Annotated in this window: 102 protein-coding genes, 2 tRNA genes and 13 pseudogenes; 55 read left to right on the top strand and 62 right to left on the bottom strand. The window is 59.6% G+C overall.

The window, feature by feature from the left end:
• The first annotated feature begins 97 nt into the window (after positions 1–97).
• Both ACZ1HM_RS11005 and ACZ1HM_RS11000 read left to right on the top strand, forming a co-directional pair.
• A complete protein-coding gene (locus ACZ1HM_RS11005; protein ID WP_472742810.1) occupies positions 98–2,566 on the top strand; it encodes a penicillin acylase family protein in 2,469 nt (822 codons plus the stop codon).
• A complete protein-coding gene (locus tag ACZ1HM_RS11000) occupies positions 2,563–3,126 on the top strand; it encodes an rRNA large subunit pseudouridine synthase E (RefSeq protein ID WP_472742809.1) in 564 nt (187 codons plus the stop codon). Before ACZ1HM_RS11005 ends, ACZ1HM_RS11000 begins: the two co-directional genes overlap by 4 nt.
• Here the strand turns inward: ACZ1HM_RS11000 and ACZ1HM_RS10995 are convergent.
• The 5 genes and pseudogenes from ACZ1HM_RS10995 to trkA all read right to left on the bottom strand — a co-directional run bounded on the left by ACZ1HM_RS10995 (position 3,123) and on the right by trkA (position 8,303).
• On the bottom strand, positions 3,123–3,524 hold the full coding sequence (locus ACZ1HM_RS10995) for a DUF2177 family protein (RefSeq protein WP_472742808.1): 402 nt from the start codon (positions 3,522–3,524) through the stop codon (positions 3,123–3,125). The two genes, ACZ1HM_RS11000 and ACZ1HM_RS10995, sit on opposite strands and share 4 nt — an antisense overlap.
• Positions 3,525–3,692: 168 nt before the next feature.
• A pseudogene (gene hflX / locus ACZ1HM_RS10990) lies at positions 3,693–4,989 on the bottom strand (GTPase HflX).
• Positions 4,986–5,225: an RNA chaperone Hfq gene (hfq, locus tag ACZ1HM_RS10985; protein ID WP_007119530.1), complete on the bottom strand. Its 240-nt coding sequence runs from the start codon at positions 5,223–5,225 to the stop codon at positions 4,986–4,988. Before hfq ends, hflX begins: the two are co-directional and overlap by 4 nt.
• A 152-nt stretch (positions 5,226–5,377) precedes the next feature.
• A pseudogene (locus ACZ1HM_RS10980) lies at positions 5,378–6,917 on the bottom strand (TrkH family potassium uptake protein).
• A gap of 9 nt (positions 6,918–6,926) precedes the next feature.
• Positions 6,927–8,303 carry a Trk system potassium transporter TrkA gene (gene trkA / locus ACZ1HM_RS10975; protein WP_472742807.1) on the bottom strand — a complete coding sequence of 459 codons (1,377 nt, stop codon included), beginning with the start codon at positions 8,301–8,303 and terminating at the stop codon, positions 6,927–6,929.
• 138 nt (positions 8,304–8,441) lie between these two features.
• On the opposite strand from trkA, the gene ACZ1HM_RS10970 reads away from it, so the two are divergent.
• From ACZ1HM_RS10970 to ACZ1HM_RS10960, 3 genes are all read left to right on the top strand, one after another.
• The gene (locus tag ACZ1HM_RS10970; protein ID WP_472742806.1) at positions 8,442–8,921 is read left to right on the top strand and encodes a hypothetical protein; all 480 of its coding nucleotides are present in this window, start codon (positions 8,442–8,444) and stop codon (positions 8,919–8,921) included.
• A gap of 85 nt (positions 8,922–9,006) precedes the next feature.
• The gene (locus ACZ1HM_RS10965; RefSeq protein ID WP_472742805.1) at positions 9,007–10,020 is read left to right on the top strand and encodes a nuclear transport factor 2 family protein; all 1,014 of its coding nucleotides are present in this window, start codon (positions 9,007–9,009) and stop codon (positions 10,018–10,020) included.
• Between the two features lies 1 nt (position 10,021).
• Positions 10,022–10,651 (top strand): DsbA family protein, encoded by a 630-nt coding sequence (locus ACZ1HM_RS10960; RefSeq protein ID WP_472742804.1) that lies wholly within the window; start codon positions 10,022–10,024, stop codon positions 10,649–10,651.
• A gap of 25 nt (positions 10,652–10,676) precedes the next feature.
• Here the strand turns inward: ACZ1HM_RS10960 and ntrX are convergent, their stop codons facing one another.
• The 5 genes from ntrX to dusB all read right to left on the bottom strand — a co-directional run bounded on the left by ntrX (position 10,677) and on the right by dusB (position 17,903).
• The gene (gene ntrX / locus ACZ1HM_RS10955; protein ID WP_472742803.1) at positions 10,677–12,092 is read right to left on the bottom strand and encodes a nitrogen assimilation response regulator NtrX; all 1,416 of its coding nucleotides are present in this window, start codon (positions 12,090–12,092) and stop codon (positions 10,677–10,679) included.
• Positions 12,085–14,286 (bottom strand): sensor histidine kinase NtrY-like, encoded by a 2,202-nt coding sequence (locus tag ACZ1HM_RS10950; RefSeq protein WP_472742802.1) that lies wholly within the window; start codon positions 14,284–14,286, stop codon positions 12,085–12,087. Before ACZ1HM_RS10950 ends, ntrX begins: the two co-directional genes overlap by 8 nt.
• A gap of 166 nt (positions 14,287–14,452) precedes the next feature.
• On the bottom strand, positions 14,453–15,826 hold the full coding sequence (locus ACZ1HM_RS10945; protein ID WP_472742801.1) for a response regulator: 1,374 nt from the start codon (positions 15,824–15,826) through the stop codon (positions 14,453–14,455).
• A complete protein-coding gene (locus tag ACZ1HM_RS10940; RefSeq protein ID WP_472742800.1) occupies positions 15,772–16,920 on the bottom strand; it encodes a two-component system sensor histidine kinase NtrB in 1,149 nt (382 codons plus the stop codon). Before ACZ1HM_RS10940 ends, ACZ1HM_RS10945 begins: the two co-directional genes overlap by 55 nt.
• On the bottom strand, positions 16,917–17,903 hold the full coding sequence (dusB, locus tag ACZ1HM_RS10935; RefSeq protein WP_472742799.1) for a tRNA dihydrouridine synthase DusB: 987 nt from the start codon (positions 17,901–17,903) through the stop codon (positions 16,917–16,919). The genes ACZ1HM_RS10940 and dusB overlap by 4 nt, the downstream gene beginning before the upstream one ends.
• A gap of 186 nt (positions 17,904–18,089) precedes the next feature.
• Between dusB and ispF the strand changes: the two are divergent.
• From ispF to ACZ1HM_RS10920, 3 genes and pseudogenes are all read left to right on the top strand, one after another.
• Positions 18,090–18,578 (top strand): annotated as a pseudogene (gene ispF, locus ACZ1HM_RS10930) (2-C-methyl-D-erythritol 2,4-cyclodiphosphate synthase); the annotation flags it as partial.
• A pseudogene (locus ACZ1HM_RS10925) lies at positions 18,575–19,062 on the top strand (phosphatidylglycerophosphatase A family protein). The pseudogenes ispF and ACZ1HM_RS10925, both read left to right, overlap by 4 nt.
• A 3-nt stretch (positions 19,063–19,065) precedes the next feature.
• On the top strand, positions 19,066–19,539 hold the full coding sequence (locus ACZ1HM_RS10920; RefSeq protein ID WP_472742798.1) for a CinA family protein: 474 nt from the start codon (positions 19,066–19,068) through the stop codon (positions 19,537–19,539).
• Here the strand turns inward: ACZ1HM_RS10920 and ACZ1HM_RS10915 are convergent.
• Positions 19,536–20,813: an MmgE/PrpD family protein gene (locus ACZ1HM_RS10915; RefSeq protein WP_472742797.1), complete on the bottom strand. Its 1,278-nt coding sequence runs from the start codon at positions 20,811–20,813 to the stop codon at positions 19,536–19,538. The two genes, ACZ1HM_RS10920 and ACZ1HM_RS10915, sit on opposite strands and share 4 nt — an antisense overlap.
• Before the next feature lie 5 nt (positions 20,814–20,818).
• Positions 20,819–21,268, bottom strand: coding sequence for a type II toxin-antitoxin system RatA family toxin (locus ACZ1HM_RS10910; RefSeq protein WP_472742796.1), 450 nt, complete (start codon positions 21,266–21,268; stop codon positions 20,819–20,821).
• Positions 21,269–21,346: 78 nt separating this feature from the next.
• On the opposite strand from ACZ1HM_RS10910, the gene hpt reads away from it, so the two are divergent.
• Positions 21,347–21,883 (top strand): hypoxanthine phosphoribosyltransferase, encoded by a 537-nt coding sequence (gene hpt, locus ACZ1HM_RS10905; RefSeq protein ID WP_472742795.1) that lies wholly within the window; start codon positions 21,347–21,349, stop codon positions 21,881–21,883.
• The gene (locus ACZ1HM_RS10900; protein ID WP_472742794.1) at positions 21,880–22,077 is read left to right on the top strand and encodes a hypothetical protein; all 198 of its coding nucleotides are present in this window, start codon (positions 21,880–21,882) and stop codon (positions 22,075–22,077) included. Before hpt ends, ACZ1HM_RS10900 begins: the two co-directional genes overlap by 4 nt.
• Here the strand turns inward: ACZ1HM_RS10900 and lipA are convergent.
• Both lipA and ACZ1HM_RS10890 read right to left on the bottom strand, forming a co-directional pair.
• Positions 22,063–23,016: a lipoyl synthase gene (gene lipA, locus ACZ1HM_RS10895; protein ID WP_472742793.1), complete on the bottom strand. Its 954-nt coding sequence runs from the start codon at positions 23,014–23,016 to the stop codon at positions 22,063–22,065. The genes ACZ1HM_RS10900 and lipA overlap by 15 nt on opposite strands.
• A gap of 96 nt (positions 23,017–23,112) precedes the next feature.
• Complete coding sequence (locus ACZ1HM_RS10890) at positions 23,113–24,171, bottom strand: DUF6456 domain-containing protein (RefSeq protein WP_472742792.1); 1,059 nt, start codon at positions 24,169–24,171, stop codon at positions 23,113–23,115.
• Between the two features lie 235 nt (positions 24,172–24,406).
• Here ACZ1HM_RS10890 and ACZ1HM_RS10885 point away from each other — a divergent pair, with 235 nt between their 5' ends.
• Positions 24,407–24,700: a DUF6477 family protein gene (locus tag ACZ1HM_RS10885; protein ID WP_472742791.1), complete on the top strand. Its 294-nt coding sequence runs from the start codon at positions 24,407–24,409 to the stop codon at positions 24,698–24,700.
• Positions 24,701–24,711: 11 nt separating this feature from the next.
• On the opposite strand, the pseudogene ACZ1HM_RS10880 reads toward ACZ1HM_RS10885, so the two are convergent.
• Positions 24,712–26,249 (bottom strand): annotated as a pseudogene (locus tag ACZ1HM_RS10880) (trimethylamine methyltransferase family protein).
• A gap of 219 nt (positions 26,250–26,468) precedes the next feature.
• Here ACZ1HM_RS10880 and guaA point away from each other — a divergent pair.
• From guaA to ACZ1HM_RS10840, 8 genes and pseudogenes are all read left to right on the top strand, one after another.
• A pseudogene (gene guaA / locus ACZ1HM_RS10875) lies at positions 26,469–28,042 on the top strand (glutamine-hydrolyzing GMP synthase).
• Between the two features lie 43 nt (positions 28,043–28,085).
• Positions 28,086–28,964, top strand: coding sequence for a DMT family transporter (locus tag ACZ1HM_RS10870; protein WP_472742790.1), 879 nt, complete (start codon positions 28,086–28,088; stop codon positions 28,962–28,964).
• Positions 28,965–28,992: 28 nt separating this feature from the next.
• Positions 28,993–29,904 (top strand): DMT family transporter, encoded by a 912-nt coding sequence (locus ACZ1HM_RS10865; RefSeq protein WP_472742789.1) that lies wholly within the window; start codon positions 28,993–28,995, stop codon positions 29,902–29,904.
• A 29-nt stretch (positions 29,905–29,933) separates the two neighbouring features.
• Positions 29,934–30,788 carry an ATPase gene (locus ACZ1HM_RS10860; protein WP_472742788.1) on the top strand — a complete coding sequence of 285 codons (855 nt, stop codon included), beginning with the start codon at positions 29,934–29,936 and terminating at the stop codon, positions 30,786–30,788.
• Between the two features lie 89 nt (positions 30,789–30,877).
• The gene (gene metA, locus ACZ1HM_RS10855; protein WP_472742787.1) at positions 30,878–31,798 is read left to right on the top strand and encodes a homoserine O-acetyltransferase MetA; all 921 of its coding nucleotides are present in this window, start codon (positions 30,878–30,880) and stop codon (positions 31,796–31,798) included.
• A 1-nt stretch (position 31,799) separates the two neighbouring features.
• On the top strand, positions 31,800–32,771 hold the full coding sequence (locus ACZ1HM_RS10850; protein WP_472742786.1) for an alpha/beta fold hydrolase: 972 nt from the start codon (positions 31,800–31,802) through the stop codon (positions 32,769–32,771).
• A gap of 49 nt (positions 32,772–32,820) precedes the next feature.
• Positions 32,821–33,690 carry a polyphosphate kinase 2 gene (ppk2, locus tag ACZ1HM_RS10845; RefSeq protein WP_472742785.1) on the top strand — a complete coding sequence of 290 codons (870 nt, stop codon included), beginning with the start codon at positions 32,821–32,823 and terminating at the stop codon, positions 33,688–33,690.
• Positions 33,683–34,299 (top strand): annotated as a pseudogene (locus tag ACZ1HM_RS10840) (TetR/AcrR family transcriptional regulator). The gene ppk2 and the pseudogene ACZ1HM_RS10840 overlap by 8 nt, the downstream one beginning before the upstream one ends.
• Before the next feature lie 227 nt (positions 34,300–34,526).
• On the opposite strand, the gene ACZ1HM_RS10835 reads toward ACZ1HM_RS10840, so the two are convergent.
• The 4 genes from ACZ1HM_RS10835 to ACZ1HM_RS10820 all read right to left on the bottom strand — a co-directional run bounded on the left by ACZ1HM_RS10835 (position 34,527) and on the right by ACZ1HM_RS10820 (position 37,759).
• Positions 34,527–35,000: a GIY-YIG nuclease family protein gene (locus tag ACZ1HM_RS10835; protein WP_472742784.1), complete on the bottom strand. Its 474-nt coding sequence runs from the start codon at positions 34,998–35,000 to the stop codon at positions 34,527–34,529.
• A 202-nt stretch (positions 35,001–35,202) separates the two neighbouring features.
• The gene (gene rpsI / locus ACZ1HM_RS10830) at positions 35,203–35,706 is read right to left on the bottom strand and encodes a 30S ribosomal protein S9 (protein WP_472742783.1); all 504 of its coding nucleotides are present in this window, start codon (positions 35,704–35,706) and stop codon (positions 35,203–35,205) included.
• A 2-nt stretch (positions 35,707–35,708) separates the two neighbouring features.
• Positions 35,709–36,170 carry a 50S ribosomal protein L13 gene (gene rplM, locus ACZ1HM_RS10825; protein ID WP_472742782.1) on the bottom strand — a complete coding sequence of 154 codons (462 nt, stop codon included), beginning with the start codon at positions 36,168–36,170 and terminating at the stop codon, positions 35,709–35,711.
• Positions 36,171–36,331: 161 nt separating this feature from the next.
• Complete coding sequence (locus ACZ1HM_RS10820) at positions 36,332–37,759, bottom strand: aminotransferase-like domain-containing protein (RefSeq protein WP_472742781.1); 1,428 nt, start codon at positions 37,757–37,759, stop codon at positions 36,332–36,334.
• Positions 37,760–37,792: 33 nt separating this feature from the next.
• Here ACZ1HM_RS10820 and ACZ1HM_RS10815 point away from each other — a divergent pair, with 33 nt between their 5' ends.
• The gene (locus ACZ1HM_RS10815) at positions 37,793–38,098 is read left to right on the top strand and encodes a DUF1127 domain-containing protein (RefSeq protein ID WP_472742780.1); all 306 of its coding nucleotides are present in this window, start codon (positions 37,793–37,795) and stop codon (positions 38,096–38,098) included.
• 51 nt (positions 38,099–38,149) lie between these two features.
• Here the strand turns inward: ACZ1HM_RS10815 and ACZ1HM_RS10810 are convergent, their stop codons facing one another.
• On the bottom strand, positions 38,150–38,581 hold the full coding sequence (locus ACZ1HM_RS10810; RefSeq protein WP_472742779.1) for a PaaI family thioesterase: 432 nt from the start codon (positions 38,579–38,581) through the stop codon (positions 38,150–38,152).
• A gap of 60 nt (positions 38,582–38,641) precedes the next feature.
• On the opposite strand from ACZ1HM_RS10810, the gene ACZ1HM_RS10805 reads away from it, so the two are divergent.
• The 5 genes from ACZ1HM_RS10805 (at position 38,642) to gluQRS (ending at position 42,547) form a co-directional block, all read left to right on the top strand.
• Complete coding sequence (locus ACZ1HM_RS10805) at positions 38,642–39,427, top strand: enoyl-CoA hydratase (RefSeq protein ID WP_472742778.1); 786 nt, start codon at positions 38,642–38,644, stop codon at positions 39,425–39,427.
• 276 nt (positions 39,428–39,703) lie between these two features.
• Entirely contained in the window at positions 39,704–41,056 is a 1,353-nt protein-coding gene (gene trmFO, locus ACZ1HM_RS10800) for a methylenetetrahydrofolate--tRNA-(uracil(54)-C(5))-methyltransferase (FADH(2)-oxidizing) TrmFO (protein ID WP_472742777.1), read from the top strand.
• A 9-nt stretch (positions 41,057–41,065) separates the two neighbouring features.
• A complete protein-coding gene (locus ACZ1HM_RS10795; protein WP_472742776.1) occupies positions 41,066–41,524 on the top strand; it encodes a class I SAM-dependent DNA methyltransferase in 459 nt (152 codons plus the stop codon).
• Entirely contained in the window at positions 41,481–41,672 is a 192-nt protein-coding gene (locus ACZ1HM_RS10790) for a hypothetical protein (protein ID WP_472742775.1), read from the top strand. The genes ACZ1HM_RS10795 and ACZ1HM_RS10790 overlap by 44 nt, the downstream gene beginning before the upstream one ends.
• A complete protein-coding gene (gluQRS, locus tag ACZ1HM_RS10785) occupies positions 41,669–42,547 on the top strand; it encodes a tRNA glutamyl-Q(34) synthetase GluQRS (RefSeq protein WP_472742774.1) in 879 nt (292 codons plus the stop codon). The genes ACZ1HM_RS10790 and gluQRS overlap by 4 nt, the downstream gene beginning before the upstream one ends.
• A 22-nt stretch (positions 42,548–42,569) precedes the next feature.
• On the opposite strand, the gene hisI is transcribed toward gluQRS, so the two are convergent.
• Entirely contained in the window at positions 42,570–42,929 is a 360-nt protein-coding gene (gene hisI / locus ACZ1HM_RS10780; RefSeq protein ID WP_472742773.1) for a phosphoribosyl-AMP cyclohydrolase, read from the bottom strand.
• A gap of 76 nt (positions 42,930–43,005) precedes the next feature.
• Here hisI and ACZ1HM_RS10775 point away from each other — a divergent pair, with 76 nt between their 5' ends.
• Positions 43,006–43,476, top strand: coding sequence for an iron-sulfur cluster assembly scaffold protein (locus ACZ1HM_RS10775; RefSeq protein ID WP_472742772.1), 471 nt, complete (start codon positions 43,006–43,008; stop codon positions 43,474–43,476).
• 499 nt (positions 43,477–43,975) lie between these two features.
• Here ACZ1HM_RS10775 and ACZ1HM_RS10770 read toward each other — a convergent pair whose 3' ends face one another.
• From ACZ1HM_RS10770 to sciP, 5 genes and pseudogenes are all read right to left on the bottom strand, one after another.
• The gene (locus ACZ1HM_RS10770; RefSeq protein WP_472742771.1) at positions 43,976–44,104 is read right to left on the bottom strand and encodes a hypothetical protein; all 129 of its coding nucleotides are present in this window, start codon (positions 44,102–44,104) and stop codon (positions 43,976–43,978) included.
• A gap of 97 nt (positions 44,105–44,201) precedes the next feature.
• Positions 44,202–46,290 (bottom strand): annotated as a pseudogene (gene recG / locus ACZ1HM_RS10765) (ATP-dependent DNA helicase RecG).
• Positions 46,287–48,407, bottom strand: a complete 2,121-nt coding sequence (gene ligA, locus ACZ1HM_RS10760; RefSeq protein WP_472742770.1) for an NAD-dependent DNA ligase LigA — start codon at positions 48,405–48,407, stop codon at positions 46,287–46,289. The pseudogene recG and the gene ligA overlap by 4 nt, the downstream one beginning before the upstream one ends.
• A gap of 101 nt (positions 48,408–48,508) precedes the next feature.
• Positions 48,509–49,216: a response regulator transcription factor CtrA gene (ctrA, locus tag ACZ1HM_RS10755; protein WP_472742769.1), complete on the bottom strand. Its 708-nt coding sequence runs from the start codon at positions 49,214–49,216 to the stop codon at positions 48,509–48,511.
• A gap of 93 nt (positions 49,217–49,309) precedes the next feature.
• Complete coding sequence (gene sciP / locus ACZ1HM_RS10750) at positions 49,310–49,588, bottom strand: CtrA inhibitor SciP (RefSeq protein WP_472742768.1); 279 nt, start codon at positions 49,586–49,588, stop codon at positions 49,310–49,312.
• Positions 49,589–49,712: 124 nt separating this feature from the next.
• Between sciP and mnmA the strand changes: the two genes are divergently transcribed.
• The gene (gene mnmA / locus ACZ1HM_RS10745; protein WP_472742767.1) at positions 49,713–50,855 is read left to right on the top strand and encodes a tRNA 2-thiouridine(34) synthase MnmA; all 1,143 of its coding nucleotides are present in this window, start codon (positions 49,713–49,715) and stop codon (positions 50,853–50,855) included.
• Between the two features lie 86 nt (positions 50,856–50,941).
• Here the strand turns inward: mnmA and lpxB are convergent, their stop codons facing one another.
• The 13 genes and pseudogenes from lpxB to pyrH form a co-directional block, all read right to left on the bottom strand.
• Positions 50,942–52,099 (bottom strand): lipid-A-disaccharide synthase, encoded by a 1,158-nt coding sequence (gene lpxB / locus ACZ1HM_RS10740; RefSeq protein ID WP_472744601.1) that lies wholly within the window; start codon positions 52,097–52,099, stop codon positions 50,942–50,944.
• A 30-nt stretch (positions 52,100–52,129) separates the two neighbouring features.
• Positions 52,130–52,894: pseudogene (locus ACZ1HM_RS10735) on the bottom strand (LpxI family protein); the annotation flags it as partial.
• A complete protein-coding gene (lpxA, locus tag ACZ1HM_RS10730) occupies positions 52,891–53,673 on the bottom strand; it encodes an acyl-ACP--UDP-N-acetylglucosamine O-acyltransferase (protein WP_472742766.1) in 783 nt (260 codons plus the stop codon). The gene lpxA and the pseudogene ACZ1HM_RS10735, both read right to left, overlap by 4 nt.
• The gene (gene fabZ / locus ACZ1HM_RS10725) at positions 53,670–54,131 is read right to left on the bottom strand and encodes a 3-hydroxyacyl-ACP dehydratase FabZ (protein WP_472742765.1); all 462 of its coding nucleotides are present in this window, start codon (positions 54,129–54,131) and stop codon (positions 53,670–53,672) included. The genes lpxA and fabZ overlap by 4 nt, the downstream gene beginning before the upstream one ends.
• A gap of 64 nt (positions 54,132–54,195) precedes the next feature.
• Positions 54,196–54,756, bottom strand: a complete 561-nt coding sequence (locus ACZ1HM_RS10720; protein ID WP_472742764.1) for an OmpH/Skp family outer membrane protein — start codon at positions 54,754–54,756, stop codon at positions 54,196–54,198.
• Positions 54,757–54,760: 4 nt separating this feature from the next.
• Entirely contained in the window at positions 54,761–57,070 is a 2,310-nt protein-coding gene (bamA, locus tag ACZ1HM_RS10715) for an outer membrane protein assembly factor BamA (RefSeq protein ID WP_472742763.1), read from the bottom strand.
• A gap of 201 nt (positions 57,071–57,271) precedes the next feature.
• Positions 57,272–57,397: a hypothetical protein gene (locus ACZ1HM_RS10710; RefSeq protein ID WP_472742762.1), complete on the bottom strand. Its 126-nt coding sequence runs from the start codon at positions 57,395–57,397 to the stop codon at positions 57,272–57,274.
• A 144-nt stretch (positions 57,398–57,541) separates the two neighbouring features.
• A pseudogene (rseP, locus tag ACZ1HM_RS10705) lies at positions 57,542–58,884 on the bottom strand (RIP metalloprotease RseP).
• Between the two features lie 4 nt (positions 58,885–58,888).
• Entirely contained in the window at positions 58,889–60,061 is a 1,173-nt protein-coding gene (dxr, locus tag ACZ1HM_RS10700) for a 1-deoxy-D-xylulose-5-phosphate reductoisomerase (protein WP_472742761.1), read from the bottom strand.
• A 2-nt stretch (positions 60,062–60,063) separates the two neighbouring features.
• Positions 60,064–60,858 (bottom strand): phosphatidate cytidylyltransferase, encoded by a 795-nt coding sequence (locus ACZ1HM_RS10695; RefSeq protein WP_472742760.1) that lies wholly within the window; start codon positions 60,856–60,858, stop codon positions 60,064–60,066.
• Between the two features lie 8 nt (positions 60,859–60,866).
• Entirely contained in the window at positions 60,867–61,607 is a 741-nt protein-coding gene (gene uppS / locus ACZ1HM_RS10690; protein WP_472742759.1) for a polyprenyl diphosphate synthase, read from the bottom strand.
• An 86-nt stretch (positions 61,608–61,693) separates the two neighbouring features.
• The gene (gene frr / locus ACZ1HM_RS10685; protein ID WP_472742758.1) at positions 61,694–62,257 is read right to left on the bottom strand and encodes a ribosome recycling factor; all 564 of its coding nucleotides are present in this window, start codon (positions 62,255–62,257) and stop codon (positions 61,694–61,696) included.
• Between the two features lie 109 nt (positions 62,258–62,366).
• Complete coding sequence (gene pyrH / locus ACZ1HM_RS10680; protein WP_472742757.1) at positions 62,367–63,095, bottom strand: UMP kinase; 729 nt, start codon at positions 63,093–63,095, stop codon at positions 62,367–62,369.
• A gap of 92 nt (positions 63,096–63,187) precedes the next feature.
• Between pyrH and miaA the strand changes: the two are divergent.
• From miaA to ACZ1HM_RS10655, 5 genes and pseudogenes are all read left to right on the top strand, one after another.
• Positions 63,188–64,071: pseudogene (gene miaA / locus ACZ1HM_RS10675) on the top strand (tRNA (adenosine(37)-N6)-dimethylallyltransferase MiaA).
• Between the two features lie 83 nt (positions 64,072–64,154).
• A complete protein-coding gene (locus ACZ1HM_RS10670) occupies positions 64,155–64,955 on the top strand; it encodes a helix-turn-helix domain-containing protein (protein ID WP_472742756.1) in 801 nt (266 codons plus the stop codon).
• A gap of 306 nt (positions 64,956–65,261) precedes the next feature.
• A complete protein-coding gene (locus tag ACZ1HM_RS10665) occupies positions 65,262–66,347 on the top strand; it encodes an ABC transporter permease (protein ID WP_472742755.1) in 1,086 nt (361 codons plus the stop codon).
• Between the two features lie 12 nt (positions 66,348–66,359).
• Positions 66,360–67,874 (top strand): ABC transporter permease, encoded by a 1,515-nt coding sequence (locus tag ACZ1HM_RS10660; RefSeq protein WP_472742754.1) that lies wholly within the window; start codon positions 66,360–66,362, stop codon positions 67,872–67,874.
• Positions 67,875–67,916: 42 nt separating this feature from the next.
• Positions 67,917–70,007, top strand: a complete 2,091-nt coding sequence (locus ACZ1HM_RS10655; RefSeq protein ID WP_472742753.1) for a dipeptide ABC transporter ATP-binding protein — start codon at positions 67,917–67,919, stop codon at positions 70,005–70,007.
• 78 nt (positions 70,008–70,085) lie between these two features.
• Here ACZ1HM_RS10655 and ACZ1HM_RS10650 read toward each other — a convergent pair whose 3' ends face one another.
• Positions 70,086–70,655, bottom strand: a complete 570-nt coding sequence (locus ACZ1HM_RS10650) for a lytic transglycosylase domain-containing protein (protein ID WP_472744600.1) — start codon at positions 70,653–70,655, stop codon at positions 70,086–70,088.
• Between the two features lie 219 nt (positions 70,656–70,874).
• Between ACZ1HM_RS10650 and ACZ1HM_RS10645 the strand changes: the two genes are divergently transcribed.
• Complete coding sequence (locus tag ACZ1HM_RS10645) at positions 70,875–71,396, top strand: single-stranded DNA-binding protein (protein WP_472742752.1); 522 nt, start codon at positions 70,875–70,877, stop codon at positions 71,394–71,396.
• Entirely contained in the window at positions 71,396–71,833 is a 438-nt protein-coding gene (locus ACZ1HM_RS10640) for a GNAT family N-acetyltransferase (RefSeq protein WP_472742751.1), read from the top strand. The genes ACZ1HM_RS10645 and ACZ1HM_RS10640 overlap by 1 nt, the downstream gene beginning before the upstream one ends.
• A gap of 92 nt (positions 71,834–71,925) precedes the next feature.
• Here the strand turns inward: ACZ1HM_RS10640 and aroB are convergent, their stop codons facing one another.
• Together aroB and ACZ1HM_RS10630 are read right to left on the bottom strand one after the other, a co-directional pair.
• Complete coding sequence (gene aroB / locus ACZ1HM_RS10635) at positions 71,926–73,044, bottom strand: 3-dehydroquinate synthase (RefSeq protein ID WP_472742750.1); 1,119 nt, start codon at positions 73,042–73,044, stop codon at positions 71,926–71,928.
• A complete protein-coding gene (locus tag ACZ1HM_RS10630) occupies positions 73,044–73,634 on the bottom strand; it encodes a shikimate kinase (protein WP_472742749.1) in 591 nt (196 codons plus the stop codon). Before ACZ1HM_RS10630 ends, aroB begins: the two co-directional genes overlap by 1 nt.
• Positions 73,635–73,864: 230 nt before the next feature.
• On the opposite strand from ACZ1HM_RS10630, the gene ACZ1HM_RS10625 reads away from it, so the two are divergent.
• From ACZ1HM_RS10625 to ACZ1HM_RS10610, 4 genes are all read left to right on the top strand, one after another.
• Entirely contained in the window at positions 73,865–74,050 is a 186-nt protein-coding gene (locus tag ACZ1HM_RS10625; protein ID WP_472742748.1) for a hypothetical protein, read from the top strand.
• Complete coding sequence (locus ACZ1HM_RS10620; RefSeq protein WP_472742747.1) at positions 74,047–75,420, top strand: hypothetical protein; 1,374 nt, start codon at positions 74,047–74,049, stop codon at positions 75,418–75,420. The genes ACZ1HM_RS10625 and ACZ1HM_RS10620 overlap by 4 nt, the downstream gene beginning before the upstream one ends.
• Before the next feature lie 2 nt (positions 75,421–75,422).
• The gene (locus ACZ1HM_RS10615; protein WP_472742746.1) at positions 75,423–76,394 is read left to right on the top strand and encodes a site-specific tyrosine recombinase XerD; all 972 of its coding nucleotides are present in this window, start codon (positions 75,423–75,425) and stop codon (positions 76,392–76,394) included.
• Positions 76,395–76,470: 76 nt separating this feature from the next.
• Positions 76,471–77,778, top strand: coding sequence for an HlyC/CorC family transporter (locus tag ACZ1HM_RS10610; protein WP_472742745.1), 1,308 nt, complete (start codon positions 76,471–76,473; stop codon positions 77,776–77,778).
• Between the two features lie 134 nt (positions 77,779–77,912).
• Here ACZ1HM_RS10610 and ACZ1HM_RS10605 read toward each other — a convergent pair.
• Positions 77,913–80,335: pseudogene (locus tag ACZ1HM_RS10605) on the bottom strand (GcvT family protein).
• A gap of 148 nt (positions 80,336–80,483) precedes the next feature.
• Here ACZ1HM_RS10605 and ACZ1HM_RS10600 point away from each other — a divergent pair.
• Positions 80,484–82,901 carry a GcvT family protein gene (locus ACZ1HM_RS10600; RefSeq protein WP_472742744.1) on the top strand — a complete coding sequence of 806 codons (2,418 nt, stop codon included), beginning with the start codon at positions 80,484–80,486 and terminating at the stop codon, positions 82,899–82,901.
• A gap of 136 nt (positions 82,902–83,037) precedes the next feature.
• Positions 83,038–83,658, top strand: a complete 621-nt coding sequence (locus tag ACZ1HM_RS10595; protein ID WP_472742743.1) for a nucleotidyltransferase family protein — start codon at positions 83,038–83,040, stop codon at positions 83,656–83,658.
• A 16-nt stretch (positions 83,659–83,674) separates the two neighbouring features.
• Here the strand turns inward: ACZ1HM_RS10595 and ACZ1HM_RS10590 are convergent, their stop codons facing one another.
• Positions 83,675–84,916, bottom strand: a complete 1,242-nt coding sequence (locus ACZ1HM_RS10590; RefSeq protein ID WP_472742742.1) for a Hint domain-containing protein — start codon at positions 84,914–84,916, stop codon at positions 83,675–83,677.
• Positions 84,917–85,868: 952 nt separating this feature from the next.
• Positions 85,869–85,952: transfer RNA gene (locus ACZ1HM_RS10585), tRNA-Leu, on the bottom strand.
• A 124-nt stretch (positions 85,953–86,076) separates the two neighbouring features.
• Here ACZ1HM_RS10585 and ACZ1HM_RS10580 point away from each other — a divergent pair.
• Both ACZ1HM_RS10580 and ACZ1HM_RS10575 read left to right on the top strand, forming a co-directional pair.
• Positions 86,077–86,655: a YqaA family protein gene (locus ACZ1HM_RS10580; RefSeq protein WP_472742741.1), complete on the top strand. Its 579-nt coding sequence runs from the start codon at positions 86,077–86,079 to the stop codon at positions 86,653–86,655.
• Complete coding sequence (locus tag ACZ1HM_RS10575) at positions 86,652–87,128, top strand: disulfide bond formation protein B (protein WP_472742740.1); 477 nt, start codon at positions 86,652–86,654, stop codon at positions 87,126–87,128. The genes ACZ1HM_RS10580 and ACZ1HM_RS10575 overlap by 4 nt, the downstream gene beginning before the upstream one ends.
• A gap of 91 nt (positions 87,129–87,219) precedes the next feature.
• On the opposite strand, the gene ACZ1HM_RS10570 is transcribed toward ACZ1HM_RS10575, so the two are convergent.
• Positions 87,220–87,645, bottom strand: a complete 426-nt coding sequence (locus ACZ1HM_RS10570; protein ID WP_472742739.1) for an Lrp/AsnC family transcriptional regulator — start codon at positions 87,643–87,645, stop codon at positions 87,220–87,222.
• 108 nt (positions 87,646–87,753) lie between these two features.
• Here ACZ1HM_RS10570 and rocF point away from each other — a divergent pair, with 108 nt between their 5' ends.
• Both rocF and ACZ1HM_RS10560 read left to right on the top strand, forming a co-directional pair.
• Positions 87,754–88,674 (top strand): arginase, encoded by a 921-nt coding sequence (gene rocF, locus ACZ1HM_RS10565; RefSeq protein WP_472742738.1) that lies wholly within the window; start codon positions 87,754–87,756, stop codon positions 88,672–88,674.
• Positions 88,675–88,716: 42 nt separating this feature from the next.
• Positions 88,717–89,736, top strand: a complete 1,020-nt coding sequence (locus tag ACZ1HM_RS10560; RefSeq protein ID WP_472742737.1) for an ornithine cyclodeaminase — start codon at positions 88,717–88,719, stop codon at positions 89,734–89,736.
• 299 nt (positions 89,737–90,035) lie between these two features.
• Here ACZ1HM_RS10560 and ACZ1HM_RS10555 read toward each other — a convergent pair whose 3' ends face one another.
• Positions 90,036–91,142: an anhydro-N-acetylmuramic acid kinase gene (locus ACZ1HM_RS10555; protein ID WP_472742736.1), complete on the bottom strand. Its 1,107-nt coding sequence runs from the start codon at positions 91,140–91,142 to the stop codon at positions 90,036–90,038.
• Positions 91,143–91,228: 86 nt separating this feature from the next.
• On the opposite strand from ACZ1HM_RS10555, the gene tyrS reads away from it, so the two are divergent.
• A complete protein-coding gene (tyrS, locus tag ACZ1HM_RS10550; protein ID WP_472742735.1) occupies positions 91,229–92,479 on the top strand; it encodes a tyrosine--tRNA ligase in 1,251 nt (416 codons plus the stop codon).
• Between the two features lie 14 nt (positions 92,480–92,493).
• Here tyrS and ACZ1HM_RS10545 read toward each other — a convergent pair whose 3' ends face one another.
• The 4 genes from ACZ1HM_RS10545 to ACZ1HM_RS10530 all read right to left on the bottom strand — a co-directional run bounded on the left by ACZ1HM_RS10545 (position 92,494) and on the right by ACZ1HM_RS10530 (position 95,600).
• On the bottom strand, positions 92,494–93,906 hold the full coding sequence (locus ACZ1HM_RS10545) for an ATP-binding cassette domain-containing protein (RefSeq protein ID WP_472742734.1): 1,413 nt from the start codon (positions 93,904–93,906) through the stop codon (positions 92,494–92,496).
• Complete coding sequence (locus ACZ1HM_RS10540) at positions 93,872–94,303, bottom strand: ATP-binding cassette domain-containing protein (RefSeq protein ID WP_472742733.1); 432 nt, start codon at positions 94,301–94,303, stop codon at positions 93,872–93,874. Before ACZ1HM_RS10540 ends, ACZ1HM_RS10545 begins: the two co-directional genes overlap by 35 nt.
• 66 nt (positions 94,304–94,369) lie before the next feature.
• Positions 94,370–95,095 carry a GNAT family N-acetyltransferase gene (locus ACZ1HM_RS10535; RefSeq protein WP_472742732.1) on the bottom strand — a complete coding sequence of 242 codons (726 nt, stop codon included), beginning with the start codon at positions 95,093–95,095 and terminating at the stop codon, positions 94,370–94,372.
• A gap of 52 nt (positions 95,096–95,147) precedes the next feature.
• Positions 95,148–95,600, bottom strand: a complete 453-nt coding sequence (locus tag ACZ1HM_RS10530) for an outer membrane protein assembly factor BamE (RefSeq protein ID WP_472742731.1) — start codon at positions 95,598–95,600, stop codon at positions 95,148–95,150.
• Positions 95,601–95,697: 97 nt separating this feature from the next.
• Here ACZ1HM_RS10530 and ACZ1HM_RS10525 point away from each other — a divergent pair, with 97 nt between their 5' ends.
• The 8 genes and pseudogenes from ACZ1HM_RS10525 to ACZ1HM_RS10490 all read left to right on the top strand — a co-directional run bounded on the left by ACZ1HM_RS10525 (position 95,698) and on the right by ACZ1HM_RS10490 (position 101,471).
• Positions 95,698–96,249, top strand: coding sequence for a YceD family protein (locus ACZ1HM_RS10525; RefSeq protein WP_472742730.1), 552 nt, complete (start codon positions 95,698–95,700; stop codon positions 96,247–96,249).
• A 186-nt stretch (positions 96,250–96,435) separates the two neighbouring features.
• Entirely contained in the window at positions 96,436–96,642 is a 207-nt protein-coding gene (gene rpmF, locus ACZ1HM_RS10520; RefSeq protein ID WP_472742729.1) for a 50S ribosomal protein L32, read from the top strand.
• A 46-nt stretch (positions 96,643–96,688) separates the two neighbouring features.
• On the top strand, positions 96,689–97,780 hold the full coding sequence (gene plsX / locus ACZ1HM_RS10515) for a phosphate acyltransferase PlsX (RefSeq protein ID WP_472742728.1): 1,092 nt from the start codon (positions 96,689–96,691) through the stop codon (positions 97,778–97,780).
• Positions 97,777–98,748, top strand: coding sequence for a beta-ketoacyl-ACP synthase III (locus ACZ1HM_RS10510; RefSeq protein WP_472742727.1), 972 nt, complete (start codon positions 97,777–97,779; stop codon positions 98,746–98,748). Before plsX ends, ACZ1HM_RS10510 begins: the two co-directional genes overlap by 4 nt.
• A 98-nt stretch (positions 98,749–98,846) precedes the next feature.
• Positions 98,847–99,146 (top strand): annotated as a pseudogene (ihfA, locus tag ACZ1HM_RS10505) (integration host factor subunit alpha); the annotation flags it as partial.
• A 6-nt stretch (positions 99,147–99,152) separates the two neighbouring features.
• Entirely contained in the window at positions 99,153–100,193 is a 1,041-nt protein-coding gene (locus ACZ1HM_RS10500) for a MerR family transcriptional regulator (protein ID WP_472744599.1), read from the top strand.
• A 60-nt stretch (positions 100,194–100,253) separates the two neighbouring features.
• A tRNA-Pro gene (locus ACZ1HM_RS10495) sits at positions 100,254–100,330 on the top strand.
• A gap of 67 nt (positions 100,331–100,397) precedes the next feature.
• Complete coding sequence (locus ACZ1HM_RS10490; RefSeq protein ID WP_472742726.1) at positions 100,398–101,471, top strand: 2'-deoxycytidine 5'-triphosphate deaminase; 1,074 nt, start codon at positions 100,398–100,400, stop codon at positions 101,469–101,471.
• Positions 101,472–101,712: 241 nt separating this feature from the next.
• Here ACZ1HM_RS10490 and ACZ1HM_RS10485 read toward each other — a convergent pair whose 3' ends face one another.
• The 7 genes from ACZ1HM_RS10485 to ACZ1HM_RS10455 all read right to left on the bottom strand — a co-directional run bounded on the left by ACZ1HM_RS10485 (position 101,713) and on the right by ACZ1HM_RS10455 (position 108,557).
• The gene (locus ACZ1HM_RS10485; RefSeq protein ID WP_472742725.1) at positions 101,713–101,952 is read right to left on the bottom strand and encodes a hypothetical protein; all 240 of its coding nucleotides are present in this window, start codon (positions 101,950–101,952) and stop codon (positions 101,713–101,715) included.
• Positions 101,953–102,019: 67 nt separating this feature from the next.
• Positions 102,020–102,625 carry an SMC-Scp complex subunit ScpB gene (scpB, locus tag ACZ1HM_RS10480; RefSeq protein WP_472744598.1) on the bottom strand — a complete coding sequence of 202 codons (606 nt, stop codon included), beginning with the start codon at positions 102,623–102,625 and terminating at the stop codon, positions 102,020–102,022.
• 55 nt (positions 102,626–102,680) lie between these two features.
• Positions 102,681–103,463 carry a segregation and condensation protein A gene (locus ACZ1HM_RS10475; RefSeq protein WP_472742724.1) on the bottom strand — a complete coding sequence of 261 codons (783 nt, stop codon included), beginning with the start codon at positions 103,461–103,463 and terminating at the stop codon, positions 102,681–102,683.
• Positions 103,456–104,460: a beta-N-acetylhexosaminidase gene (gene nagZ, locus ACZ1HM_RS10470; RefSeq protein ID WP_472742723.1), complete on the bottom strand. Its 1,005-nt coding sequence runs from the start codon at positions 104,458–104,460 to the stop codon at positions 103,456–103,458. The genes ACZ1HM_RS10475 and nagZ overlap by 8 nt, the downstream gene beginning before the upstream one ends.
• Entirely contained in the window at positions 104,460–105,461 is a 1,002-nt protein-coding gene (locus ACZ1HM_RS10465; protein WP_472742722.1) for an SPOR domain-containing protein, read from the bottom strand. Before ACZ1HM_RS10465 ends, nagZ begins: the two co-directional genes overlap by 1 nt.
• A 79-nt stretch (positions 105,462–105,540) precedes the next feature.
• Complete coding sequence (gene argS, locus ACZ1HM_RS10460; RefSeq protein WP_472742721.1) at positions 105,541–107,286, bottom strand: arginine--tRNA ligase; 1,746 nt, start codon at positions 107,284–107,286, stop codon at positions 105,541–105,543.
• A 131-nt stretch (positions 107,287–107,417) separates the two neighbouring features.
• A complete protein-coding gene (locus ACZ1HM_RS10455) occupies positions 107,418–108,557 on the bottom strand; it encodes a deoxyguanosinetriphosphate triphosphohydrolase (RefSeq protein ID WP_472742720.1) in 1,140 nt (379 codons plus the stop codon).
• Positions 108,558–108,631: 74 nt separating this feature from the next.
• On the opposite strand from ACZ1HM_RS10455, the gene ACZ1HM_RS10450 reads away from it, so the two are divergent.
• Positions 108,632–108,955: a HesB/IscA family protein gene (locus ACZ1HM_RS10450; protein WP_472742719.1), complete on the top strand. Its 324-nt coding sequence runs from the start codon at positions 108,632–108,634 to the stop codon at positions 108,953–108,955.
• A 28-nt stretch (positions 108,956–108,983) separates the two neighbouring features.
• On the opposite strand, the gene ACZ1HM_RS10445 is transcribed toward ACZ1HM_RS10450, so the two are convergent.
• Both ACZ1HM_RS10445 and ACZ1HM_RS10440 read right to left on the bottom strand, forming a co-directional pair.
• On the bottom strand, positions 108,984–110,039 hold the full coding sequence (locus ACZ1HM_RS10445) for a DUF6902 family protein (protein ID WP_472742718.1): 1,056 nt from the start codon (positions 110,037–110,039) through the stop codon (positions 108,984–108,986).
• 66 nt (positions 110,040–110,105) lie between these two features.
• The gene (locus tag ACZ1HM_RS10440; protein WP_472742717.1) at positions 110,106–110,333 is read right to left on the bottom strand and encodes a hypothetical protein; all 228 of its coding nucleotides are present in this window, start codon (positions 110,331–110,333) and stop codon (positions 110,106–110,108) included.
• A gap of 363 nt (positions 110,334–110,696) precedes the next feature.
• Here ACZ1HM_RS10440 and xth point away from each other — a divergent pair, with 363 nt between their 5' ends.
• Entirely contained in the window at positions 110,697–111,479 is a 783-nt protein-coding gene (gene xth, locus ACZ1HM_RS10435; RefSeq protein WP_472742716.1) for an exodeoxyribonuclease III, read from the top strand.
• 31 nt (positions 111,480–111,510) lie between these two features.
• Here xth and ACZ1HM_RS10430 read toward each other — a convergent pair whose 3' ends face one another.
• Together ACZ1HM_RS10430 and dksA are read right to left on the bottom strand one after the other, a co-directional pair.
• Positions 111,511–112,686, bottom strand: a complete 1,176-nt coding sequence (locus tag ACZ1HM_RS10430) for an FAD-dependent oxidoreductase (protein ID WP_472742715.1) — start codon at positions 112,684–112,686, stop codon at positions 111,511–111,513.
• 78 nt (positions 112,687–112,764) lie between these two features.
• Positions 112,765–113,187 carry an RNA polymerase-binding protein DksA gene (gene dksA / locus ACZ1HM_RS10425; protein ID WP_472744597.1) on the bottom strand — a complete coding sequence of 141 codons (423 nt, stop codon included), beginning with the start codon at positions 113,185–113,187 and terminating at the stop codon, positions 112,765–112,767.
• Positions 113,188–113,200 lie beyond the last annotated feature (13 nt).

Genomic DNA, 113,200 nt, shown 5'->3' with positions numbered 1-113,200 from the left:
TTCCTTACTGTTCAGTTGCGCTATTCGGGCCAAGACCTAACATCCCGGGCAGGTACGTCAAACGCTGATACCGCCCTGCCCTTATCCGGAGCCCCGCATGGCGCTGATTTTTCGCTGGCTGATCCGTTTTGCCGTTTTCCTGATTGTGCTGGGCGTGCTTGCCGTGAGCACCGTCTACTGGTTGGCTTCGCGGTCTTTGCCGGACTACACCGATGATGTGGCGGTTGGTGGCATCACGGCCCCGGTTGAGATTGTGCGCGACAATGCCAATGTGCCGCATATCTTTGGGGCGGCGGATGCGGATGTGTTTTTCGGCCTTGGATTTGCCCATGCCCAGGACCGGATGTGGCAGATGATCACGCTGCGCCGCACGGCGCAGGGGCGGTTGAGCGAGGTTTTTGGCGCGCCGACGCTTGAGATCGACAAGGTGATGCGGCGCTTTGATATCTATGCTCTGTCAGTACAATCGGTAGAGGCGCTTGATGCGCGCACGCGTGCCGCACTTGAGGCCTATGCACGCGGCGTCAATGCGCGGCTTGATCAGATCAACGAAGAGGCTCTAGGGCGCGGCGCGCCTGAGATGATGCTGTTTAACGCGCCGATGGCACCGTGGCGGCCTGCGGATTCCATTGCGATCACCAAACTGATGGGCGTGCAGCTGTCGGGGCATTTGCAGGCCGAGGTGCTGCGCGCACGGACCTCGCTGGCCTTGCCGGATGAGGCGCGGTTGCAAGACATCCTGCCTGACGCACCGGGGGCTGGGGTGGCCGCCCTGCCGGAATATGCAGCGATCGTTCCAGGCGTTCGGCGGCATGCCGGACACATTCCGCTTGATCCACACCCCCTGTCGCCCTTCAAACCCACAGCCCTGGCGGGGGCATCCAATGCCTGGGCTGCGGCGCCGTCACGCTCTGCCTCTGGGGGGACGTTGCTGGCCAACGATCCGCATTTGGGGTTCTCAGCACCGGCGATCTGGTACCTGGCACGGTTGGAACTGCAAAGCGGTGGAGTGATTGGCGGCACCATCCCCGGCATACCGGTGGTGTTGACCGGGCGGTCGGAGGCCTTGGGCTGGGGGCTGACCTCGGCCTATCTGGACGATCAGGACGTCTTTATCGAAGAACTGAACCCTGACAATCCCGAAGAATACCGCACCCCGGACGGCTTTAAGGCGTTTGAGACGCGGCCCTCGATCATCACGGTCAAAGATGCAGATCCGGTTACGCTGACCCTGCGGTGGACGGAGAATGGACCTGTACTGCCGGGCACGCATTATAACCTGGCCAGCATCACGCCGCCGGGGCATGTGACGGCGCTGAGCTGGACCAACCTGAGTGCGACAGACACCTCACTGGCGGCAGCGATGCGGTTGATGGAGGCCAAAAGCGTGGCCGAGGGGTTGGCCGCAGCTGAAAGCTATGTGGCACCGGCGCAGAACCTGACGTTGGTGGACCGTGAGAGCATCGCGCTGAAGATGATCGGCAAGATGCCCCGACGCGATGCGCAGCATCAAAGCCAAGGGCGGTTGCCGTCGCCGGGCTGGATTGCAGCAAACCGCTGGGACGGGCTTTTGCCCTACCGCTCCAACCCCGAATTCATCGCCCCCAAGGGCGGCATTTTGGGCAATACCAACAACAAGACGGTGGACCGGCCCTTTCCCAACCATGTGTCCTATCTTTGGGGGGATACGCAGCGGGTGCAGCGCTGGCAGCGGTTGATGCAAACGCGTCAGGTGCATACCCGCGACAGCTTTATTGAGGCGCAGCTGGACACGGTGAGCTTTACGGCACGCTCTCTCTTGCCGCTGATTGGCGCAGAGCTGTGGTTCACCGGTGAGGCCGCCCCTGAGGGCTCCCCGGAACGGCAGCGGCAGCGGGCGCTCATTCTGCTGGCCGCCTGGTCGGGGGAGATGAACGAACACTTGCCTGAGCCGCTGATCTATGCCGCCTGGCTGCGCAGCTTGCAGGCGCGGCTTATTCAGGATGAGCTGGGGCCGCTGGCCGAGGAGTTTGACCACGTTGAGCCTTTGTTCATCGAGCGCGTTTTCCGCGATGTCGATGGGGCGGGTGTTTGGTGTGATGTGATCCAGTCCAGCCGGGTTGAAAGCTGTTCAGAAATGGCGCGGTTGGCCCTGGATGACGCGCTGATTTGGATCAATGAGACCTGGGGCACCCAATTGGAATCCCTGCGCTGGGGGGATGCGCATCAGGCGACCCATGACCATCAGGTGCTGGGTACGGTGCCGGTGCTGCGGTATTTCGTGAACATCCGGCAATCTACCTCGGGCGGGGATAACACGTTGCTTCGTGGGCGGACCAAAGGCACCCTACCCGATCCGTTCCACAATGTGCATGGCGCGGGCTACCGCGGGGTCTATGATTTTGCGGATCCGGATTCATCGGTATTCGTCACTTCAACGGGGCAGTCGGGGCATTTTCTGTCGCGCCACTATGATGATCTGGCGCAGCTGTGGCGCCGGGGGGAATACATTCCCATGTCGCTCGATGCCGATCTGGCGCGGGCGGCCTCCGTAGGGGTGACCACGTTGACCCCGCGTGGCCCATGAACCGGGTCATCTTGTTTAACAAGCCTTATGGCGTCTTGTCCCAGTTTACCGACAAAGGCACAGCTGGCAGCGCGCGACCTACCCTGTCTGGCTTTATTGAGGAGCCGGGGTTTTACCCGGCTGGACGGCTCGACAAAGACAGTGAGGGGCTGTTGGTGCTGACTGACAATGGCGCGTTGCAGGCGCGGATTGCACACCCCAAGTACAAACGCGCCAAGACTTATTGGGTGCAGGTCGAAGGCACGCCGGATGAGGCGGCTTTGGCCGCCCTTCGCAACGGCGTTGATCTGAAAGATGGCAAAACCAAACCGGCCAAGGCCGAGGTGATTGATCCACCCACCGGCCTGTGGGAGCGGGACCCACCGGTGCGGTTTCGCAAGACGGTGCCGGATGCCTGGCTCAAGATCACGCTCAAGGAAGGCCGCAACCGTCAGGTGCGGCGCATGACGGCGCATGTGGGTCTGCCGACGCTGCGGCTGATCCGGGCGCAGATTGGGGATTGGGCGCTCAACGATTTGCGCCCTGGGGCTTGGCGGTGGGCGTCTGAGGCCGGGCGTTAGGTGATCAGCCGGGTGAGTGCGACGCCCAGAGTTGCTGACACTGCAGTAAGCGCTGTGCCCCAGATCCCGTCGATCCAGACCATTTCCCAGGTCCAGTCCGTGAGGATGGCATAGTTCGTGAACTCATAGGTGCCATAGGCCAATGCACCGATGAGGGCCGCGTTCCCAAAGACCCAAAGCAGGCTGCGGTCGCCCGCGATGGCGGGCCAAGAGACAAACCAGAGCAGCACCACCATGAAAAACGCATAAAACGCGAAGGCAGGCAGAACGCGGAAATCTTGTTGCATCAGGTGGCCGATGTTGCGGGTGAAGACCGGCTTCACGATGTAGCTGAGACCGAGGTAATCAAGCCCAAGGAAAATCACGAAGGTGATGATGTAGAGAAGGATTGGCGTCATGCGTTGGGGCTCCGGGTGAGGTATGAGGGTTATATGGAGCGGGGCGCGGCAATTTCGAAGTTTCTGTGGCGCGGCTTTTTGGGGCATCGCGGAAAATACGCTGCCGGCTTGGGGTGGGCATTTCCTTTAAAGGAAATGCTGCGAACTCTTTAAAGAGTTCGGCCCCCCTTAGAGCTTTTGAAATTGTGCTTCCTGTTTGGCAGACCAGCGCACCGTCAACTCAAAGCCGTCCTCGGACTGTTCTTCCTGCAGCACCACGTCCTGCTCAAAGAGCCAGGCCCGCTTGCGCCCTTCGGCAAAGCTGAGCGTTAGATCTGCCTCGCGCCCGGCCCCTTGCAGCGCTTCTGCAATCACGCTTTGCAGCGTCTCCAGCCCCTCACCCGACATCGCGGAGGCTGCAAAAACCGCATCATCCCGCTGCGCCCGGGTGCGCATGGCCTCAGCTGCGTCGGGGGCCAGCAGATCCATCTTGTTCCACACCTCAAAGCTGCGTGTCTCAGAGGACACCCCAAGCGAGGCCAGGATATCGCGCACGTCTACCGCTTGCTCTTCGGTCTCATCATGGCTGATGTCGCGCACATGCAGGATGATGTCAGCGGCAAGCACCTCTTCCAGCGTGGCGCGGAACGCGGCGACAAGTTCAGTTGGCAGATCTGAGATAAACCCAACCGTGTCGCTGAGAATGATCTCTGGCCCATCGGGCAGCGTCAGGCTGCGCATGGTGGGATCAAGCGTGGCAAAAAGCATGTCTTTGGCCATCACATCCGCCCCGGTAAGCCGGTTAAAGAGCGTGGATTTGCCCGCGTTGGTGTAGCCCACCAGAGCGACAATCGGATAGGGCACCTTGGCGCGGGCCGCGCGGTGAAGCGCGCGTGTCTTGACCACCTTTTCAAGCTGACGGCGCAGGCGGACGAGCTGTTCGTCAATTGCGCGCCTGTCTGCCTCAATCTGTGTCTCCCCCGGACCGCCGACAAAGCCCAGCCCCCCGTTGCCGTTCAAGGTGCGTCCAGGCCCGGACCAGCCGGGTGCGTTGATAGTTCAGGGCGGCCATCTCAACCTGCAGCACCCCTTCGCGGGTGGCCGCGCGGTCTGAGAAAATCTCAAGGATCAGCCCGGTGCGGTCGAGGATCTTTACCTCCCAGACCTTTTCCAGATTGCGTTGCTGTACGGGTGTCAGCGGGCCATCCACCAGGACAAGCTCAATGTCATGGGCGTGCATGAGGTCATGCACCTCATCAATCTTGCCTTTGCCAAATAGCTTTCCCGCGTCCACCGTGCGCAGGGGCACCACATCGGCCCCCACCACTTCTAATGCAGGCAGGGCACGCGCCAGCGATACCGCTTCGGCCAAAGCAGGTTCTGGTGCGCGGCGGTCGGGGTTGGACCGGATGTCTGGATGCAACACCCAAGCGCGGGTGATCCGAGGACCCTCCGTTTCATCGATCTGAAATTGTGATTTGCTCAAGAAGCGTCTTCGCCCTCATAGAGGCTGATCGGCTGGCTGGGCATGATGGTCGAAATGGCGTGCTTGTACACAAGCTGAGATTGTCCGTCCCGACGCAGCAACACACAGAAATTGTCAAACCAGGTGATGACACCCTGCAGTTTGACACCATTGATCAGGAAAATGGTGACCGGTACTTTGGTCTTACGTACATGGTTCAGGAACGCATCCTGAAGGTTCTGTCTGTCAGACGCCATTGGGCTTCTCGCTTCTTTTTCTTGCTGGCGCCTGCGGCTCAGGCCCCCCATCGCGATAACTATGTCGCGGTGTGACCGGAGTTTCCACCCCAAAGTTCTAGCTGTCTGAGATTATTGACGCAATTGAGTGACAGCTTGGCAACAACCTGCCCTTAAGCACGCCACAGATCTGGCGTCAGCAATGCGATGATCGCCAATGTTTCAAGGCGTCCCAGCACCATGGCACCGCAAAGGATGAATTTCGCAGCATTGCTGAGTTCTATCAATCGGATAGGCGCATCAGCGCCCACTTCGGTCAAGGGTCCAGTGGTCGAAAGGCTGGCCACGGACAGGACAATCGCCTCTTGAAAGGTGCTGCCAGTGAGCGTGAGTGCGAGGGTGATTCCAGCCAGCGACAGGGCAAAGAGCATAAAGAAGATCCAGGCGATATAGGCCCCGTTGCTTTGCAAGCGCCGCCCCGCAGCACCTGCGCCGCTGACCGAACTTGGATGCACCAGACGCTCCAATTCGCGGGTGCCATTGAGGTAAAGCGCAAAGACGCGCAGCAATTTGACCCCGCCTGCGGTGGTGGCCACCCCGCCCCCCATCAGCGCCAACCCCATCAGAATAAGCCCCGGTGTGCCCAGGCCCGACCAATCCTGCGCCGCCCCCCAATGTTCTGAGACAAAGCCGGTGGTGGTCAGGAACGACAAGGCGGTAAATGCTGCACCCCAAAAGGCGTATCCGGCTTCAGACAGCTCTTCCATGGCGGCCACGTCATAGGCGCCGATGAAATGCCGCGAAAAGATCAAACTCGGCACAGCGAGCGCCAGAAAGAGGCCAATCCGAAATTCAGGATCGGTGGTAATGCCCCCTTGGGTGGCGGTGATCGTGTCCTTTGAAAAGGTCAGCCGGGACAGCGCAAAAAGCATGAACAGCGCCATCACCGCCTCGCCCGTGATCCCCAGGGATGAGGCCTCAATCCCGCCTACGGGCGAAATCCCCGACGTGGCCATCACCGACATCGCGTGGCACAGCGCCACCAGCGGCAGATCGCCCCCCGCCATCAGCAAAATCCAAAGCAACGCGGTAAGCCCTGCATAGATGGGCAAAAGCGCACTGGCCACGCGCAACAGGCGCTCACGCGGGCCTAAGGTGGCGGCACGGCTGACCATGGCGCTTTCTTGGCGGCCCGGTTCGGCACTGGGCAGTCACCTCAAAGCCCCCCAGATGCAAGGGGGCCAGAATAGCTGAGGCCGCGATCCACATCAGCAACCCGCCCATCCAGCCCACCTGCGCGCGCCACAAATGGAGCGTATCGCTGAGCCGTTCGGGGTCTTGGAACATGGCCGCGCCCGTGGTGGTCAGCGCACTTACCATCTCAAAGTAGGCGTTGATAAAACGCGTGGTTGGCAGCGCCTCAACAAAGGGCAGCGCAAAGAAAAGCGGCAGCAACACAAAGGCCGAAAAGAGCGACAAAAGCGGGCCCATCGCGGTGTGGTTTTGGCTGCGCCCGCTTAGGACCACGGCGAACATGCAAAACAGGATCACGCCCAAAAGGCCCGCATAGAAAAACGCCCGGCTAGCGGCGTGGTTGTCCACCACAAGCCCATGAATGGCAGGCAGCAACATCGACAGGGCCGACAGGCCAAAGAGCAGCAAAAACAGCGGCAGGTGCCGCAGCTCGTTTCGGATGTTGGTTGGCCGGCTCATGGGCGGGCGCTAAAAGAAATCGATCGAGACTTGAAGCAGTTGTTCGACCTCTGGCACGTCTTCGGCCAGGGCAAAGACCGCAATCACGTCGCCCTCTTCAATCCGCGTGTCGCCAAGCGGGCGGGTGACCTTGTCCCCTTTGCGCACCATCCCAACCAGCGATCCTTCGGGGAAATCAATGTCTGAGATGGTCTTACCCGCAATGGGCGATGTCGACAGAACCTCAGCCTCAATCACCTCCGCTTCGGCATCTCCGATGGAATAGACCGCGCGGACCCGCCCGTGGCGGATGTGGCGCAGGATGGAGGACACGGTGGTGGCGCGCGGATTGATATAGGCGTCAATGCCCAAAGGTGTCATCAGAGGCACCAGCGTCGGGTCATTGATCAGTGCGATGACGTAATCACAGCCTTCCGCCTTGGCGCGCACGCAGGCCAGCATGTTGGTTTTGTCATCATCCGTGACCGACAGCATCGCATCCGCACGGGCAATCCCCGCCTCAGCCAGCAACGCCGCATCCAGCCCGTCACCGTTTAGAACAATCGTCCGCTCCAGCGCTTCGGCGGCGCGTTCGGCACAGCGGCGGTTCTTTTCAATGACCTTGGTACGCAACCTCCGGGCATCGCTTTCCAGGTGCTGTGCGACAGCCAACCCGACATTGCCGCCGCCCACCAGCACCACGCGCTCTTGTTTGGTGGCTTGCTTGCCGAAAATCTCCATGGTGCGGGCGATGTCATCGCGATGACAAAAGACATAACAATCGTCGCCCACAAACAACTGGTCCTTGGATTCAGGTGCAAAGAGCGTGCCATCCCGGCGTACCCCAACCACCACCGCGCGCAGGGTTGAAAAAAGATCCGTTAGCTGGCGCAGCGGCGTATTCACCACCGGGCATTCATCTTCAATGGTGATGCCCAGCAAATGGGCAAAGCCGTCCATAAAGACTTCGGTATCGAAGGACGCAGGCGCTGAGAGCCGTTGCAGGGCTGCGGCGGCGACCTCCTTTTCGGGTGAGATCACCACGTCAATGGGCATGTGATCCCGGCGGTAGAGATCAGAATAGATCGCGTCCAGATAAGATTGGCTGCGCAGGCGGGCGATCTTGCGGTTGATGCCAAAGACCGAATGGGCCACCTGACAGGTGACCATGTTGACCTCATCAGAATGAGTCGCGGCGATGATCATCTCCGCATCGCGGGCCCCTGCCCGGTCAAGAATATCAGGATAGCTGGCAAACCCTGCGACACCTTGCACGTCCAGCGTTTCAGTCGCTGCGCGCACCAGTTCGGTGTTGCTGTCCACAACGGTCACGTCATTGCGTTCTCCGCTGAGGTGGCGGGCGATCTGCCAGCCCACCTGCCCTGCGCCACAAATGATAACCTTCATGCATGCCCCTTTAAGGCCCGATGATGCAGCCCCACGTCACACGCGGTCTGCGGGTATCGTTTGTTAGAGGGCATGATGCCGCCTATGGCAAGGGTGAATTACGTTGCCGTCGCCAGGGAAACCGGGCAGGTTTGGGACATGAGATCATCAATATGCGCCGTTCTTGCCATTGCCACAGCGCTCAGCGCCTGCGCGTCGTTGGACACCTACTATAAACCCGGCGCATCGCTGGCGTTGGTGGAACGTGAGACAACGGCCTGCGAGGTTAAAGCGCTGCAAGACGTGCCTGTCACAACCTTGGTCCGGCGCAAGCCGCCGATATTTGTACCGGGCAACCGGACCTGCGATGCCAATGGCAACTGTATCCAAGCGCCCGGGCATTACATTCCCGGCGGATTTGAAAGCTATGATCCGAACGAAGGCCTGCGGTTTCGGGTGGAGCGGCAGTGCATGGCTGACAAGGGCTTTGTCCCTGTCTCCATCCCCGCCTGCCCTGATAGCGTCGCCTCAGCCGCCCCTGCAGGTGCCACCACCCGCCTGCCGACACTGACCGAAGGGTCCTGCGTGATCCGCAATTCTGATGGCAGCATTCAGATTGTGAACAGGATCGCCGGATAATCGCAAAAGTGCGCAAAATATGCTGGTGCAAACGTGTGCAAGGGGCTAACCCTTTCCCTATTGAGCCAAAAATTTGGGACGCCCCATGTCAGACCTTCAAGCCGCCAAAGCCCTTGTGCAGGCGCATTACGACGCGCTGGAAAGCGCCACACCCGACAGTGTTTCTGAAATCCTTGCCCACCGCATGGCCCCAGATGCCACTTGGCGGGCCGTGCATCCGTTTAACGTCCAATCCGGCCCTGCAGGCGCGGCAGAGGCGTTTTGGACCCCGTTCCTGACCAGCTTTCAGGCCGTACAGCGCCGCGAAGATATCTTTTTCGCCGGGCACAACGGCACTGGTGAGACGGGGACGATCTGGACAGTGTCTATGGGGCATTTGATGGGCCTTTTTGACGCGCCGTTTCTGAACATCCCGGCCACACGCAAGATCGCGATGCTGCGCTATGCAGAATTCAACCAGATCGCGGATGGCAAGATCGTTGAGACGGCGTTCTTTTGTGACCTGCCGCATTTGATGGTGCAGTCCGGGATCAAGCGTTTCCCAGATCAGACGGCAGCGTTCTTGATCCAACCGGGCCCGCGTACCCATGACGGCCAGCTTTTTGAGCCACAGGATCCTGCGGAGGGCAAAAAGACCCTCGATATCATTGAGCGGATGATTTTCTCCATTGATGCGGCCAACGCAGATCCCAAGGCCAAGACGCCCCGGCAGGAGCTGCAAGAGAACTGGACCGATGACATGCTGTGGTGGGGGCCCGAAGGGATCGGGGCGACCTACACCATCGACCGCTATATTGAGCAGCATCAGGGCCCGTTCCGCCGCCGCATGAAGGACCGCGCGTTTAACGGCCACCTGTGCAGGATGGCTGAGGGCAATTACGGTGCCTTCTTTGGCTGGCCCAACCTGACGCTGACCAACCACAACGGCTTTCTGGGTCTGCCGCCCAATGACATGCGCGCAGACATGCGTGTGGTGGATGTGTACCGGCGCGCGGGCGACAAGCTGGCGGAGAACTGGATCTTTATCGACATGCTGCATTTCATGAAGATGCAGGGCGTGGATGTCCTGGCAGAACTGACGGAAACGGCGCAAGCCTGAGATGCTCGGCAGCGCTGACAGACCGACGCTGACCTTCTGGTTCGAATTCGCATCGACCTATTCGTACCTCACAGCCATGCGTCTTGCGCCTTTGGCAGAGGATGCAGGGGTTGAGGTGGTCTGGCAGCCGTTCCTGTTGGGGCCGATTTTTCAGGCGCAGGGCTGGGAGACCTCCCCCTTCAACCTCTTTGAGGCCAAGGGCCGCAACATGTGGCGGGACATGGCCCGGCAGGTGGATAAGATGGGACTGCCACCCCTGACCCGGCCAGAGCCGTTTCCACAAAACGGCCTGCTTGCCGCGCGTGTGGCCACGCTGGGCCAAGGGGCTGCATGGCTGCCCGGCTTTGTGCGCGCCGTCTATACCGCGCAATTTGCCCAAGGGCGCGATATTTCAAACCCAGCAACGATTGTGCGCTGTCTGGCAGATCTGGGGCAAAAGGCGGAACCACTGATCGCGCAAGCAGGATCGGATCCGCAGGTCAAAGGCCGCCTCAGAACCGGCACCGCGCAGGCCAGCGCCTTGGGGCTGTTTGGCGCGCCCAGCTTTACCACAAAAGATGGAGAGCTTTTTTGGGGCAATGACCGCCTGGAGGACGCGCTGGCCTGGGCGGCCCGCACCGGGCGCAGCTGACAGGCCAGGCCACGCCGGGGTTGTCCTAGCCCTCCGCCGCTTCGCCTTCTTCATCCACATGGGCCACGCGCACCCCGGCCTTGGCCGATGTCACAACACCCAGTGACTTCAGCTTGCGGTGCAGCGCTGACCGTTCCATGCCGACGAAATTCGCTGTGCGTGAGATGTTGCCACCAAATCGGTTGATCTGGGTCAGCAAGTATTCCCGCTCAAACGCTTCGCGGGCTTCGCGCAGGGGCAATGTAGCCAGAGCCGAGGACAGCACGACGCGGCCATCCTCTTCGCCGCGGTCTTCTTCTCCGGGCAATTCACGCGCTTCAATCGGGCCGTTGCCATCGCCCAGGATCAGCACCCGCTCAATAAGGTTTTTAAGCTGGCGCACATTGCCGGGCCACACCATGGTCTGCATCAGCGCAATCGCGTCATCCGACAATTCGCGCAGCGGCAGGCCCTGAGCGCTGTTGCATTCGGCGATAAAGTGTTCGGCCAAAAGCGGAATATCCTCGCGCCGTTCTTCCAGCGAGGGCACCGCAATCGGCACAACATTCAGACGGTGATACAGCTCTTGGCGGAAGGTTTCTGCAGCAATTTCGTGCTCCAAGTCTCTGTTTGTGCTGGAAATAACCCGCAGATCGACGCGCACCTTATCGTTGCCGCCGACACGGGTGAATTGCTGGTCCACCAACACGCGTAAGATCTTGCTTTGGGTGCCCAGAGGCATGTCCGCGACCTCATCAAAGTAGACGACACCGCCGTGGGCTTGCTCCAACAGCCCCGGTTCAATACCCCGGTCATTGCCCTCGCGGCCAAACAAAACCTCTTCCATCCGGTCCGGTTCAACACCAGCGCAGTTGACCGTCACAAAGGGGGCCGAGGCGCGGTTGGAATTTGCATGGATATAGCGTGCCGCAACCTCTTTGCCGGCCCCGGCGGGGCCTGTCAGCATCACGCGGCCGTTGGATTTGGTGACCTTGTCCAACTGCCCCACCAAGCCCCGGAACGCCGCAGATTGCCCCAGCATCTCAGCGCTGGAGACATCGCGGCGCTTGAGCGTCTGGTTTTCGCGCCGCAGCCGCGAGGTTTCCATGGCGCGGCGGATCACCACCAGCAGTTGGTCGATGTTGAACGGCTTTTCGATGAAATCGTAAGCCCCCTGTTTGATCGCAGCGACCGCAATCTCGATGTTGCCGTGGCCAGAGATAATCACCACCGGCACATCGGGGTTGTCGCGCTTGGTCGCTTTGAGGATGTCGATGCCGTCCATACGGCTGTCTTTCAGCCAGATGTCGAGGATCATCAGCGCAGGCGGCTCCGCATTAAGCGCGGCCATGGCATCGTCAGAATTGCCCGCCAGCCGCGTTGAAAAGCCTTCGTCCTTCAGGATGTCCGAGATCAGTTCCCGGATATCGCGTTCATCATCTACGATCAGAATGTCACTCATGCGCTGTCTCCACTCGTTTATCTTCTGTTGGGTGCGAGGCGCTGAGCGGCAGTGTGATCACCGCCATCGCCCCAAAATGGTCTTGCCCGTCAAACACAGGCGCGTTTTCAAGGATCAGGCTGCCGCCGTGTTCCTCGATGATCTTTTTCACGATGGGCAGGCCCAGGCCGGTGCCCTCATCGCGGGTGGTCACGTAGGGTTCAAACAGCCGCGCGCGGTCCTCTGGCAGACCGATGCCATTGTCCGCTATGCGGATGATGGCGGTGTCTTTTTTGCCAAGCTCCAGCGTGACGCTGATCTGCGGCTTCAGGTTTTCGGGCGCACCTTTTTCTTTCAAGGTTTCAATGGCCTCTCCGGCGTTCTTAATCAGATTGGTCAACGCCTGGGAGATCATCGTGGCATCAATATTGGCCGTCACCGGCGCATCGGGCAGATCCGCCGCAATCTTCACCTCTGGCTGGCCTGCTTGTTGCAGGAAAACCGCATCCCGCACCAGCTGCGCGAGGTCTTGATGCGATGTTTCCGGCTCTGGCATCCGGGCGAATTTGGAAAACTCATCCACGATGCGCCGCAGGTCGCCGGTCTGGCGGATGATCACACCGGTCATTTGCTCCAAGCTGTCGCTGTCTTCCCCAAGCCGCGGAGAGAACTTGCGCCGGATGCGCTCGGCTGACAGCTGAATGGGCGTGAGCGGGTTCTTGATCTCATGCGCGATCCGCCGGGCCACATCGCCCCAGGCCGCCATCCGCTGTGCGCTTACCAGGTCGGTGACATCATCAAACGCCACCACGTATCCCTCAAGGCGCCCGTCCTCCGCGCGCCGTGTGGCCATGCGCACCAACAGGTTCTCCATCGCCCCCTGGCGTGATACCTTCACCTCGCCCTGCGCGACCTCACCGGGGCCGTTGGCGATGGTTTCAAAAAGCTTGCCAAATTCGGGCACCGCGACGGCGAGGGCCACAGATTGTTGATCTTCGGACCAATCCAACAGCCGCATCGCAGAGCGGTTCACAAAGGTCACCCGGCCTTCGGGGTCCAGGCCCACGACGCCAGAGGTGACTGAGCTGAGCACGGAATCAAACAGCCGGCGGCGGCGTTCGATCTGGCGCGTGTTGTCCAACAGCGTTTCGCGCTGGCCCTGCAGCTGCTTGGTCATCTGGTTAAAGTACCGGCTCAGCATCGCGATCTCATCATCGCCCTGCTCTTCGCGGACCTGCACGTCCAAATTGCCCGCGCCCACCTGCTGCGCGGCACCGGTCAGCCTGCCCACGGGGCCAGAAAGGCGCTCAGCAAACCACAGCCCCAGCCAGATGGCGGCAAGGATCAGCATCACAGCAAAGGCGAGGTAGAGCAGACCAAATTCGAACAAAAGCCTGCCGCGTTCGGATTCGAGTTGCTGGTAAAGCCGCACGGTTTCTGTGGTTTCATCCAGCAGGGCCAGGATGTCGCCGTCTACGTCGCGGCTGACATACAAAAACCGGTCCACGAAGGATTGCATCGGCACCAGGGCGCGGAATTCGTTGTTGGCCCAATCCTCAATCACGGTGAGGCCTTCATCAATGGCCGTCTGGATTTGAGCGGCAGAAGGCTGTTCGAAATCAAAGAGATAAGACCGGTCGCCCCGCGCTCTGATCTGGCCTGTGCCATCGATCAAATAGGCCTCGCGCAGGCCGCGCTGGATTTGGCGCTGTGCCTCGCCCAACAGTTCACTTGGCGAGAAAAGGATGCCTTGGTTGCGGGCGTTATCAATGCTGCGGGCCAAAGCTTCGGCGTCTGAGATCAGGTCTGAGCGTTGCTCAGCCTCATAGGCTTGTGCGGCGGCCAGTGAGGACCCCACCACCCCGCGCACGCGGTCTGAAAACCAACCCTCAAGTCCGACATTCACGGTGAGCCCTGCAAAGACAGCGACCGTGATCGTGGGAATTAGCGCCATCAGCGCAAAGACGCCTGTCAGCCGAAGGTGCAGCCGCGAGCCTGCGGATTTGGCGCGTCGGGCGGCGATCAGCCGGGCCACCTGGCTCATCACTAGGGCCGCCACCAGCAGCACGTAAACCAGATCGGTCAGCAGGATCACCCGCAGTGCGAAGGTATCCGCCCCCTGCCCCAACGGCCCCAGCACAAGGTAGGTGGCCATGGCCAAAGTCGGGCCCAACACCACAACGCCCAACGTGGCCAGGTTGCGCACGCGTTTCACGCGCCGCAAACGGCCTAAACGCTCAATGCTTAAGCTACGTGACAGACTTGCCACTCGCTATCCTCACCGATGATGTGGTGCCAATTGGCACCAACCGCCATATTGTGTGGTCCTAACGGGTTTTCAGTTTGACCTGAGACCTGATGGCCACGCTTCTGTGGCGCTTTTACATCATTTTGCGGCCTCTTGTCACCTCTATATCAAGATCTGTGATTTTCTTGCGCAGGGTATTTCGGTTGATGCCCAGAAGATCAGCGCATTTTGCCTGATTTCCTGAGGTCGCGGCGAGTGAGATTTCAATCAGCGGGGCCTCAATTTCCCGCAGGATACGGGCATAAAGGCCCGGTGGCGGCAGCACCGCACCATGTTGGTCAAAATAGCGCCTCAGGTGCCGCTCCACGCTGGCCCCCAGCCTTTCTGTGTTGGCTTGGGCGTGCACAGGCTCTGGCGCGGGCTGGGCGCCCAGCACCTGTTCGGCCTCAGCCTGGGTAATTTCGCTTGCGCGGCTGGTCAGCGCCAATTGGCGCATCGCATGTTCCAGTTGGCGCACATTGCCCGGCCAGGAATAATGGGCAAAAACCTTGGAGGCCCCTTCGGAAAGCTTCCGGCTGGGCCCGTTTGTGCCATCTGAGCGCTCCAGGAAGTGATAGGCCAAAAGCTCAATATCCTCGACCCGGTCGCGCAGCGCAGGCACATGCACCGTGGCCCCTGACAGCCGGTAGAACAGATCACGGCGCAATGCACCTTTCTTCATGGCTTCGGCCAAATCAGATTGGCTGGTGGCCAGAAAGCGCGGCGTATATTCGCCCGGCGCGTCCATCATCCGCGCGATGCGGGCCTGCACCTCAAGCGAAATATCGGCGATTTCATCGATCAGGAGCGTACCGCCCCGGACGCGCGCCAACACCCGCGCAGGGCCTTCGATGTCTTGCAGATCGCCGCCGGTGATGGTGACAAAGGGCAAGGTGCGACGGTCGGAAAAATCATGGATCGCGCGCCCGATAAGCGACTTGCCGGTTCCGCTTTCGCCCCAGATCAGCACCGGTAGATCGGTGTTCATCACCCGTGCCACCAACCGGTAGAGCGCTTGCATCACCGGAGTGCGGCCCACCAGCGGCAGGTCATCGCGGTCTGCATCGGTGCTGGGCGCAATTGGGGCTGCACGCGCGGCGGTTTCCTTGCGGTTGAGCGCCCGCGCGGTGCGTTTCATCAGATCCGGCAGATCAAAAGGTTTGGGCAGATAGTCAAAGGCATCCGCCTCAGCTGCTTTGATCGCAGTCATGATTGTGTTTTGCGCCGAGATGACGATCACGGGCAATTCTGGCCGGTCTTCTGAGATTTTTGGCAGCATCTCCAGCCCGTTGCCGTCAGGCATGGCCACATCCGTGATCACCGCATCGCCACGGCCTTCGCCCACCCATCGCATCAAGGTCGTCAGGCTGGAGGTGGCGTGAACCTTGCAGCCTGCGCGGGTCAGGGCCTGGGTCAGAACCGTTCGAATGGTGCGGTCGTCATCAGCGACAAGAACAGTGCCGTCCATGGGTCAGCTCTCCTTTTTGGCTTTTTTCTTGAAGGGGTCCGCGGGCGCGCGGGCATTGAAATGCGGAAAATCGTCTGGCCGGGCACGGAATCGACGGAAATCCAGCCGTCGTGCTCTGATATGATCTTGCTGACCAGCGCCAGGCCCAAACCGGTGCCGTTTTCACGGCCCGATACAAAGGGGTCAAAGATGTCGCCTTTGATGTTCTCAGGCAGGCCCGGACCATCGTCGATCACTTCGATCTGCAAGGGCAGCGATTGGCCGCTGCCATCGGCGCGGCGCATGCGGAAGGAATGTTCGAAATAGGTGTGCAAACGGATTGTCCCGCCGCCGTCCCCTGCCGCTTGTGCGGCGTTTTTCAAAAGGTTCAGCACGACTTGAAGCAGCTGATCCTTATCGCCCCAGGCAGGCGGCAACGAGGGATCATAATCTTCAACGATTTTCATCTGAGAGCCAAAGCCCAGCAGCGCAGAGCGCCGCGCGCGGTCCAGCACATCATGCAGGTTTACGGGCTTGCGCACCGGCTGAGAGAGATTGCCAAATTGCTCCACCTGTTCGAGCAGTTTCACGATCCGGCGGGATTCCGCGACGATCAGATCGGTCAGCTCCAGCTCATCCGCATCCAGGTTCATCGACAACAGCTGTGCCGCGCCGGTGATACCGGCCAAGGGGTTCTTGATCTCATGCGCCAGCATTTCGGCCATGCCGATGGCGGATTTGGCGGCGGATTTGACAGAATGGTTCTGCGTCATCCGCCCAGACATTTCACGGGCTGAGATCATCATGATCATATGCCCGGGATGATTTTGCAGCGGTGCAATCTGAAGCGCGGATTTCTGCGGGGCACGCTGGCCTGACCCGACATCGACGTCATTCACAAAAAGCGCCGTGCTGCTTTCTCGCGCGCGGTTAAAGGCATCCTCTAGCGGATAGTCCACCGCAACCAGATCCCAGACCGGCGCGCCAATGATGTTGCGGACAGAGGCGTTGAAAAATCCTTCGCCCGCCGGGTTCACATCCCGAACGTGATCGTCAGGATCAATCAGAAGCGTTGGGATGGGCAAGGATGCCCAGATGTTACGGTCCCCCGTCATGCGGCCACCTGTGGTTTTGGGGTCTGCAACGCCTCTTGGATGAGCGCACGTGCGGTCGCAGGCTCTGACGCGGTCAGCACCGCACGGCGCAGGTCTGCCGGCGTTGCGGCGGTGTCCATGTACCAGCCCAGATGCTTGCGCGCGACGCGCGCGCCCAGCTCGGTGCCGTAGAACCGCAAGATGTCGTCGTAATGCTCTTGCACCATGTTGGCAAAATCCTTGCCCTCAGGAACGGTCGGGGCTTGGGTGCCGAAGAGCGCATGCGCCACTTCGGCCAAAAGCCACGGGCGGCCTTGGGCCCCCCGCCCGATCATCACACCGTCAGCGCCCGATTGGGCCAGCGCTGTCGCGGCAGAGGCCGCAGAAGTGATATCGCCATTGGCAATGACCGGGATTTTTACGGCCGCCTTGACCCGCGCAATTGCGCGCCAATTGGCCCGGCCCTTGTAGAATTGGCAGCGCGTGCGCCCGTGGATTGTGATCATCTTGACGCCTGCCGCTTCGGCCCGTTTGGCAATCAGCGGCGCGTTCAGCATCTCATCATCCCAGCCCAGCCGGGTCTTGAGCGTAACAGGCACATCCACCGCCGCCACCACCGCCTCAATCAAGCGCAGCGCATGATCAGGCGTTTTCATCAAGGCAGAGCCGGAGGCGCCGTTTGTTACCTTTTTCGCAGGACAGCCCATGTTGATGTCAATCAGGCGCGCGCCTTGATCGGCGATCATCCGCGCCGCTTCGGCCATGGGCCCCGCTTCGCGCCCTGCGATCTGGACGGAGGTGCCAGCCACGCCCAACCCAAGCTCAGCCTTTTCGCGCGTGCCGGGGCGTTTTGACAACAGCTCTTGGCTGGCCACCATTTCTGACACCACAAGGCCCGCCCCAAATTTTGCCACCAGCGTGCGGAACGGCAAATCAGTGATTCCGGCCATCGGGGCCAGAAGAACCGGAGGGGTCAGATCATTTGGCAGGGCCAATCGGCTCAAATGCTTAATCCTTGTGCAGTTGTCTTGGGTGTAGCCATCCACCGGCCAAGCCACAATAGATCAACGCAAAACGGAGACATTGGATCAACGGTAGTGCTTAATTTTTGAGCACATCTTGCGAAACATTGCGTGCAGCCCTGCCAGGCCCTAGACAGCGTGGTGCGGGTGCCCGCCATCCATCGTTGGGAGAGTTTCATGGATATTCGGACCGGGAACGGATTTGACGTACATGCCTTTGGACCGGGCGATCATGTGATGTTGTGCGGTGTGGCCATCCCGCATGACCGCGGCCTTAAGGGACATTCGGATGCGGATGTTGGGATGCATACGGTGACGGATGCGATCTATGGTGCCTTGGCGCAGGGGGACATCGGTCAGCATTTCCCGCCCTCAGACCCCCAGTGGAAAGGTGCGGCGAGTGAGATTTTTCTGCGCCATGCGGTGCGTTTGGCCGCCGAGATGGGGTTTGGCATCACCCATGTTGATTGCACCTTGATCTGTGAAGAACCCAAGATCGGGCCCCATGCGCTGGCCATGCGGCAGCGGATGTCAGAGCTCTTGGGGCTTGATCTGGGACGGGTTTCGGTGAAGGCCACGACCTCTGAGCGTCTGGGCTTTACCGGTCGGGGCGAAGGCATTGCCTGTATCGCCACGGCAACCTTGGTGCAGCCATGATGCTGGCGCGTATGATCGGAACGGTTCTGGGCGCAGGATACATCCGTCCTGCACCCGGCACCGGGGATCGCTCGTTGCGCTGCCCTGGGCGTGGCTCTTGCATGTGCTGGGCGGGTTTCCGTTGCTGGCTTTGGGGGTTGTTGTGGCCTTTGTCAAAGGCTGGTGGGCGACGGTGCAGATGATCAAAGGTCAGGACGATCACGACCCGTCTGAGATCGTTGTGGATGAGCTGGTTGGCCAATGGATCGCGCTTTTGCCGCTGTCCTGGGCGGCCTGGTCGATGGAGATTTCAATCCTGGCGATGTGGCCCGGTTGGATCGCCGCCTTTGTGCTCTTTCGGTTTTTTGACATCACCAAGCTTGGCCCCGTGGGCTGGGCAGATCGGCGTGGCGACGCCTTGGGGGTGATGCTGGATGACGTAGTGGCAGGTGTCTTTGCGGCCATCGGTGTGCTGGTGCTGGCGGCACTTTATCATGGGATTTGATGCATGAGCCTTGCGCAGGAACTCCTTGCTTTGACAGCAGAAAAAGGCGTTATGCTTGCAGTGGCTGAAAGCTGCACGGGCGGCATGGTCGCTGCTGCATTAACCGATTTGCCCGGCTCATCCGCGATGATGGAGCGGGGCTTTGTCACCTATACCAATGCCGCCAAGATCGACCTGCTGGGGGTTCAGCCCGCAACGCTCGACGCGCATGGTGCCGTGTCAGAAGAGGTCGCCCATGAGATGGCGACAGGCGCCTTGTCCCGGTCTGCGGCGCAGGTGGCTGTGTCCATCACAGGAATTGCTGGTCCGGGTGGGTCAGAGGTGAAACCTGAGGGGATGGTCTGCTTTGGCATTGCCTCCTCCGCTGGAGTGATCACACAAACGGTGCAGTTTGGCGCGTTGGGCCGCGATGCGGTGCGCCGGGGCGCGCGGGATCACGCGTTGGCGCTGCTTCTTAAAGCGGTGGCAGCGCTTTAAGAAGCCAACAACTGCTGCAGCGGAGCCAACGTGTCGCCTTGTGCTGCGTGCCACAGGGCATCGGCACGCGCTGGTGTGATCAGCGCTGCCGCTTTTTCGCGCAGCTTGCGGGCGCGTTTTTCAATTACCATTGGGGCCAGCAGATCATGCTTGAGCCGCCGGATCGCGCCGTTTTTTGCAGTGACAGAGACTTCGGCCTGGGTTTCTGACAAATTCGCATCGGCGCTGACGCGCACCTTTTTGCGCAGCGCCACCACGGCTTTGTCTTTGGTGATTTCATCGGTAAAGCTTTCAACCGCATTGGTTGGGTGCCCCAAAACGGACATTGCAGCCGTCTGGCGGTAGCTGAACTTCGCAGCCAGCCCGGTTTTCGGATCCTCGATATTGCACACGCTCATCCAGCGCGGATGGGTGCGGATGTGCATGCCGTCAATGTCATCGGCCACAAGGCCCGCCTGCCCCACGGCTTCTAGCATCGCATGCAGACCGTGACAGCAGGCGTGAAACTTGTGACTGATGGACAGGATGTTCCAGGTTTTCCGTGGCAGGCTGACCGGCCCCTCCATCCCAAAATGCGTCGGCCCAAAGGCCAATGGGCCCGCCAATCCGTCATGGGTGGCCGTCATGCCGGCCTGCGCCCAAAGTGCTGCCTCCACCCCGGTGCGGGCGGCTAGACCGGCGTTGAGCGGCTTGGCCATCGTGCCAAATTGCGCCTTCAACCCCGACGCCATGCTGGCACATAACCCCAGCGCCATGCGCGTGGCGTCTGCATCCAGGTCCAAAAGACGGCAGGTGCCCAGCGTCGCGCCAAAGGCGCCCGCAGTTGCCGTCTGGTGATAGCCCACTTGGTAATGGTCCCGGCCCAACCACAACCCCACCAGGACTGAGGCCTCAACCCCGATGGTGGCCGCATCCACAAGCGTTTCCATGTCAGCGGCGATGTCTTCGGCCAGGGCCAAGACGGCTGGGATCACGGCAACGGAGGGATGGCCGATGTGGGCGAAATGCGTGTCGTCATAATCCAGCGCATGGGACAGCGTGCCGTTGATCAGCGCCGCCGTGGGGGCCGAGGCTGTGCCGCCGCCAATGACCGTATTTGCCCCCCGGCTGAGCGCCTGTTGGGTCTGGGTGAATTCGGCAAACTCTTCTTCCCGCGCCCCGGCGATCCCACAGGCCGCCCAATCAAAGAGCGACAGGCGCATCATCTCAGCTGCGTCAGCAGGGACACCTTGCTGGGAAAAGCGCAGGAGCAGATCTGTGATCGTCCCTGCCATCTGCCTTAGCCCTGGCCATAAAGCGCATCCGCGCGCCGCTCAAACGCGCGAACAACCCGCTGCATTGCGTCGTTAAAAACCACGCCAATGATGCTTTGCAGGATGGCGTTCTTAAACTCAAAATCGACGTGAAAATGAACGTCACAACCGGTGTCGGTATCTTCAAACCGCCAGTCCGATTTCATGTATTTGAAGGGACCGTCCAGATATTCCGTATCGATCTTGCGCGCGTCCGGCCACAGCACCACGCGCGAAGTAAAGCGTTCGCGGAAAACCTTGAAGCTGATCACAAGATCGGCGTCCATCACCCTGTGGTCGCCCATATCGTCTTCGCGGCGGATACGGGCGGCGGCTGTCCACGGCAGAAACTCCGGGTATTTTCCAACATCCGCCACCAGATCGTACATCTGGTCTGCGGTGTAGGGCAGCGTCTTGGTCTCAGTATGGGTCGGCATTGCGTTCCTGGCTGGCTCGGGGTAGCCCTGTGTCACCGTTTGCAGCCGCAATTTCAAGGGCTAAGGAAAGGCCTGCTCATGACAGATCGTCGCTACGAAATTGACGAGATGATCTCTGCCAAATCCATTGCCGCGCGGATCGAAGCGCTGTGCCATGAGATCCGCACAGAGTTCTCCGATACAAACAAACTGGTGGTGGTCGGCCTGCTGCGCGGCTCTTTTGTGTTTATTGCCGATCTTGTGCGCGAATTGGATCTGCCGATTGAGGTCGATTTTCTTGAGGCGTCAAGCTACGGCGACGGGATGGAGAGCAGCCGAGAGGTGCGTATTCTCAAAGACTTACGCGGCGCTATTGAAGGGCGCGATGTGTTGGTCGTCGAAGATATCGTCGATACCGGGCACACGTTGCACCATGTCACCGGGCTGCTGAAATCTCGTGAGCCTGCCAAGCTGCGCACCATCGCGCTGCTCGACAAACCATCACGGCGCGAGGTGGATATGAAGGCGGATTGGACCGGCTTTGAAATCCCGGACGAATTCGTGGTGGGCTATGGCATCGATTTTGCACAGCGCAACCGCAACCTGCCCTTCATCGGCAAGGTCCGCTTTGTATGAACCTGATCTGGCTCTTGCGTATGTCGCAATGGGCCCGCAATCCGCCTTCGGCCAAACGGGTGAAACTGGTACTGGGCGTGGCGGCGATTGTGATCGTGATCGTGGCCATTGAATGGCTGGGCTTGTGGCCCGATTGGGCCACAACCGAACGCATCCCGCGCCGTATTGGCGTCCAGCCGCTAAGCGATCCCTAGCTTTTGGTTCCGCGCCGCGCGCAGGCGGGCAAAATCGTCGCCAGCGTGATAGGACGACCGGGTCAGCGGCGTGGCAGAGACCATCAGGAAGCCTTTGCCGTAGGCGGCTTTTTCATAGGCCGCAAACTCATCAGGGTGCACAAAGCGGTCCACCCGGTGGTGTTTCGGCGTGGGCTGCAGGTATTGACCGATGGTCAAAAAGTCGATGTCAGCGGCGCGCATGTCTTCCATCACCTGGATCACGGACTGGCGGTCTTCGCCCAAGCCCACCATGATGCCGGATTTGGTAAACATCGACGGATCCAGCTCTTTGACCCGTTGCAGCAGACGCAAAGAATGGAAATACCGCGCGCCGGGGCGCACCTCAGGGTAAAGGCCGGGCACAGTCTCAAGGTTGTGGTTGAACACGTCGGGGCGGGCTTCGACAACCTTTTCAAGGGCTTCTGGCCCGCAACGGATGAAATCCGGGGTCAGAATTTCGATGGTGGTGTCTGGGCTACGGTGCCGAATGGCGCGGATGGTCTGGGAAAAATGCTCCGCCCCGCCATCCTCAATATCGTCGCGGTCCACTGAGGTGATGACCACGTGGTTCAGCCCCAGCTTGGCCACCGCATCCGCGACGCGGCCCGGCTCAAACACATCCAACGCCTCGGGCGGTTTGCCGGTGGCGATGTTGCAGAAGGTGCAGGCGCGGGTACAGACCTCACCCATGATCATCATCGTGGCATGGCCCTGCGACCAACATTCGCCCACGTTGGGGCACCCGGCCTCTTCGCAGACGGTGACCAGCTTGTTTTCCCGCATGATCTTGGCGGTGTCTTCATAGCCCTGCCCACCCGGTGCCCTGACCCGGATCCACGACGGTTTTTTCGGCTGGGCGTTGTCTGGCTTGCGCGCCTTTTCTGGGTGGCGCTGTTCGGGGATCTTAAGATCACGCATGTCAGGTCTCCGGTTGGCTGGTGCTTATGTAACACATTCTGGCACCAGCAAAACCCTCAGACGCTGCAAGGCAGCCATGCAGCCCAGCTTAACCGATCATCGCCCCCCTGGTCCCAGATCATTGTCGTAGTATTGCTTGAGGTGTTTGAGCGCGATGCGCAGCACAACTTTGCCCGACCGCGCCGACCACCCCAGCCGCTTTTCGGTGCTTTCCAACCCTTCAAGATAACAGCAGCAATGCAAAACCACGTCTGACAGATCATAGCCCAAGGCGCGCAAGGCGGCCTCCACCCGTTGCTTGGCGGTCTTGGGGATCGGCTGCGGCAGGTTGGAGGGCAGCGGCGTGTCGGCACCTTTGAGGTATTGCTTCCAATGCTGCGGCAAAGTGCCTTCCAGCTGTGCCAGCTCAAAATCCTCACGCAACCGCTCCCCCGCTTGGACAAGCGCCTCTTCCAAGAACGGCTCGCCATTCTTGCCCCGCAACCGTGCCAGCACCGCAAGCGGGCTTTCCGCGGCCGCATAGCGCACGCGCTTTTGCGTCTCAGACCCTGTGCCATTGGACGTGCGGCTTAGCTCTGCCGGGCCGTCATAGGTCTCTGCCAGATGCTCAAGCGCTTGGCGGCCTGCGCCCGTGATTTTGTATCTGGTGATCCGCCCCCTGTTTTGGGCGATGATCCATTCCATCAGGGCCATCGCCTCAGCCACGTTGGCCTCAACAACACAGGTGCGTGCGGTTCCACCGCCCTGCACATCACGAACGACAACAGCGCGCGCCAGCCCCTCTGCCACCGCAAGCACCGCACCGGTTTCTGACAAACGGCGCAGCACCCGCAAGGCTTCGCGCAAAAGGGTGCTGTCATCCGGCAGGGCCGCTGATGCGTCTGGTGCCGTTTTGCTGGCAGGTTTGGCCGGGATGGCCGGTGTCCGCGCCACCAGTTTGCGCAAAGCGGCATCCACCAATGGATCATCACGGCGGGTTTCCACCTTGCGGATCTGCCGCAGGATGGTTGACGCATGACATCCCGCATTCCGGGCCAGGGCGCGAATGGAATGCCCCTCTTCGGTATGCGCAAGATAGTGTTTTGCCCCCGGCGGCACCCAGGCTGGCACAGCTTCTGAAGTGGCCGCATTGGCCAAGTTAAGAGTTATCCCCATCGTTATCCCCCAATTTCAGCCTGTTATCCACAGACATATCCACACAACCTAAAGATGCATTTGTTACTAGATCGTTAAAATTAACCTTCTGCTTAAGCATTGTTTCTAATTCATAAACAGTAATAAACCGCGCGCGCGGCGGTTCTGCCGCTTACGCAACACCCTTTTAGGTTGTGCAAAGATGTATCCAGCGACAGGTGTCGCCACAGGTTTACACAACCCCAGGAGACCAGACATGCAGGATATTTTGACAATGCTCAGCGCCTTGCAGCGCCCCCGCTTGATGATGCGCGCCGCCAGAATTGGTGCCGAGGATTACCGGCGCGACCGGCATCTGCCGCGCCTTTTGGGATACGGCACGTTGCCTAGGACAGCCGCGGCGGTGATGAAGCTGATGGAGATTGAAGCCGTCTTTGAGGAACAACGCGCCCAGTCAGACGCAAGCTACAGCCTAGTCCAGCACCTTGATGTGCTGATTGCGCTGGTGGCTGAGGCCCGCGTGTTAAGGGCCACGCGGGCCACAGTCTGAGCGATGTCAGATCACATAAAGCTGTCGGGTTCGGCCAGCTTCTTTTGTGCCACAAAGGCATCCAGACCTTCGCGGATGGCCGGATCAAGCGCGGGTTGCTGGTAGTCGGCCAGCATCTTTTCAACCCGCTGCGTGGCCAAGGCTTGGGTGTCGCGGGCACCTTCGTCTTCCCAGGTCTCAAACGGCTTGTAATCTAGCAGGTCGGATTTCCAGAAGGCGGATTTAAAGTTCGCCTGCGTATGGGCGCAGCCCAGGTAATGCCCGCCGGGCCCTACTTCACGGATGGCATCCATGGCTTGCGCGTTCTCATCAATCTGCACCCCTTGGGCCAGATGGTGGAGCGTGCCTAGCTGATCGGCATCCATCACGAATTTCTCAAATGAACTGACCAACCCGCCTTCCAGCCAACCGCAGGAATGCAGCATAAAGTTCACGCCGGACAACAGCCCCACATTCAGGCTGTTGGCGGTTTCATAGGCAGCTTGCGCATCCGGCAGCTTGGAGCCGCAGAAAGATCCCGCAGACCGGTAAGGCAGGCCAAGACGCCGCGCCAATTGTCCTACGCCGTAGGTGATATGCGCCGCTTCTGGGGTGCCGAAGGTCGGCGCGCCAGAGTTCATGTCGATGGAGGTCACAAACGCCCCCATGATCACCGGTGCGCCCGGACGAATAAGCTGGGAATAGGCGATGCCCGCCAGTGTCTCAGCCAAGACTTGCGTCAAGGTGCCCGCAACTGAGACCGGCGCCATGGCACCGCCCACAATAAAGGGCGAGATGATGGCCGCCTGGTTGTTGGTGGCATAAACCTCAAGCGCGCCCATCATCACATCATCAAACGTCATGGGTGAGTTGATGTTGATCAGCGAGGTCATCACCGTGTTTTGCTGGACAAACTCCTCGCCAAACAGGATGGCGCACATGTCCACTGAATCTTGTGCCCGGCTGGGCTCAGTCACGGATCCCATGAACGGCTTATCGCTCAGGGTCATGTGGGCATAAAGCATATCAAGGTGGCGCTTGTTGACCGGCAGGTCGGTAGGTTCACAGACCGTGCCGCCGGAATGGTGCAGCCACTTGGACATATAGCCCAGCTTCACGAATTTGTTGAAGTCATCCATCGTGGCATAGCGCCGCCCCCCTGGGCATCGCGCACGAATGGCGGGCCATAGACGGGTGCCAGCACCAGGTTTTTGCCCCCCACTACAACTGAGCGTTTGGGGTTGCGGGCGTGCTGGGTAAACTGGCTTGGCGCGGTGGCGCAAAGTTTGCGGGCCAGACCTTTGGGAATGCGGACGCGTTCGCCGTCAATATCGGCCCCGGCCTCGCGCCAACGTTCCAGCGCTTTGGGGTTATCCAGAAAATTGACGCCAACCTCTTCCAGCACCGTTTCCGCATTGGCCTCGATGATCTGGAGCGCCTCTTCGGTCAGCACCTCAAAGTTTGGGATGTTGCGTTCAATATATTTGGCTGTCTCAAAAGACACCGCGCTGCGCTCTGCGCGCCGTGCCGCACCGCCGCCGCCTCGTGACCGTCGTGCCCGTTCTGCCATTTTCGCCCCCATCTTGGATTGTGATCACTCACCTAACGCAAAGCCAGGGCACCCTGCTCACAGTAACCGTCCTTTAGGGGTGAAAAGCGACATCCGCTGACGGCTTGTGTCGCTCATATGGAAAAATTTGCGGCCTCAACGCCGCTTCCTCCGCTGTAGAGGCCTCAGCCCTGCCAATCGGCGCTTGCCACCATCCCGGCGCGGGCATAATCACAGCGCATGACCCAAGCCACTGATCCCACCGACCACGACCGCCTGCTGATCATTGATTTCGGCAGCCAAGTCACTCAGCTGATTGCTCGCAGACTACGCGAATTGAACGTCTTTTGCGAAATCCACCCGTTCAACAACGTGGATGCCGCTTTTTGAAGACCTTCGCCCCCCGCGCTGTGATTTTCTCAGGCGGTCCGGCCTCCGTGATTGATGAGGGCAGCCCGCGCCCTCCGGCTGAGGTGTTTGATCTGGGCGTGCCGATCCTGGGCATTTGTTACGGCCAACAGGTCATGATGGAGATGCTGGGCGGCAAAGTTGAACGCGGCCACGGCACAGCCGAGTTTGGCCGGGCCTATGTCACGCCGGGCGATGCTGCATTGGCGTTGCTTGAAGGGTGGTTTGCCACCGACCGCGAACAGGTCTGGATGAGCCACGGCGATCACGTCAGCAAGATTGCACCGGGTTTTGAGGTCTATGGCACCTCGCCCAATGCGCCTTATGCCATCACAGCCGACACCGCGCGGAACTTCTTTGCAGTGCAGTTCCACCCCGAGGTGCATCATACACCCAATGGGGCCAAGCTTTACGAGAACTTTGTGCGCCTTGCCGGGTTCAAGGGCGATTGGACGATGAGCGCCTACCGCGAAGAGGCGGTGGCCAACATCCGCGCCCAGGTGGGCGACAAGAACGTGATCTGTGCCCTGTCGGGGGGCGTTGATTCCTCCGTTGCCGCAGCCCTCATTCATGAGGCCATCGGGGATCAATTGACGTGTGTCTTTGTGGATCACGGGTTGCTGCGCAAGAATGAGGCGGCTGAGGTTGTGGGCATGTTCCGCGATCACATGAACCTGTCTGTCATTCATGCTGATGAAACAGAGCTGTTCTTGGGTGAATTGGAGGGCCAGTCCGACCCAGAGACCAAGCGCAAGATCATCGGCAAACTCTTTATTGATGTCTTCCAGAAATACGCCGACCAGATCGACGGGGCAGAGTTTTTGGCGCAGGGCACGCTTTACCCGGATGTGATCGAATCCGTCAGCTTTTCTGGTGGGCCGTCGGTCACCATCAAAAGCCACCACAATGTGGGCGGCCTGCCTGAAAAAATGGGCCTGACATTGGTGGAACCGCTGCGCGAGCTCTTTAAGGATGAGGTGCGTGCTTTGGGCCGTGAGCTGGGTTTGCCGCCCAGCTTTATTGGGCGCCACCCTTTCCCCGGTCCGGGCCTTGCCATCCGGTGCCCCGGTGAAATCACCCGCGAGAAGCTGGATATTCTGCGCGAAGCAGATGCCGTCTATATCGATCAGATCCGCAAGCACGGGCTTTATGACGAGATCTGGCAGGCCTTTTGCGCGATTTTGCCGGTGCGCACGGTGGGCGTGATGGGGGACGGCCGGACCTATGATTTCGCCTGCGCCCTGCGCGCGGTCACCTCTGTGGATGGTATGACGGCGGATTATTATCCTTTCAGCCACGAATTCCTGGGCGAAACGGCCACTCGGATCATCAACGAAGTGCCAGGCATCAACCGGGTGACCTATGACATCACCTCCAAACCGCCGGGCACCATCGAATGGGAATAACGCAGACGCGCCCTGCCGGGCCGAGACCCGCTAGAGGCCTCGCATGAGCCCGACCTTTCGCGCGGCGCTTTTCATGCTGGGGGCTATCTTCAGCTTTACCATGATGGCGATTGCCGGTCGTGAGCTTGCCGGGGCATTCGATACCTTTGAGATCATGATGTGGCGGTCCGCCTTTGGTCTGATCATTGTCGTGATCATCGCGGCAAGCGTTGGCACGCTGCACGAGGTCAACCGCGACGCGCTTGGCACCCATGTGATGCGCAACCTGTTTCACTTTACCGGGCAAAACCTGTGGTTTTATGCGGTGACCGTGATCCCATTGGCGCAGGTTTTCGCGTTGGAATTCACCACGCCTATTTGGGTGCTGATCCTATCCGTCTTCTTGCTGGGCGAACGGCTGACAGCGGTGCGCGCAGCGGCGGCTTTGATGGGGTTTGTCGGCATCCTGATCGTGGCACGACCGGGCCAGATGACCGAACTTAACGTCGGCATTCTGGCGGCGGGCAGCTGTGCGATTTTCTTTGCGCTCACCTATGTCTTTACCAAGCGGCTGACCGCCACCCAAAGCCTAACCGGGATCATGTTCTATCTGACAGCGCTCCAGCTGATCTTTGGGCTGATCACCGCAGGCTATGACGGCGATATCGCGCTGCCCACCGGGGCGGGCCTGCCTTGGCTATTGCTGATCGCGGCCTGCGGATTGCTGGCGCATACCTGCATTGCCAAAGCCCTGTCGCTGGCCCCTGCCGCGGTGGTGGCCCCCATTGATTTCGCGCGTTTGCCCATCATCGCCCTTGTGGGCGCGCTGGCCTACGCCGAAGCGCTTGATCCTTGGGTCTTTGTGGGGGCCGCGATCATCTTTGCAGGCAATTATCTCAACATCTGGTCAGAGACGCGTCAAAGCGCAAGAAACGGGTCGTGACCCCGGCCCCCCCGGACTAAAAGGCGGTATGACACAAAAAACGATCTCCACCCGTGCCTGGGCGGAAATGTTACTGCTGGCAATGCTTTGGGGGGCGTCCTTTGTCTCCATCCGCATTGCATTGGATGAGGTGGGGCCGCTGACGTCGGTGGCGCACCGGGTAGGCTGGGCCGCGCTGGCGCTTTGGGCGGTGGTGCTTGTGATGCGCTTGCCGCTGCCGCGCAGCCCCAAGGCCTGGGCGGCCTTTCTGGGCATGGGGCTTTTGAACAATGTCATCCCCTTTGGCCTGATGGCCTGGGGGCAGTTGCATATCGAAAGCGGGCTGACCTCAATCCTAAATGCGGCAACGGCCATCTTTGGTGTGGTTGTCGCGGCCCTCTTTTTCGCTGATGAGCGCATCACCTTGCGCAAAGGGGTGGGCGTGTTGCTGGGGTTTCTGGGCGTTGCCACGGCGATCGGGCTGGAGAACCTGCGCGATTTTGATTTGCGGTCCCTGGCGCAGATTGCGGTGCTGGGCGGCACGGTTTCTTATGCCTTGGCCAGCGTTTGGGCCCGCAAGATGTTGTCAGGACACCCCCCGCAGCTTGCCGCGGCGGGCATGGTGACGGGGGCAAGCCTGATCATGCTGCCCGCCGCCTGGCTGATCGAAGGGCCGCTGACGCTGAACCTTGAGATGCGCACGCTGGAGGCGATTGGCTATTACGCCTTTGGTGCGACAGCCTTGGCCTATCTGCTTTATTACCGGGTGCTGGCGATGGCGGGCAGTGGCAACCTGATGCTGGTCACGCTGCTGATCCCGCCATTCGCGATTGTTCTGGGCGCGATCTTGTTGGGCGAAACCCTGCGGCCTGCGGCCTATGGCGGATTTGCCCTGCTGGCGCTTGGTCTTTTGGTGCTGGACGGGCGTGTCTGGCAATGGCTGAAACGATCCGCTAGGTAGAGCCAAGACCAACCAATTGGACAGGCCCGATGCTCTACCCAACTGCGCAAGACTGGCGTGATGCGCCCCGCCGCAAGGTGCTGATCTTTGGCATGTCTGGGCTGGGCAAAACCCACCTTAGCAGCCTGTTGCGCGCCTCAGGCGATTGGTTTCACTATTCCATCGATTACCGCATCGGCACCCGCTATCTGGGCGAGGCCATTGTCGACAATGCCAAGGCCGAGGCGATGAAGGTGCCGTTCCTGCGCGAGCTGTTGATGAGCGACAGCATCTACATCGCGTCAAACATCACCTTTGAAAACCTCTCCCCCGTGGCGTCCTGGCTGGGCAAGCCCGGAGATGCGGCCAAGGGCGGCTTGCCGATCGCTGAATACCAAAACCGGCAAGAGGCGTTTCGACAGGGCGAAATCAGTGCCCTGCGAGATACGGCGCATTTTGCGCAACGCGCGCACCAGCTTTACGGCTATGATCATTTCATCTGCGATACCGGTGGCTCCATCTGCGAATGGGTGGACGCCAATGACCCAGAGGATGCCCTGCTGAAAGAGCTGTCTGAGGAATGCCTACTGGTCTGGATCAAAGGGGACGCGGCCCATACCCAAGAGCTGATCCGCCGCTTTGACCGCGCACCCAAACCCATGGCCTATCAACCTGCTTTCCTGCTGAAGGTCTGGCAGGACTACCTGCAGGAAAATGACATCGCTGAGGATGCGGTTGACCCGGACGCCTTTGTCCGCTGGACCTATGCCCAAGCGCTGGCCCACAGGCAGCCCCGGTACGAAGCGATGGCGCAGTGGGGCGTGACGATCACCGCCGATGAGATCAGCGCGCTAAAAAGCCAGGATGATTTCGTCGCACTCATTGCAGGGCGAATGCCGGGCTGACGCCCCTCTCCCGCTTGTGACACTGCCTGACTTGGCAGCGCCGCACAGGCGCATTATCTAACCGTTCCAAAAACACGGAAATCCGACCCATGCCGATTAAATTGCCTGCCACACTTCCCGCCTTTGACGTGCTGACGCAAGAAGGTGTGATGGTCATGGACGAAGACACGGCTGGCCGTCAGGATATCCGCCCGCTGCGCATCGCCCTGCTGAACCTGATGCCCAAGAAAATCCAGACCGAGAACCAGTTTGCGCGGCTAATCGGTGCGACCCCATTGCAGATTGAGCTGACGTTGCTGCGGATGACCGATCACCTCACCCGCAACACGGCAGCGGCCCACATGGAAAGCTTTTACAGACCTGTGAGTGAGGTCTGGGAGGAAAAGTTCGACGGGCTGATCATCACCGGTGCGCCGATTGAACATCTGGCCTTTGAGGATGTCGACTACTGGCAAGAGCTGACCCAGGTGATGGATTGGACCCAAAGCAATGTGCAGTCCACTTTTGGTGTCTGTTGGGGTGGCATGGCGATGATCAACCACTTTCATGGTGTTAAGAAACACATCCTCGATCATAAGGCCTTTGGCTGTTTCAAGCACCGCAACCTGGCACCAGCCTCGCCGTTTTTGCGCGGATTTTCGGACGAATGCGTGATGCCGGTGTCGCGCTGGACGGAGATTCGCCAGGACGAGGTGGATGCCCATGCGGGGCTGACCACGCTCTTGGGCAGTGACGAAGTGGGCCCCTGTCTGGTGCAAGACCCCGCGCACCGGGCGCTTTATGTATTCAACCACTTTGAGTACGACAGTGACACGCTCAAGCAAGAGTATGACCGCGATATCGCGGCGGGCACGCCCATCAACGTGCCGTGCAACTACTACCCGGATGATGATCCATCACAGCCGCCTTCCAATCGGTGGCGCAGCCATGCGCATCTGCTTTATGGCAATTGGATCAACGAGATATACCAATCCACCCCCTTCGACCTAGATCTGATTGGCAAGGGATGAGATGCGCCGCACGATGATCTATGTTGCCGTTTTTTTGTTGGCTCTGGTGGCCGTTGTGCAGTGGCGCGCCAGCGCGCAAGAAGCCGCAGCCGAGGCTGAGAACCCGCCCACCGGCGCCTTTGTTGAGGTGGACGGGGTGCCCGTGCACTACCGCGTCATGGGCAACGGGCCTGACCTGATTTTGCTGCACGGGGCCAGTGGCAACCTTAATGACTTTACGCTGGGCTTTACCGATCGTCTGACAGACCGCTACCGCGTGATCTTGATGGACCGTCCGGGCCTGGGCTGGACGGGGCGCCCGGAGGGCCATGGCGGGGCGTGGAACAGCAAAGAAGAAACCCCGCTGGATCAGGCCGCACTGCTGCAAAAAGCAGCCGATCAAATCGGTGTGACAAATCCCATCGTTCTGGGCCATTCCTTTGGCGGCATTGTTGCCCTGGCCTGGGGTCTAAGCCGCCCGGAAGATACCGCAGCCCTGGTCCTCGTATCGGCGGTGGCTGAACCCTGGCCGGGCAAATTGGGCTGGACCTACGGCACCTTCGGCTCAGCCTTGGGCGGCGCTTTGGCGGTGCCCTTGGTTACGGCCTTCGTGCCGCAATCCTACGTGTCCCAAAGCATTGAGAGCATCTTTGCGCCGCAAGACGCGCCAGCAGGCTATGCCGATCATATCGGCGCAGGCCTGACCCTGCGCCGCGCCAGCACCCGTGCAAATGCCCAGCAGGTGAACGCCCTGCGCCCGCATGTGGTTGAGATGCAAAAACGCTACGGAACGCTTGGCATGCCGATTGAGGCGATCCACGGCGATGCCGATACCATCGTACCTCTCAGCATTCATGCTGAGGTGCTGATGGGGGATGTGCCAAACGGCAATCTGGTTGTTTTACCGGGGGTTGGCCACATGCCGCAACATGTCGCCGCCGAGGATGTCGTTGCGGCGATTGACCGTGCAGCGACACGTGCGGGTTTGCGTTAATCGGATTAACATCCCATATAGAGGGACGTAGCCAAGACCAGGAGACCGCATGGAACTGCCCTTTGATGGTGCCATCAGCGCCTATTTTGAAAACGACGCCCCCGATGAGATCCGCAATGCGATCAAACGGGCGGACAAGGGTGACATCCTGACACCAAGCTATCCGCATTCCGATCGCATGGCCCGCAAGGTCTATGACAAGGAAATGGACCGCCTGCAGATCGAACTGGTCAAACTGCAAGCCTGGGCGCGTGAGAACGGCACCCGCATCGCCTGCGTCTTTGAAGGGCGCGATGCGGCGGGCAAAGGCGGCACCATCAGCCGGTTTCGCGCCAACCTGAACCCGCGTGCGGCACGGGTGGTAGCGCTGTCCAAACCCACTGAAACGGAGCGCACGCAGTGGTATTTTCAACGCTACATCTCGCATCTGCCAGCGGCGGGCGAAATGGTGTTTTTTGACCGCTCTTGGTACAATCGCGGCGTGGTTGAGAAGGTGTTTGGATTTTGTACCGATACACAGCGCGCCCATTTCTTTTCCCAAGTCAGCCCCTTTGAGGAGATGCTGGTGGATGAGGGCATTCACCTGTTCAAATTCTGGCTCAACGTCGGGCGAGCAGAACAACTGCGCCGCATGTTGGCGCGCGAAAGTGATCCGCTCAAGCAATGGAAGCTCAGCAGCATCGACGTCAAAGGCCTGTCCCGTTGGGACGCCTATTCAACCGCAATTCAAGAAACCCTAACCCAAAGCCATACCGCCCACGCGCCCTGGGCCGTTGTACGCTCTGACGACAAGCGCCGCGCACGGCTGAATGCCATCCGCACGGTGCTGCACGCCTTTGAGTATGACCGCAAAGACGTCAAAGCCATCGGTACATTGGACACGGATGTCTGCGGCGGCCCGGACATTTGGGATGCCTAAAAAGGGTTACCACCACGGCAACCTTCGCCAGGCCCTGACCGCCGCTGCGCTTGAATTGATCGAGGCGCGTGGCCCCACAGGCTTTACCCTGTCTGAGGCAGCAAAACAGGCGGGCGTCACCCCCGCCGCTGTCTACCGACACTTTGATGGGCGTGAGGCGCTGATCGCTGAGGCCGCGCAACAGGGGTATGAGATTTTTGCCGATCTGATGGAATACGCCTATCAATCGGGCCAACCCTCGGCGCTGAAGGCTTTTGAGGCCACGGGCCGCGCCTATCTGGCCTTTGCCCGCAAATATCCCGGCCACTACATCGCAATGTTCGAAAGCGGCGTGTCGGTGAACAGAACACCGGAACTGGCGCGGGTGGCGGGCCGAGCCAATGGCGTGCTGGAAAAGGCGGCAACAGATCTCAGCCAGCATATTCCTGAGGACAAACGCCCCCCGCCTCCATGTTCAGCGCCCATATCTGGGCGATGAGCCACGGCGTGGTAGAGCTTTTCGCCCGCAACTCCCCGGGACGTGCCTCGCCTTTCCCACCCGAAGACCTGCTGGAAACCGGCATCGGCATCTATCTGCGCGGCTTGGGGCTGGTGCAGCCGGACGATTAGAATACTTAAAGGTGCTAGAGCGTTGCGCCTTTGCCTTTTAAGGCAAGCGATCGAACTGCCGCTACTGCACTAATCCTCGCCTAGTTCATCTTCCGCAGCTTCCGCAAGTATGCGCTCTAAACGCTCCGCAATCGTCTCATTATTAAACATCCAGAACTGCCAACCGTTCACCGTTTGCCAAGTATACCCGTCCCTGTGCAATAGTCTAAGAGCAGACTTGCTTAGGCTCATCTCCTCTTCCTCGAAGAGAATCTTTTTTCGCTTACGATGTGCGCTGTGATCCCATCATCATTCGCATAGTGAATCCTGTCCCCAACCTTTAGGCCCGCATCGGAAAACTTATAGGTCTTGCGAGGTTTTCGGGTCGCTCGGTCAAGCGCCTTCACGCCCTCTGCGTCTTCTGCAGTATCCCCCTTTGGGGTTACATCGCGGCCATTCGTGAGTTTCAGTGCCGCAATGACCCTCATTGGGTCGATCTCAAAAAACTCTCTTGTTGTTCGGGTCCGGTGATCCGCGAAGGCTTGATGCACAAGCCTTTCCACCTGTGCATCATCCTCAACCTCAACCGCATATACGCACCTAAAGGGCAGGGGCACGCTCGTATTGTCGAGCTGCTTAAGCCTATGCTCCAGGTTTGTTGTCTTTCCGACTTTTACATAGCTGTCGAAAGCGGGATTTGTGAGAACGTAAACAACAGCCATAGATCTCCGCCCTATTTTAAGCGTGGTATTTCAGCCGGTGCTATATCGAGCTCCCAAACTGCTTTTCAACTGGACCGTGTTTTCAAAGGCGACACAACAGCATTATTTGAGCTGCAAAAGGAAAACCCACCATTGCCCCACCACCACAGCAAAAGGGCCGCACCCTGCGGCACGGCCCTTTCCAAAAATCGTGTAAAACAGCTTAACGCTTGGAGAACTGGAAGCTCTTACGCGCTTTGGCCTTACCGTATTTCTTACGCTCAACGACACGGCTGTCGCGGGTCAGGAAGCCTGCCGCTTTCAGCGCCGCGCGCAGAGAGGGATCATAAAGCTGCAGCGCTTTGGAGATGCCGTGCTTAACCGCGCCCGCCTGACCAGACAGACCGCCGCCCTTGACGGTGGCATAGACGTCAAACTGACCTTCGGTGTTGGTGATGCCGAAAGGCTGCGCCAGGATCATCTGCAGCACGGGACGGGCAAAATATGCGTTCTGCTCTTTGCCGTTCACAGTCACCTTGCCGGAACCAGGCTTGATCCAGACGCGGGCAACCGCATCCTTCCGCTTGCCTGTGGCATAGGAGCGGCCCAGTTCATCGCGCTGTGGCTCACGTGCGATTTCTTCAACGACAGGCACCTGAGGGGCTGCTGTCATGTCCTCGGTCACGACCTCAGCCAGGTCTTCGAGTGTTTTGATTTCGTCGGACATCTTTATGCGCTCCGCGTGTTTTTCTTGTTCATGGCTTTGACGTCCAGAACTTCAGGCGCTTGCGCCTCATGAGGATGCTCACCACCGGCGTAAACGCGCAGGTTGGTCATGATCTGGCGGGACAGGCGGTTGCCAGGCAGCATGCGCTTGACCGCTTGGGTCACAACACGCTCTGGGTGCGCGCCTTCCAGGATCTGTGCCTTGGTGCGGGATTTGATCCCACCGGGGTGGCCTGTGTGCCAGTAAAAGTGTTCATCACGCTTCTTGCCGGTCATCTGCACTTTTTCAGCGTTGATGACGATGACATTGTCGCCGCAATCCATATGGGGCGTGAAGGACGGCTTGTGCTTGCCGCGCAGGCGCATCGCAACGATCGAGGCAAGACGGCCCAGCACCACGCCTTCGGCGTCGATGATGATCCACTTCTTGTCGATGTCTGCTGGTGTCGCAGTAAAGGTTTTCATCGGGTTTTCCTGTTTCAGAGTGATCGGGGCCACCCGCGCGGGCGGCACACATCATTGATGGGCGGGTTATAAAGGTTGCCCCGCACGCGTCAAGCGCACCATTGCCGCTTTATATAAGCAAAAACAATGCTTTATAAAATAGGTATAATAATACCCCAGACTTAGACGCTGATTTGCTCTGCCGGATTCTCCAAAAGGTCGCGCAGCTCTTCCATTGCGCTTTCAAACCGCTCCAATGACACACCGCCGTTCACGGCAATGCGCACCGCATGGGGGCTGGCGCTGTCGCGCCCGGCGAACTCTTCTGCTGCGCGGACCTGAACGCCGCGTTTCTCTGCCGCCTGGCAGAACGCAGAGGCCCGCCAGCCTTTGGGCAGGTGCAACCACAGAAACGGGACATCTTTGCGCCACTTCAATTTATGACTGCCCAACGTGTTCACCGCCGTCTTGACGTATTTCTCAACCCCAAGACGCGATCTGTCCATGATCGCGGGCAAGTCGGGATGCGACAGCAACGCGGCGGTCAGATCAATCATCGGGGTCGCCAGGCCGAAAAAGCCATGCTCGGCCGCACGGTGCAAAGCGGCTGACATACCGCGTGGCCCGACCGCACAGCCGATCCGCAGCGCTGGCGTGATGGATTTGGACAAAGAGCTGACATACCAGCCGCGCTCTGGAGCCAAAAGCCGATACCCCTCGCCCTCGGCACGGCCCATGCGATAGCAATCGTCTTCCAAAATCTGCAAATCCGCCTTGCGGGCCACCTGAACCAACGCCCGGCGCCGCTCCATCGGGGTAAAGCCGCAGGTCGGGCTGTGCACTTCGGGAGAGGTACACAGGATCTGGCCTTCGGGATGGCGCTCCGCCGCCTCGGCCAAAGCCTCGGGGATGATGCCGTGGCTGTCGCAGGGAATGGAGACCACTTCGGCGCGCACCAATTCGGCAGCGCGCCTGAAACCGGGATAGGCCAGTTCCTCTAGGAATACCGTCGGGCGGCGCCCGCGCAGGATTGTTTGAAAGACCAGCAGAATGCCGTTCTGTCCGCCAAGGGACAGCACGATTTCCTGTTCATCTATGGGGCCAATGGGGGCACCTTGCAGCCAATGGACCATCGCCTCGCGCGCGGCTTTGGCGGTGCGCCGTGAGGGGTAGTGCATGATGCCTGACGGCGGGTCCTGCGCGATCTGCGCCAAAAGGGTGCGAATAAGCTCTGACTGCCCGCCGTTGGGCAAATGCGGGGAAAAAAGGTTCACGGTTGGCTCTGCTGCCGCGTGATTGTGCCGGACCGCGTCGATTTCAATGAGGTTCAGCGGCGGCGGCGTGTTGTCTTCGGTTATCGCTGTTGGATCAGCGACAAAGGTCCCCCGCCCCACCTCAGCCTGCAGCACCCCGCTGTCGGTCAACACGGTATAGGCCCGCGCAACGGTGCCGGGGGTGATCTTGAGCTGCCAGGCCAGGTCGCGCACCGGGGGCAGCTTTTGCCCCACTTTCAGCCCGCCAAGCGCGATCTGATCTCGGATCATTGTAACAACCGCTTTGTACTTTGGCTTTGCACCGCTGACGGCATCAGGCGACCAAATTGTATCCATTACAATGTTTCTCTGGCTCTATTGTATCAGTCAATGTATCCCATAATTGTAGCAGTTAGCTACTTTGTGTCAATACAATTTGATAGGAGATTTCCCATGGCACACCAAAGATCGATCCCGACCGATGCATTGAGCATTCTTTCTCACCCTGGCACGCCTGTCGCGGCGCAGGTGGCGGTCAAATTTGCGGTCCTGGTGACGAAATGGGCCACACGCCGCCGCACTAGGCTTGCCCTCTCCCAGCTGGAGCCTTGGCAGCTAAGCGATGTGGGACTGACGTCGACGGATGCGTATACCAGAATCCCGTCGCGTGTTCTGGCAGGGCTAACTTCCCCGTAAGCACCTGCTGGACCTCTTCTAACTGGGCCGGGTTTTCCCGGCCCTTTTTTGTTAAAGCGGCATCTCTTTTGGGGGGATCGCATAGGTCAGCCCGGCGCGCGCAACCGGCGCATCCATACCTTCCGAAAACAGCAACACATCCGTGACCGACAGCTGCTTGCCCAGCTTTAACAACCGCGCCTCGGCAATCAGGGGCACGTTGGCCTCGGGCTTACGCATGAAATCAATCGCGCAGTTCGTCGTGACCGCTAAGGCCTTGGGCCCGATATGCGCCAGCGTCACGACATAGGCTGCAACATCAGCAAGCCCGAACATGCTGGGCCCTGAAATAGTCCCGCCAGGCCGCAAGTGTTTTTCTGAGGTCAGCAAGCGCATCGTAACCTCACCGGGGCGCACGTCATCGACGTTGAAATCATCCGCAACCTGTTGAAACACCTTCTGCATGAAGACGTTCAACTCCTCGGCGGTCATAATCGGTGTCATCGCTTGTCCTCCCCGCAGCGCTTGGCCTAGAGTTGGCCCTGACCGATGGGGAGAGGCAAGATGGCAATTTTGGAAGTGACGCAACGTGCGGCAGTAACGCATCTGACGATGAACGCGCCGGAGCGGTTGAATGCGCTGTCGGATGAGATGTTGGCGGCCCTGCAAGAAACCCTTGATGGCTTGGCAGAAGACCCCGACACGCGGGTGATCACCCTATCGGGAACGGGCAAGGCGTTTTGTGCAGGCCACGATCTGCGGCAGATGACCGCGATGCGGCAGGCAGAGGATGGCGGCGCGGCGGCCTTTAAGGATTTGTTCGACCGCTGTGCGCGGGTCATGGCACGGGTGCAATCCATGCCGCAGCCAGTGATTGCCCAGGTCCACGGCATCGCGACCGCCGCGGGGTGCCAATTGGTGGCCACCTGTGACATGGCCGTGGCCGCCGAAGGCACCAAGTTTGGCGTCAATGGCGTCAACATCGGCCTCTTTTGCTCCACCCCGATGGTCGCACTCAGCCGGAACATCCCGCGCAAACAAGCCTTTGAAATGCTCACAACCGGCGAATTCATTCCAGCCACCCGCGCAAAAGAGCTGGGATTGGTCAACCGCGTGGTGCCGCATGAGCAATTGGAGGCCGAAACAGCATCGCTGGCAGATCTTTTGGCGTCAAAGCTTGGCTCTGCGGTGAAGATTGGCAAGGAAGCCTTCTACAATCAGATCCAGATGCCCGTGGCCGATGCCTATGCCTATACCGGGGATGTGATGGTGCAGAATATGCTGCGCGATGACACCCGTGAAGGCATCGACGCTTTTCTGGAAAAACGCCCGCCAGAGTGGACGCAATAGCCGTTTCCATATCGGCAACGGTCTGTTGAATAAGAAAAGCTATCAATTCGGGCACAATTGGGGCATGTTTGTGACACGGCGCACATGAGTGCGTATTTGGGTCGCCGCCGGCGGAAGGTCCCTCCAGATCAGCCTCTCACTGATCGACCATTCCCGCAGCGGCGACCCCAAATCGACCCCCACAGTCCCCACCACTTCTGACAGGCGCATTTACCGCCGCCCTTGTACACACAGTCTGTGTTGCGCAGTTGGGCCGCCTGCCCTACATCGGGCAGCATGACAGAGACACTTCATATCATTGGCGGCGGCATGGCCGGATCCGAGGCCGCGTGGCAAGCGGCCAACGCGGGCATCTCCGTTGTGCTGCACGAAATGCGGCCCGATGTGGGCACGTTTGCGCATCAAACCGGGCTTTTGGGAGAAATGGTCTGCTCCAACTCCTTCCGCTCAGACGATTCTGAACAGAACGCGGTTGGGCTGTTGCATTGGGAAATGCGCGCGGCCAACGGGTTGATCATGCAGACGGCAGATAAACACCGCCTGCCTGCAGGGGGCGCACTGGCGGTTGACCGGGATCCTTTTGCCCAATCCGTCACGGAGGCCCTGTTGGCGCACCCCAATGTCACCGTTGAGTATGGAGAGATCACAAGCCTGCCAACCGAGGGTCACTGGATCATCGCCACAGGCCCCCTGACCTCAGGCGCACTGGCGGATGCGATTGCCGCTGAAACCGGGGCCGACGCGCTGGCGTTTTTTGATGCCATTGCCCCGATCCTTTATTTTGACAGCATCGATATGGATGCCGCCTGGATGCAGTCGCGCTATGACAAAGGTGAGACTGAGGAAGAGCGCACCGCCTATCTCAACTGTCCGATGACCAAAGACCAATATGAGGCCTTCATCGACGCGTTGCTGGCCGCAGACAAGACAGAGTTCAAGGAAGGCGAGACCGCAGGTTATTTTGACGGCTGCCTTCCGATTGAGGTGATGGCTGAACGTGGCCGTGAGACGCTGCGCTTTGGACCGATGAAACCTGTGGGTCTGACCAATCCGCATGCGCCCGATGTCAAACCCTATGCCGTGGTGCAGCTGCGCCGGGACAACAAGCTTGGCACGCTCTACAACATGGTCGGCTTTCAGACCAAAATGAAATACGGCGCGCAAACCCAGGTTTTCAAAATGATCCCAGGGCTTGAGAACGCTTCTTTTGCCCGGCTTGGTGGCATTCACAGGAACTCCTTTATCAATTCGCCCACCCTGCTGGATGATCAGATGCGCCTGAAATCCCGCCGCAACATTCGCTTTGCCGGACAAATCACGGGCGTGGAAGGCTATGTAGAAAGTGCCGCCATGGGGCTGCTTGCTGGGCGGATGGCAACGGCTGAAATTCTGGGACAGCCGGTAGAGGCACCGCCCAACACCACCGCAATGGGCGCGTTGATCACCCACATCACCGGCGGCGCTGAGGCCAAAACGTTTCAGCCGATGAACGTGAACTTCGGTCTGTTCCCTCCTGTTGAGGGTCTCAAAGGCGGGCGGCGGGGCCGCAAGGACCGCTACAAAGCCTATACCGATCGCGCGAAAGCTGATTGGCAACACTGGCTGGACAGAGATTGCGTGCCTGCCTAGGCTGCGGGCATGAGCGATACTTTTCTAGACAAAGTCTATGCCGCACGCGGCGAGGACGAGACGCGTGACATCTACGATGCCTGGGCAGCAAGCTATGAAGCTGAGGTGGCCAAAAACGGCTATGTGACACCGGGACGTTGCGCCAATGCGCTGGCCAGCGTGACCGAAGACATGGCCGCCCCGGTGCTGGATTTCGGCTGTGGCACGGGGCTTTCCGGTCTGGCCCTGAAACTGGCCGGGTTTAGCACCATCGACGGCGTGGATCTTTCAGCGGAAATGCTGGCTCAGGCCGCTGACAAAGGGGTCTACCGGAACACCCGGCAAGTCTCAGGCGACACAGGGGTAGACGGGGGGCTATCCTGCCATCGCTGCCATCGGCGTCATCGGATCCGGCGCCGCGCCCATCTCAGTGCTGGATACCTTAATGGAGGCCCTCCCGTCGGGCGGGCGGCTGGTGTTTTCGTTTAACGATCACACGCTCGAAGACCCGGTGCATGAGGCGCGCGTCAATGAATGGGTGGATGGCGGTGCCGCACGGCTGATCTTTCGCGAACGCGGCGATCATTTGCCAGGCCTTGGGATGATGTCGAACGTCTATATCCTTGAAAAAGCGTGACATTCCGCACCCGTTTCGCCCCGTCCCCCACAGGCCCACTGCACCTTGGCCACGCCTTTTCGGCGCTGACGGCCTATGATCTGGCACAAGCGCAGGGCGGCACCTTCGTGTTGCGGATCGAAGACATCGACCAAAGCCGCGCCCGAGACAAGTGGGAGGCGCAAATCTACGACGATCTGGCCTGGTTGGGGTTGGATTGGCCCAAACCCGTCATGCGCCAGTCAGATCGTTTGCCTCAGTACGCCGCGGCACTGGCGCAGCTTTGGGACAGCGGCGTTCTTTTTGCCTGCAGCTGTTCGCGGCGCGACATCGCTGAGGCGGCCAGCGCCCCCCAAGAAGGCGGCGGCGCGCTCATCGGACCGGACGGTGTGGTCTATCCCGGCACCTGTTACGGCCAGGACAAAGCAACCCTTGGAGGGACGCCGCCCCCAGACACCGCCCTGCGCCTCAAGATCGCGGAGGCCGTGGCCCGCACGTCCCAAGACGGCCTTTTTGAATTCACCGAAACCGGTGCCGGACCTGAAGGGCAATCAGAGACGATCCGTTTTACTGCCCAGGAGGTGATCAAAGAAATCGGCGATGTGGTACTGGCACGCCGCGACATGGGCACCTCTTATCATCTGTCGGTGGTGCTGGATGACGCCGCCCAAGGCATCACCCAAGTGGTGCGCGGCGCGGACCTGTTTGAAGCCACCAAGATCCATGTGGTCCTGCAACGTCTGCTGGGCCTGCCCACGCCGGTCTATCACCACCACAGACTGATCCGAGATGACAGGGGCCAACGGCTGGCCAAACGGCAAGACGCTCAGGCCATCGCGCTTTACCGCGACCAAGGCATGACGCCGAAGGATCTTGCAATCCTATTAAATATTTGAGGCAAAAACCTCAGGTATCACCTTAAGTAGGTGCAGGCAAAAGTTCCACCACCTCGCCGCCATCCACAGCCCGGTAAAAACAATGCCTGCGGCCCGTGTGACAGGCCGGACCTGTTTGGTCCACCAGGATCAACAGACAATCCTGATCACAATCAAACCGGAACTCCACAAGCCGCTGCAGATGGCCGCTTGTCTCTCCCTTTACCCAAAAACTCTGGCGTGAACGGCTCCAATAGGTCACTTTACCCGTCTGCAGCGTTCGTGCGATGCTCTCTGCATTCATCCAGGCCAGCATAAGCACCTCTTTGCTGGTCGCATCTTGCGCAATCGCTGGGATCAGCCCGGCGTCATTGTAGGTCAATTGAGAAGGGTCAAAAGCCATCCCGCTGCTCCGTTTGAAAAGTTTGCATCTCGCCTTGGGAAGGTTATGTAAGCAATATCTTGCAAAGGAAACAGTGATGTCCGCTGAAACCGATCTGATCAAGCTCTATTCCTCGCGCATCCTGGCGCTGGCGTCAGATATCCCGCATCAAGGCCGGCTGGAGACCCCAGATGCCACCGCCAAACGCCGCTCCCCGCTGTGCGGCTCTGCGGTGACGGCGGATGTGGTTGTGGCAAACGGACGTCTGATGGATTTGGGCCAAGACGTCAAAGCCTGCGCCTTGGGCCAGGCGGCAGCAGCCGTTGCCGGCGCTGCGGCTGTGGGTGCGACATTGGACGACATCACAACGGCCCGAAATCAGCTTTTTGCCATGCTCAAGGGCGGCGGCCCGGTGCCGGATGCCCCTTTTGACGGCTTCGAAGTCCTGAAACCCGCGGTCGATTACAAGAACCGCCATGCCTCCATCATGCTGAGCCTTGAGGCGATTGTGGAGGCGATGGAAGCTGCCGGCACCCAAAAAGACACCGTGCACCTGCGCGAAGTCTAGCGCAGGAAACTGCGCCGACCAGCGCGCCACGGGTAAAGCAACTGCCAGCCGCACGCCCGCAACCGGTCCGCGCCTCTCACCCAACACTCCGACACGCCCAAGCCATCACCTGCCATCCACAGCTTTTCGCATCGAACTTGAGGCACCCAAGACAACCTCTCGCGTTCGAGCATAAAACCGCCAAAACGTGAGGCAAGTATAACACCAGGCCCCCCAGGCACCCGCGCGCCAGGGGGCTTCATCTTTCCAACTACACCTCCGGGGAGACGACCTTTGGTCGTCGGGGCAGAGCCCCTTCCCCCTCTCCCCAAAACACACCCACAGCAAAAAAAACGCCGCACATCCAAGTGGATGGCGGCGCAAGGAAAGCGTCTCTTATGTGGGACCCGTCTGGTCCTTGGGTGGGAACCCGGCACCGATCAAGGACAGGCAGTGTCAGTCGGCAGCATCATTTGGGACGGATGCAACGAACCAGACGGCATAAGATCGCAGGCAGAAATCACATAAACGCAGGCAGATAAAGACCAACGACCAACATCACGATCAGGGCTGCTGCCCCCAGCGCATCTTGCAACAGCGTGTCCTGGGACCGTACTGCGATGGCTTTGAGTGTTTTGAGCGTTGTCATAGGTGCCTCCGTTCTTGTTGCCGCTTTGTTCTCATTTTGAGCCGCCCATGTAAAGAACTTTTTGAGAACAAACGTGAACAAAATGTTCATGCCGGATCTAACCCACTGAAATCAAACGAATTGCCTCATCCTGCCGCATCAGCCACAATAGCATGCGTGCCGCCTGGCCCTCGGCCCTTGCAGGCCCGGATCATCCGCCAACAGCGCACGGGCATCCGTTTGTGCGGTGGCCATCAGCCCCGCCTGCCGCTCCAGATCGGCAACGCGGAACCGAGGCACACCAGATTGCGCCGTGCCAATAAGATCGCCGGTGCCGCGCATCTTCAGATCCGTTTCAGCAATGACAAAACCGTCTTCCGTTTCGCGCAGAACCTCTAGGCGCTGTTTGCCTGTCTCACTTAAGGGATGCTGATACATCAGCAAACAGGTGGAGGCGCCAGAGCCCCGTCCGACCCTCCCGCGCAATTGGTGCAACTGCGCCAGACCAAATGTTTCGGCCCGTTCAATCACCATGATCGTGGCATTGGGCACATCGACGCCAACCTCAATCACGGTGGTGGCCACCAACACTTGGGTCTCACCGGATTGAAACGCGCGCATCGCGGCATCTTTTTCGCTGGGCGGCATCTGGCCATGGACCAGCCCCACCACCCCTTCGCCCAAAGCAGCCCGCAAACGTTTAAAGCGGTCCTCAGCCGCGATCAGATCACTGACCTCGCTTTCCTCCACCAGCGGGCAGACCCAGTAACACTGCCGCCCCTCTGCAATCGCCGCACGCAGCCGGTCAATGACCTGATCCAAGCGGTCCGCCCGGATGAGCGCCGTTTTGATAGGCTGCCGCCCGGGGGCTTTTCATCCAGGATCGACACGTCCATATCGCCGTATTGCGCCAAGGCGAGCGAGCGTGGGATCGGCGTGGCCGTCATCACCAAGACATCTGCGCGGTCCCCTTTTTGACCCAGCTCCAACCGTTGCCTGACCCCAAAGCGGTGTTGTTCATCCACCACCGCCAGGCGCAGATCAGCAAAGGCAACATCGGCTTGGAACACCGCGTGGGTGCCCACCAGAATATGGATGTTGCCCGCGGCCAAAGCGGCCAGTTTTGCCTTACGTTCACTGCCCTTGTCACGGCCTGTCAGGATCTCCAGCACCACGCCTGCTTCATCGGCCAGTGGCCTCAGACCCTGAAGGTGTTGGCGGGCCAGAATTTCCGTGGGTGCCATCAAAACGCCCTGCCCGCCAGCCTCAACCGCGCGCAGCAGCGCCATCAGCGCCACGAGCGTTTTGCCCGCCCCCACGTCCCCCTGCAACAGGCGGTTCATCCGTTGATCGCTGGCCATATCTGCCGTGATTTCTGCAACGGCGCGGGTCTGCGCGCCGGTGGGCTTATAGGGCAGCGAGGCCAACACGCGGCCTTGCAAACGGCCATCCCCCTTGCTGCTGCGCCCCTTCTTGCGGCGCTCTTGCTGGCGGGCCAGTGCGAGCGTGATCTGATGGGCAAAAAGCTCATCATAGGCCAGCCGTTCGCGCGCTTTGGCGGTGGGCGAGATGTCTTTCAAGCTGGTAGGCCGGTGGGCCGCAGCAAGCGCATCTGCAAAGCTGGGCCAGGCAGATTGCGCCTTTTGGTTGGGGTCAATCCATTCGTCAAAGTCGGGCACGCGGGTCAGCGCGCCGCGCGTGGCCTTGAACATCAGCTTCTGCGTCACACCGCTGGTCAGCGGATAGACCGGCTCAAAAGGTGGGATGCTGCCTGCGTCCTCTTCGGGTACTGAAAAGTCGGGGTGGACCATCTGCGCCACCCCATCAAAAAGCTCTACCCGGCCTGACACCACACGGCGGGATCCTTCGGGCAGTTGCCGTTGCAAATAATCCCCCCGGGCATGGAAATAAACGAGTTGAAAGCTCGTTTGTGCATCTTCCACATGAATACGGTAGGCCCCGCCCCGGTTACGTGCGGGCCGGTGCGTGCCGACCGTGACAGCAACCGTCAGCGTGTCTGGCAACAGCGCGTCCATAACGCTGTCGCGGCGGCTGCGGTCGATGCCGGAATGGGGCAAGGTAAACAGAAGATCACGTGGCGCTGTAACGGCAAGCTGGGCAAAATGCTGGGCCGTCTTGGGGCCCACCCCCTCTAACGTGTCAAGCCCGGCAAAAAGCGGGAACAGGGCTTCGGGCCGCTGGCTCATGCCCCGTCAATCAGACGCAACCAGCCGTCTTCGTCCAGCGTTTCAATGCCCAGATCTGCGGCCTTTTTGGCCTTGGACCCCGCCCCCGGCCCCGCAACAAGAATGTCCGTTTTCGCACTGACAGAGCCTGAGACCTTGGCCCCCAGCCGTTCTGCGCGGGCCTTCGCCTCAGCGCGGGTCATTTGCGTCAGGGTCCCTGTGAACACCACGGTTTTGCCCGCAACCGGGCTGCCTGAGGTATCGGCGCGTTTGGCGTCCTGCACCTCAAGTGCCGCCAAAAGCCGGGTAATGGAGGCGCGTTCTTTCTCTTCTGCAAAGGCGGCGGTGAGGGATGTGGCCATCACGGTGCCGACGCCATCAATGCTGATCAGGTCTTCCCAGGCGGGGCCTTCTTGTGTCGCGGCCTCTTGCATGGCTTCTGCAAAGATGGGCCAGCTGCCGTAGTGCAGCGCAATGAGGTTTGATGCAGCCTCTCCGACGTGGCGGATACCAAGGGCAAAGATCAAGCGGCCAAATGCGATCTTTCGTTTTTCATCAATAGCCTGGAAGAGGTTGTTGGCGGATTTTTCGCCCCAGCCTTCGCGGTTTTTCAGCTGCTGGATGCCGCTCCCATAGCGTTCGCGCAGCGTGAAAATATCCGCAGGCTCCGCGATCCAGCCATCGGCATAGAATTGTTCAACCTGTTTTGCCCCCAGCCCTTCGATGTCAAAGGCCGCGCGGGACACGAAGTGTTTTAGCTTTTCCACCGCCTGTGCGGGGCAGATCAACCCGCCTGAGCACCGCCGCACGGCATCGCCCGGCTCCCGCACCGCATGGCTGCCGCATTCGGGGCAGGTGTCGGGGAAGACAAAGGGGACGGCATCTGCGGGCCGCTTGCTCAGATCAACATCGGCGATTTTCGGGATGACATCGCCTGCGCGGTAGACCTGCACCCAGTCGCCCACGCGAATGTCCTTGCCGCCGCGGATTTCAGCGCCCTTGCTGTCGAGACCCGCGATATAATCCTCATTGTGCAGCGTCGCGTTGGACACCACGACCCCACCGACAGTCACCGGTTGCAGGCGCGCCACGGGTGACAGCGCCCCTGTCCGCCCCACCTGAATGTCGATGCCTTCCAGCCAGGTCCAGGCAAGTTCAGCCGCGAATTTATGCGCCACGGCCCAACGTGGTGTGGTTGAGCGAAAGCCAAGCCGGTCTTGCAGCGCAAGATCGTTAACCTTGTAGACAACGCCGTCGATATCATAGCCCAAAGTGGCGCGTTGTTCTTCAATTTTGGCATAATGGGCCAGCAGCGCGCTTGGGCCGTCGCAGAGCGCAGTGAGCGGGTTGGTCTGAAAGCCCAGATCGCCCAAGCGCGCGATGGCGCCATGCTGCGTTGTCGCAAGTGGATCTGACAGCGCGCCCCAGGCGTAGGCAAAGAACCGCAAGGGCCGAGATTTGGTTATGCTGCTGTCCAATTGGCGCAGCGATCCAGCGGCGGCGTTGCGGGGGTTGGCGAAGGTTTTGCCGCCTGCCGCTGTTTGGCGATCGTTGAGCGCCTCAAAATCGCTGTGGCTCATATAGACTTCGCCGCGCACTTCCAGCACCTCTGGCGCACCGATGAGCGTTTCGGGGATGTCATCCACCGTGCGGGCGTTGGCGGTTACATTCTCGCCCACCGCGCCATCGCCGCGGGTGGCGGCATAAACCAGTTTGCCGCCTTCATAGCGTAGGGACAATGACAGCCCGTCAATCTTGGGCTCCGCTGTGTAGTTCAGCTCAGCGTCAGCCGGCAGGCCCAGATATTTGCGGATGCGGGTGTCGAATTCTGTGACGTCTTCGGCATCAAAGGCATTGGACAGCGACAGCATTGCCACTTCGTGGGTGATTTTGGAAAACCCCTCAGCAGGGGCGGCACCCACCTGTTCACTTGGGCTGTCGCTGCGTTTAAGCGCGGGAAAGGCGGTTTCAATCTCTGCATTGCGGCGCTTGAGCAGATCATAGGTCGCGTCGTCAATCTGGGGCGCGTCATCTGCATGATAGGCCGTGTTTGCGCTGGCCAACAATTTGGCCAAACGCGCCAGTTCATCCTTGGCCTGATCTTCTGTGAGCGCCCCCACGGCGACGTCTGCAGTCATGCGCCCTGCCCCATTCTTGGCTTTTCAGCTGTCTCAAAACCAAGAGATAGGTTGCCGGGCAGAAGAGGTCTAGCGCGATTTCGTCAAAGGCCGCCCTGCCGCTATCCTGTCGCCGCCAGGTCCATCACAGCAGGCTCAGGATCACGCAGGACATAACCCCGCCCCCAAACCGTTTCGATGTAATTTTCGCCACCCGTTGCATTGCTGAGCTTTTTGCGAAGCTTGCAAATGAAGACGTCGATAATCTTCAACTCAGGCTCATCCATGCCGCCATACAGATGGTTGAGGAACATTTCTTTCGTTAAGGTTGTACCCTTGCGTAGGGATAACAACTCTAACATCTGGTATTCCTTACCGGTAAGATGCACGGATTGGTTGTTTACACTGACAGTTTTGGCATCAAGGTTCACCGCGATCTGCCCTGTCTCAATCACGGATTGAGAATGCCCTTTCGACCGCCGGATGATGGCGTGGATACGGGCCACCAGTTCTTCGCGATGGAAGGGTTTTGTGAGATAGTCATCGGCACCAAAGCCAAAACCCTTGATCTTGCTTTCGGTATCATCGGACCCGGACAAAATCAGGATCGGCGTCTCAATACGGCTTAACCGCAATTGGCGCAGAACCTCGTGCCCGTTCATATCAGGCAGGTCCAGATCGAGTAATATCAGATCGTAGTCGTACAGTTTCGCCAGATCGATGCCTTCTTCACCAAGGTCTGTTGCATAGACGTTAAGGTTTGCATGGGTCAGCATCAATTCAATGCTGCGCGAGGTCGTTGGGTCGTCTTCTACAAGCAGAACGCGCATTCACATCCTCCGGATCGTCGTTGCGTATGGGACTGGATCGTGAACAAAAAAGTTAATCACTCGTTACTCTGTGAATAAAACTACGCCAGCAACTTAAGGTTGTCTATATTTTTGTAACGCAGTCGCTTTGAGCGCCCCCTCGCCATGCTCTGTCACGGCACGGACCCATTCCAAAAACTCATCCTCACTGATGTCATATCGCTTGAGCGCATCAGCCTGTGAAATCAGCCCATACACCACCCCGCGCACCACCGCCGCCTTGCGTGATGCCACCCAACGCCGGGTTGTCGCCTTGGGCAAATCGGCCTGGCTCATGATGCTGCCATCCGCCAAAGTGACCGACCGCGGGCCATCCACTTTCTTCAAATACATCCGTCTTTTCCTGCTCTCGTTTTGAGCGGAAACTGCATGCCGTGGCTTAACGCGCCATGAAGCTGGCCCTTGTGAGTAGTTAGGATTTTCTTATATTCCCACCCAAGACCTCCCGGAGCCCGATATGCCTCTTGATCAGACCCCACCGCTGAATTCGCTTGGCTTTGCCAAAGCCCCCGCTGACACCCGTGTCGTGGTGGCCATGTCAGGCGGTGTCGACAGCTCCGTTGTGGCGGCCATGCTGGCCGAGGAAGGCTATGACGTGGTCGGGGTCACGCTGCAGCTTTATGACCACGGGGCGGCGCTGGCCAAAAAGGGGGCCTGCTGTGCGGGTATTGATATCCACGACGCCCGGCGCGTGGCCGAGGACATGGGCTTTCCGCACTATGTTCTGGACTATGAAAATGTGTTTCAGGACGCGGTGATCGACGAATTTGCCGACAGCTATCTGGCTGGGGCCACGCCGGTGCCCTGCATCCGCTGCAATGAGCGGGTGAAATTCAAGGATCTGCTTGAGACGGCCAAGGATCTGGACGCCGATTGCATGGCCACTGGCCACTATATCCAACGCAAGATGGGGCCAGCGGGCCCTGAGTTGCATTGTGCAACCGATGCTGGCCGTGATCAGAGCTATTTTCTTTTTTCCACCACGCCAGAGCAGTTGTCGTTTCTGCGGTTTCCATTGGGCCATCTGCCTACCAAGGACGAAACACGCGCCTTGGCGGCCAAATACGGGCTGGGCGTGGCGATGAAGCCCGACAGCCAGGACATTTGTTTTGTGCCAAACGGGGATTATGCGTCGGTCATCCGCAAACTGCGTCCCGAGGCGGCAGATCCGGGGCAAATTGTGGATGTCGACGGCAACGTGTTGGGCCAACATGATGGCATCATCCATTACACCATCGGACAACGGCGCGGGCTGGGCATCGGCGGGCTAAGCGATCCGCTCTATGTCGTCAAACTGGATGCGGACCGCAAAGAGGTTATCGTAGGCCCCAAGGAAATGCTGGCCACACGCACCATCCCGGTCAAAGAGATCAATTGGCTGGGCGACGCGCCCCTGATGTCGCAAGAGGCCTGGCCGATGGCCGTCAAAGTCCGCTCCACCCGCCCGCCGCGCGAGGCGATTCTGCGCCCGCTGTCTGAGACGACGGCTGAGGTTGAGCTGTTGTCGCCTGAGGAAGGTGTCTCTCCTGGGCAGGCTTGCGTGTTTTATGATCCTGAAAGTCCGCGAATTTTCGGCGGTGGTTGGATTCACAAGGGCTGATGGTGCTGAGGCCCAGGCGGTGCCTCGGTGCAGTTGGATCGCCGCTGCTAAGATAAACGCACGCCCCAAAGCACTTAGCCCTGCGTTTAGCCCTCAAGCCCCTCCAGCACAGCCCGTGCGGCCCGCAAACCGGGCGCTTCGCCGCCCTGGCCAAGACGCTCCATGGTCAAAGCCATGGCCACGTCCTGCGCCTCCGGCTGATCCAAGACCTTTAGCACCTCGGTGGCGATGGGACCGGGGCGGCAATTGGCGCCGATGAATTCAGGCACGGCGCGGGTTTCCGACACCAGGTTGACCAAGGTCACCGTGTCCACCTTCACCATCCGGCCAATGATCTGCCGGCTCAGCCAACTCATATCATAGGCAATCACCATTGGGGTTTGGCTGGCTGCAAGCTCCAAGGACACGGTGCCAGATGCCGCCACGGCCACGTCTGCGGCGCGAAAGGCGGCGCGCTTTTCGGCGGCAGGATCGCTCACGGTTTCATCCAATGGGTTCAGGATAATGGGCGCCTCTGCCCAGTTCTGGGTCAACCGTCGCACCGCGCCCACAACCGGGGACGCCGCAGGGATCACCACGCGCACGGCGGGCCTGTCGCGTTGCAGCCGGGCGACCACTTGTTGAAAGACAGGGCCCAGGCGCGACACTTCGCTTTGGCGCGAGCCGGGCAAGATCAGCGCCAAGGGGGCTGTGCCCAGGCCATGCCGGTCGCGAAAGGCCTGCGCGTCAGCCTCTGAGGCGACGGGTTCGGCCACAACCGGATGCCCGACGAAATCACAACGCATCCCGGCGGCCTCCATATAGGGCGGCTCAAACGGCAAAAGCGCCAGCACCTGATCGACATAGCGCGCGATCTTTTGGGCACGGCCTGCGCGCCAGGCCCAGACGGTAGGGGCGACGTAGTGGACTGTTCTGATGTTGCTTTTGGCCTTTACGCGGCGCGCGACACGGAATGAAAAATCGGGGCTGTCGATTGTGATCAACACATCCGGGGCCATGTCGATGACCGCCTCTGCCGTTTCGTTGATCCGGGCCATCAACGCACGGTACTTTGGCAGGATCTCAGCCAGCCCCATCACGCTGAGCTCTGACATATCAAACCGGCTAACCAGCCCCTGAGACGCCATCTGCGGCCCCCCGACGCCTTCAAAGGTGACCTCCGGGGCCAGCGATTTCAATCCGGCCATCAAGGCCCCGCCCAGCTTGTCGCCAGACGGCTCTCCGGCCAGGATGAAAACCCTCACCCGGCCCCCGCGCCGGGCCCAAAGCACCAGGCCGAAGTCATCCGCCAGCGCTGCACAGCGCTCAGCCTCAAGGATGATCACGTCGCCCTCATCGACGATCACGCCCGCTAACCCTGCGGCATGGGCCGCTTTTATGGTGGCCGGACCAATGGTTGGCATATCAATTTCGCGGATCTGCCCCTGCTTGGGCCCTTTGCACAATACCGCCCGCATGCTGCCTGCGTTGGCGGGCAACGTGCTGAGCAAGTGATCGGTCCCGCCCATGGCCTCAATCCCCAAAACCTGGCCCGCCCCAATCACGCAGGCCTGCCCGATATCGAGCGGGGCAAGCCCTGCCAGAACCGCCTCACCGCGCGCGGCATCCTTGCGCATCTGCGCATCTGGCCAAGCCTCAGACAACACGCCCTGTTCGGCCACCAGATCCGGCAGCAACTCATCCGCGCCGACAACCTCAAATCCGGTTTGTTCAAAGATCTCTTTCAGGATCTGCAACGCGCCATTATCCCCTGCCGCCATCGCCTTTTGAAACAGCGGCACCAGCGGCAGTGTTTCCGCATCAAGCTTTGACGGATCTAAAGCGGGACGGTCAATTGCGCCGCAAAAACAAACCCTTGTGACGCCTTTCTCACCCAACTGAACCAGCAAGCTGCCCAAGGTTTCAAGCCGGTAAGTAACGTCGACCTTTACCTCATCAGGCAACATGCCGTCATAGCCGCAGATCAGCGGTGCCACCTCTTGCGCGGCGGCCACCTCAGCGGGCAGACGCCCTCGCCCTGCGATCAACGCAAGGCTCATTTCGGCGTCAGGAAATGGCGACCGGTATCGGCCATCACGAAGGCAACAATTTCGCGCACAGGGTCGCTTTCTGTTTCGTCGCCAAGGCGGCGGGCGCGGTCATGGAAGGTGCCTTCACCCTGTGCCAGCATCTGAAATGCCGCACGCAAAGCGGTGATGTCCGCCCGTGGCACGCCGCGCCGCTTGAGACCTACAAGGTTCAGGCCGTCCAACTCGCCCCGTGGAGCCTGCACCAGGCCGTAGGGGATCACATCATTTGTCACCATTGTCACAGCGCCGATGATGGCCCCCTGGCCGATCCGAACGAATTGGTGAATACCGGACAATCCACCGATGATCACGTCATCTTCGATGACACAATGCCCCGCCACAGCGGCTGAGTTCACGACAATCACCCGGTCCCCCAGATGCGCGTCATGTGCGATGTGACAGCCCGCCATGAAAAGCCCGTCATCGCCCACCTTGGTGACCCCGCCACCGCCTTCGGTGCCGCAGTTCATTGTCACATGCTCGCGAATGCGGTTGCGCTTGCCGATCACCAGCCGACTGGCTTCGCCCTTGAATTTCAAATCCTGAGGGATTTCGCCAATCACGGCAAAAGAGAAGATGATCGTGCCTTCGCCCACCTCCGTTTGCCCCGTGACAATGGCGTGGGATTTCAATTCCACATCCGCGTGCAAGACAACCTCAGGCCCCACCACACAGAACGGGCCTACCTTGGCGCTGGGATCTATTTGCGCGCCCTCTTCGATCACCGCGGAGGGATGAATGTTGCTCATTTTGGCAAATCCAACATCGCCATGAATTCCGCTTCGGCGGCCATCTCACCTTCAACCGTGGCCACGCCAGAGAAACGCCAGATCTTACCACCGGCCTTGCCGCGCAAGGTCTTAAGGTCCATGCGCAAGACATCGCCAGGGATCACTTTGCGGCGGAATTTGCATTTATCAATCGACATGAAATAGATCAGCATGTCCTGGTCCAACTGATCCAGCGCGACCCCCACCATGACGCCCGCGGTTTGGGCCATTGCCTCAACAATGGTGACGCCGGGCATGATGGGTGTGCCGGGAAAATGGCCCTGAAAGTGTGGCTCATTCATGGTGACATTCTTATAGCCAACGGCTGAATCTGTGCCGGTGATCTCTTCCACCTTATCGACCAGCAGAAACGGATAGCGGTGCGGCAGGATGCGCTGGATTGTCTGAATATCAGCGCGTTTCGTTTCTTGGCTCATGCGGAGTCCTTTTGTGTCTGTCATTTACAGGGCTAGCAATTTCACGAAGTACGGGCAACTGCGCTCAGTTCTTGCCGTCGCCCAATGTTGCATCCAGTAACGCAATCGCGTCATCCGTGATTTCGATGGCGGAGGCGCTGACAAAGACCGACCGCCGCTCAAGGATGACGGCTGCTTCTGCGTCCCGCATCAGGCGTTCCAGCACTGGGGCTGCGGCGTTCAGGAAAACCTCGCGCTCTTGATCCAGCAGGGAATTAAGCGCCCTGCCCTTGGCGGTTTGCTCCGCGCGTGTCTGCTGGACCTTGTCATCAAACGCATCTGCAAGGGCGCGAAAATCAGCGGGCGTCATGGTGGCCCGCATCTCTGTCAGCTCTTTTTCTTCGGCTTCAAGATCTGCTTCGATCTGACGGTTTTCCGCCGTCAACGCCGCACCTTGCGTCTCAATCTCATCCGCCACGCGGCGGCCAAAGGCGCTTTCGCGGAACATCCGTTCGGGATCGATTGTCAGCACCGGGCTGACAATCGTGCCTGTCTCAAGCGGGCCTGAGGCCTGCTGCGACAGCGCAGGCCCCGATAGAGCACAAAGTGCTGTCGCAAAAACGCAAGCGGCAAAGCGCCGGCGCATCAGATCAGAACTGCGTGCGCAGCGTGATCTCAAACGATTGCTCTTCGTCAAAGTCTTCGCTTTGCAACGCTTTGGAGAAGTTGAACTGCAGCGGCCCCACGGGGGTTTCCCAGAACAGCGACACGCCGACCACATGACGGAATGACCCGCCTTCGCCGACAATGTTGCCACCGCCCAAGTTCACGTCATCCAGGTCCCACAGGTTGCCCACGTCATAGAACACCCCGCCAGAGATGCCATATTCCTCAGGCAAGCCCAGCGGAAATTCAGCTTCAAACCGTGCCGCAAGATACAGGTTGCCACCCAGTGGGTCATTGGTATCCGTGCCGATGTCGCGAGGGCCGATGCCGCCGGGCTCAAACCCGCGAATGATCGACGGGCCAAGGATAAAGCGGTCAACAACGCGGTTTGTCCCGCTTTGCCAAGCCAGTGCGCCACCTTCCAATGTCGCCCGGAGGGTGACATCTTCGTTGAAGATCCGCTTTTCGCCGGTCACCTTTGCGACGGTTCTGATGAACTTGCTGTCACCGCCCAGGCCCGCAAAATCCTGGCTGAACTGGAACAAGACACCCGCAGTCGGATCAAGGCCCGTACGCCGCGTGTCATAGGTGTATTCATACCCGAGTGCCGAAGACCATTGCGCCCCCGAAGCGATGTCACCGCCAATGGTCGCCCCATGCTCAGCGGGGTCGCGCGCAACCATCTCAATTTCCTCTGCGGTATAGCGCAGCGACAAGCGGCCATTTTCGCTGACCGGGAAGGACAGCGACGGCTGGAACACCAGACGGTTGGTATCAAAAGAGGAGAAGGAGGAGTTGGTTTCGGCGTAGTCAATGTTGATGCCAAAGGCCAGATCACGGTCCATGACCGCAGGCTCAACGAAGTTGATGCCGTAACGTGTGGCATCCTCAGCCGTTGAGACCGACAGCGCCAGACGCTGGCCACGGCCCAGGAAGTTTTCCTCAGCAAAGCTGATCGCAACACCAAAGCCATCGTTGTTTGAGAACGATCCGCCAAAGTTCAGCGCGCCGGTGGGTTTTTCTTCGACGTCGACATCGACGACAACCTGTTCACCGCTGCTGCCTTCGCGTGCGTTGACCTCGGCCACCTCAAAATAATCAAGCGCGCGGATGCGTTCGGCGGCTTGGCGAATTTGGCGCGGGTTGAAGGGATCGCCCTCAACACTGTCAAACTGGCGCCGGATCACACGGTCCAGCGTGGTGGTGTTGCCCTCAATATCGATGCGCTCCACGAACACCCGTGGGCCGCGCGTGATGACATAGGTGACATCCAGGGTCAGATCGCGGTCATTGCGTTCCACACGCGGTTCTACGCGCATAAAGTCGATGCCATCGCGAATGGCTTGACGCTCCAACCGGGCGATGTCCTGCTCTACCAAAGTCGGCGAGTAAACGACGCCGGGGCGGACCTTGACAATCTTGCGATAAGCGTCCGCATCGACGCCTTGCATCTCAGAGACCAAATTGATCTCACCAAAGCGGAATTGCTGCCCTTCGATGATGTTGTAGGAGACAAAGAAACCGTCACGTTCCTCTGTCAGCTGGCCGTTAACGGCGGTTGTGCGCATGTCCACATAGCCGCGCGACAGATAGAAATCGCGCAGAAGCTGCTTGTCGACCTCAACCTGGCTTTCGCGGAAGGTGTCGCGGCCAATAAGACGCCGGAAAATGCCCGCCTGTTTGGTGCCCAGCACACGGCGCAGGCGCCGGTCAGAATACTGGCGGTTGCCGACAAAGCTCAGCCGTTCAATCTCAACGTTGTCGCCTTCGAAAATTTCAAAGATCAGGTCAACGCGGTTTTGATCCCGGCGGATGATGCGGGGCTGCACGCGGGCCGCGATGCGGCCTTCGTTGTTGTAGGCCTCGGCGATGGCGGCAGCGTCCTGTTCGGCCTGCGTTGGGTTGAACACCCGCCGCTCTGTTGAGCCGATCAGCGCTTCCAGCGCTTCGTCGTCAATGCGGCGGTTGCCTTCAAAGCGGACGCGGTTGACGGTTGGGAATTCCACAACCGTAATCACCAGCGTATTGCCGCGTGGCTCTACCTCAACACTTTCGAACAAACCTGAGCTTTGCAGGTTCTGCAAAGCGTCGTTTACCTGGCCCCCAGTGACCACCTGACCCCGGCTGATTCCAGCCTGTCTGATGATCGCACTGTCGCCAATACGCTCATTCCCGTTGATCTGAACCGCATTGAATTGGAACTGCTGGGCAAGGCCCTCTTGTGCAGGTGCCAACCAAGCAATTGATAACAATGCACAAACAGATGTGCTTCGCAGCATTTTCGCAATATTCATGGATCTGCCCTGATCATGGGGCGCAGCGCCCCAACCACCCAGTCTCATGGTTACAACCCACTCTTTTGACTTCGTTAAAGCCTGAGTAAGGAGGTTAGGCCTATTTGTCAAAACCACACACCGAAAAATGCCCAAGGCGGCCTTGGACATTTCAATGTGAAATCAAATGGTGACAGCGAATAAAGCGCCGATGGCCGCAGATTAAAGCGATCCCATAAAGGCAGCAGCTGACAATGCCAGCGCAATCGTGCCCACATAAAGCGCGCGATCCCAGTTGAGCACCATCAGAAGGCTCAGTCCGCGATATGAACTTTGAATGGCTTGCATGTGTACGTCCTCTTGCGTTCATGCAGTGAATACCAACCGTTTAGGGCACGATTTTGACGAATTGTGTCCGCTTTGTGGCAATCACGAAAAAAGAGCTGCCAAATCTCTCTGGCAGCTCTTTTTCTTTCGTTTTCCCAGTCCCGTTTACGGGCAGAAGATATCGTTTCCTAACGCAAAGATCATCAAGCCCAGCACCAAGGTCAGACCGATGGTCATCAGGATCTTTAGCGCGCTGTCGCTGGGTGGTTTGCCGGTCACGGCCTCATAGGCGTAAAACGTCAGGTGCCCACCATCCAGCGCCGGGATCGGGAAGAGGTTCAGCAGCCCGACAGCCGTGCTGAGCACCGCGATGAAATAGATGAAGGATTGCGCGCCTTGGCTTGCCATCGCACCACTGGCCTGAGCAATGCCAACAGGCCCGCTGAGGTTACAGGTGCTGATGTTGCCCACAATCATTTCGCGCAGGCCTGAGATGGAGCCGGTGATGATCCGCCAGGTGTTCTCCACCCCGCCAGAGAGCGCCTGACCGACGCTGGCCGTTTCGGTGGCAGGCTCAAACGCCGTGCCGCCCGCGATGCCAATGCGCAAGGCCCGCTTGAAAGAACCATCAGGCTGGGGTTCATCCACCGCCTTGGGTGTCATGGTGAATTCGAGCGTTTCGCCCGCACGCCAAACGCTGAGCGCAAGCGGGCGCCGTCTGAGCCTTCTACGGCGGCCTTAAGCTCTTTGAAGGCATAGATGTCCTGGCCATCAATACCCGTAATCACATCGCCGGGGCGCAGGCCCGCCTCAATCGCGGCGGACTGCGGCACAACGCGCAGTACCAGCGGCGGCAGGAAGTACGGCCCGTCAACAGACAGCTCTTGGCCATTGCGGTTCACATCGTAGCTGAGCGTTGGGCCCACCGGCAGATCAGCCAGGAAGGCCGAATAGGCCACATCATCCTGAGGAATGGCGACGCCATTGATGCCGCGGATCTCATCGCCGGCCTGCAGTTCATACCCAGCCGCGGGTAAAGTGCGCATCTCACCGACCGTCAGCGGATCGCGCGGCACGCCAGAGTTATAGGCTACGGCAAAGAAGATCGCGATGGACATCACGAAGTTGAACGCAGGTCCAGCCGCCACCGTCAGCGTGCGCGCCCAAAGCGGAGCGCCGTGCATGGTGTGGCGTGCAGCCTTGGTGCCTTCGACCGCTGCCATGGCTGCCACGTCTTTGCCGGAGGCTGCGTTGGCATCCCCGGCAAACTTCACGTATCCGCCAAACGGCAGGGCCGCGATTTGCCATTTGGTGCCGTGCCGGTCATCGCCTGACCACAGCACCGGGCCAAAGCCCAGCGAGAAGACATCCGCCTTGATCCCGCACCAGCGACCTACAATGTAATGGCCATACTCATGCACCGCCACGATCACGGACAAAGCGATGACAAAAGCCAGCAAAGTCCAGATCAGCCCGCCAAACTGCGGTAAAAGCCCTAAAACATCCAATGCACTACCCTGCTCTTTTTCTGATTGCCGCTTGAGCGGCCTTACGTGCCAAATGGTCCGTCCGCAGGACGTTATCAAGGGTCATCGTGGCATCAATATGGCCATCGGTCGCGGCCATTTCGCTGAGCGTTTCATCGACCACATCGGACATCTGCGTAAAGCCGATTTGACCCGCTATAAATCCATCCAGCGCAGTTTCCTTCGCCGCATTGAACACCGCGCCGGTCATGCCGCCCGCCTGCATCGTCTCGCGTGCCAGGCGCAGGGCGGGCCAGCGCGCCTCATCGGGGGCGCGAAACTCAAACTTGCCGATGGCGGCCAGATCCAACCGCTCCACAGGCAAGGGGTGCCGCGCGGGATGGTTTAACGCAAAACCGATGGCGTGGCGCATATCCGGCGGACCGACATGGGCCATTAGCGCGCCGTCATGAAACCCAACCAAGGCGTGGATCATGGACTGCGGATGGACCAACACCTCAATCTGAGCGGGATCAACGCCGAAAAATTCACGCGTTTCAATGATTTCCATCGCCTTGTTGAACATCGACGCGCTGTCGATGGTGATCCGTTGCCCCATGTCCCAGTTGGGGTGGCTGGAGGCTTGATCCAACGTCGCGTTTGCCAGCTTTTCAATCGGCCAATCGCGGAACGCGCCGCCGCTGGCGGTGATGATGATCCGCTCTACCGCCGCCATGTCTTCGCCGATGAGCGCCTGAAAGACCGCAGAATGTTCACTGTCGACGGGCAAGATCTGGGTTTTGTGCCGCTCTGCTGTGGCCAAAACCAGCGCCCCGGCGCAAACCAGCGATTCCTTGTTGGCCAGGGCCAGTGTGCTGCCCTGCTCCAGTGCGGCGATGCCGGGTGCCAGACCAGCCGCACCCACAATTGCTGACATCACCCAGTCTGCAGGACGGGAGGCCGCCTCAATCAACGCTTGAGTGCCTGCAGCGGCTTCGACACCTGAGCCTTGCAGGGCCGCCTTGAGATCGGGCAGCAACGTCTCATCTGCTGTTACGGCAACATCCGCGTCTAACGCAGTGGCGTCCCGCGCAAGCTGCGCGATGTTGCCCGCCCCCGTGAGGGCCACAACATCAAAAGCATCTGGGTTGCGGGCGATCAAATCAATGGTGTTTTGCCCGATGGAGCCTGTCGCCCCCAGGATCGTGACCCGCCGCATTCTCAGCCCAACCCGGGTGGGAAGCCGATAAACTGACCGATGACCAACAAGAACAAGGCCGCCCCCAGCATCCCGTCAAACCTATCCATCAGCCCGCCGTGACCGGGGATAAGGTTTGAGCTGTCTTTTACGCCCATGGTTCTTTTCATACCGGATTCCGCCATATCCCCCATCTGGGAGGCCATGGAGACCGCGACCGAAATGCCCATCAGCTGCACCCCGACGCCGGTGTTGATGGAAAAGATAAGCCCCACGACAGCCGCACCAATCCATCCCGCGACAGTGCCCGCCCAGGTTTTCTTGGGGCTGACCGCAGGCCAGAACTTGGGCCCGCCAATGATCCGCCCGGCAAAATAGCCCACGACATCCGTCACGACGACAACCAGCACCAGCCACAGCATCCAGCCAAAGCCCAGATCATCGCGCACCTGCATCATGCCGTAGCCTGCAAGCAGGATCATCACCGTAAAGCTCATGAAAATGGTTCGGTTACGTTCCAACTGGCCAAAGCCGATTAACGCAGGCGCAAGAAGCAAAGGTAAGGCAAAGCCGACAGGCAGGTAGATCGCCAAAAACAGCGCGACACCGGTTAGACCGCCCATTTGCAGCTGAAGATGGCGCACACCGGGGCGCAGGATGCCCACAAGCTCCCAGACCATCAGGCCACTGATCAACGCCACCAGCGCATGAAACACATGACCGCCCAGCCAAATACCAACCAGGCCAATCACGACCATGACAGCCCCCGCGCCCATCCGGGCGTTTAGGTCAGTCCATTGTCCGTTCGGCGCCTTCATCGGATCGCTTACGCTTTGACCGCGCCAAAGCGGCGGTCACGCCCGCCGTAAGAGGCACAAAGCGTCCCAAACTCTTCCGAGGTGAAATCGGGCCAGAGCGTGTCGATAAATTCGTACTCTGCATAGGCCGACTGCCACAGAAGGAAGTTGGAAATGCGTGCCTCACCACTTGTGCGAATGACCAGATCAGGATCTGGTAAAACATAGGTATCTAAGTACTTTGGAAGCGTTTCTTCATCTATGCTATCGGGGTCCAGCCGGCCCGATGCCACATCGCCCGCCAGACGTTTGGTGGCGCGCGCCACCTCATCGCGACCGCCGTAGTTGATCGCGATTGTTAGATTGACCAGGCTGTTGTGCGCGGTTGCGGCCTCAAGCTCATTCATCAGGCTGATCAGCTTTTCGTCCAGACGCAGCCGGTCACCGATGAACCTGACGCGCACGCCTTTTTCGCGCAGATGGCGGAGCTCATTTGTGATGTAGCGCCGGAACAAGGTCATCAGCCCGGCAACCTCAGCCTGGGTGCGTTTCCAATTCTCGGTCGAGAAGGCAAAGATCGTCAGATACTCAACACCAAAATCCGGGCAGCTTTCGACAATTTCGCGCACACGTTTGGCACCGGCGTGATGGCCAAACAAGCGCGGCCTGCCCCGCTGCGTGGCCCACCGGCCATTGCCGTCCATGATAATGGCCACGTGGCGCGGGCCACCTTCAAAGAAGCGTTCTTGGGGTTTTGGTTGGGCTGTCACTTGATCCGCTCTTTTTTTGTTCTCGTGTTACCGACACAATCCCGCCCTGCAATCAAAATACCCTCCGGGCGGAGGGTATCTGGTCATCAGACCTGCATGATCTCGGCTTGTTTGGTTTCAAGTTGCTCATCTATCTGGGCGATGAATTTGTTGGTCATCTCTTGCACTTCATCTTCCCACAGCTTTTGGTCGTCCTCCGACATCCCGTCAGCTTTGCCCTTTTTGATCTGGTCCATGCCATCCCTGCGGACATTGCGGATCGAAACGCGGGCATTTTCAGCATATTGGCCCGCCACTTTGGTCAGCTCGCGGCGGCGCTCTTCGTTCAGCTCAGGGATGGGCAGCATGATGATGGTGCCGTTAAGCTGCGGGTTGATGCCCAAACCGCTTTCACGGATCGCTTTTTCCACCTTGCCCACCAGGCCCTTATCCCAAACGTTGATCGTCACCATGCGCGGCTCTGGCACGTTGACGGTGCCCACCTGGTTGATGGGCGTCATTGCCCCGTAGGCATCCACCATGACCGGTTCCAACATAGAAGCCGACGCTCGCCCGGTGCGCAGCGAAGAGAATTCTGTCCGCAATGACCCGATTGCCCCGTTCATACGGCGTTCAAGGTCATCAGTGTCGAGCATGAAATCATCTGACATGGGTCGTATCCTGTAGTCCTGCAGCTTTAACGCCGCGATATTTAGATGTTATGAAGATATATAGAGCAGATATAGGGCAAAAGGCTAGTATCCTTTGCGGGGCCCGCAATCAGCCCTGCACCCGTGTATAGGTGCCCGCCCCAGACAGAATGCCCCGGAACCCGCCCGGCTCATCAAGGGAAAACACGATGATGGGCAGGTTGTTGTCGCGCGCCAGCGCAATCGCTGAGGCATCCATCACGCCCAGGCGTTTGGCCAGCACATCATCGTATGACACGGTGTCATAGCGTTTCGCGTCATCAAATTTCACCGGGTCTTTGTCATAGACCCCGTCCACCTTGGTGCCCTTAAAGATCGCCTCGCATGACATCTCATTCGCGCGCAGGGTCGCGGCGGTGTCGGTGGTGAAATAAGGGTTGCCGGTGCCAGCGGCAAAGATGCAAACGCGCTTTTTCTCCAGGTGCCGCACGGCGCGGCGGCGGATATAGGGTTCAGCCACTTCGTTCATCGTGATTGCTGAAATCACCCGCGTGTGAATGCCCAACCCTTCGAGTGCCGATTGCATGGCCAGCGCGTTCATCACTGTGGCCAACATGCCCATGTAGTCTGCGGTTGTCCGCTCCATCCCTTGGGCGGACCCTTGCAGGCCGCGAAAGATATTGCCGCCCCCGATCACCATGCAGATCTCTACCCCCAGATCATGCACGCTTTTGACCTCAGCGGCGATCCGTTCAACGGTGGGTGGGTTTAATCCAAATCCCTGATCCCCCATCAACGCCTCACCTGAGATTTTCAGCATCACGCGTTTGAAGGCAACTTCGGAGGGATCTTGGGACATTGGGCACCTTTCTGCGGGGCGGGTTTCATTTGGGCGCAAAATGTCGCAAATGACGGCAAGGTTCAATGAGCAGTCGCAAAGTAGGACGAGAAATGCACCGGTCCGCAAATTTTGCCGAAACACTCAAAGCTGTGCCACAGGGCAAAACGGTGCTGATCGCGGGTCCGACCGCGTCAGGCAAATCGGCCTTGGCGCTGGAAATCGCAGCCCTTCAGGGTGGGACGATCGTGAACGCCGATGCCAGCCAGGTTTATGACTGCTGGCGCATTATCAGTGCGCGCCCCTCGGCCGAAGAAGAAGCACAGGCACCACATCGGCTATATGGCCACATCAGCGCCGACGTGCCCTATTCCACCGGTCATTGGCTGCGCGAGGTGACAGAGCTGCTGCAAGGCCAAGAGCGGCAGATCATCGTCGGCGGGACCGGGCTTTATTTCAACGCGCTGACACAAGGGTTGGCGGAAATCCCTGCAACACCTGCTGAGATACGCGCCGAGGGTGATGACCTGACGCTTGAGGCGCTGCTTGCCGGGGTGGACGCCACGACGCTGGGCAAGATTGACGTGCAAAACCGTGCCCGCGTGCAGCGCGCTTGGGAGGTGCAACAGGCCACCGGCAAGGGGCTGGCGGCTTGGCAAGCCGATACGGCGCCCCCGTTTTGCCGCTGACAGACTGCCATCCCATTGTGCTGGATGTGGAAAAGACTTGGCTCAACGACCGCATTGCGCGCCGGTTTGAGATGATGGTCAGTGCGGGAGGTTTGGATGAGATAAAGGCCATTCAACCCCATTATGACCCGTCCCTGCCCGCGCATCGTGCCATTGGTGTGCCAGAGTTGATGGCCTATCTGGAAGGCAGGCTTAGCTTGGAGGAGGCCACCCAAAAAGCCATCATCGCGACACGGCAATTTGCCAAACGTCAGCGCACATGGATGCGCAGCAAGATGTCCACTTGGCATCACTTGACGCTGCCTTAGCACCACGCAAGCGCCTAAATTTCAATCTTTTTTGAAAAAATTCGCATCTGGTGCCTGCTGGAATTGTCTATATAGAACAATTCATGCAACCACCGCCTCAAACCGTTCAAATCAAAAGCCTGAGCCAACTGGCCGAAGGCGAAGAGTGGCGTGTGGGTCTGGTGCATGATCATCCTTATGATTTGCTAATCTGGATCACCCGGGGTCAGGGCGTCACAATTCTGGATGGCGAGCGGCGCGGGGTTGGCGCGCATAACGCCATCTATGTGCCCGCCGGTACGATGTATGCGCTTGATCTGAGCCGACAAAGCGTCGGCCAGGTCGTGATCTTGCCCCGCACGCTGGAGATGCAGACGCCGGATATGGCCATGCTGCTGCGCATCCGGGCAGTGCAGACACAAAGCGAACTGACCGCGCTGATCGAAAGCGCCGGGCGTGAGGACGCCGCGCAGCGGGTGTTTTGCAATGAAGCGCTGGAAGGTTATGCGCGGCTGATCCTGGTGTGGCTGCGACGCCAAATGGGACTGGAAGAACACGTGCGCGGCAAACCCAAAGCCGCACAACGGCTGAGCCGCGCGTTTTCAGCCGAGGTCGCTGCGCGTTTTACCACAGGCGATGTCATGGCAGATTATGCCGCACGTCTGGGGGTGACGCCCACCCACCTGACCCGCGCCACCAAAGCCGCGACAGGCAAGACGGCCGCTGATTTGCTAACCGAACGGATTTTGCACGAGGCCCGCGCGCTTTTGGTGGAGACCGAGACCCCTGCCCAACAGATCGCCAAACACCTGGGCTTTGGCTCTGCCGCCTATTTCACCCGGTTCATTCAACATCATACCGGCCAAGTGCCCAGCAAACTGCGCAAGTCCGCACGCGGCAACTGACGGCTTGGCGCCCCGCCCCTGCGCAGACGAATGTCGCAAACAGGAAACCAGTATGTCGCAAAAATGCCCTTTGCTGGCGGTTGCAGACATTGACCTGATGCGGCGTCTCGTGCCTCATAGGGCGTGGGAGTGCTGGTTCGATCTGTCAAAGCGCAAGAAATAAGCGCGAGGGCGAACCTGCGGCTGGGGACAACAATAACACACCTTGCATCCCAACGGGCCACAGTGCCCAAACGCATAACGGGCCAATGGCCCAAACAATAACCGGCGGCGAAAACGCTGCCTAGCCACCAACAGGGGCGCTACATGGGAATGTTCATCTTACGTCGGCTCGGCGTGATGTTGTTGACGGCTTTATGCCTCACCTTCATCGTGTTCTGGCTGACCAATCTTTATCCAAACCTAGAAAAACTGGCCAAGACCCAAGGCAACTTCCGCATGTCGGACGAAGCCGTGGCATCCTACCTGGGGGACCGCGGGTATCTGCAGCCAATGCCGGTGAAATTCGGTCAATGGCTGGGTGTGTTCCCCGGCTGGGTCACCGAAAAAGAAGACGGCACCGTCTTTGGCCGCTGCTTTGCCGAAGGCACCCCGGAAGAAGAACGTCCCACCCGCTGCGGCGTCCTGCAGGGGGACTGGGGATTTTCCACTGTCTTTAAAGATGATGTCGGCACGACAGTCGCGACCAGGCTGGCGTTGACTGGTAAGCTGATGCTGTGTGTTTTGTTACTGATGGTGCCTTCTGCGCTGATTGTCGGTGTGTTGGCCGGGATGCGTGAGGGCTCAAAACTCGACAGATCGCTCTCAACCTTCTCAATCGCCACAACCGCGACGCCGGAATATGTCTCGGGCGTTATTTTCATCGCAGTTTTGGCCTCATCGAAATTCGGCATCTCACCCGTATTGGCAGATCTGGGATGGCTTGACGGCAAGACCCTGTTCCTGGGCTCAGCGACCTCAGCGATGGCGGATGCGAATTTCTGGAACTTCTTCCTGCCCGTCCTGACCATTTCGCTTTATGGCATGGGCTATATCGCCCGGATGACCCGCGCCTCCATGGCCGAGGTGATGACCGCGCAGTATATCCGCACGGCGCGTCTGAAAGGGGTGAAGTTCTCTGAGATTGTGATGAAGCACGCCCTGCGCAACGCGTTGATTGCCCCTTTCACGGTGATCATGTTGCAGATCCCATGGCTGCTGAACGGCGTTGTGATCGTAGAGACCTTGTTCAACTACAAGGGCTTTGGGTGGCTTTTGGTGCAAGCGGCCTCAAACAATGACATCGAACTGCTGCTGGCGGTCTCGGTTGTCTCTGTTGTGGTGGTTCTGGTGACGCAGCTGATCTCGGATATCGGCTATGTCTATCTCAACCCACGCATTCGCATTTCATAAGGGAGCTGGCACATGGAACCTTTGACATGGACGGGCTCCCTTTCTGGGCTCAACATTATCTTCACACTCATCGCGGGGCTTTTGCTGGTCTCTGTGGTGTTGTCTATCCTGGTCTCGTTCGTGCCCTCATCGGGCGCGCGGGCGGTCAGTGCGGACGGCACTTTGGCGGCTGAAAAGGGCCTGGCGGGTCTGCTGAATACCACCACGATGTACCTCTTCTTTGCGCTGATCGCGGTCATCCTGATCTACCTCATCGGAGGGGTAATCATGGGCACCAGCGCAGGCATATTTGGCGGCATGGCGCGGCAGTTCCTGCCCGTTTGGGTCGCGCTGGTGGTGACCTTTGTTGTCTCCATCAGGTACAAGCGAAAGCTGGGTCTTTACGGCAAGCTCTTTGACAGCACCGTGGGCATGATCGGTTTTGCGATCGTGATGTTCTGGGTGTTTACCGGCATATTTGGCGGCGTGTTTGATCTGCTGATCACCCATGACAGCCTGAGCCAGGTATCTGGGATGAAGAACAAACTGCCCGGCACGCCGATGCGCGGTGTCGAGGAGGGTGAGTTTGGCTGGTTCTTGCTGGGCGGTGACAACCTGGCGCGGGACGTCTTTAGCCGCCTGATCAAGGGCTCATGGGTGGTGGTGCAAATCGCGCCTCTGGCCACGCTTTTTGCCTTTATGGTGGGGATCACACTGGGCTTGCCTGCGGGGTATTACGGCGGGCGTCTGGACACGCTCCTGAGCTTTCTGGCGAACCTGATCCTGGCCTTCCCAGTGATCTTGTTGTTCTACCTGCTGGTCACCCCTGAGATCGTGCTGACAGGCATCCCCAACTATATGGCGGTGTTCCTGTTTGTGTTCCCGCTGATCTTTGTGGCGATCTTGCTGAACTCGCGCTTTTATACCCAACCCAGCCTGCGGACCCCGTTGTTGATCGTGGTCTTGGGCGTGATGGGCTGGCTTTATCTGTCGCTGATCAGCTCGGACGGTGCGATCGTTGCCACAGACACCTACCGCATCCCTGGACTACCCACCTTTTTGGATGGGTTTGATCTGGATGCAGGTATTCTGGTGGTGTTTGTGTCGGTGGTTTTTGTGAACTCACCCACGGTATTTCGTATCGTGCGTGGCCTCGCGCTGGACATCAAGACACGCGACTACGTGGCGGCGGCACAGACCCGCGGTGAAGGTCCTTGGTACATCATGCTGTGGGAGATCCTGCCCAACGCACGCGGGCCGCTGATCGTCGATTTCTGCCTGCGGATTGGCTATACCACCATCCTTTTGGGCACCTTGGGCTTCTTTGGTCTGGGGCTGGAATCCGAAAGCCCTGACTGGGGCTCTACGATCAACGCAGGACGGCGTCTGCTGGCGCTTTATCCGCATGCGGCGATTGCACCGGCCTTGGCGTTGCTGAGCTTGGTGTTGGGCCTGAACCTGCTGGCGGATGGTCTGCGCGAGGATCTCTGCGCGACTGATGGCGTGATGTTCGGGGGCTCTGCCCCCGGACCCCGGAATTATATTTGAAAGATGAAGCGAACCCTCGCGCATCTTTGATAGGAGACGAAAATGGTCAAAGACGCATACGACGGGCCGATCCTTGAAATTGATAAGCTGTCGATTTCCTTCTTTACGCGGTTGCGTGAAATCCCGGCGGTGATGGACTTTTCGGTCACGGTGCAGCCCGGTGAGGCGGTGGGCCTTGTAGGCGAATCCGGTTGCGGTAAATCCACCGTGGCGCTGGGCGTGATGCAGGATTTGGGCAAGAACGGCCGCATTGTGGGCGGGTCGATTAAGTTCAAGGGCCGCGATCTGGGTGAGATGTCGGATGAAGAGCTGCGCGACATTCGCGGCTCTGAGATTGCGATGATTTATCAAGAACCCATGGCCTCGTTGAACCCGGCGATGAAGATCGGCAAGCAGCTGATGGAAGTGCCGATGATCCACCAGGGCATGAGCGAGAAAGAGGCTTATGACCGCGCACTGCAGGTGGTCACGGATGTGAAGCTGCCGGACCCAAAGCGGATCCTGAATTCCTTTCCGCATCAGTTGTCGGGCGGGCAACAGCAGCGGATCGTAATTGCGATGGCGCTGATGTCAGAGCCTGCGCTGTTGATCCTGGATGAGCCGACCACCGCGCTTGATGTGACGGTGGAAGCGGCTGTGGTGGAATTGGTCAAGGATCTGGGCAAAAAATACGGCACCTCTATGCTGTTTATCTCGCACAACCTTGGTCTGGTGCTGGAAACCTGTGACCGCATCTGTGTGATGTATTCCGGCGAGGCGGTGGAGCGTGGCTCCATTGAGGATGTGTTCAATGAGATGCAGCACCCCTATACCCAGGCGCTGTTCCGCTCGATCCCCCTACCCGGGGCCGACAAGAATGCGCGTCCCCTGATCGCCATTCCCGGCAACTTCCCCCTGCCCCATGAACGGCCGAATGGCTGTAACTTTGGCCCCCGCTGCGACTATTTTGAGGCCGGGCGCTGTGATGCCGACGATATCATGATGGAGGCCGTGAAGGGCAATGACCGGCACCACACCCGCTGTTTGAAGTTCAAAGAGATCGATTGGGACGCCCCGCCGCAGCTTGGTGAGGTTAAGACCAAGGGTGAAGTGGGCAATGTTGTTCTGAAGATGGACAAGCTCAAGAAATACTATCAGGTGGCGGCCAATGCGATGTTTGGCGGCGGCGACACCAAGGTGGTGAAGGCCAACGAAGAGCTCAGCTTTGAGGCACGCGAATCTGAGACGCTGGCCATTGTGGGCGAATCTGGTTGCGGCAAATCCACCTTTGCCAAGGTGCTGATGGGGCTGGAGACGGCAACAGAGGGCCACATCCTGCTCGATAATCAGGACATTGGCGGCGTGCCCATCGAAGAGCGCACCACCAAGAATGTCGCGGATGTACAAATGGTGTTCCAGAACCCGTTTGATACGTTGAACCCCTCAATGACCGTAGGGCGACAGATCATTCGGGCGTTGGAGATCTTTAAGATCGGCAACAACGAGGCTGAGCGCCGCCAACGGATGTTGGAGCTGTTGGATCTGGTGAAACTGCCGCGTGCCTTTGCAGACCGCATGCCACGTCAGCTTTCGGGCGGGCAAAAGCAGCGTGTGGGCATTGCGCGCGCCTTTGCGGGAGATGCGCGGATCGTGGTCGCGGATGAACCTGTGTCGGCCTTGGACGTGTCGGTGCAGGCGGCGGTCACGGATCTGTTGATGGAGATCCAGCGCGAGCAAAAGACAACGCTGCTCTTCATCTCGCATGACCTGTCGATCGTGCGCTACTTAAGCGACCGGGTCATGGTGATGTATCTGGGCCATGTGGTGGAGCTGGGCAATACCGATCAGGTCTTCGCCCCGCCCTATCACCCCTATACCGAAGCTTTGCTGTCGGCCGTGCCCATCGCGGACACGTCTGTCACCAAAAAGCACATCGTGCTCGAAGGGGATATCCCCTCAGCGATGAACCCGCCCACAGGCTGCCCGTTCCAAACGCGCTGCCGGTGGAAATCACAAGTGCCCGGTGGATTGTGCGAAAAAGAAGTACCGCCCCTGCGCACCATGGCCGAAGGGCATCAGGTGAAATGCCATCTGAGCGATGAAAAGCTGGCCGAGATGGAGCCGGTGATCGAAGTGGGCGTTGCCGCAGAATAGTGATGTTGGGTGCCAGGGCGACGCCTTGGCACCTTTCAATCGGCGCTTTACGCGAGAGTGTCAGGAAAGACCCGAGGGCTACTGCCCGCCGATGATCTTGACGTAGTTCCGTGTTTCTTTGAACGGTGGAACGCCGCCATGTTTCTTCACTGCACCGGGCCCTGCGTTATAGGCTGCAAGCGCCAAACGCCAGGTCCCGAAGGTGCGGTATTGCTGCTTGAGATAGCGCGCGCCGCCTTCCAGGTTTTCTGCAGGATCCGTTGGATCAACCCGCAGCGCGCGTGCGGTCCCGGGCATCAGCTGCGCCAGGCCAATCGCGCCCGCGCTTGAAACTGCGGTTGGGTTCCAATTGCTTTCCTGTTGCACCAGCCGCAAAAACAAATCCACCGGCACGCCGTGACGCTGGGCGGCTGACTTGGCCATGGCCAGAAACTTGCCTTTGTATTTACCGGTATATTTCGGGGTTTGCCATTTGGTCGGCGTATCAACCGTTGGCGGTTTCAGCCGAACAGAGGACGAATATTGCGCAGCCGCGCGGGTATCAAGCAATTTCGATTGCGATTTGAACAACGATTTGCGGCTTTTGGAGGACAGAACGTCAGCAGAGGCAAAGCCCACTGACCCCAGGGTCAGCACCACTGCAGACAAACCCGCGAAAACACCAGATTTCAACACCGTGGCAATGCCCCTGCCCGTTTCTTTGCGCAGGATATAGCAGAGTTTCTTTGGCTGGCCAATGCTTGCTGCACTGCCTGCCGATTGGGCCCGGAAAGGGTTTGTTAACCACAAGCTTGGACAGATATAACTCTTGCACAAAGCGCGGTCGGGATTCGGCGCGCGCGGACAAGACTGCAGACGGGGGAAGACATGGCAGGCTCAGTGAACAAGGTCATCTTGATCGGCAATTTGGGGCGCGACCCCGAAGTGCGGTCCTTTCAAAACGGCGGTAAGGTGTGCAACCTGCGCATCGCCACGTCCGAGACGTGGAAAGACCGCAACACAGGCGAGCGGCGGGAAAAGACCGAATGGCATTCGGTTGCGATTTTTCAGGAAGGTCTTGTGCGCGTGGCAGAGCAATACCTGCGCAAAGGCTCCAAGGTATATATCGAAGGCCAGCTTCAAACCCGCAAATGGCAGGATCAGTCAGGCCAGGACCGCTATTCAACCGAAGTGGTGCTGCAAGGCTATGGTGGCACGCTGACCATGCTTGACGGCCGCGATGGCGGCGGCGGCGGGGGCGGCGGATATGGCGGCGGCTCCTCCGGTGGCGATTATGGCGGTGGCGGCTATGACAGTGGCCCCAGCGGCGGTTATGACAGCGGCCCCTCCGGTGGCGGCGGCGGTGGTGGCGGTGCCTCGCGCGATCTGGATGACGAAATCCCGTTCTAATGGACGCGGATGTAACGCTTCGGGCTTTGGTGTCTGCGGACGCCAATGAAGCGCTTGTCCTTTACAACGAACTTACAGTCGGGCCGCCACAACAGGATGTGGCGGCCTTTGACGTTGTGCTGAACCACCCCGGCACCACGGTCTATGGTGCCTTCTTGCAGGATACGTTGGCGGCGATGGTCACGCTGCATCTGTTGCCAAACGTGGTGTGGAACGCGCGGCCATATGGATTGATTGAAAACGTGGTGACCCGCGCGGCCTATCAGCGGCGCGGATTGGGACGCGCGGTGATGACACATGCGATTGCTGCCGCTTGGGCGGCGGATGCCTATAAGGTGATGCTGATGACCGGTCAAAAGCGCGGCGCAAAGGGGTTCTACACATCCGTGGGCTTTAGCGCTGAGGACAAGTTCGCAATGGTCATGCGGCACCCCTAGAGCCGGTAAAGATGGACCTGTCCCCATCATGAAATCAATGGCTTAGACCGGATGCGCGGCCCACTGCCTTGAAAGCCTAAGGCACCCCGGTTCTACCGCGCCTTGTCTTCCAGCGCCTCTGTCAGCAATGCCAGCACGGTTTCACTTGGTACATCTGCTGTAACAAACGCCTGGCCGATGCCACGGGCCAGGATGAAGCGAAGCTGGCCGTCCACAACCTTTTTGTCCTGCCCCATCAGATCCAGCAGCGCCTGGGCGGAAGGCAGATCGCCCTCAATATCGCTGAGGTCAGTCTTCATACCCATGGCGCGCAAATGCGCCCGAACCCTGCTGGGGTCTTCTTGTGAACACAGGCCCAGCCGAGACGACAGCTCAAACGCCAAGGCGCAGCCAACGGCCACGCCTTCGCCGTGCAGTAACCGGTCGGAGTATCCCGTGGCAGTCTCCAGCGCGTGGCAAAACGTATGCCCCAGGTTCAAAAGCGCCCGGTCGCCCTGCTCCGTTTCATCGCGCATCACAATTTCGGCCTTCATCTCAACCGAGCGGCGCACAGCCGCGATCCTTGCGGCCATATCCCCTGACGCCAGCGCAGGGCCCTGTGCCTCAAGCCATTCGAAAAAGGCGCTGTCGCCCAGCAGGCCGTATTTCACAACCTCGCCGTATCCGGCCAGGAAATCGCGCGGGGTCAAGGTGCCAAGAACAGCCGTATCCGCCAGCACCATCGCAGGCTGGTGAAACGCGCCGATCAGGTTCTTGCCCTGGCGCGCGTTGATGCCGGTTTTCCCGCCAACGGAGCTGTCCACCTGCGCCAGAAGCGACGTAGGGATTTGCACAAAACGCACACCCCGGCGCAAGACTGCGGCGGCAAAGCCCACCAGATCGCCAATGACACCACCGCCAAAGGCCACAACCACATCGCGCCGCTCAACCTGCTGATCAAGCAGCCAATCAACGCATGTCTCCAGTTGTGCCCAGCTTTTTGTGGCCTCGCCGGGCGTCAGCTCCAGCGCGTCCATGGTGATGCCATCTGCGGCCAAGCCTGCGCGCAACGCGTCCAGATGCAGCGCCGCCACCGTCTGATCGGTGATCACCGCAACACGGGGCCGGTGCAGCAGTGGTGCGATATGCTTGCCTGCCGATTGAATAAGGTCCGGGCCGATGTGCACATCATAAGCGCGCCCCGGCAGGTCCACATGAACGGTTTCAAGCATCAAATATGCTCCATCACGTCAGGTCTTGCGTGCAAAGCGGCCAGAACACGGTCGGCCATGGCATCAATGCTCAGCGCTTTGTCGCAGGGCACGGCAAGATCGGCTTTTTGATACAGCGGCACGCGGGCGTGGAAAATCTCAGTAAGCGTGGCCTTGGGATCAGGCGTGCGCAGCAGGGGCCGCGTATCTTTGTGTTTGACCCTGTTCCACAACAGCTCAAGCTCTGCATTCAACCAGATCGACAGACCTTTTTCAGAAATGATTGCCCTGTTCTGCTCGGCCAGGAAGGCACCGCCGCCAGTGGACAGAACGGCCGGCGTGCCCTCAAGCAAGCGGGTGATCACCTCTGTTTCGCGGGCGCGAAAAAACGGCTCGCCGTAGCGGTCAAAGATTTCAGGCACAGTCTGATTGGCAGCGGTTTCAATCTCGGCATCGCTGTCCAGAAACGGCACGTCAAGCTTGGCGGCAAGCGCGCGACCCACCGCCGTTTTGCCCGCCCCCATCATGCCAACCATAACAATCGTCTTTTTGAGACGGAATTTCTGGACTGACGGTTGGTCATCGGCCATGGTTTGCTCAATATCGCTCATATATAAGTGAATGACGTGATCTTGGCCAAAAGGCCATATATAGATTGCATCGGGCAGACACGAATGAACAGGCAGAACCTATGGGACGACTGATTAAGTTGTTGGTATACCTTATTATAATTGGGTTCATCGCGCTCATTGGCTATGCTTATCTTGGTCCATTTTTTGGGGCCGAGTTTGCACCGCAGCCTGTAGAAATTCGCCAGCCCGTGGTCTTGGGGACCGAGTAAGTGCGCCGCAGCATCCGCCTTTGCCTTTTGGGAACGGTTTTGGCCGGGATGCTGCCACATGCCCTGCCCGCACAGGCGCAGGCCCCGGCAGATCAACCGCTCTCTGTGATTGACTGGCTGGGGGGCAACAAACCGCCACGCTTCCCATTGCTGTCAAACCCAGATCACCCGATGAGCCGCCCGTGACGGACACTGCTTTGGTGCCTGATGTCAGCGTTCAACCCCTGGCCGAAGGCGGCGCGCGCCAAATTGGTCTGGTGCCAGCCGGGGTGACCGGCCTGCCCTCTGATCTTTGGGTCGGCAGCGATCTGGTGACGTTGAACCGTCTGGTCCAGGACTTGCCCGATCTGACCCTGCCCGCAGCGCAGGCGTTGCTTTATACCGTTTTGCTGACCGAAGCGCTGGCCCCTGAGGGGCGGACCGCCGCCGGGGACGCCTTTGCTTTGGCCCGTGTCCGCAAGCTGATTGAACGCGGCGCGCTTGAGCCTGCCCTGTCGTTGATTGAACAGGCTGGCGTGACCACATCGCCTGAGCATTTCGATCTGTGGATGGACATTGCGCTGCTGACCGGCACAGAAGACCGCGCCTGCGCAGTGCTTAGGGCGGCCCCCCATTTGACGCAGTCCTACGGCACCCGCATTTTCTGCGACGCCCGCGAACAACGTTGGGAAGACGCCGCACTCACCTTCGGATCGGCTGAGGCGCTGGGACTAATGCCGCCCCCCGCGCTCAGCCTATTGGCGCGGTTTCTCGACCCCGAAGCGTTTGAGGGCGAACCCGCCCTGCCCGTGCCACGGGACATGGACCCGCTGACTTTCCGGCTTTTTGAGACGATTGGTGAGCCTATTCCAACCGGCAATTTGCCCCGCCCCTATGCGGTTGCTGATCTCAGAGACGTGGTGGGCTGGAAGGCCCAGTTGGAGGCCGCAGAACGGCTTACCCGCGCCGGAGCGTTGCCGGAGAACCATCTCTTGGGTCTGTATTCAGACCGCAAGCCTGCCGCATCTGGCGGTGTCTGGGACAGGGTTGCACGCCTCCAACAGCTGGATACCGCGTTGCGGGCTGGCAGTGCTGAGGCGGTGTCAAAGACCCTGCCCGCGGCTTGGAACGCCATGGCTGAGGCTGGTTTGGAAGTCAGCTTTGCCCAGCTCTTTGCCGATCGTCTGGCCCCGGTTGAGCTTGGCGGTCGCGCAGCCCAGATCGCCTTGAAGGTCCAACTGTTGTCACCAGGGTATGAAACTGCTGCAGCAGCGGTGCGGGACGGCACGCTCGCCGTCAGCATCGCGCGCGGAGCCTTGCCCGAGGCCGAACCGGCCAACGGGATGAAGGCCGCCATCTTTCAGGCCTTTGACGGATCACCTGCACGTGCCGAACTGGTGGCGATGGCCCAAAACGGCAAGCTTGGCGAGGCTATCCTGCGCACCTTGGCTTTGCTCCACGGCGGCAGCGGTGGCGATGCCAAAGCCCTGACAGAGGCCTTGTCCACCTTGCGGGTGCTGGGATTGGAAGACACCGCCCGGCGGGCGGCCCTGCAGCTTTTGGTGTTGGAGGGGTAGCAATGCCAAGCCAGACCTTTGAATGGATTTCGCGGTTTCTGGAGGCCCAAGCGGCAGAGTTGGGGGCGGCCACCAACACCCAGCTGGCCTATGGCCGCGACCTTAAGGACTTTGACGCCTACCTCAGCCATCGCGACCTCGATTTCACCTCTGCCACCCGGCAGGATGTTGAGGCCTATCTGGTGCAATGCGATGCGCAGGGTCTGGCAAAATCCACCCGCGCGCGGCGGCTGTCTGCGATCAAGCAATTGTACCGCTTTGCCTTTGAAGAAGGTCTGCGCGAAGACAATCCGGCCATTCAAATCGCAGGACCTGGCCAGGACAAGCGGCTGCCCAAAATCCTGAGTGAGGATGAGGTCGACCGCTTGCTTGACGCGGCCCGCGCATCGGGGCGCAGCCTGTCAGATCAGCTGCGCAACACTTGTTTGATGGAGCTGCTTTATGCCACCGGCATGCGGGTCAGCGAATTGGTCAGCCTGCCCATTTCAGCGACCCGAGGCGACCCCCGGCTGTTGCTGATCATGGGCAAGGGCGGCAAAGAACGTATGGTGCCGCTGTCGCCTCCGGCGCGGGCAGCACTTGCTGAATGGCTGGTGCAACGTGACCGGCAAGATGCGGAAGCGCAGGCAAAACGTAAACCGATCTCGCGGTTTCTGTTCCCCTCGCGCGGGGCGTCCGGGCATTTGACGCGGCACCGCTTTTATTTGCTGATCAAGGAATTTGCTGTTGCTGCTGGTGTGGATCCCACAAAGGTCACACCGCACACTCTGCGTCATGCCTTTGCCACGCATTTGTTGGCCAATGGCGCGGATCTGCGTGCCATCCAGACCATGTTGGGCCACGCCGATGTGGCGACCACCGAAATCTACACCCATGTGCTGGAAGAACGGCTGTCGGAATTGGTGTTGGAGCATCATCCGCTTGCCCAAACCCCCGCAAAACCTGCGTCAGATGATCCTGAAACACGTGACTGAACCGGCCCACCCTTGAATGGGACGGCCTGCAGCCCCATAACCATGTGAGGTAACGCTTATATGGATTTGTTCCCAAATGGAAAACGCCCCCGCGCTCTTTGATGGCGCATTTTGGCTGAGCGCCAGTGTGATTTTGTGTCTGCTGGTGCTCTCTGGTTTCTTCTCAGGCTCTGAAACCGCCCTTACGGCCGCCTCACGCGGCAAGTTGCGTGCGCAGGCGGACAAAGGCTCCAAGGGGGCCGAACGGGCGCTCAAGATCACCGAAGACAATGAACGTCTGATCGGCTCTGTTTTGCTGGGCAACAACCTGGTGAACATCCTAGCGACTTCGCTGGCCACTGCGATGTTCACGCGGCTTTTTGGGGAAAGCGGCGTGGCGATGGCCACGCTGGTGATGACGCTTTTGGTGCTGATCTTTGCCGAGGTGCTGCCCAAGACCTTTGCCATCACCAATTCGGAATTCGCAGCCTCCCTGGTGTCGCGGCCTATTAGTTTCATCGTCACGGTCTTTTCGCCCATCGTGGCGGCGGTGCGTTTGCTGGTGCGCGGTGTGCTGCGGTTGATGGGCGTGCAGGTTGATCCTGACAGCAACATCCTGGCGGTGCGCGAGGAAATTGCTGGCGCGCTGCAGCTGGGTCATTCCGAAGGTGTTGTCGAAAAGGAAGACCGCGACCGGATTTTGGGCGCGCTTGATCTGCGCGAACGGGTGGTGGAAGAGATCATGTTGCACCGCTCTGGCATTGAGATGATTGACGCGGACGATGACCCGTCAAACATCCTGAACCAATGTTTGGAATCCAATCACACCCGTTTGCCCGTGTTCCGGGACGATCCTGAGAACATCATCGGCGTGATCCACGCCAAGGATTTGCTGCGGGCGATGTATAAGCTGATTGGCGGGCCGGACGGGGACGCGTCAGCGCTGAAGAAATTCGATGTCTCATCGGTGGCGATGAAACCCTATTTTGTGCCCGAAACCTCCACCCTGGATGAGCAGATGCGCCAGTTTTTGCGCCGCCGGACCCACTTTGCCCTGGTGGTGGATGAATACGGCTCGCTCCAGGGGTTGATCACGCTGGAGGACATTCTGGAAGAGATCGTGGGCGAGATCACGGACGAGTTTGACCCGGACGGCGATCACCATCTGACCCCGGGCGAGGATGGCCATTATTATGTCGACGGCGCTATGACGATCCGCGATCTGAACCGCGCCACAGATTGGTCACTGCCCGATGATGAGGCCAATACCGTGGCGGGCCTGGTTATTCATGAAGCGCAGATGATCCCCACCGCGGGGCAAGTGTTCAGCTTTCATGGGTTCCGGTTTGAGGTGACATCGCGGGATGGCAACCGGATTACGCAGCTGAAAATCAGACCTCTCTGACCGGGGTGCCTGCGGCAGGGGCAGGATGGGGCTCTGCCCCGACGGCCCCATGGGCCGCCTCCCCGGAGGTGTAGTTGGAAAGATGAAGCGCCTAAGGCTGGAGCCTTCTGGCGCAAGATCTGGGCGGGCGGATCTTAGGCGCGCAAACGCTCACCTTTGGGATCAAAGGGCGGTTCTGCCAGTATGGTGGCGCGGTGGGGTTTGCCCAGCACCATAACCTCTACGTCATCACCAGCCGCTGCCCCTTTGACAAAGCCCAAAGCCAGAGATTGACCCACGGTGTATCCATAAGCGCCGGAGGTGACGCGGCCAATGCCGATGCCGTCTTTGAAGATCGGCTCGCCGCCTGTCGCGTCGGCGTTTGAGGCCTCCGTATCTTCGGCATTCAGCACCAGCAGCACCAGTTCTTCGCGGCCGTCTTTGGCCAGGGTTTCCAAGACCGCGCCCTTGTTAAGGAAATCCTTATCCAGCTTGCACAGCCGGTCCAGGCCAACCTCTTGGGGCCAATACTCAGGAGAGTATTCGCGGCTCCAAGAGCCGTAGCCCTTTTCCACCCGCAGCGACATCAGCGCCCGCGATCCTACTGGTCCTGCGCCAACATCCGCGCCAGCCGCCACCAGCGCCTCAAATAGCCGGGCCTGATCTTTGGTGGCGCAGTGCAATTCCCAGCCCAGATCGCCCGTAAAGCTGACCCTGAGCGCAAGGCAGCGCACGCCTGCTAGCTCGATCCATTTGGAACGCATGAAGGGGAAATCCTGCGTCGCCAGCGATGCATTGGTCATGCGTTGCAGCATCTCACGGGATTTTGGCCCAGCCACGTTAAAGCCGCACATCTCTTCGGTCTGGCTTTCAAAGGTGACGCCATCTGGGCGCGGCACAGCTTTGAAGAACCGCTGGTGATAGCGTTCGGCCATGCCGGAGCCGATGATCCAGAACTCATCTTCGCCCAGCCGTGTGACGGTAAAGTCGCCCGCTATGCCGCCCCGCACACCGATGAGCGGTGTCAGACAGGAACGGCCCACAGCCTTGGGCATGGTGTTGGCGAAAAGCGCGTTGAGCCAGTCTTCGGCCCCTGCCCCGGTGACGCGGTATTTGGCGAAGTTGGAGATGTCGATGATGCCTGCATTTGACCGCAGCATCTGGCATTCCTTGCCGACCTGGGCCCACCAGCCTTGCCGCGTGAAGCCGTGCGTTTCATCCACACTGCCTTCGGGGTAGCCATAGTAAAGGGGTGTTCCCAGCCGTAATTGAGCCCAAAGACAGCGCCCAAATCCTGTTGCGCGTCATAAGCGGGGCGGCGGCGCATGGGCCTGCCAGCCTCACGTTCTTCATTGGGGAAATGGATCTTGAACCGGTTGGCGTATTGATCGCCCACGCGCGCCTTGGCAAAGGCCGCATCGGCCCAATCGCCAAACCGCGCCATGTCCCAGGCAAACATGTCATAGCGGCTCTCGCCGGTGATGATCCAATCGGCGGCAAGCAGGCCCATCCCGCCGGATTGGCTAAAGCCCGGGATAATGCCGTTGCAGCAGAAATAATTGCTGAGCTCAGGTGCAGGGCCAAACAGCACATTGCTGTCGGGCGACCAGATCATCGGCCCGTTGATCACGCGTTTGATCCCGGCTGTGCCTACCGCCGGGACACGGTCAATCGCGCGCATCATGTTTTCCTCAATCCGCTCCAGATCGTCTGCGAACAGCTCATGCCCAAAGCCTTGCGGCGTGCCGTGCTCAGCCCAGAACCGCAGGTCTTTTTCATAGGCACCCACCAGCAGCCCTTTGCCTTCCTGGCGCAAGTAATATTCCCCATCGCGGTCCGCGACAGAGGGCAGACGCCGGTCCATGCCCTCAATCTCAGCAATTGTCTCGGTCACAAAATACTGATGCTCTGTGGGTTGCAGGGGCAGTTTTAGGCCCGCCAATGCGGCCACCTCACGCCCCCATAGCCCTGCTGCATTCACGATCCATTGGGTGGCGATATCGCCCTTTTCCGTGCGCACAATCCAGCTGCCGTCGGGTTGCTGGTCGGTCCCTGTTACGGGACAAAAGCGAATGATCTCAGCCCCGTTTTGCCGCGCGCCCACGGCATAGGCGTTCGTCACGCCTGAGGGGTCCACGTTGCCGCCGTTCTCTTCGAACATGATGCAGCGGATGCCATCGTAGTTGACCAATGGATGCAGCGCTTCGGCCTCTTCGCGGCTGACTTCACGGAAGGGCATGTCATAGTATTTGGCCTTTGCCGCCTGCAGACGCAGTTGGTGTTCGCGGGCCTCCGTTTGCGCCAGATACAGCGATCCGGGTTGGAACACGCCGCAGGACTGGCCGGTCTCGGCCTCCAGCGATTTATACAAATCCATTGTGTAATTCTGGATGCGTGTGATGTTGTTGTTGTCATGCAGCCCGTGGATATTGGCCGCCGCGTGCCAGGTGGAGCCGGACGTCAGTTCATCACGCTCCAACAGAACCACATCGGTCCAGCCCAGTTTGGTTAGATGGTAAAGGATTGAGCAGCCGATAACGCCGCCTCCGATCACGACAGCTTGGGCATGGGTGCGCATGGGGTTTTCCTGTTTGCGGTTTCCAATGTGCTAACCTTGAAGCGGCGCGCTGGCCTCCGATTGCCGGATCACGACACATCTTGTCGGAAAAACACATGCCGCTTTCCCCCGGATTGAGAGTGTTACGGCAAAACGAACGGAGACCAATATGCAAACATCCACCCGAGTTCTGATCATCGGCGGCGGCGTTGTCGGCGCGTCTGTACTCTATCACCTGACCAAGCTGGGGTGGTCGGATGTGATGCTGGTGGAACGTTCTGAGCTGACGTCAGGCTCAACATGGCATGCGGCGGGTGGGTTTCATACGCTGAACGGCGATACGAATATGGCCGCCCTTCAGGGCTATACCATCCGGCTTTACAAAGAACTGGAAGAGATCACAGGCATGTCTTGCGGGTTGCACCATGTGGGCGGGGTCACGCTGGCGGATAATCAGGACCGGTTCGACATGCTGCTGGCCGAACGCGCCAAGCACCGTTTTATGGGGCTGGATACCGAAATCGTCGGGCCCGAAGAGATCCGCAAGATCGCGCCAGTGACCAATACGGATGGGATCATCGGGGCGCTTTATGATCCGCTGGATGGGCATCTTGACCCCTCAGGCACGACGCATGCCTATGCCAAGGCCGCCCGCATGGGCGGGGCCACGATTGAGACGCATTGCATGGTGCGTGAAACCAACCAACGCCCCGATGGCACCTGGGATGTGGTGACGGATAAGGGCACCATTCATGCCGAGCATCTGGTCAACGCAGGCGGGCTTTGGGCGCGCGAGGTTGGGGCGATGGCGGGGGTGTATTTCCCGCTGCATCCGATGGAGCATCAGTACCTTGTCACCGAAAACGTGCCGCTGATCGAAGAGATGATGGCCGATGGCAACGAACACCCCCATGTGATGGACCCCGCTGGCGAAAGCTATCTTCGGCAAGAGGGCAAGGGCCTGTGCATCGGGTTTTACGAACAAACCTGCCGCCCCTGGGCGGTGGATGGCACGTCTTGGGACTTTGGTCAGGACCTGCTGCAGGACGATTTTGACAAGATCGAGGACAGCATCGCCTTTGCCTACCGCCGCTTCCCGGATCTGGAACGCGCGGGCGTCAAGAACGTGATCCACGGCCCCTTCACCTTTGCCCCTGACGGCAACCCGCTGGTTGGTCCGGTGCCGGGGATGCGCAATTTTTGGAGTGCCTGTGGCGTGATGGCCGGGTTCTCTCAGGGCGGCGGCGTGGGCCTGACCCTGGCGCAGTGGATGATTGAGGGAGAGCCGGAGCGCGATGTCATGGCGATGGATGTCGCTCGCTTTGGCGATTGGATCACCCCCGGCTACACGCTGCCGAAGGTAATTGAGAACTATCAAAAACGCTTCTCAGTGGCCTACCCAAATGAGGAACTGCCCGCCGCGCGTCCGCACCGCACCACGCCAATGTATGACATTTTCACCCAGATGGGCGCGGTGTGGGGCCAGCAATACGGGCTGGAAGTGGCTAACTATTTTGCCCAAGGCGATGAGCCTGCCTATGAGACACCTTCGTTCCGCCGCTCAGACGCCTTTGCCGCAACCGCGCGCGAAGTGACGGCGGTGCGCAGCGGCGTGGGCATCAATGAGGTGCAGAACTTCGGCAAATACCTGGTCAAAGGGGCCGATGCCCGCGCCTGGCTTGACCGTGTGATGGCCGGGCGTGTGCCCGGCTTGGGGCGGCTTTCGCTCACACCGATGCTGTCGGAAAAAGGCAAACTAATCGGCGATTTCACCATCTCTTGTCTGGCTGAGGATCTGTTTCAGCTGACCGCCTCTTATGGCGCGCAGGCCTATCATGAGCGGTGGTTTATGTCACAGCTCAGCGGTGATGTGGCGGTGACCAATATCTCAAACAAGCGCACCGGCTTTCAAATTGCGGGCCCGAAGGCGCGCGATGTGCTGCAAGCGACGACCCGTGCGGACGTATCAGACATGCGGTTTCTTGATGTGCGCGAGATCGTGATCGGCCAGGTCGCCTGCATCGTGCAACGCGTCAGCTACACCGGCGATCTTGGGTTTGAGATCTATTGTGATGCGATGGACCAGCGGGCGTTGTGGTCCGTGCTTTGGGCTGCGGGTCAGGATCACGGCATGGTGCCCTTTGGCATGCGCGCGATGATGTCGCTGCGGCTGGACCGCTTCTTTGGGTCCTGGATGTCCGAATTCTCGCCCGATTACACTGCCGCCGAAACCGGTCTGGACCGGTTTATCAGCTTTAAAAAGAACACTGATTTCATCGGCCGCACGGTCGCCGAAGCAGAGCGCGCCACCCCGCCTCAACGCCAGTTGGTTGCATTTGAGGTGGACGCCCTGGATGCGGATGTGCAGGGCTATGAGCCGATTTGGCTGGAGGGGGCGGTTGTGGGCTTTTGCACCTCGGGCGGGTATTCGCATCATGCTCAGAAATCAATTGCCCAAGGCTTTGTCCCCCGTGACCGCGCCGCTGAAGGCTTGGCCGTTGAGATTGAGATCTTGGGCGAAATGAGGCCCGCACGGCTGATCACGACCCCCTTGTTTGATCCCGAAGGGACGCGGATGCGCGGCTGACCCAGAGGCGCGCAAAAGGGATGCCGCGGTGTTCGGGCGGTCCTATGGGCAGGCTCCCTAAACGCGCCCTCATGATTTGCGCAGCACCGGTGGCGGTTGGTTTGCCTCCGCCCCTATCCCCGGGCTACCCTAGGGCATGACGCAGGTGACATTCCCCATCCTCATCCTGGCCGCAGGAGCCTCCACGCGCATGCGCGGGGCCGACAAGTTGATGGAAGATATCTCCGGCATCCCTTTGTTGCGGCAACAGGTGCTGCGGGCGCAGGCAGCCACAGACGGCCCTGTTTTAGTGGCCCTGCCCGCGCGACCTCATGCCCGTTACGCCGCCCTAGAGGGCTTGGATGCAACCCCGGTGGCCGTCATTGATGCAGCCCGGGGCATGGGGCGCAGCATCGCTGCGGGGATTGCAGCCCTGCCGCAAGGCTGCCAAGCTGTGCTTATTGTCCTGGCTGATTTACCAGATCTGCAGGCAAATGACTTTCGCACCGTCTTGGAAGCTGTTGATTTAACGTCAGATACGCTGATCTGGCGCGGTACGTCTGAGGATGGACAACCGGGCCACCCCATCGTTTTTCGCGCAGCCCTTTTCCCGCAATTACAGGCCTTACAGGGTGATGACGGGGGCCGCTCTGTTGTGCAGCGCGCAAAAGGCGCGGTGAGCTTGATCCGCCTGCCCGGTCGGCACGCAACTTTGGATTTAGACACGCCCGAAGACTGGGCGCGTTGGCGCTTGGGTCAGGACGACAGGCCCGGCTGACGCTGCCCGGTCGCCCCTAGACATCCTCCAGAATGAGTTTCGCTTCGTGTTTCTTGAGCGAGCGGCGTGCTGCGGCATAGTCTTGCAACCCCTGTCTGGTCGCCAAGGCTGGGAACAGGGAAAACAACTCATCCCTTTGTGCGGCATCGACGCCACCAAGAGACATATCACCGGGCTGAAAGCTCTCGGTCCAGGCACCCTCAGACAAGATCACCTCGTGCCGGTCACACATGATGTGGTGATAGGTCAGCTCTTGCTCTTGCAACTGGCGGATGCCGCGAAAGCCGACCAGGTGTTTTGCGGCAACGAGCACCTCATTCTCTTCGAAATAGAGCGCCGCCCGGTTGCCTGTGATCAACAGCCGGTGGTTGGGCGAGACGGTCAGGCTGCGCAAGGGGGCCCCATGACCCAAGGCACCCTTGGGGATATGGATGGGCTGGTATTCAGGATGCGCCCGGAAATCGCGTGGCTTGACCCGGCGCGCGCCGGTCCAGCGAATGATCTGCAACCCGTTGTCGCGGGTGATGACCCGCTCGCCCACTTTCAGATCTTCGATCCTGCGTTCGCCCATGGGTGTCGCAATCTGGGTGCCCGTGACAAAACAACTGATGACGCTTTCCATTTCGGTAAAGGTCAGCTGACCCGTTTCGTCACCGTCGCTGTTGAAATACTGGACAAACCCGTCTTCACGGCTGTCCGAGGTATAGGTGACCGACAGCGCCCCATCTGGTGCGGCTGAGCCGCGCAAATCCAGCGTATCGAAATCCTCTGCACCGCTTCCGCCATCCAGAACATCACCAGCTGTGACATCGGTAAATACGTCGCGGCCCGCACCACCAAAGACTGTATCGTCCCCCTGGCCGCCGCGCAGCACATCGTCGCCCGTGCCCCCAAAAATGAGGTCATCGTCAATTTCGCCGTCTATTGTGTCATCCCCGCTGCCACCCAGCAGCGTGTCGCTGTCATCAGCGCCATAGATTTCATCATCGCCCGATCCGCCATCGACAAAATCGCGGCCATTTTCGGGATCGCGGTCCGGCGCAAAATCAGAGGTGTCAGGCCCGGCGACATCTTCGATGTTGAACCCATCAGGCACCCGCGCAGGATCGTTCCCGGCAAAGATCACATCATCGCCAGAGCCGCCCAGAATGGTATCGGCGCCTTCGCCGCCGACCAGGCGGTCATCATCGGCACCGCCATCAATCTCATCATCGTCAAATCCACTATCAACGCTGTCCGCGCCGGCACCAGCCAGCACCGTATCGCGGTCATCGCCTGCGCGGATGTCATCATCGCCCTGCCCGCCCTGAATAAAGTCGCGATTGTCTTCAGGATCGGCGTCAGGGTCGAACCCCAGCCCATCCGCGTCAGACCTGGATACCCCCGATCTGGCGCGCCAACTGTTGAGAGGTCGATGGTTTTGTCTTTGTCATCTGTTGTGCTGTCGGAACGTTTGTCGTCTTTGGTCTCAGCGAATTTCGGGTCTGTCTTACCGATGTCCGCCATGGCGGGGTCAGGTTGTGTGGATTGGAAACCCAAAGTGATGCTTTCACCCATCGGCTCTTTTTCAGCCACCCCGGTCTCAGGTTGGTCCGGGGTCACGGTCTGCTCTGGGCTGGTGTCTTCTGCTGCCTCCGCCGTGTCACGGGGGCCAAAGAGGACATCGCGCAGGAGCGTCAGGAGCTTGAGCAGCATGCTCGGGTCATCTGGTGGTGTGCTTGGGTTCGTTGAGGCCGCTGTCGCAGTGGTTGAGGTGGCACCTGTGGTGCCTTCATCAGGCGCAGGCTCTGTTTGCGTCGCAGTCTCTGGCCGTTTTGCCAACGGATCGAGGGGTGCCGCGATACCCTTATCCGCCCCAGCCGTCGTTGAATAACCCGTCTTCGCCATCGCCTTGACCCTCATGCAAACGCCATCAAAGCGCCCGCACTTAGGGGCGCATTAACCAAGGACCTATCGAGAGCACAGTTAATTCAGGGTTAAGTGGAACAGCGCGTCGGGCGCACGGAAATTGGTTGAAGATAGGCTTCTATCAATCTGACTTCATTACCAAATACGATCATGAATACCATTCGGAAAAAGCTCAAACTGAGCCCCACAAATCGCCAAATCCCCCGAAAATATGCAGCGCATTTTAGACAATATGCCCAACCAGCAAGCTGGACCCAGCCACAAACTCAGGATGTCGGGGAAAGCGGCTGGCGGTTTGCCAGTGGTACCCAAGGCCGGACTCGAACCGGCACGCCCGAAGGCGGGGGATTTTGAATCCCCTGCGTCTACCATTCCGCCACTTGGGCACTGCGCGGGGGTCTAGCCTGCATCAAGCCGCCGGGCAAGGGCATTTTGCCACGAAATACCACGCACCCTTGACGCACCGCGTCGGACGTGGTGTTGCAGCGTACACGCGCAAAACAGGCCCCCATGCTACAACGCCTCTACGATTGGACCCTCAGCCTTGCACAGCATCGCCACGCCCTCTGGGCACTGGCCATCGTGTCTTTTGTGGAAAGCTCATTTTTTCCCATCCCGCCGGACATCATCATGATCCCCATGATCATCGCACAGCCCAAAAGGGCGTTTCTGATTGCGGGCATCGCTTTGGTATCGTCGGTCTTGGGCGGCCTTTTTGGCTATGCGATCGGGGCATTTGCCTATGAGGCGCTGGGCCAGCCGATCTTGGCGGCACTGGGCAAGGCAGACGCCATGGCCGAATTCTCAACCCGCTTCAATGATGTGGGCTTCTGGGCTGTTTTGGTGGCTGGCGTCACACCGTTTCCCTACAAGGTCATCACCATCATGTCGGGCTGGACTGCGATGCCGCTGGGCACCTTCATCGTGACCTCTATCCTGGCCCGCGGCCTGAGGTTCTTTATCGTGGCTGGCCTGCTGTGGTATTTCGGCGCGCCGATCCGAGCGTTCATTGAAAAACGCTTGGGGCTGATGTTCACGCTCTTTGTGGTCCTGCTCATCGGCGGCTTTTTCCTGGTGAGGTTTATATGAGCGCGCGCGCCCTTGTACTCTTGGCCACGCTTGGTTCAGCCGCGCTGCTGATCGGGGCCTTTGGGTTCCAGCACATTGGCGGGCTTTTACCTTGCAAGATGTGCCTTTGGCAGCGCTGGCCACATGCCGCCGCTGTTGTGATTGGGGCCGCGATCCTTGCAGGTGGTCCCCGCGCCCTGCGCTGGCTTGGTGGCTTGGCCGCTTTCAGCACAGCGGCCATCGGGGCCTATCATGCCGGGGTTGAGTGGAAGTTCTGGCCGGGTCCATCCTCGTGCAGCGGTGGGGGACAGGATCTGGGCGCGCTTGATGGGGCGGCCCTATTATCGCTGGACGCCCCCGCTGGCGTGATCATGTGCGATGAAATCGTCTGGCAGTTTTTGGGCCTCTCTATGGCCGGGTGGAACGCGATCTTTGCGCTGGGCCTGACGGCTTTGTGGATTATGGCGGCGCGCAAAGGCTATGGGCGCACCTGAGCAACTGTCCGCCACACTGGACAGTATCTGATGCATTGACACCTTTGGCACTCAGCCACCTTGAGGCGATCACCGCCCAGGACAAAAGGAGTTAGGATTTCTTTTGGGTCCGCAGCAGCAGGTTTGTCTCACTTGTCGTTATGCCCTCCAACCGCCGGATGCGGGTGAGGACAAGATCAAACGCCTCCAGCGTTTCCGCCCCAATCTCCAGAATGATATCCCAGCGTCCGTTGGTTGAATGCAGCGCGCGCACCTCAGGAAATCCAGCCAATTGACGCGCGATCCGTTCGGTACCCACCCCTTCGATCCCGATCAGCATCAGCCCGCGCACCGCGTCTTGGGTCACATCGGCACGGGTCACAACCGTAAAGCCCACGATCTCACCACGTTCCTTCAACTTCGCGATGCGCGTGCGCAGGGTGGTGCGCGTGATATTGAGCGCCAGCGCCAGATCCGAAATCGGGGCGCGTGCATCATGCCGCAACGCCGACAAGATGCGATGATCCATTTCGTCCATAACCACCACTCATTTTGATCAATTACCGATCAATAAGACCAATTTGGCAGCTTGTCGATAACCACTAAGGCCCGATATCTGTAACCCATAGCAATAAGAGGCCTGAGCATGAGCACAAAAAACTGCATCCTGATCGGCGTACCGATGGACTGTGGCAAGACCCGAAAGGGATGTCTGATGGGGCCTGACGCCTATCGCACCGCAGGCCTGGCCGAGGCGCTCACCAATCTGGGCCACAAGGTCGAAGACCGCGGCAATGTCGCGCCGCGCCCCTTCACACCGCAACCCCATGACCGCCTGATCGCCTTGGAGGAAACCATCGCCTGGACGCAATCGCTGTCAGAGGTCGCTGAGACCGCCGTGGCAGAGGGCCTGCCGGTTTTCATGGGCGGCGATCATGCTCTTTCCTTAGGCAGCGTGCGGGGCGTCATGCGCCATGCACAGACCCAAAAGCGCCCGCTCTTTGTGTTGTGGCTGGACGCACATACGGATTTTCACACCACCGCCACCACCCAAAGCGGCAATCTGCACGGCACGCCGTTGGGCTATGTGACCGGTAGGCCAGACTTTGACGGCTTTCCCGCCATCACCCAACCTGTCCCAGAGGAAAACGTAGCCATCATCGGCCTGCGCTCTGTCGATCCCGAAGAACGCAGCGCCCTGCAAAACAGCGCCATCACCCATGTGGACATGCGCGAGATTGATGAAAACGGCATCGCGCGCCCGCTTGATGCATTCCTGAGCAAAGTCGCCGCCGCCAATGGGATGCTGCATGTCTCGCTGGATGTGGATTTCCTCGACCCCAGCGTGGCCCCCGCCGTGGGCACCACCGTGCCGGGCGGTGCCACCGTCCGGGAGGGGCATCTTGTGATGGAAATGCTGCATGACAGCGGGTTGATGACCTCGCTCGATCTGGTGGAGCTGAACCCCTTTCTTGACGAACGCGGACGGACCGCTTCGCTGATGGTTGACCTGGCGGCCTCCGCGCTGGGACGGCGCGTCTTTGATCGTCCAACCCGCGCCTATTAAAGGAAATGATATGACCTACCTGCCCCCTCAAAAAACGCGCTTGTGCCCTTCATCTCTGTGGAGAACATGATGAAACTGGTGCACCACATCGGTGTCGAAGAGATGATCTGCGGCATCGCCGCGTGCATTGAGGCTGATTTCAAGCGCTGGCCGCACTTTGACAAAAAACCAAGGGTTGGCAGCCATTCTGAAACCGGTGTGATTGAACTGATGCCCACCTCGGACGGCGAGGTCTATGGCTTCAAATATGTGAACGGCCACCCGGCAAACACCCGCGACGGGCTGCAAACGGTCACGGCCTTCGGCCTTCTGGCCAATGTTGCCTCCGGCTATCCGGTGCTGCTCAGCGAAATGACCCTGCTGACGGCCCTGCGCACCGCGGCCATGTCGGCCCTCGCCGCCAAGGTTCTGGCCCCTAAAGGCGCAACCGTCATGGCAATGATTGGCAATGGCACACAGTCAGAATTCCAATCCCTCGCCATGAAGGCCATGGTCGGGATCAAAGAGGTCCGCCTTTTTGACATCGACCCCGCCGCCACCGCCAAATGCGCGGCCAACTTGGCGGAACAGGGGCTGCGTGTCACCTCATGCCAAAGCGCCGAAGAGGCCATGCAGGGCGCGCAGATCATCACCACCTGCACCGCTGACAAGCAAAATGCGACCGTTTTGACCGACAACATGATCGGCGCAGGCGTGCACATCAACGCCATTGGCGGCGATTGCCCTGGCAAAACAGAACTCGCCCCCGCCATCCTTGACCGCGCGACCACCTTTGTAGAATTCCCCGAACAAACCTGGATCGAAGGGGAGATCCAGCAGATGCCAGCCGACTACCCCATCACCGAATTCTGGAAAGTCCTGACCGGTGAGGCACCGGGTCGCCGGGATGACCGGCAAATCACCCTCTTTGACAGCGTGGGCTTTGCAATCGAGGATTTCTCTGCCCTGCGCTATGTCCGCGACAAGGTGGCCGAAACCGGGCTTTTCCACCCGCTCGACCTGTTGGTCGATCCAGACGATCCACGCGATCTGTTTGGCATGCTGCAACGCGCCAAACCCTGATATCTTCTCTGGGATGGCGCCGCCCTTGCTTGGGCACCAGGCAGGCGGGCAGACGGCCGGTTGCCAAGTTGAATCGCGGAGGGACCCAGCGTGCTGGGAAACCGCTATTCTGCTTGGCAAGCGGATGGCTGTCTGCCAGCGCAGGGGATCAATCAAGGGCGGCGCCATCTCTCTGGGAAGGTGAGACCCGAAGCCCCTCCGCCCTCACCGCCACACACAAGCCTCCAAAATAGCCACAACCCCCTGGACCACGGGGCCTCCCAGCGACGCCGCCCGTCAGGGCGAAGGAGCGCCGCCGGTCAACGCGGCACGCTCACCTGCCCACCCCCTACAGCCGCGCGCACGCCGGTGGTGCCGGGACAAGACGTGGGCAGCCCCCGCGCCACCCGCACCGCCAGATAGGCAAAGGCCTGCGCCTCTAACATATCGCCGTCCAAACCGATCTCTTCGACTGCCCGCACCGGGCAATCAAGCCCTGCCCGCAACATCTCCATCAGCACCGGGTTATGCCGGCCGCCGCCGGTGACAAACACCGCTTCCGGCAGGCTTGGACAATGCTGCATCGCCTCTGCAACGCCAGCGGCACACATCGCCGTCAGCGTGGCCGCGGCATCGGCATCGCTGAGCTCGGTGACCAGACCGACCATTTCGGCAAAATCATTCCGGTCGAGCGATTTGGGCGGGATGCGCGAAAAATAGGGCTCGGCCAGAAAAAGCTCCAACGCGCCCAAAGCCACCTCACCCTGTGCCGCCAGCGCCCCTTCCGCATCGTAGGCCTGCCCCAGACGGGCGTGCACCAAATCATTCAGCGGCGCATTCGCAGGCCCCGTGTCAAAGGCCAAGAGCGCCCCTTCAGCTTCAGGGGCCGCCATGCGCGGATCCGCCCAGGTCAGATTGCCCACGCCGCCAAGGTTCAAAAACCCAACCGGCTGGGACAATCCGGCAAAACGCGCGCAGGCGTGGTGGAAAAACGGGGCCAGCGGCGCGCCTTCGCCGCCAAGGGCAACGTCAGCCGTGCGGAAATCCCACACCACAGGATAGCCCAACGCCTGCGAAAGGGCGTTGCCATCGCCTACCTGCAAGGTGCCCCGGCTTCGTGGGGCATGGGCCAGGGTCTGGCCGTGAAAGCCCAGCACATCCACCGGGCCCAACCCCGACAGCAATGCGATATGGGCCGCCTCGACGACTTGCGTGGCGGCCACAACCTCTGGTCCGTCCCAGGAACCCAGAGCCGCCTCCAGTACCGCCCGCTCCTCAGCACTGTAAGGCCGATAGGCCGTCGGGCCAAAGGACAAGATGTCTTGCCCATCAGTCACCAGGACAGCGGCATCCACACCATCCAGCGATGTGCCAGACATCGCCCCCCGTGCCGTCACCGGTCCTTCTTTGGAAATTGCCTTGCTCATTGCCCCATCCGCCCCTCGCCGGGCCTTTCCCTCGGCTTGTGTTCTGCCTATAGATGCCTCGCAAACCGACGCTGAGGCAAGAGACCATGACCTACCACCCCAAATCGGAGTTCATTCGCGTAATGATGCAACGCGGCTTTCTGGCCGATTGCACCGATTATCAAGGGCTGGATGAAGCCTTTGCCGCCGGGGTGGTGCCCGCCTATATCGGCTATGATGCCACCGCGCAGTCCCTGCATGTGGGCCACCTGATGAACATCATGGTGCTGCGCTGGCTGCAGAAGTGTGGGCACAAACCCATTACCCTGATGGGGGGCGGGACCACGAAAGTGGGCGATCCGTCGTTTCGCAGTGACGAACGCCCCCTCCTGGGGCCTGAGCAGATCGACGCCAACATCGCCGCCATGCAGCAGGTGTTCGACAAATACCTCGCCTATGGCGACGGGCCGACCGATGCGATGATGCTCAACAATGCTGAATGGCTCGACAGCTTGAACTACCTCGATTTCCTGCGTGACATCGGGCGGCATTTCTCTGTGAACCGCATGCTCAGCTTTGAGAGCGTGAAATCCCGGCTGGACCGCGAACAATCGCTGTCCTTTTTGGAATTCAACTACATGATCCTGCAGGCCTATGACTTCCTGGAGCTGAACCGCCGCTATGGCTGTTTGCTGCAAATGGGTGGATCGGACCAATGGGGTAACATCGTCAACGGCATCGACCTGACCCGGCGGGTGCTTGAGACCGAGATTTACGGGCTGACCACGCCCCTGCTGACCACGTCAGACGGGCGCAAGATGGGCAAATCGGCCAATGGCGCCGTCTGGCTGAATGGCGACATGCTAAGCGCCTATGAATTCTGGCAGTTCTGGCGCAATACGACAGATGCAGACACGGGTAAGTTCCTGAAACTATTCACCGAATTGCCGGTTGAGGAATGTGACCGCTTGGGCGCACTTGAGGGGTCCGAGATCAATGAGGCCAAGATCATCTTGGCCAATGAGGTCACAACTTTGCTGCACGGTGCCGACGCGGCGGCAGCGGCAGCAGCGACCGCTAAAGAGGTGTTTGAGAAGGGCGGGATTGGCGATGATCTACCAACCCTGACGCTCAGCGCTGCGGATGTGGGCGACGGTATTTCAATCGTGCAGCTGATCGTGAAATCCGGTCTGGCAGGGTCAGGCAAAGAGGCAAAGCGCCTGATCGCTGAAAATGGGGCCAAGATGGATGATGCCCCGTTGACGAACGCGGGCCTGATGCTGGATGCGGCAAGCCTGGCCAAGCCGGTCAAGCTGAGTGCGGGCAAAAAGCGGCACGCCTTGGTGCAATTGGGTTAAGGTCCGACCCCAGGTTAAGACGTGGCTTTCTCTTCCAGGGTAAGCCACTCTTCCTCAGCAGCTGACAGCTTTTCTTGACGTTCCACAAGGGCTTGCGTGGCTTTGTTAAACTTAACCGGCTCGCGCGTGAACAGCGCGGGATCTGACAACAGCTCTTCAAGCTTGCCAATCTCAGCCTCCAGCCGCTCCATCTCGGCAGGCAGCGCTTCTAGCCGGTGTTTCTCGGTAAAGCTCAGGCCCTTCTTCTCCGCCTTCTTAGGCGTCGCTTTCTCAGCGGCTGCCTTTTTGGCCGCAGGCGCATCAACCGGCTGCTCTGCCTCACCGCGCTGCGACAGGTAGTCTGTCCAGCCCCCCGCATAGACCGTCGCCTTGCCGTCACCTTCCATGGCGATGGTCGTCGCGGCCACGCGGTCCAGAAAATCGCGGTCGTGGCTGACCAGGATCACTGTGCCGTCGTATTGCCCCAGCAGTTCTTGCAGCAGATCCAGCGTTTCGACATCCAGATCGTTTGTCGGTTCATCCAAAACCAACAGGTTGCTTTCCCGCGCCATGATCTTGGCCAGCAAGAGGCGCGCCTTTTCTCCGCCTGACAAGGATCGGACAGGCGCGCGCGCCTGCGCCTCATCAAAAAGGAATTCCTTAAGGTATCCCACGACATGTTTAGGCGCACCGCGTACCAGCACCTGATCGGCCTTGCCCGAGACGCGCATGTCCGGGTCCCCGGTCAGGGATTCCCACAAGGACATGTCACCATCAAGCTGCGCACGCGCCTGATCAAAGAGCGCGAGCGCCAAGTTCGTCCCCAAGCTCACGCTGCCCTCATCTGGCGTCTCTTGCCCTATGAGCATGTTTAGAAGCGTCGTCTTGCCCACGCCGTTCGGCCCCACCAGCGCAATGCGGTCGCCGCGCTGCACCTTGAGCGAGAAGTTTCTGACGATCTCTTTGTCACCAAAGTGCTTGGCGATGCCTGTGGCCTCAATCACCTTGCGGCCTGACTTTGGCCCGGCCTCCAGCGCCATAGCGGCGGTGCCTTGCCGGGTGATCTGTGCGGCGCGTTCGGCCCGCAGATCTTGCAAAGCACGCACGCGGCCCTGGTTGCGCTTGCGCCGGGCAGAGATGCCTTCGACGGCCCAGCGGGCCTCTGCCTTGATTTTACGGTTCAGCTTGTGCCGCTGGGTGTCTTCCTCTTCCCAGACCTGATCCCGCCAGGCTTCAAAGGCGGCAAAGCCCTTTTCCTGCCTTCTGACCATTCCTCTGTCAATCCAGAGGGTTGCGCGCGTAAGTTCACGCAGAAATGCGCGGTCATGGCTGATCAACACAAAGGCGGTGCGGGTCTGTTTCAGCTCATCTTCGAGCCAGCGGATGGCCTCAATATCAAGATGGTTCGTCGGCTCATCCAGCAGCATCAGCTCCGGCTCTTCGGCCATCAGCCGCGCCAGTGCGGCGCGTCTGCGCTCCCCCGCTGGCGGTTGCCACGGGCCGTGCGGGATCGAACTTGAGCCCGGCACCTGCGCGTTCCACCCGGTACATTTCGCTGGGCTCCAAGGTGGCGCAGGCAAAATCCCCCAGCGTCTCATAGCCCGTCAGATCAGGATCTTGCTCCATATATCCAACCGACACACCTGGTCCGGCGACCACCTCACCGCTGTCAGGCTCAACCAAACCGGCCATCACCTTCATCAAGGTGGATTTGCCGGATCCGTTCCGCCCCACAAGCGCCACGCGGTCGCCGCTGTGAACGACCAGTGACAGGGCCTCAAACACAGGGTCTCCCCCGAAGGTGAGTGAGATGTCGTTGAGCTGGAGTAAAGGTGCACGCGCCATCCCGCGCTGCTACAAGCGGACATGGATAAGGTCAACGTGGCCAGCGGCGTTTTTGCTGGGCTGCCCCTAGACCAAGGCGCGCAGCAAATGTTTGCGGCTGTCCGGGATCGCGCCGATTTCAAGGCCGGTAAAGACATGCAACGTCTGCATCTGGTGATCAACCACCGCATGATCACTGACCCAGCCACCCATCATCAGATAGGTGCGCAACAGCGGTGGCATATGCTGCATCGCTTTTTTCACGTCAGGCTTGCGCCGCAGACGCGCGGCAAAGCGGAACACATCGGGGGCTTTCACGCGCGGCAACCACCGCGCAGGGGCGAGGTAGCGCGCTCGTAGCATGGCAAAGGCATCCAGATAGGCCTCTGCTTGGACACCAGAAAAGGACGAACACCCAAACAAGAGCTTCACATCATTGCGATCGACGAAATCCGTCATCGCCGCCCAGGCCACGCGCAAAATATCAGGATCACGCAGGTTTGGAGTCACGCAGAAACGGCCCATCTCCAGCAACACACCCTCGTATTCTTCCAATGCGCTCAGCTCATAATACTGTGCCGCGTAGCTTTTGCTGAGCGTGGCCCCCTTGAGCGCTTGCAAGCGGTAGCAACAGACCAGCGTACCGGTGCGGTCTTCTTCGATCAGGATGTGAACGCTTTGCGCATCAAAGGGATCTTGATCCAATGCGGTCTCAAGGCCAAAGGCTTTGGCCCGCAGGGCCTGTGCAGCACGCAAGTCTTGAGGCGTTTCGGCCTGCCGAGCCCGGTAGCGTCCTTTGGTCAGGGCGATCATACTGCCCACCTGTGTGCCTTGTCGCGGCAACACAGCCCCCACCGTCACCGCATCAACCGCCAAAGGCTGCGGGGTTAAAGCGGCCGATGTTGCCCAGAAGCTGGCGCAGGAAGGAATTGTCACGCACAGACGATTCTGTCACGCGCCGCGACAACGGCACCACCTGCCCGCGCTCCAACCCAAAGCGTTCGACGTTCTGAACAACACCGCTTTCGCTAAAGCTGATGGCAACGACCTGGCGGTCAATCTCTTTGGGCGGGATGGGGCCAACGGAGCGGGTCCGCATCCGCACGTAATAATAGCCACTGTCGTTCAAAACCCCTGAGGATGCAGGCACGCCGACCTTTTCCGCGACGGATTCGCGGGTGTCAGCGCCGACCTCAATCTGGTCCAGTTCTTCCTGTGGTGGGATATAACCGTGGTTGCTGTACTGGGCTGTGCACCCAGCTAGGCCAAGACCAAAACAGGCAATGGCCGCCACACGCAGAACAGATCCGCTTTTCATCCCCATGTGTGCTGCCCTCTTGCCCTTACAACATCTGGCTTTTATGTCGCATACACCATGCACCCCCTTGTATTCAAGAAACGAAAGTTGGACCGGTATGGCGCGTAACGCCCCAAGCGAAACGGCCCTGCGGGTCGCTGATTTATCACAAACCTCCGAAAACACCTTTGCCTTGCGCCCAGAACGGGCAGCATTGGACGCTCTGGCAGAAACGCTGGCGTTGGATGGATTGCGCAAGCTGAGCTTTTCAGGCGCAGTTGTGCCGGCGGGTCGGACGGACTGGACGTTGACGGGCAAGCTGGGCGCGACGGTTGTGCAGCCTTGTGTCGTCACGCTTGAGCCCGTGACCACCCGGATCGACATCGATGTCACACGGCATTTTGTCGAAGGTTACGAAGACCCCGATGAGCCTGAGGCAGAGATGCCAGAGGATGACACCACAGAGCCGCTGCCCGTCTGGATAGACCCAGCCGTGATCATGCAAGAGGCCCCGGCCCTGGCCATCCCCGACTACCCGCGCAAGGACGACGCCGCGTTGGGCCAGATGGTTTATGCCGAGCCAGGCACACAAGCGATGACGGATGAGGACGCCCGGCCCTTCGCCGGACTGGCCGCCCTGAAAAGCAAACTTGAGAACGGTGAGGACTAGGCCCCACATTCCAACGCGCGAAAATCAGCTTGCGCGACACATTTTTCTGAGTATTTTGCCGCCCTCATCCCAATTTTGGTTGGACAAGGCACCCCGCTTTGCATAAAGCGGCGGACAACCCAATCCGGGAACACTGAAAACTGGGCCTGTACGCTGTGCACGCCCCCAAACGCAAAGGCACCAGACATGGCTGTCCAACAGAACAAAGTATCCAAATCGCGCCGCAACAACCGCCGTGCGCACGATTCGTTGGTTGCTGCTAACCCGCAGGAATGTGCGAACTGCGGCGAACTCAAGCGTCCCCATCACGTCTGCGCGGCCTGCGGCCACTATGACGAGAAAGAGGTCGTAGCGCTGTCAGAAGAGATCGACTTGGAAGATGACGCGGCCTAAACTAGGCCATCGAGTACGCAGACCATCATAAGAGGCGTTCGCACCCGTGACGGCATCGACCGATCATACCTCAGCGAAGGCCGCCGCCCAAAGTTCCGGGCGCACCCTGATCTCAGTTGATGCGATGGGTGGGGACGAAGGCCCGGCAGCTGTTGTTGCCGGGTGTACTTTGTCTGCCAAGATCAATCCCGAGATTGCCTTTATCCTGCACGGCGATGCCAAAGCGCTTGCGCCGCTGGTGGCCAAACATCCTGAATTGCAGGGCATCTGCGATATCCGCCACGCCAACGACATCGTCAGCATGGATGACAAGCCCAGCCAGGTGGTGCGCACGGGCAAGGAAACCTCCATGTGGTCGGCTATTGAATCCGTGCGCAGCGGCGAAGCTGCTGTTGCAGTGTCTTGTGGCAACACGGGCGCATTGATGGCGATGTCGATGATCCGCCTGCGCAAGTTGCCCGGCGTTAACCGTCCTGCGATTGCCGTCCTTTACCCCTCTGCCAACCCGCAAGGGTTCAACGTGCTGCTGGATGTTGGTGCTGATATCCGGGCAGACGCGGATGATTTGGTGCGCTTTGCGCTGATGGGCATTTCCTATGCCCGCAACGGCATGGACCTCAGCCGTCCGCGGGTGGGATTGCTGAACGTCGGGACAGAGGAACACAAAGGCCGGACAGAGTTGAAAGAGGCCCACGATATGATTCGTGACTTTGAAGGCGATGCCGGGTTTGAATTTGTGGGCTTTGTCGAAGGTGCTGACATTTCCGGAGACGTGGCCGACGTGATCGTCACCGACGGCTTTACGGGCAACATCGCCATCAAAACTGGCGAAGGCACCGCCAGCCTGGTGGGCCAACGCCTGCGCGAAGCCTTCAGCTATTCCTTTATGTCCAAAATCGCCTCCCTGCTTGCCTACACATCCTTGCAACGGCTTCGGATAAAGATTGACCCGCGCCGCGTGAACGGCGGCGTGTTTCTGGGCCTAAACGGCACTGTGGTCAAATCCCATGGTGCTGCGGATGCAACAGGCGTGTCTGCGGCCATTAAACTGGCCGCACAGCTCTCACAGAACCAATTCAACGACCGGCTCGCTGCCCGCGTGGCCGCCACCCTGCCCGCCAAGGAGACATCAGAATGAATACCCGCGCGGTCGTAATTGGGTGTGGCCACTACCTGCCTGAACGTGTTGTCGAGAACGCCGAATTTGAGGCCACGCTAGATACCGATGACGCCTGGATCAGGGCGCGCTCGGGCATTGAACGCCGTCATTTCGCGGCAGAAGGCGAAACCACATCAGCGATGGCAACCGCTGCTGCACGTGCCGCTTTGGCGGACGCGGGCCTGGGTGCTGACGACGTTGACGCGATTGTTCTGGCCACGTCCACGGCTGATCTGACCTTCCCGTCGGCGGCCACGATGGTACAGGCTGAACTGGGCATGACCTCGGGCTATGCCTTTGATGTGCAAGCTGTTTGTGCAGGCTTTGTCTTTGCGCTGGCCAATGCCAATGCGCTTATCCTGTCGGGTCAGGCCAAACGCGTTATGGTGATCGGTGCCGAAACCTTTAGCCGCATTATGGATTGGACAGATCGGTCTACTTGCGTGCTCTTTGGCGATGGCGCGGGCGCTTTGTTGCTGGAGGCACAAGAGGGCGCAGGCACGCCCGCCGATCGTGGCATCCTGTCCACAGATCTGAATTCAGACGGCAAATACCGTGATCTGCTTTATGTCGATGGCGGTGTGAGCACCGGCACCACCGGCTATCTTCGGATGCAGGGCAATCAGGTTTTTCGTCATGCGGTGGGCAAATTGGCCGATACGGCCACAAAAGCGATGGCGCGTGCCAACGTCAGCGCTCAAGACGTTGACTGGATCGTGCCCCACCAGGCCAACATACGCATCATCCAGGGCACCGCAAAGAAGCTGGATTTGCCGATGGATAAGGTTGTTGTCACGGTCCAGGATCATGGCAACACCTCTGCGGCCTCCATCCCGCTGGCGCTGTCTGTGGGCAAGGCGCGTGGGCAGATCAAACAGGGCGATCTGCTGGTTACCGAAGCGATTGGCGGCGGTTTGGCCTGGGGCGCTGTGGTCTTACGCTGGTAACACCGCCCGCTTCGCATAAAGACGCCGGGCCAAGCCATTGATATTGACTCTGAATTTTCCCCACGTCTAAGGTGGGTTAGGAAATATTGGGGGATGGGATGTCAAATACAACGCTGACGCGTATGGATCTGAGCGAAGCGGTCTTTCGCGAGGTGGGTCTGTCACGCAACGAAAGCGCACAGCTGGTCGAATCTGTTCTGGACCATATGTCCGATGCGCTGGTCGCGGGCGAACAGGTCAAAATCTCATCCTTTGGCACCTTTTCTGTAAGGGACAAAACCGCCCGCGTGGGACGGAACCCGAAAACAGGTGAAGAAGTGCCGATAAACCCGCGCCGTGTCTTAACTTTCCGCCCTTCACACTTGATGAAAGACCGGGTGGCCGACGGCAACGAAGCGCTGATCATGTCCAAGTCCCCAGACGCGTTTCGCACGATCTCTGAAGTGGCCGAGTGGCTGGGCATTCAAGCCCATGTTTTGCGCTTTTGGGAAAGCAAGTTCACCCAAGTAAAGCCGGTCAAACGGGCGGGCGGTCGACGCTACTACCGCCCCAATGACATGCTACTGCTGGGTGGTATCAAGCAATTGCTGCACGAAGATGGGCTGACCATCAAAGGCGTTCAGAAAATTCTGCGCGAAGAGGGCATGGGCCATGTCATCGCCATGTCGCCCCCTTTGGATGAGATAACCGCATCAGAGCTGGCGGAAGCCAACGCTGCACCGCCCTCACCCATTGTGGAGGACGTGGCGCCTGAGCCGGAAACGGGTGTTGTGCTCAGCTTTGGTCATAAGACAGAGGCAGAAGCACCTGCCGCACCTCAGGTGGAGCAGCCGGTACCTGAGGCCGAGGTTGAGGCTGAACCCGAGCTGGAAATGTTCGCCCCCGCAGAGGAGGCCAGCCCCGAGCAGGCGCAACCAGAAACTCCGTCGGTGGCTGCTGAAACAGACGCCCCCGCCGATGCCGCACCCCAAGCGCAACCCGATGACGACACCCCGGCAGAGGAAGTGCTCACACCGGTCCCCGCGGAGACCGCAGCAGAAGAAGCGGATGAGGTCCCTGCAAAGGCAGCCGCAGAAGACGCTGATGAGGCACCCACTGAGGCAACAACAGAAGACGCTGATGCCGCACCCGCCGCACATCTGCCCGCCTTCCTACGCCGCCCCATGGCCGATGCTGAGCCTGAGGAGGCCGGCCAAACGCAAACAGAAGCGGCAGAGGCGCCGACTGCTGAGCCTGAGGCCCCTGCCCCAAAACCGCGCAACATCCCGATGCCCGCCATCACCCCACTGGAAGATATCGCGGCGGCCCCCTCCGTGCTCTCGGCCGCCCATGGTGTGCGGCGTCTCAGCACAGCGCAGGCCAAAGAAATCGCGCCCCTGTTGGAGAAACTCGCTGTTCTACGTGACTCCATGGCGGCCCGCCGCCCGCCAAGCGCAAACAGCTGACCACGTGCCTAAACTTCCCTCTTGCACGCCTGCAAAGTTCAGGTATGAACGCGGTCACGTCGGGCTATGGCGCAGCCTGGTAGCGCGTCCGTCTGGGGGACGGAAGGTCGCAGGTTCGAGTCCTGCTAGCCCGACCATGACTAACCAATCCAACGCCCGCAGCCCTTTGGGCCCGCGGGCGTTTGGATTTTGAAGGGACCGATCATGCAGGGTGTGATCCCAAACCAAGCCATTTCAGAAATGATCGCTGAGGGTCAGATCACCGCCGACCCGGCCATCATTGATCCGCAAATTCAGCCTGCCAGCCTTGATCTGCGCCTGGGCACCGTTGCCTACCGCGTGCGTGCCTCTTTCCTGGCGGGCCACGGCAACAGCGTGACGCAGCGGCTGGAACATTTCACCATGCACCAGATTGATCTGACCCAGGATGCGGTGCTGGAAAAGGGCTGTGTCTATGTTGTGCCCTTGATGGAAGGGCTGAACCTGCCCGATGACGTATCCGCCGTGGCCAACGCCAAAAGCTCCACAGGTCGGCTTGATCTGCTGACCCGCACGATCACCGATGGCGGCACAGAATTCGACCGGATCGCACCGGGGTATGCGGGCCCGCTTTTTGCTGAGATCTGTCCGCGCTCTTTCTCTGTCAAAGTGCGCCCTGGGATGCGGCTGAACCAGATCCGCTTTAGCCGGGGCGATGCCGCGCTAGATGACGCAGACCTCGCCGCCCTGCATGCGCAAACCCCGCTGGTCGATGGCGATGCGGTGATTGATGAAGGTCTGGGCTTTTCCGTCGATCTCAAACTGCCCGGCACCACCTTGGTGGGCTACCGCGCCAAACCCCACACCGGGGTGATAGATCTGGACAACATCGGGCATTACGATCCGGCTGAGTTCTGGGAAGAGGTGCACACGAGCACCGGCCAGATCATCCTGGATCCCGGTGCCTTTTATATCCTCGTCAGCCGGGAAGCGGTGACCATCCCCCCCGACTACGCCGCCGAAATGGCACCTTACCTGGCCATGGTGGGGGAGTTCCGGGTGCATTACGCGGGCTTTTTCGATCCCGGCTTTGGCCATGACAGTGCAGGCGGAGCTGGCTCACGTGGCGTGCTTGAGGTGCGCTGCCATGAAGCGCCCTTTGTACTGGAGCATGGGCAAGTGGTCGGACGACTGGTCTATGAACGCATGAGCGCTGCCCCAACGCAGCTTTACGGCGCGGACCTTGCTTCCAACTACCAAGGCCAGGGCCTGAAGCTGTCCAAACATTTCAAAAGCTAAAGAGCCGTTCTTAAAGCGCCCTCAATCTCAGGGCGCACCCTCACGCCTATCCAAGAACCACCACACAGGCAGTAAACCGCAAGACCGCCGCGCCCCCAGAAAACAACACCTGGAAAAAACAAAGCGCTCAATAAGGCCCACGCCCCCGCGCTTCATCTTTCCACTAAAACTCAAAAGCAACCGTGCCCCCAACGCCCCATCCGCGTTGGCCACCCCAGCTAAAGCTGGCCTTCAACCCGCATCAAAGCTTCGTCGCCTGCCGCATCGCCCGCATCTGCTGTTTTGCCTGACGCGCCGCGCGCCGGGCCTGACGGGCCTGCTGGCGTTCTTGCTGGGTCATTTGCGGCTGCTCGGATCCTTCGCCCTCAGCCACCTGCTTGCGGTTTTGCTTTTGGCCAACCTGGTCAAACCCGGCTTTGATGCCCCGGTTGATCAGTTGCCGGATCACCTGGTTCACAATCATGCGGATGATGTGGTTCATGTTGATGCCCTCTTCTGCTCAGGTCGCAGTATGCGCTTGAATGGGGCGAATTTCAGGCAAATGAGGATTAATCCTCAAAAAGTTCGGACTGACCTTCTGTGCTTTCATCTTCCTCCTCAGCATCTGCGGTCAGCGACATCGCACCGGGGGGCGGACGGTTTTCCAACAGCCCTGCGGCCCGCAGCTCTTTGAGGCCCGGAAGATCGCGGGCGTTCTCCAGACCGAAATGGTCCAGAAAACCTTGCGTGACGACAAAGGTCACCGGACGGCCCGGCGTCATCTTGCGGCGGCCAAAGCGGATCCATTCCAGCTCCAACAGCTGATCCACGGTCCCGCGCGACACGGAAACGCCCCGGATTTCCTCAATCTCAGCGCGGGTGACAGGCTGGTGGTAGGCGATGATGGCCAGTGTCTCAATCGCCGCTCGGCTGAGCTTGCGCACCTCAACCGTTTCTTTTTGCATCAAAAAACCAAGATCGGGTGCCGTGCGAAAGGCATAACCGTCGCCAATGCGGCTGACCGCAACGCCGCGCCCCTCATAGCGTTTGCGCAGATGCGCCATGGCCTCGCCTGCGTCGCAGCCATGCGGCATCCGGGCTTCCAGCTCTTTCAATGTGATGGGCTCAGACGTGGCAAAAAGCACGGCTTCGACCATACGCTCCTGTTCCCCCATGGGGGGCGCTTCAAACAGGCTTTCTTCTTGCTCTTCGTACTCGTCTGACACGCCGTTATTCCTTTTTGCGCAGCTGGATCGGGGCAAAGATCTCACTCTGCCTGATTTCCAGATGCCCTTCTTTTACCAACTCCAGCGACGCAGCAAAGGTGGAGGCCGTGGCCGAGCGTCGCTTCATCGGATCGGTCTCCCACCCTTCGGGCAGGAAGCTCATCAGATCGCCCCAGTCGCCTGCAAACCCAATCAGACCCCGCATCCGGTCCAGCGCTTGCTCCATGGTAAAGACCGCCTCACGGTCCATGACAAAGGGGCGGAACTCATCCTTGGTACGGATGCGCGCGTAGCCCTGCATGAGATCCAGCAAGGTGGCCGTATAGGTGACGCGGCGCACGCGCTCGACCTCGGCGGTGTGGCCGCGGGCGAAAAAATCACGCCCCAACTGATCACGCCCCATCAGCCGCGCCGCGACATTGCGCATGGCCTGTAAGCGCTCCAGCTGAAATGCCAGATGGGCGGCCAACTCTTCGCCTGAGGGCCCCTCTTCTTCGGGGTCAGGAGGCAGCAGCAGGCGGGATTTGAGAAACGCGAGCCAAGCCGCCATCACCAGGTAATCCGCCGCCAGTTCCAGCCGCAGCGCCTTGGCGCGTTCGACAAAGTGCAGGTATTGCCGGGCCAGTTGCAGAACGGAGATTTTGCGCAGATCAACCTTTTGGGTCCGGCTGAGCGTCAGCAACAGGTCAAGCGGGCCTTCAAAGCCATCTACGTCAACGATCAGCGCCTCTGCAGCCAACCGATCCGCGACAGAGATCTGATCTTCCTCAAATGCTGTTTCAGCCATGCACTGTCCCGCCCAGAAGCGCTTCAAATTCGCGTTCAAGAGCGGAAATGTCAATGTCGTCTGGGGTTTTGCGCATGGCTTCAGCCCGTTCTGCCCGCGCCTGCCCCTTTGGGGTCAAAAGACCAGCAGCCTCGGTCACAGCGGCGCGGTCAGCCAGCGCTGCGTTGCAATAGAGCACGACATCCACGCCTGCCGCAATTGCGGCCTCTGCCCGTTCAGCCGGGGTGCCTGAGAGCGCCTCCATTGAGGTATCATCCGTCATCACCAGGTTATCAAACCCAATGTCGTCGCGGATGCATTGCATGACCGTGGATGACAATGTTGCTGGCACGCTGTCCATCTCGGTAAAGACCAGATGGGCCGTCATCCCCATCGGCAGATCATTCAGCGCCCGGAAAGGCGCGAAATCCGTTTGCTGTAGTTCAGCCAGCGGCGCATCCACAACCGGCAAATCAAAATGCGTGTCCATGCCAGAGCGGCCATGCCCCGGCATATGTTTCATCACCGGCAGCACGCCACCATCCATCATGGCATCCGCCACCTGCCGGCCAATGGTGATGACCTCAGCCGTCTCAGTGCCGTAACAGCGGTTCAGCAGGAATGGATGTGTCCCCGCCCCCGCCACATCAAGCACCGGCGCGCAATTGCTGTCGATGCCGCAAGACATCAGCTCATCCGCGATCAGCCGGTACATCAGATAAAACGCGCGGGGGGCCTGCGCTCCTGCGCGTTTGGCAAGCTCTAGCGGGGCGGGCCATTCCCGCCAGGTTGGCGCACGCATCCGCTGCACACGCCCACCTTCTTGGTCGATGGTGATGATGGCATTGCGCCCCACAGCATCGCGCATTTCACCACATAGGGCGCGCAGCTGATCGGGGCTTTCAATATTGCGGGCAAACAGAATGAACCCGAAGGGATCAGCGTCGCGAAACAAGGCTTTTTCGTCTTTGCTCAGACGCAGTCCATCGGCATCAATGATCGTGGCCCCGTAGGCCATCAGCGCGTGACCACCGGGATACAATCCGCATTGGCCGCCACCAGCGCGGAACAGAAGCGCCGCGCATCCGCGGTGTCTTCAAAGCCCATGGCGCGCAATCGGTAGAACACGCGCCCGCCGCTGGTTGCCTTTTGCACGATGCGCCGTTTGTCGCCCAAATAGACATCAAATCGGCTGCGCAACTGATCCCATTGCGCCCGCGCCACTTCGGGGCTGTCAAAGGCACCAAGCTGTGCCAGTCGCGTGCCCGCAGGCAGGCTGGCGGGGTTCACCTCTTCGGTTTGGGCGCTGGCGGCTGTGGGCGTTGGGGTGACGGGTGCGCGCACGGCGGGACGGATTCTAGGCCGGTACGACACGCGCACGCCCGGCGCATCAATCACTGCGGCCACCTGTTCTTCTGCGGCGGCCACCTCTGCCACCACCGCCTGCGCGACGGTTGCGGCAATGGCATCGACCTGGGTGTTATCCGTGCTGAGCGGTGCCACACCAGCGGTCAATTTCTCAACCAGCGCATCCACATTTCCGCTTTCCAGCGCTGCGACAACTTCGTTCGCCGCCGCCGTGGGCGCCACGGTTGTTTCCGCAGGCTGTGGCGCTGCGGCAACCCTTGTGGTGGTCATTGCGTGGTCTTCATCGCTCAGATCAATGGGTTTGGGGGCCAAAATCAGCCGGTCTGCGGGGGCTGCGGCAGTGCCTTCGGCGGCCACCTCATTTACAGACAGCCCCTGATGCTGCGCCAGTTGGCCGCCCGGTTCTTCAGGGCGCACCCGCATGTCACCGCTGGCCGCGCGCACCACGGGAATGCCGCTGACATCACGCACGAGCAGCTTGTAGCCCCAAACAGCAATGCCAATAACCAGCGCCAATGAAATCACAGCGCCCGCGATATTTGCCATTGTTACCAATTGGTTAGGCGCGCTTTGCGTCTGATAGGTATGAGGGGCATGGGGGGCCACACCAAAGCCGTCACCAGCCGCCGAAGAAGACGTGAAATCTGCCATTTATGCCTCACCGCCCGTTGGGTGCATTGCCCAGTGGGTCTGATCTTGAAGTTGCCTGTATACCGGCGAGGCGCGTGCGTTATCGCATCTCTTCCGCCGGAGTTACCCCAAGAATACCAAGACCGGCTGCAATTACAATCGCCGTGGCCCCCGCAAGCGCAATTTTTGCCTGGCTGGTGGCGGGATCATCCTCTTGGATGAAGCGCAGGGAGGTCACTTCGTTGCCCTTGTTCCACAGCCCGTGGAAGTCCCCCGCCAGCTCATAAAGGTAGAAGGCCACGCGGTGCGGCTCATTCGTGCGGGCGGCGGTTTCAACCAGGCGCGGCCATTCGGCCAGCTTGCGCAGCACGCCCAGCTCACTGTCGTGATCCAAAAGGCTCAGGTCCGCCTGCGCCAGCGTTGCGTCATCCGCAGCGATGCCTGCGTCCGCGGCTTTGCGCAGCACAGAGGCCACCCGCGCATGGGCGTACTGCACGTAAAACACAGGGTTTTCGCGGCTTTGCTCCAACACTTTGTCGAAATCGAAATCGAGCATCGCGTCGTTTTTCCGTGTGAGCATCACAAAGCGCGTCACATCCGGCCCCACCTGATCCACCACGTCGCGCAGGGTGACAAAGGTCCCTGCCCGTTTGGACATTTTGAACGGCTCACCGTTTTTGAACAGCTTCACCAGCTGCGTCAGCTTGATATCAAGCGGCACCGTGCCGCCAGACAGGGCTGAGACCGCCGCCTTCATCCGTTTGACATAGCCGCCGTGATCGGCACCAAAGACGTCGATCAGCTCATCAAAGCCGCGCTGCACCTTGTCGTAGTGATAGGCGATGTCGGGCGCGAAATAGGTCCAACCGCCATCGGATTTCTTGACCGGCCGGTCCACGTCATCGCCGTGTTCGGTGGACTTAAATAGCGTCTGTTCGCGCGGTTCCCAATCCTCGGGCTTTTTGCCCTTGGGCGGCTCCAGCACACCTTCGTAGATCAGACCCTTGTCCCCCAAATCAGCGAGCGCTGCTTCAATCTGGCCCGTACCGTAGAGCGATTTTTCGGAATAGAACACATCCATCTCAACGCCCAAAGCTTTGAGATCATTGCGGATCAGCGCCATCATCTGCTCGGTCGCGAACTCCCGTACATCCCGCAGCCAATGTTCCTCACCCTTGTTGAGGTAGTCATCGCCCACCTTTTCTTTCAACGCCTCGCCCACGGCGATCAGATAATCGCCGGGATAGGTGCCATCCTCAAACGCCACCTCTTGGCCATGCGCCTCAAGATACCGCAGATAGACAGAGCGCGCCAAAACATCGACCTGCGCACCGCCGTCGTTGATGTAGTATTCGCGTGTGACGTCATAGCCTGCGAAATCCAGCAGGCTGGCCAGCGCATCGCCAAAGACAGCGCCCCGCGTGTGGCCCACGTGCAAAGGCCCGGTGGGGTTGGCAGAAACATATTCCACATTCACTTTCTTGCCCGCGCCCAAGGACGCCCGGCCAAACCCGGTGCCCGTGCTTAGCACGTCGCCTGCGATGGCCTGCCAGACAGAGGGGGCCAGCCGCAGGTTCAAGAACCCCGGCCCCGCCACCTCTGCGGAGGTGATGCGCGCATCCTCTGCCAGTTTGGCAGCCAGCGCCTCAGCAATGTCACGCGGCTTCATCTTTGCGGGCTTGGCCAAGACCATCGCGGCGTTGGTGGCCATATCCCCATGCGCGGCGTCTCGGGGCGGTTCTGCCGTGATCGGGGCATAGTTCAGACCTTCGGGCAAATCGCCCGCTGCAACCATGCTGTCCAGCGCCGTGATGACCGTATCGCGAATGTCGGCAAAGATGTTCATTGGTGTGTTCCTTTGTTGCGCCCGCATGTATCACTTGCACAAGCGCAGTCAATTCAAGCGCCACGCCAAACTGGCGCAAGCGGCGGATTTATGATGGGTCGGGCGGTGGCCCTGCCCCCAAGGGCGTGTCGCTAACCCAACAGCCGCGCGTGCTCAGCATAGGCAAAGCGGTCCGTCATCCCGGCGATATAATCGCAGACCATGCGCGCCAGCTGAACCTTGTCCTGCCCTGCCGCATCAATCTGTTGCGCCCAGTCTTTAGGCAGCAGATGCGGCTGTTCGAGAAACAGGGGAAACAGCTCTTCCACGATATGGGTAACTTCTGCGCGTTTTTGCATCACCGATGGCGCGCGGTACATGCGGGTGAACAGGAAATCCCGGATCTGATGCAGATCCTGCCACATCTGCCCGGAAAAGCGGATCACTGGGCGGCCCAGATGCCGGATGTCTTTGGCAGAGGCGGGCGCCGTCTCAGCCAAGACCGCGCGCGAGGTTTCGATCACATCGCTGACCATCATGCCAAAGACCCGGCGCAGCGCCTCGTGCCGCCGGCGGTAGGGATCAAGCCCCGGATAGGTCGCATCGACCTCGGCGTAGGCCGGGCCCACCAAAGGCAGCCCCGCAATCTCCGCTTCGGTGAACAGCTGTGCGCGCAGACCGTCCTGCAGATCATGGTTGTTGTAGGCGATGTCATCCGACAGGGCCGCCACCTGCGCCTCTGCGCTGGCATGGGTGTGCAGCTCCAGATCGTGGGTCTCGTTATATTCAGCCAGCGCGTAAGGCAGATCACCGACGACGGGGCCGTTGTGCTTTGCAATGCCTTCCAGCGTGTCCCAGGTCAGGTTCAGCCCGTCAAAATCCGCATAATGCCGCTCAAGCGAGGTGACGATTTTGATCGCCTGGGCGTTGTGATCAAAGCCGCCGTAGGGGGCCATCAGCGCGTGCAGCGCGTCTTCTCCGGTGTGGCCAAAGGGGGTGTGGCCCAGATCATGCGCCAGGGCCACCGCCTCTGTCAGCTCACTGTTTAAGCCCAATGCGCCTGAGATCGTGCGCGCCACTTGCGCCACCTCAATCGAATGGGTCAACCGGGTGCGGTAATAATCGCCCTCATGCTCCACAAAGACCTGGGTCTTGTGTTTGAGCCGCCGAAAGGCGCTGGCGTGAATGATCCTGTCCCGGTCGCGCTGATAGCATGACCGGAAACTGCTTTCCTCCTCCGCCACGCGCCGTCCCAGGGTGCGTGCCGGATCAGAGGCAAAAGGTGCGCGCATGATGGCGGGTCCTTGTGGCCTGTCCTTGGGCTTTCTATATTGCAGTGGCAGACCGATTGAAACCGGAGCGAATGATGAACCTGCCCCCCAAAGTGACCCCACGCGCCTTTGACCGCCTGGCCGAGATTGGTGCCGCCGATCAGGGCAAAGCCCTGCGCGTTGCCGTAGAGGGCGGCGGATGCTCTGGATTTCAGTATGAAATCGACTTGGATGAGCCAAAAGAAGACGATCTGATTTTGGAAGGCAGCGGTCAAAAGGTTGTCGTGGACAGCATTTCGCTGCCGTTCCTGACAAATGCCGTGATCGACTTTTCCGAAGAAATCATCGGCGCGCGGTTTGTGATCGACAACCCCAATGCCACATCGGCCTGCGGCTGCGGGACGTCGTTTTCAATGTAGCGTTGGTCTCAGGGGGCTTGCCCGCCCCCTAAGCCCGAGAGAACCCTTCGAAAAACCGGTCAAACTTGTCTGATGATGCCTCTGCCAGACGCAGAATTTCGCGGCTGGTCTCGGGCAGTCTTGGCACGACCTGCGGGCGCATCTTTGACCAGGTGGCGCGCCGTTCTGACCCCATTTCATACAGGCATTGTGACAAGGGCCGCAGCGCCCCTGCCCCTTGGGATGTGTCATAGAAGGTCACCTCCCCTGATGGGATGGCAGCCGCAAAGCACGTGCGATTTGCAGCAGCTTGCGCCCAACCTGTGACCATATAGGCGTGATAGGCATCCGCCGCGCTGGGACGGCCGTGCACGGCCTGAGGGTGAATGGCGGCATGGGCCGCTGTGACGGCGTCGGTCCAGATGTCGCTTGGCGTGATCCCTGCAAAGCGCAGCGCGGTGCAAATCTCTGCCAGAAGGTCATGGTTTTGATCGAGATAGGCAATCAGCCCCGAATATTCCAAGCTGCGCAGCGTCTCACCGCTCAGGTGGGGGTCGATGCGTCCGTATTCAGACAAGTAAAACACGATATGCGTCAGCTCATAGGCAGCCTTTTTGTTCGGCAGCGCGAATGTATCGGGCCGGTCAGTGAACCGCGCCAGACGCGCGCCAACCGCACTGTCACGAAGCCCCGGCGCGCAATCGCGGCGTGAGAGCAAAAGCTGCGCCTCTGCCCGCTGAAGATCAGACAATTCCGCCTCAGCCAGGCCAATGTTGGCAATCCATTTGCAGATGGATGCGCCTTTGCACCCTTCAAGCCCGAGGTCTTCCAGGTCGAGCACAATCGACAACATGAAACGGTAATACTGCGGGAAAAACTGCAGCCGTTCTTCGATCCCGTCATAAAACGGCTCATAAGGGGCAAGGGCACTTTCGGGCACCGGCTTGCCCATCGCATTTAGGATGTTCAGCAGCTCCGCGCTTTCTTTCAACCAAAAAACATCGCCCGTAGACTTTCTATTATTTGCAACAACTTTGATCAATCGTGCAATATTTTGAAACGATCTATCCGCTTGGCGTGGTTGTAAGTGAATGATGTTGGTCATACCTGCCCTTATAGGAACAACGCGATGTGCCCGGCTCATCAGAACCGGGCATGATTTTTCAGCGGATTAAATGCTGATTGCGTAAAGTTCAGTGCCGTCACCGCCAGCGATGTCGGTGCCCACCGGGGCGGAGCCCGATACGAACAAATCCGTCCCGTCACCGGTCAACAGGTTGGTGCCTGAAGGTGCTGAGCCAGAGACAAACAGACCGGTGCCGCAGCCAGTGTCCAGATCCTGGATATTTGGTGCTTCGGTCTTGAACGTGTCGGGGTCTTGATATGCGAGTGCTGTCATTTGCTTCCCTTTTCCAAAAAATGTCGACGCAATTTAAAGTTGCATCTTTCTTATTAACTACATCTTTAAGTAATTCCGGCAAAGGAATATATGCCGCAATGCAGCAATGACCTAAGTTATCCCAGGGTATTGTAGGCGCAGCCACCTGCACCAGCGTAACAATCCCGAATTACCCACAGGCGCAAAAAAAGACATCCACAGGCTGTGGATAACAGCTGATTTGCGCCCGTGCCCTGTATTTCCCTCATGAACTCACCCATTTCCTGCGCTCTTAGGGTGTATGATTCGACCCTAACGGGAGGTCAGCGGCACCTTGTGACCGGGCTGAAAATGCGCGATAGCTCTGGCAACCGGGAGGGTCCTATGAAGATCGCGACGTTTAACATCAACGGGATCAAAGCGCGGGCCGAGGCTTTGCCCGCCTGGCTGGATGAAGCGCAACCCGATGTTGTTGTGCTGCAGGAAATCAAATCCGTTGATGAAGCCTTTCCACGCCAGCTTTTTGAAGATCGCGGCTATAACGTGGAAACCCACGGTCAGAAATCCTTTAACGGCGTGGCCATTCTGTCAAAACTTCCTCTAGAGGACGTCACGCGCGGCCTGCCCGGTGACGATGAAGATGAACAGGCCCGTTGGATTGAGGCCACCGTGGTGGGGCAAAAGAACGCGCTGCGCGTCTGTGGCCTCTACCTGCCCAACGGCAACCCGGCGCCCGGCCCCAAGTATGACTACAAACTGGCGTGGATGGCGCGGATGGAAGCGCATGCGAAAACCTTGCTTGCAGGCGAGCATCCGTTCTTAATGGCGGGCGATTATAACATCATCCCCCAAGCCGAAGATGCAGCCAACCCGGACAGCTGGCGCGAAGACGCGCTCTTTCGGCCAGAGTCCCGGACCGCTTGGCGCAAGCTGTTGAACCTTGGTCTGACAGAAGCTTTCCGGGCGCGCACGCAGGGGCCGGGGCATTACAGCTTTTGGGATTACCAAGCCGGTGCGTGGAACCGCAACAACGGCATCCGCATTGACCATTTTCTGCTCAGCCCTGCTTGCGCGGACATGTTGCGGGATTGTCAGATTGATAAGGATGTGCGCGGGCGGGAAAAGCCTTCGGACCATGTGCCGGTCTGGGTTGAGCTGGACGCCTAAAGCGGCCCTTTCCTTGGCCCCAAAGCAATCACTATTTTTCCTTGGGCGGCGCGGTCACGTCATGTCCGTAAAGCCAATCAAAGGCGCCCACCATCAGCCCCGGCGTCAGGCTGCTGGCCAGCTTTAGGCCCGCGTGGGCGGCCATCCGAAACGCCCCCGGCTGCAGGTGATAACGCCGGGCATTCTTTTGCGCCGCCGCGATCACCCGTTTTGCCCGGTCCATCCGGCGATGTTGATAGCTGGGCAGCCCAGCATTTCCGCGCGTCGTCACGCAATCCGTCAAGACCCAGGCATCTTCCAGCGCCAGGTTCGCCCCTTGCGCCAAAAACGGCAAAGTTGGATGGGCTGCATCGCCAATCAAGGCCACGCCCGGCCCAACCCAGCGCGGGGCCACAGGATGCAGGTGCAGCCCCCACAGCGACACGTCGCGCACGCTGGACAGCATTTGATGGGCGGGCCCGCCGAAATCTGCAAAAGCCGCGCGCATGTTCGCGGGGTCATCGGGTTCGGACCACCCCTCGGCGGCCCAATTCTGACGTTCTTGCACGGCCACCAGATTGATGAGCCGCCCATCCCGCAGCGGATAGCTGACCATGTGACAGCCCGCCCCCATGTGCACATGCGCTTCGTCCGCGTGCCCGATGTCATTGGGGATCAACGCCCGCCAGGCCACCTGCCCTGAAAAGGCGGCCTTGTCTGGGCCGTTCAAAACGGGTCGCGCTACGGAATGAATGCCGTCCGCGGCCACAATCAGCTCTGCCCGCCGGGTACTGCCATCAACCATCTGAACCTGAGGCACTTCGCCGGGCCGGATGCTGGCCACCTGGCCGCCCAGCTCAAAGGTGACGTTGGCGCGCTTGGCCACGCCAAAAAGCACATCCACAAGGTCCACCCGGTGCACAAAGTAGTAGTTCTGCTGGGGCCGCAGCTTTGCCATGGCCAACCGGGCCACGGTGCGCCCGGTCTCACCGTTGCGCAACACAACGCTTTGCGCGCGCACAGCCCCTTTTTGGCGCAGCAAGGGCTCAGCGCCCAATGCGCGCAGCACGGCCAGCCCGTTCGGACTGATCTGCAGGCCTGCGCCCACCTCTTTGAAGCGGTCAGCCTGCTCCAGCAACGTGACGGCCACGCCTTTGCGGGCAAGTGCGGCTGCGGCTGCCAGCCCGCCAATACCGCCCCCCACAACAATTGCATTCGAAATAGCCAAAGAAAAATCAGCCCATCTAAAATAAAAACGCCAGAGCAAGGCCCTGGCGTCTTTTTATTCAACGTCGCTTCACGATGATCAATCGTCGCGGTGCACTTTTTCGCGCCGCTCGTGTTTTTCCTGGGCTTCCAGGCTCATCGTCGCGATGGGGCGTGCATCCAGCCGCTTGAGCGAGATCGGATCGCCAGTGACGGAGCAATATCCAAACTCACCCTCATCGATGCGGCGCAGTGCCGCGTCAATCTTGCCCACCAGCTTGCGCGCGCGGTCACGGGTGCGCAGTTCCAGCGCGCGGTCAGTTTCTTCGGAGGCACGGTCGGCCACATCGGGGATGTTGCGCGTGCCATCTTGCAACCCTTCGATGGTGTCGCGGCTGCCTTCGATTAACTCTGCCTTCCAAGTCAACAACTTACGACGGAAATACTCAAGTTGCCGTTCATTCATGAACGGTTCGTCCTCAGCCGGGGAATAATCATCCGGCAGGAAAACTTCCTGTTTCATCTCTTGTCCCTCA

Source organism: Sulfitobacter sp. GN1-4, from assembly GCF_055693825.1.
Note: the sequence above shows the minus strand (reverse complement) of the source record. Positions and strands in the feature narration are given on the sequence as shown.

Coding starts and splice junctions, on each gene's coding strand:
- ACZ1HM_RS11005 (WP_472742810.1), top strand. CDS start 98: ATGGCGCTGATTTTTCGCTGGCTGATCCGTTTTGCCGTTTTCCTGATT.
- ACZ1HM_RS11000 (WP_472742809.1), top strand. CDS start 2,563: ATGAACCGGGTCATCTTGTTTAACAAGCCTTATGGCGTCTTGTCCCAG.
- ACZ1HM_RS10995 (WP_472742808.1), bottom strand. CDS start 3,524: ATGACGCCAATCCTTCTCTACATCATCACCTTCGTGATTTTCCTTGGG.
- hfq (WP_007119530.1), bottom strand. CDS start 5,225: ATGGCGTCTGACAGACAGAACCTTCAGGATGCGTTCCTGAACCATGTA.
- trkA (WP_472742807.1), bottom strand. CDS start 8,303: ATGAAGGTTATCATTTGTGGCGCAGGGCAGGTGGGCTGGCAGATCGCC.
- ACZ1HM_RS10970 (WP_472742806.1), top strand. CDS start 8,442: ATGAGATCATCAATATGCGCCGTTCTTGCCATTGCCACAGCGCTCAGC.
- ACZ1HM_RS10965 (WP_472742805.1), top strand. CDS start 9,007: ATGTCAGACCTTCAAGCCGCCAAAGCCCTTGTGCAGGCGCATTACGAC.
- ACZ1HM_RS10960 (WP_472742804.1), top strand. CDS start 10,022: ATGCTCGGCAGCGCTGACAGACCGACGCTGACCTTCTGGTTCGAATTC.
- ntrX (WP_472742803.1), bottom strand. CDS start 12,092: ATGAGTGACATTCTGATCGTAGATGATGAACGCGATATCCGGGAACTG.
- ACZ1HM_RS10945 (WP_472742801.1), bottom strand. CDS start 15,826: ATGGACGGCACTGTTCTTGTCGCTGATGACGACCGCACCATTCGAACG.
- ACZ1HM_RS10940 (WP_472742800.1), bottom strand. CDS start 16,920: ATGACGGGGGACCGTAACATCTGGGCATCCTTGCCCATCCCAACGCTT.
- ACZ1HM_RS10920 (WP_472742798.1), top strand. CDS start 19,066: ATGAGCCTTGCGCAGGAACTCCTTGCTTTGACAGCAGAAAAAGGCGTT.
- ACZ1HM_RS10915 (WP_472742797.1), bottom strand. CDS start 20,813: ATGGCAGGGACGATCACAGATCTGCTCCTGCGCTTTTCCCAGCAAGGT.
- ACZ1HM_RS10910 (WP_472742796.1), bottom strand. CDS start 21,268: ATGCCGACCCATACTGAGACCAAGACGCTGCCCTACACCGCAGACCAG.
- hpt (WP_472742795.1), top strand. CDS start 21,347: ATGACAGATCGTCGCTACGAAATTGACGAGATGATCTCTGCCAAATCC.
- ACZ1HM_RS10900 (WP_472742794.1), top strand. CDS start 21,880: ATGAACCTGATCTGGCTCTTGCGTATGTCGCAATGGGCCCGCAATCCG.
- lipA (WP_472742793.1), bottom strand. CDS start 23,016: ATGCGTGATCTTAAGATCCCCGAACAGCGCCACCCAGAAAAGGCGCGC.
- ACZ1HM_RS10890 (WP_472742792.1), bottom strand. CDS start 24,171: ATGGGGATAACTCTTAACTTGGCCAATGCGGCCACTTCAGAAGCTGTG.
- ACZ1HM_RS10885 (WP_472742791.1), top strand. CDS start 24,407: ATGCAGGATATTTTGACAATGCTCAGCGCCTTGCAGCGCCCCCGCTTG.
- ACZ1HM_RS10870 (WP_472742790.1), top strand. CDS start 28,086: ATGAGCCCGACCTTTCGCGCGGCGCTTTTCATGCTGGGGGCTATCTTC.
- ACZ1HM_RS10865 (WP_472742789.1), top strand. CDS start 28,993: ATGACACAAAAAACGATCTCCACCCGTGCCTGGGCGGAAATGTTACTG.
- ACZ1HM_RS10860 (WP_472742788.1), top strand. CDS start 29,934: ATGCTCTACCCAACTGCGCAAGACTGGCGTGATGCGCCCCGCCGCAAG.
- metA (WP_472742787.1), top strand. CDS start 30,878: ATGCCGATTAAATTGCCTGCCACACTTCCCGCCTTTGACGTGCTGACG.
- ACZ1HM_RS10850 (WP_472742786.1), top strand. CDS start 31,800: ATGCGCCGCACGATGATCTATGTTGCCGTTTTTTTGTTGGCTCTGGTG.
- ppk2 (WP_472742785.1), top strand. CDS start 32,821: ATGGAACTGCCCTTTGATGGTGCCATCAGCGCCTATTTTGAAAACGAC.
- ACZ1HM_RS10835 (WP_472742784.1), bottom strand. CDS start 35,000: ATGGCTGTTGTTTACGTTCTCACAAATCCCGCTTTCGACAGCTATGTA.
- rpsI (WP_472742783.1), bottom strand. CDS start 35,706: ATGTCCGACGAAATCAAAACACTCGAAGACCTGGCTGAGGTCGTGACC.
- rplM (WP_472742782.1), bottom strand. CDS start 36,170: ATGAAAACCTTTACTGCGACACCAGCAGACATCGACAAGAAGTGGATC.
- ACZ1HM_RS10820 (WP_472742781.1), bottom strand. CDS start 37,759: ATGGATACAATTTGGTCGCCTGATGCCGTCAGCGGTGCAAAGCCAAAG.
- ACZ1HM_RS10815 (WP_472742780.1), top strand. CDS start 37,793: ATGTATCCCATAATTGTAGCAGTTAGCTACTTTGTGTCAATACAATTT.
- ACZ1HM_RS10810 (WP_472742779.1), bottom strand. CDS start 38,581: ATGACACCGATTATGACCGCCGAGGAGTTGAACGTCTTCATGCAGAAG.
- ACZ1HM_RS10805 (WP_472742778.1), top strand. CDS start 38,642: ATGGCAATTTTGGAAGTGACGCAACGTGCGGCAGTAACGCATCTGACG.
- trmFO (WP_472742777.1), top strand. CDS start 39,704: ATGACAGAGACACTTCATATCATTGGCGGCGGCATGGCCGGATCCGAG.
- ACZ1HM_RS10795 (WP_472742776.1), top strand. CDS start 41,066: ATGAGCGATACTTTTCTAGACAAAGTCTATGCCGCACGCGGCGAGGAC.
- ACZ1HM_RS10790 (WP_472742775.1), top strand. CDS start 41,481: ATGGAGGCCCTCCCGTCGGGCGGGCGGCTGGTGTTTTCGTTTAACGAT.
- hisI (WP_472742773.1), bottom strand. CDS start 42,929: ATGGCTTTTGACCCTTCTCAATTGACCTACAATGACGCCGGGCTGATC.
- ACZ1HM_RS10775 (WP_472742772.1), top strand. CDS start 43,006: ATGTCCGCTGAAACCGATCTGATCAAGCTCTATTCCTCGCGCATCCTG.
- ACZ1HM_RS10770 (WP_472742771.1), bottom strand. CDS start 44,104: ATGACAACGCTCAAAACACTCAAAGCCATCGCAGTACGGTCCCAGGAC.
- ligA (WP_472742770.1), bottom strand. CDS start 48,407: ATGACTGCAGACGTCGCCGTGGGGGCGCTCACAGAAGATCAGGCCAAG.
- ctrA (WP_472742769.1), bottom strand. CDS start 49,216: ATGCGCGTTCTGCTTGTAGAAGACGACCCAACGACCTCGCGCAGCATT.
- sciP (WP_472742768.1), bottom strand. CDS start 49,588: ATGTATTTGAAGAAAGTGGATGGCCCGCGGTCGGTCACTTTGGCGGAT.
- mnmA (WP_472742767.1), top strand. CDS start 49,713: ATGCCTCTTGATCAGACCCCACCGCTGAATTCGCTTGGCTTTGCCAAA.
- lpxA (WP_472742766.1), bottom strand. CDS start 53,673: ATGAGCAACATTCATCCCTCCGCGGTGATCGAAGAGGGCGCGCAAATA.
- fabZ (WP_472742765.1), bottom strand. CDS start 54,131: ATGAGCCAAGAAACGAAACGCGCTGATATTCAGACAATCCAGCGCATC.
- ACZ1HM_RS10720 (WP_472742764.1), bottom strand. CDS start 54,756: ATGCGCCGGCGCTTTGCCGCTTGCGTTTTTGCGACAGCACTTTGTGCT.
- bamA (WP_472742763.1), bottom strand. CDS start 57,070: ATGAATATTGCGAAAATGCTGCGAAGCACATCTGTTTGTGCATTGTTA.
- ACZ1HM_RS10710 (WP_472742762.1), bottom strand. CDS start 57,397: ATGCAAGCCATTCAAAGTTCATATCGCGGACTGAGCCTTCTGATGGTG.
- dxr (WP_472742761.1), bottom strand. CDS start 60,061: ATGCGGCGGGTCACGATCCTGGGGGCGACAGGCTCCATCGGGCAAAAC.
- ACZ1HM_RS10695 (WP_472742760.1), bottom strand. CDS start 60,858: ATGAAGGCGCCGAACGGACAATGGACTGACCTAAACGCCCGGATGGGC.
- frr (WP_472742758.1), bottom strand. CDS start 62,257: ATGTCAGATGATTTCATGCTCGACACTGATGACCTTGAACGCCGTATG.
- pyrH (WP_472742757.1), bottom strand. CDS start 63,095: ATGTCCCAAGATCCCTCCGAAGTTGCCTTCAAACGCGTGATGCTGAAA.
- ACZ1HM_RS10670 (WP_472742756.1), top strand. CDS start 64,155: ATGCAACCACCGCCTCAAACCGTTCAAATCAAAAGCCTGAGCCAACTG.
- ACZ1HM_RS10665 (WP_472742755.1), top strand. CDS start 65,262: ATGGGAATGTTCATCTTACGTCGGCTCGGCGTGATGTTGTTGACGGCT.
- ACZ1HM_RS10660 (WP_472742754.1), top strand. CDS start 66,360: ATGGAACCTTTGACATGGACGGGCTCCCTTTCTGGGCTCAACATTATC.
- ACZ1HM_RS10655 (WP_472742753.1), top strand. CDS start 67,917: ATGGTCAAAGACGCATACGACGGGCCGATCCTTGAAATTGATAAGCTG.
- ACZ1HM_RS10645 (WP_472742752.1), top strand. CDS start 70,875: ATGGCAGGCTCAGTGAACAAGGTCATCTTGATCGGCAATTTGGGGCGC.
- ACZ1HM_RS10640 (WP_472742751.1), top strand. CDS start 71,396: ATGGACGCGGATGTAACGCTTCGGGCTTTGGTGTCTGCGGACGCCAAT.
- aroB (WP_472742750.1), bottom strand. CDS start 73,044: ATGCTTGAAACCGTTCATGTGGACCTGCCGGGGCGCGCTTATGATGTG.
- ACZ1HM_RS10630 (WP_472742749.1), bottom strand. CDS start 73,634: ATGAGCGATATTGAGCAAACCATGGCCGATGACCAACCGTCAGTCCAG.
- ACZ1HM_RS10615 (WP_472742746.1), top strand. CDS start 75,423: ATGCCAAGCCAGACCTTTGAATGGATTTCGCGGTTTCTGGAGGCCCAA.
- ACZ1HM_RS10610 (WP_472742745.1), top strand. CDS start 76,471: ATGGAAAACGCCCCCGCGCTCTTTGATGGCGCATTTTGGCTGAGCGCC.
- ACZ1HM_RS10600 (WP_472742744.1), top strand. CDS start 80,484: ATGCAAACATCCACCCGAGTTCTGATCATCGGCGGCGGCGTTGTCGGC.
- ACZ1HM_RS10595 (WP_472742743.1), top strand. CDS start 83,038: ATGACGCAGGTGACATTCCCCATCCTCATCCTGGCCGCAGGAGCCTCC.
- ACZ1HM_RS10580 (WP_472742741.1), top strand. CDS start 86,077: ATGCTACAACGCCTCTACGATTGGACCCTCAGCCTTGCACAGCATCGC.
- ACZ1HM_RS10575 (WP_472742740.1), top strand. CDS start 86,652: ATGAGCGCGCGCGCCCTTGTACTCTTGGCCACGCTTGGTTCAGCCGCG.
- ACZ1HM_RS10570 (WP_472742739.1), bottom strand. CDS start 87,645: ATGGACGAAATGGATCATCGCATCTTGTCGGCGTTGCGGCATGATGCA.
- rocF (WP_472742738.1), top strand. CDS start 87,754: ATGAGCACAAAAAACTGCATCCTGATCGGCGTACCGATGGACTGTGGC.
- ACZ1HM_RS10555 (WP_472742736.1), bottom strand. CDS start 91,142: ATGAGCAAGGCAATTTCCAAAGAAGGACCGGTGACGGCACGGGGGGCG.
- tyrS (WP_472742735.1), top strand. CDS start 91,229: ATGACCTACCACCCCAAATCGGAGTTCATTCGCGTAATGATGCAACGC.
- ACZ1HM_RS10545 (WP_472742734.1), bottom strand. CDS start 93,906: ATGGCCGAAGAGCCGGAGCTGATGCTGCTGGATGAGCCGACGAACCAT.
- ACZ1HM_RS10540 (WP_472742733.1), bottom strand. CDS start 94,303: ATGGCGCGTGCACCTTTACTCCAGCTCAACGACATCTCACTCACCTTC.
- ACZ1HM_RS10535 (WP_472742732.1), bottom strand. CDS start 95,095: ATGATCGCCCTGACCAAAGGACGCTACCGGGCTCGGCAGGCCGAAACG.
- ACZ1HM_RS10530 (WP_472742731.1), bottom strand. CDS start 95,600: ATGAAAAGCGGATCTGTTCTGCGTGTGGCGGCCATTGCCTGTTTTGGT.
- ACZ1HM_RS10525 (WP_472742730.1), top strand. CDS start 95,698: ATGGCGCGTAACGCCCCAAGCGAAACGGCCCTGCGGGTCGCTGATTTA.
- rpmF (WP_472742729.1), top strand. CDS start 96,436: ATGGCTGTCCAACAGAACAAAGTATCCAAATCGCGCCGCAACAACCGC.
- ACZ1HM_RS10510 (WP_472742727.1), top strand. CDS start 97,777: ATGAATACCCGCGCGGTCGTAATTGGGTGTGGCCACTACCTGCCTGAA.
- ACZ1HM_RS10500 (WP_472744599.1), top strand. CDS start 99,153: ATGTCCAAGTCCCCAGACGCGTTTCGCACGATCTCTGAAGTGGCCGAG.
- ACZ1HM_RS10490 (WP_472742726.1), top strand. CDS start 100,398: ATGCAGGGTGTGATCCCAAACCAAGCCATTTCAGAAATGATCGCTGAG.
- ACZ1HM_RS10485 (WP_472742725.1), bottom strand. CDS start 101,952: ATGAACCACATCATCCGCATGATTGTGAACCAGGTGATCCGGCAACTG.
- scpB (WP_472744598.1), bottom strand. CDS start 102,625: ATGGGGGAACAGGAGCGTATGGTCGAAGCCGTGCTTTTTGCCACGTCT.
- ACZ1HM_RS10475 (WP_472742724.1), bottom strand. CDS start 103,463: ATGGCTGAAACAGCATTTGAGGAAGATCAGATCTCTGTCGCGGATCGG.
- nagZ (WP_472742723.1), bottom strand. CDS start 104,460: ATGGCCTACGGGGCCACGATCATTGATGCCGATGGACTGCGTCTGAGC.
- ACZ1HM_RS10465 (WP_472742722.1), bottom strand. CDS start 105,461: ATGGCAGATTTCACGTCTTCTTCGGCGGCTGGTGACGGCTTTGGTGTG.
- argS (WP_472742721.1), bottom strand. CDS start 107,286: ATGAACATCTTTGCCGACATTCGCGATACGGTCATCACGGCGCTGGAC.
- ACZ1HM_RS10455 (WP_472742720.1), bottom strand. CDS start 108,557: ATGCGCGCACCTTTTGCCTCTGATCCGGCACGCACCCTGGGACGGCGC.
- ACZ1HM_RS10450 (WP_472742719.1), top strand. CDS start 108,632: ATGAACCTGCCCCCCAAAGTGACCCCACGCGCCTTTGACCGCCTGGCC.
- ACZ1HM_RS10445 (WP_472742718.1), bottom strand. CDS start 110,039: ATGACCAACATCATTCACTTACAACCACGCCAAGCGGATAGATCGTTT.
- ACZ1HM_RS10440 (WP_472742717.1), bottom strand. CDS start 110,333: ATGACAGCACTCGCATATCAAGACCCCGACACGTTCAAGACCGAAGCA.
- xth (WP_472742716.1), top strand. CDS start 110,697: ATGAAGATCGCGACGTTTAACATCAACGGGATCAAAGCGCGGGCCGAG.
- dksA (WP_472744597.1), bottom strand. CDS start 113,187: ATGAAACAGGAAGTTTTCCTGCCGGATGATTATTCCCCGGCTGAGGAC.